Raw genomic sequence first — 107,390 nt, forward strand, 5'->3', positions numbered from 1 at the left:
CCAAGACCCTGGCCGAGTTCGACGTCGCCGCGTCCTCGATCCCACCCGCCACGTTCGACTACCTGTCGTCCCTGGAGTGGGTCCGCGCGGCCGAGAACGTGTGCATGATCGGCCCCGCCGGCACCGGTTTGCACTGCGCAGTCCTTTCCTCAGGGTTGATCAAACAGTCCAGTCTGGTGGCCGTTTACGTTGATTCGTAGGCCTTTTCGCCGTCCTTGGTTGACGTGGACGGCTTCGAGTTCTCCGCGTTGGACCTTGTGCAACACGGTCTGCCGGGCAACTCCGAGGGCTTTGGCGGCGTCGGCGAGCCGGAGCCAGCCCTCGGGCACCTCGGGTGCCAGCCGGTCGCGGACGGCTTGGTCGATGCGGATCCGCCAGGGTGCTCCGGCGGTGAGCTGTTCGCCGGTCAAGAATCCGTCGTTCAACCATCGGTAGATGGTGACTTTGCCGACGCCGAGGAGGCGTTCGGCTTCGGCGACGGTGACCACGACTGCATCATCGTCGACGGGTGCGACAGTTTCGGTCGGCGGTTGGTAGGCCGGGATCCCGCGAGCGACCCGCAGGCTCTTGACCCGGGCTTTGGTGAAGTTCAGGCCGGTTCCGGTCCGGCGGCGCTGTCGGGCCAGGATCATCGCGATGGTGGTGTCGTCGTAGTTCTGGGCGAGTCGGCGGACCAGGGACACGGTGTCCTCGTCGGTGGTCCGGGCGTGGCCGCCGGTCTTGTTCATCTCCATTGCCAGCTCGGTGCTTGCGCCGCCCTGCCAGATCAGGGTGAGCGCTGCGGTGCGTTTCTCCTCATCGATGGTCACGACCACCTCGGTGAGGATCGCGCGCAAGAGCTGCTTGCGGTCACGAAACGACGTGGTCGGCGCTTCGAAGATGGCCTTGACGTCGGCGCCGGCACGGCTCAGCCAGGTCAGCTCGTCCTCGGTGAGCTGAACCGGTCGCCGGGCCTGCTGGGCGAGCAGGTCACGCTCGGCTTGCCGCTGGTCGGCAAGCCTGGTCTCCAGCGCGCGTTCCAGGGTGCGGGCGACCAGCCGGTTCTCCGGCTCTACCGCGTCGTACTGGCGTCGGGCGCGGTCGGCCTCAAATCGAGCCCGTTCCACCGCCAAAGTGAACGCACGCAGGCTGGTGGCGTGGGCTTGTTCGGCGTCGCGCAGGGCTTGGACGGTGGCGTCCAGCGCGGCCGGGGCGAGCACGGCGAAGACCTCGTCCAGGACCCGCTGCTCCAGGCGTTTGCCGCCGAGGCTTTGGCAGCCCTTCTCGCCGCCGTAGAGCTGCTTGGCTCGGGCGCAGACATAGCGCGGGCTGTTGCCGTTGGTGCCGGAGTATCCGGTCTGCATCATCCGGCCGCATCTGCCGCACCGGATCCGACCTTGCAGCAACGCCGATCCCTCGCGGGCCGCGCCACCGCCAGTGCCTCGTGGCGGGCGCCAGTTCGCCCGCAGCTGCGCGGTGTTCGCCTCATAGGTAGCCCAGTCGATGAAGCCGGGGTGATGCTCGGGGATCAGCACCGCCCACTCGTCTCGAGGCAGCGCCACGGTGCGGGTGACCACCCGTCCGCTCGGGTCGATGCGCTTCTCGGTCCGGTTGCGTCCGAACACGAACGCGCCGGCATAGCAGGGGTTGGTCAAGAAGTCGTGCACGGCCGGATACGTTGCGGCCGTCCAGTGGATCCGGCCGGTGCGTGCCGGACGGCGCGGCAGCAGCAGCCCGTCCTCGCGCAGCGACAGCAGCACCTGACGGGCCGAGCCGAGCTCGGCGAACCGGCGGAACACGGTCGCGATTGCCTCCACCACCGCCTCATCGGCGCTGAGGACGACTTTGTCGTCGTGGTCGTAGTCGAACCCGACCGGGAGACCCTGGCGCAGTTCACCACGCTCAGCCTTGTGCCGCAGGCCCGCGGTCAACCGGGATCGGATCAGATGCAGCTCGGCCTCGCTCATCGTGCCCTTCAGGCCAAGCACCAGCCGGTCGTTGAACTCCCCGGGGTGATAGACGCCGTCGGAGTCGGCGATCAGCGTGTTCGTCAGCGCACACAGGTCCAGCAACTGGTACCAGTCGGTGTTGTTGCGGGCGAGCCGGCTGACCTCGATACCGAAGATGATGCCGACCTGTCCCAGCCCGACATCGGCGACAAGTTCCTTGAATCCCTCCCGCGCGGTGGCCTCTGACCCCGACCGTCCTAGGTCGGCGTCGATCACCTTGACCTGGTGCGGATCCCAGCCCAACGTCACCGCGCGTTCCCGCAGTTCGTACTGGCGGGCCAGGCTCTCGGTGTGCTCACGGACCTGGGTCAAGGTGGACTGCCGCACGTACACATAGGCGTCCCGACCCAGGTGGACCGGAGCGATCTTCGCCGGAATCAGCGTGGACGACTCAGGCATCGCCAGCCACCTCCCGCCGCTCCTCGGTGGCGTCGATCAGCACGCCACGGGCGATCAACACGGCCAGCAGTCCGAGCACGTGAGCGCGGGTCGCATCCGGCAGCTCCCACCAGCGGTCATTCGGATCGGTCAAGTCGGGGTCCGGAAGTGCAAGCTGGACGGACTCAGCGGCTACTCTCAGGGCACGCAAATAGGTTCACCTTCCCAAGGTTCGTTGGCGCGATCAGGGTGGGTCGAACCTATTTGTTGTCTCGGGCACCAGCGCGACCAGAACGGCGCGCCGGGCGCAGCCTCGTCACCATCGCGTGCAGGGCCCGAAGACCCTCCCCGTCGAGGACAACGCCCGCGAACTCCGCCGCTGAGGTCCCCAGAACGTCGGTTGCATCTGCGCGGATCGTGCCGGGACTCCCGTCCGGCAGGTCCACCACCAAGTACACGACCCCGTCCACCCGCCGGAAGTGATGCGCAGCCAGCAGGCAGCCGAACAACGGATGGGCTGAGACCGTCACCCGCACCTGGCAGGGCAGCACGGAACGCAAATGTTGCAGTCTGTCGGACTCACTGCCGGCACCGGGAAGTCCCACACCCTCATCGCGTTAGGTATCGCCGCGGTCGAGCACGGTCACCGGGTCCGGTACTTCACCGCCGCCGAACTCGTCGAGACCCTCTACCGAGGACTCGCCGACAACTCGGTCGGCAAGGTCATCGACACCCTGCTCCGCAACGACCTGATCCTGGTCGACGAGCTCGGATTCGCGCCCCTGGACGACACCGGAGCCCAGCTGCTGTTCCGGTTCGTCGCGGCCGCCTACGAACGCCGATCCCTCGGCATCGCGTCCCACTGGCCCTTCGAGTCCTGGGGACGATTCCTGCCCGAGCACACCACCGCGGTCAGCATGCTCGACCGACTCCTGCACCACTGCCACACCATCGTCACCGACGGCGACTCCTACCGCATGAAACAGGCCCGAGCGAAGGGAGGAACCCGACTCAACACCCACTGAACCTCAGCGGAGGGTGGGGACTTTCAGTTGGCCACCAGCGGGGACCGCAACATGGCCATTGACACGGCGATCTGGCAGCCCTGCTCGCCCAGGAACGGCAGATCGACTCGACCACGTGGCCCTCGGCCCGCAGCTCGTTGATGAACGCGACGATCAGCGGTTGCGGGGGTCGAGCTCCCCGCGAAGAAAATCGAGGCCCTGCGCAGGATCTCGTTGTCTTCCTCGAGCCGGCGGACCTTGGCCTTCAACTCCTTGACCTCGGCCAGTTCCTCACTCGTCATGCCTTGGCGTTGGCCGCTGTCGACCTGGGCCTGGCGGACCCAGCGCCGCACGGGACTCCGGTCCGACGCCTTCGCGACGGGCCACGGATTCACAGGCAGCGGTCATCGAGGGGTACTCGGCCAGGCGGTCCAGCACCAGACGGGCGCAGCGCTCCTTGACCTTCGGATCGATCTTCTTCGGCACGGTTCGCATCCTTCCAACTCGAAAGGATGCGGCATCAAACCTGGGGCGCTTCAAGTTGAGTCCGGAAGCGTTCTCCTCGGCGCGACCCGGTCATCACCGCATCGTTTCAGTTGCTCATGGGTTCAGGCACTCTTCGTCCGCTGCCTCGCAGTAGTGGCGGTACTCGACGGTGAACGTGTCGACGTCATAGGAATCGGGGCTCTCGGTTGAGAACGACCACCACAAGGCATCAGAGAGCCCGGGCAAGAACGGATGTGTAGCGAGGTCCGGCGTCTGCCATGGGATCGTGGTGGTGCCGTCACCCGGCACCGTGAATGTCGGCGCCTGCGAAGGCCCGTAGATATACCCCTGATCTGTCGTCCCATGCTCTGTCGGGCCACCGGTGACGGAAACGCGGAAGCTGTCCGCCGGTGCAGCCGCGAACGGTACGGAGTATGTGAAGTAAGCCCGCGTCGGACCGTCGAACCAGCAGGGGCGGAAGCTCAACCCGTCGGGGAAGCGATCGCTGGGGGTTGCTGCGCAGTAGTCCTCCTCGGCCACCCGGAACCTCCGCGTCTGACCCGCTGCGAGCGTGTCGGTGAAGACATCCTCGATCAGCTGCTCGTGAGACACCGTCAGCTGCCTCTTGAAGACCTGTCGGTTGCCGGCGCCGTCATGGACGATCATCCGAGCCCGGTAGTCACCGGCAGGCATGGCGCTGCCGTCCCCCCGACGCGCATACCACGCGAATGTCGGTGTGATCGCGTGTTTGACGATCCCGCGCCGGACCACGTCCCCGGAGCCGGAGCGGATCTCGAACACGACTCGGGGAACACCGTCCGCGTGGAACTCTGTCAAGTAGTCCCACCCTGGGAAGAGGTACACGAGGAGGACGCGGTCCGCGACCTGGTTCGCCTGGGGATAGACCGGGAGACGCGTGGTCACGAGCGAGCCGCGATCCATGGTCGTCACCACCGTCGCGTTGGCTACGTTGACCGTTTGCTTGCGCTCGCCACGGGTGGCCGTCACCATCACGGGATAGGTGCCGTCCGGTACGACGCCGCCGCCGTCGCGCTTCCCGTCCCAGCGCCACAGGTGCTCACCACGGGCCAGGCGGCCGAGCCTCACCGGGCCGCGCACCACCTCGCCGGTGATTTGGGAGCGGACGACCAACTTGACCCGCGCCGACTTCGACAGGAGGAACCTGATCCGGCCGGCGTCCTTGCGGCCGTCCCCGTTGGGAGAGAACTGGACGCGCCAATGCACCGTCTGGAGCAGTGGCTCTTGCTTCGCGTCGGTGGTGACGAGCGCCGACGCCGGCACGACGTGGAGCACAGCGGTGAGGAGGAGCAGGACGACCGGGCCGACTCGCCTCATGATGACCCCCTTCTGCGCCGACTTTACGTCGGATTGTTGTCGAATGTGGGTCGAACGAACGGGCACGCCGAGCCACTGACTGCCCGACAGCGCCCGTTACCTGTGCGGGCACACCGTGGCGAGGAGCCGACGCGGGCCGGCCAGATCCCGCTGTGAGTCATGCGCCTGATGCGCCACCGCATCCTGGGCGGCGTTTCCGGAGTTTCTCGAAACTCCGGGCCGGTTCAGACGACCTACGCCGAGTCGACGTCTCTGGTTTGGGCCGCGTCTTTGTGGGCGGTGTGCAGCACGGACGCCCGCGAGGCAGCGCGTCGGCGTCGCGCAGCCGTTCGACGCACACGCCGACCTCGTGCGGCGTAGACCGTCCCTCGAGCGAACCGTATGACCCTGAAAGGGGGACGAGCGACCTCGGCGTTCTCACCAGCGGGCGGAGGGCATCCGGCGTAGTGCTGCCTCGAGTTCATCGACGCGGATGCGGATTGCCCGACGGCCGCAGTGGTAGGCAGGGATCGTGCCGTCGCGGAGCGATACGCGATAACGCCGTCGAGGTGGCGAGACCGTGCGGCGCACCGACCATCAATGCCTCACATGTCGCGACGACCAGGTGTCCTCCCGTTTCTCGTTTGTGCGACACAGGTTTCCGTTGGGTCGAGGATCGACCCAACGGATCTCCCGTGCGTGGTGTCTGGAGGGTGAAAGGGGGTCCGAGGATGGACGTAGACGAGGCCTTCACGACCTACGTCGCGGAGCGACGACTCCAGCTGTTCCGCACCGCCTGCCTGCTCTGCGGTGATCCGCACCAGGCCGAGGACATCGTGCAGGACGCGCTGGCGCGGTTGTACGCCGCGTGGCCACGGGCGTCCCGCGCGGCCAACGTCGACGCCTATGTGCGTCAGGTCATCGTGAACAGTCATCTCAATCAGGTGCGGCGGCCGTGGCGCCGTGAGCGCGGCGCCGCGACCGTGGGCGAGAGCCCTGCTGCCGCTCATCTGCCCACCGAGGACCTCCAGGTGATGTGGTCGGCCATCCGGCAGCTGCCGCTCGGGCAGCGCAAGGTGGTCGTCCTCCGCCACTACCTGGGGCTGAGCGTCGAGGAGACCGCCGCCGACCTCGGCATCAGCGCCGGCACGGTGAAGAGCCAGACCAGCGATGCCCTGGCCGCGTTGCGCCGGGCGCTGGACGTCGACTTCGGCACCCCTGTTCGGGAGGGAGAGGACGCATGAGCATCAACGATTCCGACCTGATCGAGCGGCTGCACGCGGTGGCCGAGGGGTTCGAGATGAAGCCCACGCCACCGTCCGCCGACCTCTGGCGAGGACGCCGTCGGGTGCGCCGGAACCGGGGCCTGGTGGCGGGTGCCGCGGCGGCCGCCGTCGCTCTCGTCATCGGCGTTACCGCCACACTGGCTGGACAGGACCGTGCCGATACCGACCCGGTCGAGCAGCCCAAGCAGATCGAACAGATCGACCAGATCGACACGGGCATCCTTCGCAGGAGAGTCCCTTGGGGTGGTGGGGTTTGAGGTCCAACGGCGGGGCTGCGTGAAGTAGGCGGCCATCGGCGGGATCTTCGGTGTGAAACGACCAAGTCACGCACTGAAGGAGACCACCGATGGCCTTGTCCCAGTCTGCCCTGTCTGAGTTGCTCGAGGCGTTCCGTACCGGCGATGGCGTCGACATGATCCGCGAGTCGGTCCGCACCGTTTTGCAGGAGCTCGTCGAGTTCGAAGCCGCGGGCGTGATCGGCGCGGAGCGCTATGAGCGCACCGAGGACCGTGTCACCGAACGCAACGGAACCCGTCCCAAGCTGCTGGCCACCAAGGCCGGTGACATCGAGCTGCGGATCCCCAAGCTGCGCAAGGGCTCCTACTTCCCGTCCATCCTCGAGCCGCGCCGCCGGATCGATCAGGCGTTGTACGCGGTGGTGATGGAGGCCTACGTCCACGGCATCTCGACCAGGAGCGTGGACGACTTGGTCGTCGCGCTGGGCGCCGACAGCGGGATCAGCAAGTCCGAGGTCTCCCGGATCTGCGAGCAGCTCGATGAGTCGGTCGGCGCGTTCCGGACCCGGCCGCTGGACCACATCACGTTCCCCTACGTCTACCTCGACGCGACCTACCTCCACGTGCGCAACAAGCCCGGCAAGGGCGGCCAGGTCGTCTCGATGGCCGTGGTGGTCGCGACCGGGATCGCCGCCGACGGATCCCGCGAGGTCCTCGGACTCGACGTCGGGGACAGCGAGGACGAGACGTTTTGGCGCAGCTTCCTGCTCAGCCTCAAACAGCGCGGACTCGGTGGCGTGCAGCTGGTCATCAGCGATCAGCACTCCGGGCTCGTCAAGGCGTTGAAGCGGTCCTTCCAGGGCTCCGCGCACCAGCGCTGCCGAGTCCACTTCGCCCGCAACCTCCTGGCCCACGTCCCCAAGAGCCACGCCGACATGGTCGCCGCGGTGTTCCGCACGATCTTCGCCCAACCCGACCCCGAGGCTGTCGCCGCCGCGTGGGACGAGGTCCGCGACCAGCTCGCCGCCTCGTTCCCGAAGGTCGGGCCGCTGATGGACGACGCGAAGGCCGAGGTCCTCGCGTTCACCGCGTTTCCCAAGGCCCACTGGCGCAAGATCTGGTCGACCAACCCACTATCCGTTAACCGGCCCTCAGAGGACACGCTCCCGTTAGCGGCGTGAGGTCCCTCCACCGGCCGGCTGGCAGGTCGATGCTGACGGTGAGGGAAGGAAGCCGCGATGACGGTGTCGGTACAGGTTGTGGATGGCAGGCACTGTTTGGTCGGCGACTGGCCCGGCACGGGAGTAGGGAACGAGTTCCTGGCGCATCTACGGGCGCGGGCCTTCTCGCCGGCGACGGTCCGGGCCTATGCCTTCGACCTGGTCAACTTCGCCCGGTTCCTCGACGAGCGGGACCTCTCGCTGGGATCGGTCGAGCCGATGGACGTCTTTGCCTGGGTCGACTGGCAGGGCGCCCGCACACCGGGGTCGGGGAAGGTGGTCCGGCTCGCGCCACCCAGTGCCGCGCCCGCGACGATCAACCGCAGGGTCGCCGCAGTGCGCGCGTTCTTCGAGTTCCTGGTGATGAGCAAGGCCTGTGCGGCGAATCCGGTCCCCGCACCGCGTCGGGGCCAGGGGCTGCGGCCCACCGCCCGGGGCATGCTCGGCCATCTCGGCCCGGGTCGTGCACGTGGCGGCGGGCGTCTGGTGCGTGAGCAGCGTCGGCTTCCGGAGTCGCTGGATCTGGCCGAGGTGCAGGCCTTCATGTCGGGGTTGCGGACCCATCGGGACCGGGCGATGGTGCTGGCCATGCTGCTGGGCGGCCTGCGTTCGGCAGAGGTACGCGGTTTGCTGATCAAGGACGTCGACCAGGGACGACGACGGCTGCGGGTGGTCGGCAAGGGTGGACGGGAACGGGTGGTCCCGGTCGACGCCGCGTTCTTCGCCGAGCTGGTCGCCTATCTGCGTCACGAGCGACCCCGCGGACTCACCACCCCGGAGTGCTTCGTAGTGCTGCGCGGACCCACCACCGGCGCGCCGGTCAGCGAAGCGGGGCTACGGGCGCTGTTTCGGCGGCACCGGGACACCTCGGGAGCGACCAGGGTGCGACCGCACCGGCTGCGGCACACCTACGGCACCGAGCTTGCCGTCGCAGGGATCGACCTGCTGGCACTGCGGGAGCTGATGGGCCACGTCAGCCCGGAAACCACCAGCAGGTACGTGCATCTCTCCACCGAGCACCTGGCCGCCGAGTACGCGGCCGCCCGGGCGACCCTGAGTGAGATCCGGTGAGCACCGCCGTCGCAAGGACCGCGACCACCGCGGACCACGACTGGATGAGCGCCTATGTCGAGCACTGCCAGCGGCTCGGCTGCGGCGACCGGGCGCTGCGGGACCGGCTGCGTAGCGCCCGCGGGTTCCTCGCCGCTCACCCGGATCCGTGGGTCTGGATGGATCAGCCGACCACCACACGGGTCACCGAGCTGCGCCGCACCCGCGCGTGGCCGCTGCTGGTGTTCCTCATTGGCACCGGCCGGCTACGGCTCGACCTCGAGTTGGCCGCGGCCAAGAACCTCACCGGACTGGGCGCCATCGTCGAAGCCCACCATGGCGAGGACTTCGCCACCGCCCGGGCAGCCGGGCTTCGGCTGGGCTGGACCCCGACCTGGGTCGACACCGTGCTCGGTGAATGTCTCGCGGTCCTGTTGGCCTGGCACGGCGGCACGATCGCCGACCTCAGCCAGCAGATCGTCGCCGAGTTCGACGAGCAGCTGGGCCAGACGATGCAGCTGTCGCGGTCCTCGCTGCGTGCCTACCGCGCCCGGCTGGCCAGCCTGCGACAGCTCATGTTCGAGATCGGCGTCCATGACGCCCCGCCGCGGCGCCGGCCTTGGTCCCGGACGCTGGAGCAGCGCTTCGCCGACGTCGCGATGGCCGAGGCGATCCGGACAGTGCTGCTGCGCTACGTCCAGACCCGCGCGAGCGTGCTGCGCCCCCGCTCGGTGGAGTCCCTGGTCAACGACCTATTGCCGTTCGCGGAGTTCCTCACCGCGCACCACCCCGAAGTCACCACGCTGCGGGACCTGGAACGCCACCACGTCGAGGAGTTCCTGATCTGGAACCGGACCCGTTCGTGGCGCGGCCGCAAGGCCCGCCCCCAGCCGGTGTCGCCAGCGGTCACCCAGGCCGCCGTCCTGAGCCTGCGCAACCTGCTCGAGGACATCGCCGCCTGGGGTTGGGCCGAGGCACCCGCCGGCCGGCTGGTGTTCGCCGCCGACGTCCCCAAACTCGACCGGCTACTGCCACGAGCCCTCGCCCCTGACGTCGACGCCAGGCTGATGGCCGCCGTCGCCGACCTGCCCGATCGGTTCGCCCGGACCGGCCTGCAGGTGCTGCGCGGATCCGGCCTGCGGGTAGGGGAACTCCTCGACCTCGAGATCGACGCCGTCATCGACTACGGCCCCGCCGGGACCTGGCTACGGGTCCCGCTCGGCAAGCTCGCCACCGAACGATCCGTCCCGCTCGACGAGGAAACCCTGGCGGCGCTGGATCAGTGGGCCCACCACCGGGGTGTTCATCGACCCATCCCGCACCCCCGCACCGGCCGACCCACCGACTTCCTCTTCACCGAACACGGGCGACGGCTCGGCGCGACCCGGCTGCGCAACGGACTCCTCGCGGCCGCGGCAGAAGCCGGCCTATGCGGGCCCGAAGGAGGGCCGCTGACGATCACGCCGCACCAGCTACGCCACACCTACGCCACCGCACTGGCCAACGCCGGCATGTCCTTGCAGGCCCTGATGGCGTTGCTCGGACACGTCACCCCGGAGATGACCATCCGCTACGCCACGCTGGCATCGCCCACCCTGCGAGGCGCCTACGACGAGGCGATGGGCAAGATGCGCCGCCAGCTCACCCTCACCCCGGTAGGACGACCGATCGTGCCAGACAAGATCTCCTGGCTAGCCAGCGAGATGCTCAAGACCCGCGTGGCACACGGCTACTGCTCCCGCCACGAATCCCAGGGCACCTGCCCCTACGCCAACATCTGCGAGACCTGCGACAACTACACCCCGGCCGCCGAGTTCGAGCCGACGCTCACCGACCAACTCGCCGACATCCGAGCACTACAGACCGACGCCGAAGAACGGGGCTGGACCGCCGAACAGGAACGACACCGACACGTCGCGACAGCCCTCGAAGGACACCTGAACAGCATCCGGCCAAGATGAAACGACCGACGCACAACCTTGACCCCACCACGAGGGCCGGATAATGGAGCGAGTGAACAAGGAGATCAAGCGCCGCTCCCGCGTCGTGGGCATCTTCCCCAACGCCGCCGCGGTCATCCGGCTGGTCGGTGCGGTCCTGATCGACATGCACGACGAGTGGATCGCCGGCGACCGTCGCTACCTCTCAGAGGAGTCCATGGCGCTCCTCAACGACCCCGTGGATACTGGTGATCACGCCGCCATCGAGAGCGGCGAGTAGGGCACCGAGGATCCCCTCAAAGCCCACCACCCAGCGGGGCTCTGTCCATCTTCGCCGCCGTCCACGGCTGGCTGGTCTACGGGGATCGCAACGGGATCTGGGCGGTCGACCCGGGGCGACCCGACCAGGAGCCGAAGCTCGTGGCCGACGAGCCGGGGCAGCCACTGGGATGGTCGAGCGACGGGACGAAGCTGTTGATCGCCAGGGTGGACATCGACGGCACCGCCGAGGGGAGACTCGGCCTGGCCGTGCTGAACGCCGACGGCACCGAGTCTCGGGTCGCAAGCGGCACGACCTACCTCGGGGGCTCGATCTCCCCCGATGGCTCGCAAGTGATCTACTCCGACGCGTTCTCCGGCAAGCCCGGGATCTACACGGTCGGAGCCGACGGGGGCACGCCGCGTCTCCTGCACAGGCCTGAGCCGCGGCCGGATCCCGAGCCGGCTCCCGGTCAAGAGCCGGCCATGTTCGATCGGGAGACCTACTACCCGGTGTTCTCACCTGACGGCAGCCAGATCGCCTACTTCGACGGCCACGGGGACTGGGGCCACCGGCTTCGGGTGATGAACGCGGACGGAACCGGTAGCCGGACTCTGTACGAATCCGAGGGCCACATCAACGGGCTGGCGTGGGCCGCGGACGGCCAGCGGCTGATCTTCGGCAACGACGACGGGATGTGGCGCATCGGAATCGACGGGTCGGGGTTCACCCGGATGGACGTCCCGGGCGGATTCCCGGACTGGTCTGCGGACGGATCCTGGGTGCTTTACGTGCGGGCGCGCAGCCTCTACCTCGCCCGTGCGGACGGCACCCAGGCAACCGAGCTCTCCAACGCGCCCCTCGGCTGGGGGTACGCGCCGCCCGCGTTCCTGGGGGCGCGGTGGTCGAGAGGGTGGAACCCGCTCCCACTCGAGGGAGGTGCGGAATGAACAGATCCTGGTGCCGAAGGCCGGTGCTGTCGCTGGCGTTGATGTTCGTCCTAGCGCTCGCCGGGTGCAGCTCGGAGTCACCGGCCGGTCCAGCCACCAAACCTGCCTCACCGTCAGCCACGGAGACGCAGGCGACCCCGCCACCGGCGCCCGAGCCATTCCCGGTCCGCGCCTTCGCCGACATCAACGCGGACCCCGTGTCCGAGGACCGTGCCGCCGAGCTCCAGGCCGTTCTGGAGGAGATGAGCGAGGACGCGGACGGCGCCGGCATGTCGGCCACGGTGCTGTCACCGGAAGGCTCGTGGAGCGGAGCGATCGGCACGGCGGACGCGAGCGGCCGGAAGGTCGGGGTCCGCGACCAGTTCGCCATCGCCAGCGTCACCAAGACGATCGTCGCGACCCAGGTGATGCAGCTCGTCGAGGCCGGTGAGCTGGGCCTCGACGACCCGGCTGCCGACTACCTGCCCGCCGACCTCGACTTCGACAGCAACGGGGCCACGATCCGCCACCTGCTCAGCCACTACAGCGGCATCCCCGACTGGTTCGACGACGAATTCAAGGAGAAGCTCGCCACCAGGCCTGGGCGATCGTGGCGACTCGCCGAGGTACTGGCGACGATCGAGGAGGATCGCTGGCCTGCAGGCGAGACATTCGAGTACGCCGACACCAACTACAACCTGCTCGGGCTGATCATCGAGCAGGTCACCGGGCGGCCGCTGGTCGACGTGCTTCGCGACGGCGTCCTCGGCATCGACCGGATACCCAGGCTCATCTACCAGCCGGACGAGGCCCCGAGCGAGCCGATCGCCATGCCCTACGCGGAGCCGGTCTCCGCCCTCGAGGCCAGGGGCGGCACCCTGCCATCGCTGGCAGACTCGACATCCGCCGGCCCCGCAGGCGCGCTCGCGACGGACGCGTCGTCCTTGGCGCACTGGTGGCAGGCATTGTGCACGGGGCAACTCGTGTCTCCGGAGTCGCTCACCGCCATGGCCCGCGACGTGGAGACCGGTGAGCGCATCGACAGGTACGGGGACGGCCACGGCCTCGGACTGACGAACATGACCGGGTCGGACGCCAGGTCATTCGGGTACGGCGGATACAACCTCGGCTACCTCGCCTGGACGGCGTGCCTGCCGGCCAGCGGATCGGTGGTTGTCGTCCTGACCAACACCACGGAGGTCCCGGAGGCCTGGCCCAGACCGCTGGTAGCCGAGGTCGACTGCGGCGAGGCTGGGGCGACTCCGTGAGTGAGCCGAACCGCCGAGGTCGCTGCTGGAGCCGGCCGCAACGCGGTAGTCGTGTGCCTCAGCGCACGGGCAGGGTGAGGTTCAAGTCGTTGAGCTCGCCGCCGACGACGTCGAACGTTCCCGCGGCGTACGGCACCCCGCCGTTCCACTGGTGGGTCGAGACGGTGACCTGGTACCGCCCGGTCGGCAGCGTGATCCGGTACGACCCGTCCGCGCCGATCGCGGCCCGGTGGCCGTCGGGCTCGCCGGCGAACTCGACCTCGCCGGACGTGACGAACTGGCCGGTCCCGAGCGCGGGTCCGCCGTTGAGCGTCACGACACCGGTGACACTGCCGCGCTCGGTGTTCGGGTCGACGTAGGTGAAGGGTCCGACCCGGACCGCGGGCGGGGTCTCGCCGGCGCTGCACGCCGACCGTCCGAAGCCGGGGACCTCCACGGCCAGGCCCGGTGCGACCCGGAGCCGGACGGCGTCGTCGTCGACCGGTCCGCAGGCGTGGGAGGCGGCCCATCCGAACGTCACCTTCACCGAACGGTCGGGCAGGACCGTGAGCTGCCGGGCGTCGCCGAGGCTGCCGTCGGTGACGGTCGCGACGCCCGCAGGACGCCAGTCGGCGAGGACGACGACGAACGGGAAGCCGTCGACCGTGCACGGCTCGACGCCCGGGGCGAGCTCGAGGGTCGCGGTGAGGTACGTCGTACCGGCCGTCACCTGTCGGCTGGCACCGCCGGCGACGAGATCGCCGGCCGCGCACGGGTGCACTCCGGCCGACGCCTGCGTCGCCGCGGGGCGACCCGGCTCGGAGCCACCACGCGCCACGAAGTACGCCACCGCGATGACGAGCACCAGCCCGGCGGTCACCGCGGCAGCGACGTCGTCGCGGCGCCGCTGGCGCGGCGCCGGGAGTCGGTCGAGGTCGGTCACGGTGCACTCCGGTCGTCGAGGTTCTACGACCGGTCTACACCCGGCTACCGCACGACGTCGTAGATGAGCTTCTGCACGCCGTTCGCGTAGGACTCGCTCTCGGCCAGGCTCAGCTTCTGCTTGTCGGGTGAGGAGTCGGTGAAGAGCCGCTTGCCGGAGCCGAGCACGATCGGGAAGACCAGCAGGTGGTAGCGGTCGACCAGACCGGCGGCGGCCAGCGACTGAGCGAGCCGGGCGCTGGCGTGGACGGAGATCGGTCCGCCCTCGGTCTCCTTGAGTGCGGCGACCTCGTCCATGTTCCGGAGGATGGTGATGTCGCCCCAGTTGTCGACGAGCTCGTCCTCCTTGAGGGTGGTGGAGACGACGTACTTGGGCATCGCGTTGTACTTCGGGAACTCCTCGGTCATCTTCGGCCACACGGGTGCGAAGAGGTCGTAGCTGACCCGGCCGAGCATCAACGCGCCGGCCTCCTCCTGCTCCTGCTCCTTGATCGCGTAGACCTCGGGGCGGAACTCGACGTCCTTGAACGACCAGCCGCCGTGGGGGTGTCCCTCGTTGCCTCCGGGCGAGTCGATGACGCCGTCGAGGGTGATGAACTCGGTGACGTACAGGGTGCGCATCTCTGATCTCCTTGGGTGGGGGTTGCTTCAACCTCACCACGAACGGCACGGTTGGGATACGACAGGCACCCGCCAAAAATTTCAGGATCCTGCCAATCCGGAGCAGAGATGCCGGGTACGACGCGCGTCAGCGGCGCGCGGCGTAGATCCGTCGTACGACGTCCTCGATGTCCGGCTCCTCGACGGTGAGGTCCAGCACCTCCGCCCGCTCGCTGACGGACGCCAGCACCCGCGCGGCCGTGGTCGCCTCGGCGTCGAACGCCAGCCGCTGGCGCAGGCCGTGGCCCTCCGAGCCGAGATGGCGCGTGCCCGGGATGCCGGTCAGGTCCTCGATCGACTCGGCGAGGTCGACGACGAGGACCCGCTCGGCGCCGACGGTCCGCGAGAGTCCGGGCAGGTCGCCGTCGTAGGCGAGCCGGCCGCGGTCGATGACGAGGATCCGGTCGCAGAGCCGCTCGACGTCGCCCATGTCGTGGGTGGTCAGGAGCAGGGTGGTGCCGTGGGTCCGCCGCTCGGCGACCAGGAACTCGCGGAGCCGCTGCTTGGAGAGAACGTCGAGCCCGATCGTCGGCTCGTCCAGGATGACCAGCCGGGGGGAGTGGAGCAGCGCCGCGGCCATCTCGGCCCGCATCCGCTGGCCGAGGGACAGCTGACGCACGGGTGTCCCCAGGAACTCCGCCATCTCCAGCCGCTCGACCAGCTCGTCGGTCCGCTCCTTCTCCGCGGCCGCCGAGAGGTCGTGGATGGCCGCGAGGATCCGGAAAGACTCCCGCACCGGCAGGTCCCACCACAGCTGGGAGCGCTGGCCGAACACGACGCCGACCTGGCGGGCGAGCCGCCGCCGGTCCTGCACCGGCCGGAGCCCGCAGGTTGTCACGGAGCCCTGGGTCGGCACCAGGATCCCGGTCAGCATCTTGATCGTGGTCGACTTCCCGGCGCCGTTCGCGCCGATGTACCCGACCGCCTCGCCGGGCTCGATCCGGAGGGTGAGGTCGTCGACCGCGAGGACGGTGCGCCGCTTGAGCCCGTCACGGACCTTGAACTCCCGGGTCAGCCCGGTGGTCTCGATGATCGGTTCGGTCATCCTCCGCCTCCTTGGTAGTGCCGGACGCCGAGGCGCCAGCTCACGAGCGCCATCACCCAGGTCCACGCCGCGGCGACCGGCGCGCACCAGCCGACCCAGTCGGGAAGCCCGAGGGGTGCCTCCACGCCGAGGAGCCAGAGCGCCGGCAGGAACCCGGTGAACGCCATCGGGAAGAAGAAGCCGAAGACCGCCCACAGCGGCCGGTTCCAGACCGAGGCGGGCTGGGTCGCCGCGTAGCGGCCGCCGTACACGAACGCGTTGGTGGTCTCCGCGCCCTCGACCAGGAAGAACTGCGCGCCGCCCGCCCACACGAACATCCCGGCGAACATCGCGTAGCCGCTGACGATCGCGACGAGGAGCAACAGCACGTGGGCGGGACTCCAGGCGATGTCGTTGACAGTCAGGCCGACCACCAGTGCAACGGCTCCGACCGCCGCCCGGGCGAGGCGGCGCAGCGAGATGTCGCTGGTGACGAGCTGGAGCAGCAGCGGCTGGGGGCGGAGGTAGAAGACGTCGAGGGTGCCGGCCCGGAGGTACGTCGGCAGGTTGTCGCAGTGCCCGAAGGTCATGTCGGCGAGGGAGAAGCAGAGGTCGGCCAGGCCGAACACCAGCAGGATCTGGGAGAACTCCAGGCCACCGAGCTCGACGACGTTGTGGAAGAGCACCCAGATCTCGGCCAGCTCGATCACCCCGACCAGCATCGAGCTGGCGAGGTCGACCGCGAAGCTGGCCCGGTAGGAGCGCTGTGAGCGGGCCCGGGATGCGAGCACCGCGCGATAAGGGCGGGTCCGGGCGCCGAGCGAGTCAGCCACCCTGCACCTCCAGGTGGCGCCGACCGGCCCGGGTGAGGACCTGGCCGAGCGCGCCGACGCCGGCGAGCCAGGCGAGCTGGACCGCGAGCAGCACGAGCGACTCCGTGACGTCGACACGGCCCGAGATGATGTCGACGGGATACATCATCATCGACGGGAACGGCGTCGCCTGCGCGAGCATCTCCAGCCACTTCGGGAAGATCCAGATCGGCACGAACAGCCCGGCCAGGAATCCCGACACCACCATGTAGAGGATCTGCAGGCCGCGGGTCTCGACCAGCCAGAAGCCGGGTGCGGCCACCACCAGGTAGACGGTGGCGGCCGAGATCGCGATGCCGAGCAGGATGCTGACGGCGCCGAGGAGGTACGACGCCGGGTGGTCCGGCAGCGCCATGCCCACCACGAGGCCGCCGATGAGCACCGACGGGATGCCGCGCGGGATCAGGTTGAAGAGCGACTTGCCGACCTCGGTCGTGATCGCGGCTGCCTGTACGTCGAGCGGGCGGAGGAAGTCGACGGCGACGTCGCCGTCCTTGATCCGGTCGGCGATGTCGATCCGGCCGAAGAGGTTGACCGACCCGAGCAGGCCCTGCGAGACCCAGATGTAGGTGCTCATCAGCGCGACGTCGTACCCCTGCAGCTCGCCGCCGGCCGCGCGGACGGTTGCGAACAGGATCGCCACCTTGAGCAGACCGAACGTGGTGTTGGCGACGAGACCGCCGAACGCCGCCAGGAGGTAGGCCGACTGCCGCCGGAACCCGGCGACGAGGATGCGCCAGTAGACCCGGATCGTTCCACGCATGAGGAACAGCAACCTAAGCCTGCCCGCGCCCCGCGCCAAGTTCCGGCCCGTGCGCCCGAAACTTGCCTTCAAGTTGACTTGAAGTCCTACTGTCGTCGCATGAGCATGGAGTCGATCGCGTGGAGCCAGATGTACCGGCGGATGAGCGCACCGGACGAGCGGCGCGCCTTCAGCGCCGCGACCGCCCGCCGGATCCTGGCGTTCGCGAGGCCGCACCGCCGCAAGCTGATCGGCTTCCTCGTGCTCAGCGTGGCCGGCGCCGCGCTCGCGGTGGCGACGCCGGTCCTGGCCGGCCGGGTGGTCGACGCGATCGTCGCGGGCTCCGAGTCGAGGGTCGTGGTGCTGCTGGCGCTGGCGATCGCAGGCGTCGCCGTGCTGGACGCCGCGATGGGCCTGATCACACGGGGGCTCTCCGCGAGCATCGGTGAGGGGCTGATCCTCGACCTGCGGACGGCCGTGTTCGACCACGTGCAGCGGATGCCGGTCGCCTTCTTCACCCGGACCCGGACCGGTGCGCTGGTCAGTCGACTCAACAACGACGTGATCGGCGCCCAGCGAGCCTTCAGCAGCACGCTGTCGGGAGTGGTCGGCAACCTCGTGATGCTCGTCCTCACCCTGGTGGTGATGCTCGGCATCTCGTGGCGGGTGACGCTCCTGGCGCTGGTCCTGCTCCCCGTCTTCGTCGTCCCGGCGCGCCGGATGGGCAACCGGCTCGCCAGCATCCAGCGCGAGGCGGCCGATCACAACGCCGCCATGGGCAGCCAGATGACCGAGCGCTTCTCGGCACCCGGTGCGACCCTCGTCAAGCTGTTCGGCCGGCCGGACCAGGAGTCCGCCGATTTCGCCGTGCGGGCCCGGCGGGTGGCGCAGATCGGCGTCCGGACCGCCATGGTGCAGACGACCTTCGTGACCGCCCTCACGCTGGTGTCCGCGCTCGCGGTGGCCCTGGTCTACGGCCTCGGCGGCTACTACGCCCTGACCGGCCGGCTCGACGCCGGCGACGTCGTCGCCCTCTCGCTGCTGCTGACCCGGCTCTACGCCCCGCTCACCTCCCTCGCGAGTGCGCGGGTCGAGGTGATGGCGGCGCTGGTGAGCTTCGAGCGGGTCTTCGAGGTGCTCGACCTCGAGCCGCTCATCCGGGACCGACCCGGTGCCAAGGACGTGCCGGCGGGACCGGTGTCCCTGGAGCTCGACGACGTCCGCTTCTCCTACCCGTCGGCGGATCGGGTCTCGCTGGCGTCCCTGGAGGACGTGGCGACGCTCGACACGCGCGGCGGCGAGGAGGTCCTGCACGGGGTGACCCTGCGCGCGGAGCCGGGCGAGCTGGTCGCGCTCGTCGGCTCGTCAGGTGCCGGGAAGTCCACGATCGCGCAGCTGGTGTCCCGGCTCTACGACGTCGACGCGGGCGCCGTACGGCTTGCCGGCATCGACGTACGGGACCTCTCGGCGGCGGCGATCCGCGACACCGTCGGCATGGTGACCCAGGACGGGCACCTCTTCCACGACTCGATCCGCGGCAACCTGTTGTTCGCGCGGCCGGAAGCGACGGAGGAGGAGGTGTGGGACGCCCTGGAGCGGGCCCGCCTCGCCGACCTGGTGCGGTCGCTGCCCGACGGCCTCGCGACGGTCGTGGGTGAGCGGGGCTATCGGCTCTCCGGCGGTGAGCGGCAGCGGTTGACCATCGCCCGGCTGCTGCTGAAAAGACCGCGGGTGGTCGTCCTCGACGAGGCGACGGCGTCGCTCGACTCCACGTCCGAGGCAGCGGTGCAGGCGGCGCTCGCGGAGGTGCTCGCCGGGCGAACGGCACTCGTCATCGCGCACCGGCTCTCAACGATCCGCGCTGCTGACCGGATCCTGGTGGTCGAGGACGGGAACATCGTCCAGCAGGGCACCCACTCCGAGCTGCTGGCGGTCGGCGGCCGCTACCAGGAGCTCTACCGCACCCAGTTCGCGGAGACCGACGACGGCGTGCCGGCCTGAGCGAGGATCAGTCGACGGAGGCGAACCCGCTGCGGTAGGCGGCGATGACCAGCTGCACGCGGTCACGCACCCCGACCTTCGCGATCAGCCGGGCGACGTGGCACTTCACGGTCGCGGGGGAGATGAAGAGGGTGCGCCCGATCTCGGCGGTCGACTGGCCCTCGGCCAGGAGGCGCAGCACGTCGGCCTCCCGGCGCGACAGTCGCGCGGTCCACGGGAACGTCTGCAACCCTTCCGGCGTGCCGGCGTACGTCGGAGAGACGACCTGGAGGTGGCGGTACGCCGCCACCGTTGCGGTGGTCCGCTGCAGCTCCGTCATGCTCTTGCTCCTCGGTCTCCGCCCCCGCGGTCGCGGACAGTCCCTGGCTCGGGCCCTGTTGGCGAGGCTAGGGAGACCTCGCCGACCCTGTCCGGCAGGTCGGGGAAGGTGATACGGATCTGAGACGGGTTCTGGATGCTGGGACGACTGGTGGTTTCACTCGGTCCCATGTATCTTGACATCAAGAGATGTCGGGGATTGGTGGTCCCGACTTAGGGCAGCCTCACTATCCGCCCGCCGGTTGACGGCGGCAGGATGTGGCGGCAGACCTACCCCGACACAGATGTCGTTAGAGGACGGAGACGCGGATGGCCAGCAAGGACAGCTTCGGCGCCAAGAGCACCCTGGATGTGGAGGGGAAGTCCTACGAGATCTTCCGCCTCGACGCGGTGACCGGAGAGGGTCTCGATCAGGCGTCGCTGCCGTTCTCCCTCAAGGTGCTGCTCGAGAACCTCCTCCGCACCGAGGACGGCGCCGACATCACCGCCGAGGACATCAAGGCCCTCGCCGGCTGGGACGCGGACGCCCAGCCCGACAAGGAGATCCAGTTCACCCCGGCCCGGGTGATCATGCAGGACTTCACCGGCGTGCCCTGCGTCGTCGACCTGGCCACGATGCGCGAGGCGATGGCCGACCTCGGCGGCGACGCCACCAAGATCAACCCGCTGGCGCCGGCCGAGATGGTCATCGACCACTCGGTGATCGCCGACGTCTTCGGCACGCCCGAGGCGTTCGGGCGCAACGTCGAGATCGAGTACGAGCGCAACCGGGAGCGCTACCAGTTCCTGCGCTGGGGCCAGACCGCCTTCTCCGACTTCAAGGTCGTCCCGCCGGGCACCGGCATCGTCCACCAGGTCAACATCGAGCACCTCGCGCGCGTCGCGTTCACCCGCGAGGTCGACGGCGTGCTCCAGGCCTACCCCGACACCTGCGTCGGCACCGACTCCCACACCACGATGGTCAACGGCATCGGCGTGGTCGGCTGGGGCGTCGGCGGCATCGAGGCCGAGGCCGCGATGCTCGGCCAGCCGGTCTCCATGCTGATCCCGCGCGTCGTCGGCTTCAAGCTCAACGGCGACCTGCCCGAGGGCGCCACCGCGACCGACCTGGTGCTCACGATCACCGAGATGCTGCGCAAGCACGGCGTGGTCGGGAAGTTCGTCGAGTTCTACGGCCCGGGCGTCTCGGTGCTGCCGCTCGCGAACCGCGCGACCATCGGCAACATGAGCCCCGAGTTCGGCTCCACGATCGCGGTCTTCCCGATCGACGAGGAGACCGTGAAGTACCTCAAGCTCACCGGCCGCTCCGAGGAGCAGCTGGCCCTCGTCGAGGCCTACGCCAAGGAGCAGGGTCTCTGGCACGACCCCGACGCCGAGCCCCGCTTCTCGGAGAAGCTCGAGCTCGACCTGGCCACCGTCGTACCGTCGCTCGCCGGGCCGAAGCGCCCGCAGGACCGGGTGTCCCTGTCCGACGCCAAGGCGGCGTTCCGCGACGCCCTGGACGAGTACGTCGACGACTCCGGCGACCAGCAGGGGTACGACGAGGCCGTGGCCGAGTCCTTCCCGGCATCGGACTCGCCGTCGCACAACAGCAGCCAGTCCGACAGCTCGCCGGCTCCGCGCGACCACGGCTCGGTCGACCACACCGTCGCCGGCCGTCCGAGGAACCCCGCCCAGGTGGAGCTCGCTGACGGCACCAAGTTCGAGATCGACCACGGTGCAGTCACGATCGCCGCCATCACGTCCTGCACGAACACCTCGAACCCGTCGGTCATGATCGGCGCCGCGCTGATGGCCAAGAAGGCGGTCGAGAAGGGCCTGACCAGCAAGCCGTGGGTCAAGACCACGCTCGCGCCGGGGTCGAAGGTCGTGTCGGACTACTACGAGAAGGCCGGCCTGACGCCCTACCTCGACAAGCTCGGCTTCAACCTGGTCGGCTACGGCTGCACCACCTGCATCGGCAACTCCGGCCCGCTCATCCCCGAGGTCAGCCAGGCCGTCAACGACAACGACCTCGCTGTCGTCTCGGTGCTGTCGGGCAACCGGAACTTCGAGGGCCGGATCAACCCCGACATCAAGATGAACTACCTCGCGTCCCCGCCGCTGGTCGTCGCCTACGCGCTGGCCGGCTCCATGGACGTCGACCTGTTCAACGACCCGCTGGGCCAGGACACCGACGGCAACGACGTGTTCATGAAGGACGTCTGGCCGACCGCCCAGGAGGTCGAGGACGTCATCGCGACCGCTATCACCTCGGAGATGTTCACCAAGGACTACGCCGACGTCTTCGCCGGCGACGAGCAGTGGCAGTCACTGCCCACGCCCGAGGGCAAGACGTTCGACTGGGACCCGGAGTCGACGTACGTCCGGAAGCCCCCGTACTTCGACGGAATGCCCGACGAGCCGGCACCGGTCACCGACATCGAGGGCGCGCGGGTGCTGCTCAAGCTCGGTGACTCGGTGACCACCGACCACATCAGCCCGGCCGGTGCCATCAAGAAGGACTCGCCCGCGGGCAAGTACCTCGCCGAGCACGGTGTCGAGTCGCGCGACTTCAACTCCTACGGCTCGCGCCGGGGCAACCACGAGGTCATGATCCGCGGCACGTTCGCGAACATCCGCCTCCGCAACCAGATCGCGCCTGGAACTGAAGGAGGCTTCACCCGCGACTTCTCTGCGTCTTCAGCGGCCGACGCCCCGGTGACCACCGTCTACGACGCCTCGGTCAACTACCAGGAGGCCGGCATCCCGCTGGTCGTCCTGGCCGGCAAGGAGTACGGCTCCGGCTCGTCGCGTGACTGGGCGGCCAAGGGCACCTCGCTGCTGGGCGTCAAGGCGGCCATCGCGGAGTCCTACGAGCGGATCCACCGGTCGAACCTGATCGGCATGGGCGTCATCCCGCTGCAGTTCCCCGAGGGCGAGAACGCCGAGTCGCTGGGCCTGACGGGCGAGGAGACGTTCTCGATCACGGGCATCACCGCGCTCAACGACGGCACCACGCCGCGGACGGTGAAGGTCAAGGCCGACGACATCGAGTTCGACGCTGTCGTCCGGATCGACACCCCCGGCGAGGCCAACTACTACCGCAACGGCGGCATCATGCAGTACGTCCTGCGCAACCTGCTGCGCAGCTGATCCGCTGGTCGAGGAGGTCGCTCTCGCGACCGTCTCGAGACCCTGATGGCCCGTCACCGGTGTGGTGGCGGGCCATCGGCCATCTCAGTTGGGACGATGGCCTCATGCGCTCCATCGGTACGGCGACCCTCCTGATCGTGTTGACGGTGCTGAGTGTGCTGACCGGGTGCGGGTCGGACGGCGGTGACGCGGACGACGTACCGACGATCACGACGCGGCCGTCGACGACCGCGTCGAGCAGCCCGACGACCGACCTGCCGTCGGTGTCGGCGACCGAGACCTCGGTGAGCCCGCCGATCGCCTCGGTGACCACACCGACGGCCGGGTCCGAGACGCCGACCGAGACCGGGCCGTCCCCGGAGCCGCCGACCGATCAGCCGGTCGGGCCGACGACGTACCGCGAGGCGCTCCAGCGAGTCGCCGCCGGCGCGCCCGGCCAGGTCGCCGCGCGGTTCTCGACAGATGACGACGTCATCTACTGCCTGCTCGACGACGCCGTGATCGGCCCGGCCTGTGAGCTGCGTCGCGGCTTCATCAAGGACGCCCGCATATGTGGGGGCGCGGCCGAGGGCGTCGGTCGGATCGAGACGTTCGAGGGCAAGGCCCGTCCGGTCTGCCCCACCGACACCATCCGCGAGCCGGGGGCCGAGGTGATCAGCGATGACGGCGTCGTCGTGACGAACGGTGATGGTGTCGACTGCCTCGTCGAGACCGCCGGTGTCACCTGCGTCGACATCAACGCCGACACGGGCTTCTTCCTCGCACCGGGGGAGTATCACGTCTTCTGAGCACGCCAGTAGCGTGAGGCCATGCTCGTCGCCTTCAGCATCTCGCCGTCCGTGGCCGCCGACGAGACCGGCGGTGTCAGCGAGGCCGTCGCCGCGGCCGTCCGCGTCGTCCGCGAGTCCGGACTCCCGAACGAGACCAATGCGATGTTCACCAACATCGAGGGGGAGTGGGACGAGGTGATGGCCGTCGTCAAGCGAGCGGTCGAGGTGGTCGCCGAGGTGTCGCCCCGGGTGGGGCTGGTCCTCAAGGCCGACATCCGGCCGGGGTTCAGCGGCCAGCTGACCGCGAAGGTGGAACGGATCGAGAAGGCGCTCGAGGGATGACGGACCCCCGCCCCACCTCGTCGCCGAGCAGGGCACTGCCGATCGCCGTGGCCGTGGTCGCCGGCCTGCTGGTGGTGATCGCCGCGATCGTGCTGCCGCTGGTCCTGGGCGGCGACGACGAGGACGACGACTCCGGGAAGGACACTGCGGACGGCTCGAGCGTGGACACCAGCAACCTCGACCTGGTCGAGGAGTACGACGTTCCGCCGTACGTCCACGTGCGTGACGACGTCACCTACCCCCAGAGCCCGCCGGTCGGCGGTGACCACTGGGATCCGTGGCTCGAGTGCGGGGTCTACGACGTACCGGTGCTCGACGAGTACGCCGTGCACGACCTCGAGCACGGCTCGATCTGGTTGACCTACCGCGCGGACCTCCTCGACGCGGACGGGGTCGCGGAGCTCGCCGGCCAGCTGCCGGACAACGGGATCATGTCGCCGTACGCCGACCAGGACGCGCCGGCCGTGATCACCGCGTGGGGCCGCCAGCTCCAGCTCGTCGGCGCGGACGACCCGCGGATCGCGCTCTTCATCGACGAGTACGGCGCGGGCGGGACCGCTCCCGAGGCCTTCGCCTCGTGCGCGGGCGGCATCACCGACCCCGACGGCACCGACTCGGCTGCCGGCACCGCGGCCTGAAGGAGAACCAGTGGACAGCGAGATCCTCCACTTCCGGACGGGTGGTGAGGAGCGGGTCCTCGACATCACCCGCGACTGCGCCGTGTTCGTGTCCGCGCGTGGTGACGGCCTGCTCCACCTGTTCGTCCCGCACGCGACGGCCGGGATCGCGATCATCGAGACCGGCGCCGGCAGCGACGACGACCTGCTCGCCGCGCTGGCCGACCTGCTGCCCGCCGACGACCGGTGGCGGCACCGGCACGGGTCGCCCGGTCACGGTCGCTCCCACGTGATGCCGGCGCTGGTGCCGCCGTACGCCTCGGTGCCGGTCCTGGGCGGGCGCCTCGCCCTCGGCACCTGGCAGAGCATCTGCCTGGTCGACCTCAACGTCGACAATCACGACAGAGACGTCCGGCTGAGCTTCCTGGCGCACTAGCCTGGGCCCGTGGCCGCGCTGGCCGGTGCTCCGCTCCTCGGGCGTTCCGTCGCGCGTGCCCACCTGGAGCGGGCGATCGGGCGGGCTAAGGACGGGACCGGCTCGTTCCTGTGGATCAGCGGCGAGGCCGGCATCGGCAAGACCAGCCTGCTGGATGCGGCCACTGCTTTGGCGGCTGATCGTGGGGTCCGGGTGCTGCGGGGGACTGCGTGGAACGACCCCGGTACCCCGCCGTTCTGGCTGTGGGTCCAGGTCCTGCGTGACGCTGCGGGTCGTGCGGGGCGCGAGGAGCTGCTCGCTCGGTGGGGCCCGCGCTCGGCGGAGGCGCTGTCGCTCCTGCCCGAGCTCGCGGCCGCGTCGGGGCACCCGCAGGACGGGACGGTCGATCCCGAGCGTTTCGCACTCTTCGACGCGGTCGAGGGAGTGCTCGCGGCCATCGGCGCGGAGCAGCCGCTCCTCGTCGCCCTCGACGACCTGCACTGGACCGATCCCGGATCCCTGCGACTGCTTCGATTCCTGACCCGGTCGCCGGGCGCTGCTCCCGTGGTCGTCGTCGCGACCTGGCGCGATGCGGAGAAGGTGCCCGACGCGCTGGAGTCGCTCGCGACCGAGCTGGCCGCCCACTCCGAGCGGATCAAGCTCGCCGGTCTGGAGCGCGGCGAGGTCGCCGAGCTGCTGGACCGGGCCGCGGGGCTGCGCGTCGACAGCGAGGAGGCGGAGCGGCTGCGCGAGCGGACGGGCGGCAACCCGCTGTTCCTGGTCGAGCTCGCCCGCCTCGCCCAGGACCGCGGGGGCGGCGATCTCACGGCACTGGTTCCCACCTCCGCCGAGGCCATCATCGGGCGGCGGCTGGCGCGCGTGTCGCAGGCGTGCCACGAGATCCTGGCGGTCGCGGCGATCGCCGGCACCGCGAACACCGTCGAGACCGTCGCCGCGCTCGCTCAGCGGGATCCCGTGGACATCGTCGCTGCGCTGGACGAGGCCGTTGCCGCCGGCCTGGCTAGTGAAGCGGCAGGACGGGTCGAGATCGCCCACCCGCTGATCCGGGACTGCCTGGTGCGGTCGCTCGCGCCGACCCGGGCTCGTGAGGTGCACCTCGCGGCCGCAGAGCTGGTCGCCGACGATCCGGCCGCCGCGGCGGAGGCGGCGCACCACCTCCGGGCCGCGCTGCCGCTCGGTGACGTGGCCCGGGCACGGGAGGCTTCGCGGCGCGCGGCGGAGGTCGCGCACGCCGCCCGCGCCTTCGAGGAGGCCGTCCGGCACCGGGCCGTCGAGCTCGAGCTGGCCGGTGCGGACCTGGCGGCCCGGTTCGAGGCACTCCTCGGGCGGGGTACGGCGCTGCTCGCGCTCGGGGTGCTCGCAGGCGCACGTGACGACTTCGTCCAAGCCGCGACCCTGGCCAGGGCACGCCACGACCCCGAAGGGTTCGCGCAGGCCGCGCTCGGCTTCGCCGCGGGCACCACCGGCTTCGAGGTTCGGCTGTGGGACCGGGCACAGCTCGACCTGCTCGAGGAGGCGCTCGTCCTCCTGGGCGACGCCGACTCGGCGCTGAGGGTCGACGTGATGGCGAGGTTGTCGGTGGCGAGCGCCTTCGCGGCTGATGCCGATCGCCGTCGCGATCTGGCGGAGCAGGCGACCGCCATCGCCAGGCGCATCGGTGACCCGCGCGCGGTCGCCCATGCGCTGTCGGCCCATTGTGACGCGATCGCAGGACCGGCCGACTCCGGTCGCCGCGAGGCCGAGGCAGGGGAGGTGATTGCGAACGCGCGCCTCGCCGGCGATCGCGGCCTCGAGCTGCTCGGCCTGCGACACCGGATCGTGGCTCTGCTCGAGCAAGGACGGACGGTCGACGCCCGGGCGGACATGGCGGCCTTCGAGCTCGCCGCCGACCACCTGGGGCAGCCTCTCTACTCCTGGTACGTCCCGCTGTTCCGCGGCTACCTCGCTCACCTGGCGGGCGACATGACGACGACCCGCGCGTGCGCGGACGAGGTCGACCGGATCGGTGCACTGACCGACAGTCACAACGCGCGGATCCTCGCCGCCGTCCAGCGGTTCTGGTGCGCGATCGAGGAGCGCCGGACCGAGGAAATCCTGGTCGAGCTCCGACGGCTCGTCGACGAGTTCGCCGAAGCCGCGCCGGACGGCGACTCCCCGCTGCCGTTCTTCCCCGGGCAGGAACCGTCGCTCCGACGGGCTGCGTTGCCCTCGATCGCGGCGGTCGTCGCGGACCTGGCGCCGGACGCCGAGTTCCTGTCGACCCTCGGGCTGGTCACGCTTGCGGCGTACGACGCGGGCGACCCGCCTGAAGCGGCAGCGGTGCTCAGGGACGCGCTGATGCCGTACCGCGGCTGCTGGGCAGTCGACGGCATCGCGGCCGGAGCGATGGGCCCCGTGGATCGCTATCTGGGTGCGTTGGACCTGCTGATCGGGGACCTGGCTGCCGCCGAGGACCATCTCGCCGCGGCGCTCGCCGACGCGGCCAGCGCCGGCGCGCCGCTGGCCAGCGCCCACACGAAGGTGCTCCAGGCGGACGTCCTCGATCGCCGGGGTGGGTCGGGCGACGCCGTACGAGCGCGCGAGCTGCGGGTCGACGCGCTCGGCTTCTACCGGGCGCACGGCCTCGTTGCGCGGGCCCGTGAGCTCGAGGACCGGTTGACCGGGTCGGCGTCCCCGGCGGATGGACCGTCTGCGCCCGCACGTGCTGAGGGACGGTTCCGCCGGGAGGGCGACGTCTGGCAGCTCGCCTTCCGTGGCGCACCGGCGATCGTCCGCCACGTGAAGGGGATGACCGACCTGGCCATCCTGCTGGGCCGGCCGTCCGAGGAGACCCATGCGCTGGACCTGGCGGGTCAGGGCGGCCCACGGCAGGGGGGTACCGGCCCGGCCCTCGACGATCAGGCCACGGCGGCCTACCGCCGTCGACTTGCCGAGCTGGACGCGGACATCGACGAGGCGGACCGTGTGGGTGACGCGGACGCGGCCGCCCGCGCGGTCGCCGAGCGGGAGTTCCTGATCGCCGAGCTGGGTGCGGCGTACGGACTGGGTGGGCGGGCGCGTCGTACGAACGACGACGCCGAGCGTGCCCGGAGCACGGTCACCTGGCGGATCCGGGACGCCATCAAGCGGATCGAGGCGGCGCACCCCGCGCTCGGCGCGCACCTGCGGCGCTCGGTCCGCACCGGCACGTTCTGCAGCTACGACCCCGAGCAGGCCGTCGACTGGGAGCTGTGAGGGACCGTCCCCTTCCGGCGTGAGGCCCTTCCTCACGCCTCCTGGGTGTCCTGTCCCTCTCCAGAGGAGCCTCCGATGTCCTTCATCCAGATCGTTTCCTTCACCACCGACGACCCCACCCGGATCACCAAGCTCTCTCAGCGGTGGCGCGAAGAGACCGCCGGTCGCACCACCTTGCTGCGCGAACGGGTGTACGTCGACCGCGACGACCCGCGCCGCTTCGTCGCGGTCAACGAGTTCGCGTCCTCCGACGATGCCCGGGTCAACTCCGAGCTCCCCGAGACCTCGGCGCTCGCCGCCGAGCTCGCCGGCTTCGTGAGCGACCTGACGTACACCGACCTCGACGAGGTGGTCCTCGCGGCACCGGAGCAGCCGGTCCAGGACACCGAGACCGAAGCGGGTGCGCTCGTCGAGGCGATCTTCGGCCACACCGTGTCGACCATCGAGCTCGCCACCGTCTGGCTGGGCCTCAAGCTCGGCCTGTACGACGCCGTCGCGACCGGAGGTACGTCGACCGACGTCGCCGGCCGCGCCGGCATCATCGAGCGCTACGCCCGCGAGTGGCTCGAGCAGCAGACGATCGCCGGCCTCGTGTCGGTCGACGACCCGGGTGCGGCCGCGGAGGAGCGGCGGTACTACCTTTCGGAGGCGCAACGGCTGGTGCTGGCCGACGCCGACAGCCCGTTCTACGCCGGCGCGATGGCTCTTCTCGCCGGCGGCTGCGGCTCGGTGCTGCCGCGGGTGCTGGAGGCGTGGCGCAACGGCACCGGTGTCGCCTTCGGCGAGTACGGCGACGACGTACGGCTGGGTCAGGGCCTGTTCAACAAGGGGGACTTCGTCGGCTCGCTCGCCCAGGACTGGGTGCCGGCGATGCCCGAGGTCGCCGCGCTGGTCGCCCGTCCCGGTGCCCGCGCGCTCGACCTCGGCTGTGGCGTCGGGTGGTCGTCGATCTCCCTCGCCCGGGCGTTCCCGGGCCTCGCCGTGCTGGGCGTGGACAGCGACGAGGCGTCGATCCTGGACGCGCGGCGCAACGCGGCCGAGGCCGGGCTCGCCGACCGGGTCACCTTCGAGGTCGCGCGCGCGGACGAGGCGCGGCCGACAGCGTCGATCGACGTCGCGTTCTTCCTGGAGAGCCTCCACGACATGGCTCACCCGGTCGAGGCGCTGACCGTCGTGCGGCAGGCCCTTCGAGACGGCGGACGAGTCGTCGTGATGGACGAGCGTGCGGAGGAGGAGTTCGCCCCGAACGGCTCGCCGGTCGAACGGCTCTTCGCTGCCGGAAGCGTGCTGCACTGCCTGCCCGTCGGGCTCTCGGAGCCCGGCTCAGCAGGCACCGGCGCCCTGTTCCGACCCGCCACGATGCGGGCCTACGCCGGTGCAGCCGGCTACGCCGACGTCGTACTGCCGGACATCGAGCACGACGTGATGCGGTTCTACCTCCTGCGTCCCTGACGAGCCGCGGACCGGGACGGTCGGCGGGCAACAGCAGCGGCGACCCGCTCCAGCGGTCGCTACGGTGGCGGGCGTGACCCGGTTCTCCTCGATCGCCCTGGTGGATCCGCGCGGGTGGCTGCTGCTGCAGGAACGGGACGAGCACCCGGTCATCGACCCCGAGAAGTGGGGGTTCCCCGGCGGCGGCGTCGAGCCGGGGGAGACGTGGGAGGAAGCGGCCTACCGCGAGCTCGAGGAGGAGACGGGGATCGCGCTCGACGGCGGGCTGGAGCTCTTCGCCGAGTTCTCCGTGCGGCACGCCCACCGCGACACCGACGACAGCTTCTGCCTCTTCTTCGGGGCGACCGACTGCAGCGACGAGGACATCGACTGCCGCGAGGGCCGGCAGATCGTCTTCGTCGACCCCGCCGCGGCGCGGGGCCTGGACCTGACCCTCGCTGCTGCCAAGGCCCTCCCCGAGTTCCTCGCCTCGGACCGCTACCGGAGCCTGCTGCCATGAGCCTCATGGTGTGACCGGATCGGCAGCCTGGAGGAGCCCGCGATCGCCGTACTTGAAGTCTGACGGCATAAACTCGCCCGCATGGCTCTCCTCGACCGGATCTCCACGCCCCGCGACCTGCGGGACCTGTCCGAGGACGAGCTGACGACGCTCGCCAGCGAGATCCGTGACCTGCTGATCCGGACGGTCGCGACGAACAGCGGTCACCTCGGGCCCAACCTCGGCGTCGTCGAGCTCACGCTCGCCATCCACCGGGTGTTCGACAGCCCGCGCGACAAGGTCGTCTTCGACACCGGCCACCAGTCGTACGTGCACAAGCTCGTGACCGGGCGGGCCGCGGAGTTCGGCACGCTGCGCCGCGAGGGCGGGATGAGCGGCTACCCGAGCCAGGCGGAGTCCGAGCACGACATCGTCGAGAACTCCCACGCGTCAACGGCGCTCAGCTACGCCGACGGCATCGCCAAGGCATACGCCATCCGCGGCGAGGACCGGCACGTGGTCGCGGTGATCGGCGACGGTGCCCTGACCGGCGGCATGGCCTGGGAGGCGCTCAACAACATCGCGATCGCGCGGGACTCGCGCCTGGTGATGGTCGTCAACGACAACGGCCGCTCCTACACGCCGACCATCGGCGGCCTCGCCACGGCGCTCACCGGCCTTCGCACCAACCCGCGCTACGAGCAGGTCCTCGACCTGGTCAAGAAGCGCGTCAACGCGGTCCCGGCGGTCGGCCCGACGGCGTACGACGCCCTCCACGCGGTCAAGAAAGGCCTCAAGGACGCCCTCGCCCCGCAGGGCCTGTTCGAGGACCTCGGCCTCAAGTACGTCGGTCCCGTGGACGGTCATGACCGCCAGGCGATGGAGCAGGCCCTCCACCAGGCGAAGCGGTACGGCGGCCCGGTCATCGTGCACGCGATCACCCGCAAGGGCTTCGGCTACGACCCGGCCGAGCGGCACGAGGCCGACCAGTTCCACGCGCCGGGCCCGTTCGACGTCCAGACCGGTGCCGAGAAGCCGAAGGGTCTCATCTGGACCGATCACTTCGCCGAACACATCGTGCGGATCGGTGAGCGCCGCCCGGACGTCGTGGCGATCACCGCGGCGATGATGCACCCGGTCGGTCTGGACAAGTTCCAGACACGCTTCCCCGACCGCACCTTCGACGTCGGCATCGCCGAGCAGCACGCCGCGACCTCCGCCGCCGGCCTCGCGATCGGCGGCCTTCACCCGGTCGTCGCCGTCTACGCGACGTTCCTCAACCGGGCCTTCGACCAGGTGCTGATGGACGTCGCGCTGCACAGGTGCGGTGTCACCTTCGTGCTCGACCGGTCCGGTGTGACCGGCGACGACGGCGCCAGCCACAACGGCATGTGGGACATGTCGGTGCTCCAGGTCGTCCCCGGCCTCCGGCTGGCTGCGCCCCGCGACGTGACCCGGATGCGCGACCTGCTGGACGAGGCGGTCGAGGTCGCCGATGCGCCGACGGTCGTCCGGTTCCCGAAGGGCCCGCCGCCCGCCGACATCGAGGCGATCGACCGGATCGGCGGCGTCGACGTGCTCGTCCGCAGCGGCCGCCGTGAAGTGCTCGTCGTTGCGGTGGGCTCGATGGCCGGCGTCGGTGTCGACGTCGCGGAGCGCCTGTCGGCGCAGGGGATCGGCGTCACCGTCGTCGACCCGCGCTGGGTGAAGCCGGTCGACCCGGCTCTCGTGAAGCTCGCTGCCGACCACCGCCTCGTCGTCACGATCGAGGACAACGGGGTCGTCGGCGGAGTCGGCGCCGTGCTGCTCCAGACGCTATCCGCCGCCGGGGTCGACACCCCGGTGCGGCTGCACGGCATTCCACAGGAGTTCCTCGACCACGCGAAGCGGGCCGTGATCCTGGAGCGCGTGGGCCTCTCGGCCCAGACCATCGCCCTCGACATCGTGCACGAGATGACCGGGACGGCGACGGACGACGCTGCGGCGGCGGACGGCCGGGCGCTCCTCGATGCCGAGACGAAGGGCTGACCGCGCGGGCTCCCGGCACCGGATCGTCCCCGCGCTGCTGCTGCCCGCCCTGCTGGTCCCGACCCTCGCGGCGTGCAACGACGACTCACCGGTCGTGTCGTCCGACCCCGACGCCGATGCCGCGGCGAGCATCCAGCGCACCTTGCGGCAACGGGCTCGCGCGATCGTCGACCGTGACACCGTCGCGTTCGAGCGGACGTTGAAGCAACGCAACGCCGGCTTCGTCGCGGAGCAGGAGCAGTACTTCGACAACCTCGGCCAGCTGCCGCTCGGCACGGTGCGCCTCGAGGTCGCCGAGGAGTCGCTCGAGCCCGACGGCGACGCCTACTGGGCCGAGATCACCCTCCGCCTCGAGCTGCAGGGGTACGACGTCGCGCCCGTCGTCACGCGCGACCGCTGGCGGTTCACCCCCACGCGCGACGGTCGCCGCTACCTGCTGACGTCGACCACCGACCCCGACTGGGAGGCCCGGTCCGGATCCCAGCCGCAGCCCTGGGACCTGGGCGAGATCGAGGTGCGCGACGGCGCCGGCGTACTGGGGATCTTCGACGCCACGACCGTCGCGAACGCCGATGCGGTCCTCGACTCCGTCTCCGAGGCCCGGTTCGCCGTGCGATCGGTGCTGCCGGTCGACGTCGAGGATCCCGGCGGCGTGGTCGTCTACACGCTGGCCGACCCGGCCTTCGTCGAGTCACTGAAGGGGCTGCCTGTCGACGATCCCGATCAGCTCGACGGCGCGACCATCGCGGTGCCGACCGACGCAGCCGCCGGCAACGGGAAGGTGTCGTCGTACCGGATCTTCCTGAACCCGCACGTCATAGACGAGAGCGAAGCCGTGCTCGACCGGCTGGTCCGCCACGAGCTCACCCACGTCGCGCTGGGTGACCACGCCCGCGGGGTCCCGCTGTGGTTCACCGAGGGGCTGGCCGAGTACGTCTCGGTCCAGCCGATCGCACCCGCCGAGCGGCGGCTCCAGGCCGACGCCCTCAACCTGGTCGCCGGCGGCGTCGACGACGTGCCCTCCGACGAGGAGTTCGCGGGCGAGCACGCCGAGGGGTGGTACGCCGTCTCCTGGTGGGTGTGCGAGTACGTCGCGGCGAGCTACGGCGAGGACGCCCTGTGGGCCCTGCTCGACGGGTTCGCCGACGGGGCGGACCCGCAGACGGTGGTCTCCGAGCAGCTCGGGACCACGACGGCCGACCTCGCCCGAGGGGGCATCGCGCTGATGCGGCGCACCTACGGGTGAGCGCGCCCGACACCCCCGAACCCGGTGTCAGTATCGTTTCCCCGTGACCCCCACACCTCGCCTCGTGCACATCGTCGACGACGTGCCCGAGCTCGACGGGGTGGAGGAGCTGCGCATGGTCGTGGCTCTCGACGGGTTCCTCGACGCCGGCAACGCCGGCGCCATCGCCTGCCGGCACCTGGCGGCCGAGGGCGCAGACGGCGTGGTCGTGGCGACGTTCGACGTCGACCAGCTCCACGACTACCGCGCCCGCCGGCCACCCATGTCCTTCGTCCGCGACCACTACGAGGCGTACGACGCCCCGCGGCTGGTGGTCCGGCTGCTGCGCGACACCGGCGGTACGCCGTACCTCCTGTTGCACGGCCCCGAGCCCGACACCCGTTGGGAGGCGTTCTGCCGCGGCGTGCGCGAGGTGGTCGAGCGGTTCTCGGTGGCGCTGGTCGTCGGGATGGGGTCGGTGCCGATGGCGGTGCCGCACACCCGGCCGATCGCGATCACCCACCACGCCAACAACGTCGAGCTGCTCACCGGCACCAGCCCGTGGCAGGGCGAGCTCCGGATCCCGAGCAGCGCGCAGGCGTTGCTCGAGGTGCGGCTGGGGGAGTGGGGGCACGATGCCCTCGGCTTCGTCGCGCACGTGCCGCACTACGTCGCCCAGCTCGACTACCCGCGGGCGTCCCTCGCGCTGCTCGAGCAGGTCGAGCTCGCGGCGCGGCTGACGATCGACCTGACCGAGCTCGGCACCCTCGCCGAGGAGCGCGAGGAGGAGATCGGCCGCTACCTGGCCGCCAACAGCGAGGTCGGCGACGTCGTCGCCGCCCTCGAGCAGCAGTACGACGCGTTCGCCCGCGCCGAGGAGAGCGGCTCCAGCCTCCTCGCCGAGGACCAGCCCCTCCCGACAGGGGAGGAGATCGGGCAGCAGTTCGAGCAGTTCCTGGCCGGCCTGGAGCGCCCGGACGAGACCGGAGGAGCCGGATGACCCCGCACGTTGAGCCCGAGACCGAGACCCATGACCAGGCCGCGGCCGAGGGCAGCGACGCCACCCGACAGCTGGTGTCGCTGCTGGACCTCGAGCAGCTCGACACCGACCTCTACCGCGGCAAGCAGCCCGAGAGCGTGCGACAGCGGGTCTACGGCGGCCAGGTGGCGGCGCAAGCGCTGATCGCGGCCTCGCGCTCGGTCGACAAGGACTTCCACGTGCACTCGCTGCACTCGTACTTCCTGCTGCCCGGCGACTACAACGTGCCGATCATCTACGACGTCGAGCGGATCCGGGACGGCAAGTCGTTCGCCACCCGCCGGGTCCTCGCGCGCCAGCACGGCCGGCCGATCTACTACCAGTCGCTCAACTTCCAGCGTGCCGAGGATGGCTTCGAGCACCAGGACGTCATGCCCCAGGTGAAGACGCCGGACGAGGGCCTGAACCTCTTCGACCTGATGGAGGAGCACGGCTCCGACGACGGGCTCGGCAAGGAGTGGGCCGCGATGGACGTGCGCTGGCTCGGCAACTCCCGGCACGGCCTCGACCCCGATCCGATGCACCCGTCGAGGACGCAGCTCTGGATCCGGATCGACGGGCGCCTGTCCGACGACCCGCTCGAGCACCTCGCCACCTTCACCTACGCCAGCGACGTGTCACTGCTCGGCGCCGCGCTGGCTGCGCACGAGGCCGACCCGACCACCGTCCAGATGGCGTCGCTCGACCACACCATCTGGTTCCACCGGCCGTTCCGCGCCGACGAGTGGTGGCTCTACGACCAGTGGTCGCCCTCGGCCGGTGGTGCCCGCGGGCTCTCGCTCGGCCGGGTCTTCACCCAGGACGGCACGCTCGTCGCGACCACCGCGCAAGAGGGCCTCATCCGGCCGCGCACGCGGTAGTTCGGCCGGGCCGAGCAGTCGGACCGAACCGACAAGCCTTCCTGAATCACCGGACGCGCCGGTTGTGCGGTGCTACGTTCCGGGCGACAGGGGCGTGGGCTTCACAGGGGGAGAGAAGACGATCATGTCTGTTCGGAAGTGGGCTCTGCCCTTCGCGATCGTGCTCGCAGTGCTCGGCGTGCCGTCGCTCGCCGAGGCGGCGGACCCGATCCCGGTGACGATCACCGTCACCGGTGCGCAGAACTACGGCGGGCAGCCGGCCTTCGCCGGCTCGACCGGAGTCACGGGGCTGAGCGTGAGCGGGGTGACCTGCACCGGCCTCACCAGCGGTGCGACGATCGACCCGACGATCAAGGCGCTCGGGTCCTACACGATCTCGGGCCCCACCTGTAGCGGCGGCACGCTGTCGAAGCCGGGCTACACGATCCAGGGCTACTCCGGCTCGACGTTCTCGGTGTTCCGCGCCAGGCTGACGGTGACCGCAGAGAACCGGACGAAGGCCTACGGCGATGCCAACCCGGCGCTGGGCTACACGATCACCGGCTACGTGAACGGTCAGGACTCCTCGGTCGTGACCGGGACTCCGGCGCTCTCGACGACGGCGACCACGTCCTCGAACGTCGGCAGCTACCCGATCACGGTCTCGGCCGGCTCCCTCGCCGTGCCGAGCAACAACTACTTCTTCGCGTACCAGCCGGGGACGCTGACCGTGAACCCCAAGCCGGTGACGGTGACGGTCAACGGCGCCCAGAACTACGGCGGTACGCCGTCGTTCGCCGGCAAGACCGGGGTCTCCGGCGTGACGGTGTCGGGCATGACCTGCACCGGCCTGTTGAGCGGTCAGACGATCGCGCCGACGCTGCCGGCGGGCAGCTATGCGGTCGACCCGGCCACCTGTAGCGGCGGTGTGCTGTCGAGCACCAACTACGCGATCGCGGGGTACCAGTCCTCGTCGTACCTGGTCTTCAAGGCCGCGCTGACCGTGACGGCTGACGACGCGAGCCGGGCCTACGGTTCGGCGAACCCCGCGTTCGGCTACACGATCACCGGATTCCAGAACGGCGACGACGCCTCGGCGGTCTCGGGTGCGCCGGAGCTCACGACGACCGCGACCAGCACCTCCGACGTCGGCAGCTATCCGATCACTCCGGCGGTCGGCACGCTGTCCGCCGGCAACTACCGGTTCGTCTACCTGCCCGGCACGCTCGAGGTGACGCCGAAGCAGGTCGACGTGACGGTCAACGGCGCCCAGAACTACGGCGGTACGCCGTCGTTCGCCGGCAGGACCGGGGTCTCCGGCGTGACCGTGTCGGACGTGACGTGCACCGGCCTGCTGAGCGGACAGTCGATCGCGCCCACGCTGCCGGCGGGCAGCTATGCGGTCGACCCGGAGACCTGCAGCGGCGGTGTGCTGTCGAGCTCGAACCACGCGATCGCGGCGTACCAGTCCTCCTCGTTCCTCGTCTTCAAGGCGGCACTGACGGTCACGGCGGACGACGCCACCCGCATCTACCGCAACGCGAACCCGGCCTTCACCTCCACGATCACCGGCTTCCAGAACGGTGACGACGCTTCCGCGGTCAGCGGCGCGCCGGAGATCACGACGCCGGCGACCAGCACCTCGGACGTCGGCTCCTACCCGATCACGCCGGCGGTCGGCACGCTGACCTCCAGCAACTACCGGTTCGTCTACGTGCCCGGCAGCCTGACCGTCACCCCCCGGCCGGTGAACGTGACCGTGACCGGCGCCCAGAACTACGGCGGAGCGCCGGCGTTCTCGGCCACGACGACCGCCGCGGGGGTCACCGTCTCCGACGTCGCCTGCACCGCGCTCACGGATGGCCAGCCCATCGCGCCGACCCTGCAGGTCGGCTCCGGCTACGCGATCGACCCGACCTCGTGCAGTGGGGGAACGCTGTCGAGCGCGAACTACCTGATCAACACCTACAAGGGCTCGTCGTTCGTCGTCTTCAAGACGACGCTGACCGTCACTGCCGACGACCTGACCCGCACCTACGGCTTCGGCAACCCGGCGCTGACGTACTCGTTCTCCGGCTTCCAGAACGACGACGACGCCTCCGACCTCAGTGGGACGCCGTCGCTCTCGACCACGGCGGGCGTCAAGAGCAACGCCGGGACCTACCCGATCGACATCGTCATCGGCACGATGACGTCGCCGAACTACAGGTTCGTGCTCGAGCCCGGCACGTTGACCGTGGACAAGCGTCAGCTGACCGTCGCGGCCGACCCGGCGAGCCGGGCGTACGGCGCCGCGCCGCCGGCCTACACCGCGACGTTCACCGGGTTCCGCAACGGTGACGCGGCCGCCGGCCTGACGGGAGCCCCGGCGTTCAGCACGCCTGCGACGGCCACCTCCACGCCGGGCACCTACCCGCTGGACGTCGCCCAGGGGACCCTGGACTCGCCGAACTACACCTTCGGTGGGTTTGTGAGCAGCACGCTGACGATCACGCAAGGAACGGCCGACATCGCGACGACCAAGCTCAGCAACAGCACGCTGTCGGCGACGGTCACCTTCGGTGTCGACCACACACCCGTCGTGGGCTCGACGATCACGTTCACGATCGGCAACGGCGACAACCTCGCCTGCACCGCGGTCACTGACAGCACCGGGCGTGCGGCCTGCACGGTGTCGGGCTCCACGAAGCTCGCGATCCAGCTCAACGGCTACACGGCGCGCTTCCCGGGGACGGACGCGCTGCTCCCGGGTGAGAAGAAGCAGGGCATCCTCTGACATCACGTCGACCCGGCCCGTCCTGGGACGAGCCGGGCCGACGTGACGTGACGGTCAGAGCGCCGTCGTACGACCGAGCAGGTGGGGGGCGCCCGACTTGGGGTTCACCAGGGCGAAGTCCCAGCCGGCCGGGTTGGCCTCGGCGCCGAAGCGCGCCTTGCCCGGCAGGAAGATCGGCTTCTTGAAGCCGACCTCCACACGGACGTGGTCGGGCAGCCGGTTCTCCAGCGCCGCGACGCAGCGCGCCTTGCTCCACATGCCGTGGGCGATGTGGCGCGGGAACCCGAGCGCCTTCGCCGTCAGCGGGTAGAGGTGGATCGGGTTGCGGTCACCCGAGACGGCGCCGTAGGTGCGGCCGATGTTCTCCGGCACGCTCCACACCGGGCCCTTGGCCTCGATCGACGTGAAGGACGTGCCGGGGTCGCCTTTCTCCTTGTCGCCCTTGCCGACGCGGAGGTACGTCGAGACCGACTCCCACACGACCTCGTCACCGACGGTGCCCGTCACGTTCATGTCCCAGGCGCGCCCCTTGGTGCTGGCGCGCAGGTTGTCGGCCTTCAGCGACAGCGACACGGTCTCGCCGATCGCGACCGGACGGTGCTGGGTGATGGAGTTCTCCAGGTGCACCGAGCCGATGGCCGGGAACGGGAACGCCGCATCGGTCATCAGCTGCATGTGCAGCGGGAACGCCAGCATGTGCAGGTAGGGGACCGGTGCGACGTCCTTGCGCGGGAAGCCGCAGACCGCCGCGTAGCGGTCGACCTCCGAGCGCTCCACCCGCACGTCGTTGCGCTCGAGGGTGAGATCGGGCAGTGCGCCGCCGGTCTTCTTGATCCCGGGAAGCTGGTTCAGGCCCGGGACCGCAGGCAGCGCGGCCTTGAGCATCACGGGGAGCGCCATGTCAGGCACCCAGCATCATCTGGCCGCACACCCGGACCACGTTGCCGTTGACCAGGCTCGAGGCCGGGTTGGCGTACCAGGCGATGGTCTCGGCGACGTCGATCGGCAGGCCGCCCTGTGACATCGCGTTCAGCCGCTGGCCGACCTCGCGGGTCGCGAACGGAACGGCGGCGGTCATCTGGGTGATGATGAAGCCCGGCGCGACGGCGTTGATCGTGATGCCGTCCTTGAGCTCGTCGGCGAGCGAGTCGACGAGACCGATGACGCCGGCCTTCGACGCGGCGTAGTTGGTCTGGCCCACGTTGCCGGCGATGCCGGCGATGCTGGCGACGCCGATGACCGAGCCGCCCTTGTTGATCACACCCTGGTCGAGGAGCTCGCGGGTGATCCGCTCCGGCGCGGTCAGGTTGACGCCGAGGACCTGCGCCCACCGGTCGCCCTTGTCGCTGGGGGACATGTTGGCGAGCTTGCGGTCGCGGGTGATGCCGGCGTTGTGGACGACGACGTCGACGCCGCCGTGCTTCTCCGTGAGGTGGTGCGCGATCCGTTGGGGCGCGTCGTCCTGGCTGATGTCGAGCGTCAGCCAGTCGCCGTCGAGCTCCTTCATCAGGGTCTGCAGCTCGCTGGCGGCCTGGGGCACGTCGAGACCGACGACCTTCGCGCCGTCGCGGTGCAGGGTTCGGGCGATCGCCTCACCGATGCCGCGGCTGGCGCCGGTGACGAGCGCGACCTTGCCGGCGAGCGGCTGGGTCTGGTCGGCCACCTCGGTGACCTTGCCCTTGCCGTGGGCGCCGATCCGGACGACCTGGCCGGAGACGTAGGCCGACTTGGGGGAGAGGAGGAACCCGAGCGTGCTGGACACGCCGGCCTCTGCGCCATCGGCGACGTAGACCAGCTGGACGGTGCTGCCCTTGCCGATCTCCTTGCCGAGGCTGCGGGTGAAGCCCTCGAGCGCACGCTGTGCGACGCGCTCCGAGCCGGAGGTCAGCTCGGGCGGGGTGCCGATGACGACGACGCGCGCGCAGTCCTCGAGGCTGCGCAGGACCGGGGTGAAGAAGTCGCGGAGCGCGACCAGCTCGGTCGAGTCCTTGATGCCGGTCGCGTCGAAGACGAGGCCCTTGTAGCGCTCGCCCTCCGCGGCCGAGGTGGCCGACGCGATGCCGAGCACGTCGAGCAGCCCGGTCAGCGACTCGGCGAGCCGCCCGTTGCCGCCGACCAGCACGGTGCCGTCGACGAGGGGGTCGCCCGCGTTGTAGCGGTCGAGCTTGGTCGGGTTGGGGAGTCCGAGGTTCTTGACCAGCAGCTTGCCGATCGGGGACGAGACGAAGCCCTGGTACTTGTCGCTCATGATGGCGCTGTGCCTCCGCAGATGAGGTCGGCGCTCACGTTGCCACGTGCGCGCACGTTGAATCTAGGTCCACGGGCCGAGCCCGCTCACCGCTTATGTAACTAGATGTGTAACTCTGAGTCCACATTTCGTGACTTGGCCCTCAAACGGTTCTCTCGACGGGCCTGAAGCATGAGGATAGGAAACATGGCTGACTCTGTACGTCGGGCCGCCGTCATCGGCGGTAACCGCATCCCCTTCGCCCGCTCCAACGGGGCCTACTCCACCGCCTCCAACCAGGAGATGCTGACCGCCGCGCTCGACGGCCTGGTCACGCGCTTCGGGCTCGAGGGTGAACGCATCGGCGAGGTTGCCGGTGGCGCCGTGCTCAAGCACAGCCGCGACTTCAACCTGGTCCGCGAGTCGGTGCTCGGCACCAAGCTCGCGCCCGAGACCGCGGCGGTCGACCTGCAGCAGGCCTGCGGCACCGGCCTCCAGGCGATCAATTACATCGCCAACAAGATCAAGCTCGGTCAGCTCGACTCGGGCATCGGCGGCGGCGTGGACACCACGTCGGACGCGCCGATCGCGATCTCGGAGAAGCTCCGCAAGAAGCTGATCCAGCTCAACAACGCGCGGTCGACCAAGGACCGGCTCGCCGTGCTGGCCACGATCCGCCCCGGCGACATCGGTCTCGCGATCCCGTCCAACGGCGAGCCGCGCACCAAGCTGTCGATGGGTGACCACCAGGCCCTGACGGCGCTGGAGTGGCAGATCGCCCGCGAGGCGCAGGACGAGCTCGCCGTCACCTCGCACCACAACCTCGCCCAGTCCTACGTCGACGGCTGGCAGGACGACCTGGTCACGCCGTTCCGCGGCCTCGAGCGCGACAACAACCTGCGGGCCGACTCCTCGCTGGAGAAGCTCGCGAAGCTCAAGCCGGTGTTCGGCAAGGGCGAGGCGGCCACCATGACCGCGGGCAACTCGACCCCGTTGACCGACGGCGCGTCCGCCGTACTCCTGGCCTCCGACGAGTGGGCCGAGGAGCACGGGCTGACCCCGCTCGCCTACTTCGTCGACTCCGAGGTCGCCGCCGTCGACTTCGTCAACGGCCACGAGGGCCTGCTGATGGCGCCGGCGTACGCCGTCCCGCGGATGCTCGCCCGCCACGGCCTCACCCTGCAGGACTTCGACTACTACGAGATCCACGAGGCGTTCGCCTCGCAGGTCCTGTCGACCCTCGCCGCGTGGGAGAGCCCGGTGTTCTGCAAGGAGCGCCTCGGCCTCGACGCGCCGCTCGGCTCGATCGACCGCAGCAAGCTGAACGTCAAGGGTTCCTCGCTCGCCGCGGGTCACCCGTTCTCCGCGACCGGCGGCCGGATCGTCGCCAACACCGCGAAGCTGCTCGCCGAGAAGGGCTCCGGCCGCGCGCTGATCTCGGTCTGCGCGGCCGGTGGCCAGGGCGTCGTCGCGATCATGGAGCGCTGACACCAGGGACGCACACGCGCGGGCCGCTCCGGATTCGTCCGGGGCGGCCCGTGTCGTTCCGGCTGGCTCCTACGACGCCTGGGCGTCGCGCGTGACCAGGGCCAGCGCCGACGACACGACGTAGTCGCGGACCTGCTCGGCCGAGATCTGGCTGACGGTCGGGATACCCGGTGCGGCCTCGCTGACGAGGATCCCGAGACGCGCCAGGTGGAGGGCGCCGAGGCCACTGGCGTACATCGTGTTGGCCAGCACCACCGGGTCGGTGGAGATGGTGAACGCGCCCGAGGCACGGCCCTCGGCCAGCACCTCCGACAGGATCGTCATGCAGGACGTGATCCCGCGGCCGAGGCGGAAGAGCGCGCCCTCGGAGATGTCGTCGAAGAGCTCGTCTCCGGGGCGGACCATCAGCGACTGCGCGCAGTCGACGAACGCAGGGTGGGCCACGCCGTAGTCGATGAAGGATCCCACGACCGCCGCCAGCCGAGCGGGAGCCTCGTCGTGCGCGCCGGCGGCCGTCTGCATCGCCTCGTGCAGCTCGTCGAGGTAGCCGACCAGGGTGAGCGCGAACAGCTCCTCCTTGCCGGTGAAGTGGCGGTAGACGATCGCCCGGTTGATGCCGACCGCGGAGGCGATCTCCTCAATCTGCACGTCGCGCACGCCCTTGGAGTCGAACAGCTCCCGGGTCGCCGCGATGATCTGCTCCTTGCGGGCGCGCCGACGTGCCGCCGCAGCCTTGCGGCGTCCGTCAGTGTGGGGTGCCCGGGTCGCCATAGGAGTAACTGTACGAGATGTGCAACTCAGTGTTGCAACATCTGTGACGTGTCGAACTGCGGAGGCCGTGTCCGCGGACTGCACAGCGCACTCGCCACGAACCGGTCATCGCTGACCGATCGCGGCGAGTGCGCTGTGCAGTACGGACTGGGCCTACGGCACGCCGGTCACCGTCTCGCAGGCCGCCGTGTCGTTGCCGGTGCCTCCGTGGCAGGCGTCTTGACCGTCGTCGCCGAACAGTTGGTCGTCATTCTCGCCGCCCTGCAAGAAGTCGTCGCCGGGGCCGCCCCGCATGGAGTCATTGCCCAAGCCTCCGAACAACCGGTCGTTCTGACCCCTTCCGCGGATGATGTCGGCGCCGGCGACGCCGCCCAGGACGTTGACGAGCGCGTTCCCGTCGATGGTGTCGGCGTGCGGCGACCCGGTGACGTCCTCGACCGCGGCCAGGGCGTCGGCGCCCTCCCCGGTGGCCGTGCCAGTGGCCAGGTTCACCACCACGCCGGCGGGCGAGACCGCGTACGACACCACGTCGACCTGAGGTCCGCCGTTGACGATGTCGTCGCCCAGGCCCGGGATCAGGGTGTCGACGTTCCCCCCACCGAACAGCTCGTCGTTGCCGTCGAGTCCGCGGACCGTGTCGGCCCCTACGTGGCCGTAGAGCCGGTTGGGGCCGGCGTCTCCGGTGAGCGAGTCGTTGAACGCGGATCCTTGCAGGTCCTCCACTGCGGCGAAGCTGTCGCTGCCGTGCCCGCCGCTGCTGGAGTTGGTGTCCAGGTTCACGACCACGGTCGAGGGCGAGCTGCCGTAGTCGGCGATGTCGATGCCGGCCTCGCCCCTGATGTGGTCGTTGCCCTCACCGCCGATCAGCCGGTCGTCCCCGACCCAGCCGTCGAGCCAGTCGTTGCCCGCTCCGCCGTTGATCGTGTCGCCGACGTCGTCGGTGTCGCCACCACCCTGGTTGCCGAGGAGGGTGTCGTCGCCCGGGCCACCCTGGATGGTGTCAGCCTCGGGGCCACCGAACACGGTGTCGTTGGCGTCACCGGCGTTGATGGTGTCGTTGCCCTCGTCCCCGCAGATCCGGTCGTTGCCGCCGACGGAGCTGATGGTGTCGTTGCCCTCGCCGGCGACGATCACGTCGGCGCCCGCAGTGCCGGTGATCGTGTCGGCGCCCGCAGTGCCGAAGATCGTCGGGGTGATGCCCCCGCAGGTGGCTGGGTTGATCTCTGTGTGCAGGTTCAGCAGCCCGGTTGCCGCGCCGAACCCGTCCACCTTGATCCGGTACGTCGTACCGGCGTTCGCGAGGAAGGTGACCAGGCTGCGCAGCCCCGTCCCGCTGTCGTCGTCGAAGTCGACGACCTGGAGGGTGCCCAGGGTGTTGCCGGTGTAGACCGTCAGCGTCGTGTCGAAGGTGGTGGCAAAGCCGCCGCCGTCCTCCGTGGAGATCGTGGCCAGTCCGGTTGTGGAGGGCGTCCAGTTCCACCAGACCCCGTTGTCGATGCTGAACGGCCCGGGCTCTCCTGGCTCCGCATCGGAGCAGACGTTGAAGTCGAAGTCGTTGAACCCGCCGGCCGGCAGGGTCTCGGCATTGGCGAAGTCGTTGTTGTTGACCAGCCCGGTCGCCGCGTCGAGGATGTTGATCCGCTTCCGGGTGGCGCCGTTGTCGGTCACGTTCACCCCCGTGGCGTTGAGCCGGCTGACCGCAGTGGTCCTGGTGATCTGGACGCCGTTGCCGTCCACGCACTCACGCAGCAGCGCGAAGGCACCCGCCACGTGCGGCGCAGCCATCGACGTACCCGACTTGTTGGCGTGGGTGTTCGTGCCGGGGACCGCAGCGTCGATGTCCACCCCGGGTGCCCACCAGTCGGTGGAGGTGCCGGAGTTGGTGAAGCCGGCGGGCACGTCGGAGTCGTTCGTCGCGCTGATCGAGTACACGCTGGTGAGGCAGGCGGGGAAGCTGGAGCCGACCAGGTTGCTGTTTCCGGCCGCGGCGATGACCGCGACCCCAGCGTTCTGGAGGTTCGCGGAGACCGCCTGGGTCGCCGCGAAGTTGGCGTTGTTGCCGTCGCAGACCGCCTCCTGGGCGAAGCCGTCGATCCCGATGCTCATGTTCGCCGAGACCACGTTCGCCCCGCCGTTGCGGCGGTCGAGCACGAACTGGAGTCCCGCGATGATGTCGGAGAAGAAGGCAGTCCAACTGCTTCCGGCGCCGTCCGAGGCGACGTTGACCGCGATGATGCGAGCACCGCGGGCGACGCCCTCGTGACCACCGGTGTACGACGTGCCTGCGGCGATCGACGCCACGTGGGTGCCGTGGTCGCAGTCGGTCGAGTGGGTGCAGTTCTCACCGGCGTCGGCGCCGTTCTGGGTGGTGGTCCCGTTGGGACAGTTGGAGTTCGCAGATCGGCACGCTTCGGCTACCACGCGGCCGGCGAACGCGGCGTGGTCGTTGTCCACGCCGCTGTCGATGATCGCGACCTCCTGCGCCCCGACCGGGCTGCCACTCCATCCGTCGCCACTGGTGCCGGCGAGGTCGAGCAGGTCGGAGTCGATGACCCCGGTCGAGACGTTGAGGGTCGCGGTGGCGAACCCGTCCTCGGCGACCGATGTCACCCGGGGGTCGGCGACCAGGCGGTTGAGGCCTGCGCCGGTCACCCGGTAGGTCGCGAACGGGTAGACCTTGATCCGGCTGAGCTCGCGGGCACCGGGGCCGGCCACCCGCTGCGCGAGCGCGTCGAGCGTCCTGGCGACGTCGGCCTGCTGGGCCTTGCCGGCGCGGGTGGTGAGACCGCGCGGCGGGGTCACCGTCACGTTGACCCGTGCCCATCCATCGGCGGCGATGGTCTCTCGGATCTTGGCGACCTCGCGCTGCGAGAGTCCGTCCGGGTTGACGAGAGGGAGCAGCGGGTCGTCGTCGCGTGCGACGGAGCTCGCGCCCGGAACGTCAGGCCCGTACTCGGCCGACGCCGACGGCTCGTCGAACGCCTCGTCCGCCGGAACCGGGGCCTTCTTGCCGTCCTTGCCCTTGGTGGTCCCGTCACCACCTCGGTGCGGGCTCTCCGGACCGCCCTGCGGGTCCGACGCCGCTGCCTGGTCGTCGCTGGAGGGACGGTCAGGCGGCGCGCCCTGCGCGGTCAGGGTTGCCGACCCGGTCGTCGCGAGGAGCATCGACAGCAAGGCAACGGGGATGAAAGCGGGCCGTCCGGACAGTACGCATAGCGGTGGTCTCCCGTGCTAGTAGAGGCTTGCGGAACGTAACAGCGGGCAACCAGATGCGCGGGGAAAGTTCCACAATTTTGCAACAAATCATCCAGACGGATGAATTGATGCGGGGACACGACGCCGTTGGCCTCCCGCCCGGGGCGCTACCGAGCGTGTCCGGGAAGAAGGGCGCGGATCGTGCTGATGGTGTCGGCATCGTCGGGGCCCTTGTCGTCGCGGTAGCGCACGACGCGTGCGAACCGGAGGGCGAGGCCGCCCGGGTAGCGCGAGGACCGCTGGAGCCCGTCGAACGCGATCTCGACGACCTGCTCCGGCCGGACGGTGACGACCCACCCGTCGTCGGACACCCGCAGCTCCTGGAACCGCTCGGTCTGCCAGGTGAGCATCTCGTCTGTCATGCCCTTGAACGTCTTGCCCAGCATCACGAACCGACCGGGATCCTCCTCGTCGCGGGCGCCGAGATGGATGTTCGAGAGCATCCCGCGACGCCGGCCGGAGCCCCACTCGACCGCGAGCACGACCAGGTCGAGGGTGTGCACCGGCTTGACCTTCACCCAGGCCGCGCCGCGCCGGCCGGCGGCGTACGGCGCTCCGGCGGCCTTGACCACGACGCCCTCGTGGCCGTCGGCGAGCACCCGGTCCGCGAACGCGCGGGCGGCGGCCGGGTCCGTGCCCTGCCAGCGCGGCACCCGGTGCGGCTCGGGTACGAGGGCTTCCAGTGCGGACCAGCGCTCGGTCGCAGGGAGGTCGAGGAGGTCGCGTCCGTCGACGTGCAGGACGTCGAAGAAGTACGGCGTCACCGCGGTGACGCCGTCGGCCGCCGATGCGGTGCGCGCCGCCGTCTCCTGGAACGGCCGCGGGCGTCCGGCCTCGTCGAGCGCGATCGCCTCGCCGTCGAGCACCAGCTCGGAGGCCGGCAGACCGCGGGCCACCTCGACGACCTCGGGCAACCGGTGGGTGATGTCCTCGAGGCTGCGGGTCGCGATCAGCACCTCGTCGCCGCGCCGGTGCACCTGGATCCGGATGCCGTCGAGCTTGGCGTCGACCGCGATGCCGGACGGGTCCGACCCGACCTTCACCATCGCGGCGTCGAGGTCGGGCGCCGACGACGCGAGCATGGGCTCGACGGGACGGCCGACGGTCAGGGCGACCGCGGCCAGCGCGTCCCGCCCCTCGAAGGCCGCGCGCACGATCTTCGTGGCGCCGCCGGCGAGCATCGCCGCGCGCCGTACGTCGGCGACGGGCACGTCAGCCGCCTGCGCGAGGCCCTCGGTCATCACGGCGTCGAGCGCACCCTGACGGACCTCCCCGACGGCGGCCGATCGCAGCCACTGCTGCTCGGCCTCGGTCGCGCTCCCGAACAGGTCGGCCACGGCCGCCGCGCGCTGGGCGACCGAACCCGGCCCGGCCAGGGACGCGAGGTGCTCGAACGCGGCGTCGACTGCCTCGACGTCGAGCGAGGGCGCTGCGGCGGCGGGCGGCAGCGTCTGCAGGCCGCGCCAGCCCAGTCCGGTGCGACGCTGGCGGAGCCGGCCGCTGACGTAGTGGGCGACGAGCTCGCGCTGCCCTGGCTCGGCGCGAGCCAGCAGGCCGGCGATCAGGCTGGTCTTCTCCTTGCGCGACCGCGTGGCGGCGAGCCGGGCGGAGGCGTCGACGATCTCGTGCAGCAACACGCGACCGACGCTAGCCGTGACCGCCGTCAGTCGTGCGTGGCTTCGAGCACGGCGGCCGTCACGGCGCCGCGGATGACCATCTCGTAGACCGCGTCGAGATCGTCGTCGACGTCGCCGAAGTAGCCGGCCACCTCGAGCGAGACGAAGCCGTGGAGAGCGGCGAAGACGGCCATGCCCGTCGGCAGCAGGCGCTCCTCGGGGAGCCCGGCCGAGCGGACCATGACCGCGAGCGCCTCGATCGTGTCGACGGCCGCGCCGAAGAACGCCTCGCGGTCGATCGGCGGGCGGGTGATGGCGGCGTACCGCTGCGGGTGCGACCGGGCGAACGCGCGCAGCTCGTGGCTGAGCACCCGCAGGCCGTCGGCGCCGGCGTGGCCCATCGCGGCCCGTCGCACGTGCTCGCCGAGCAGGCGCATCGCCCGCACCTGGATCGAGGCCCGCAGGTCCTCGAGGTTGGCGACGTGGTTGTAGAGCGAGGAGACCCGGGTGTCGAGCTCGGCAGCCAGCAGGGTCATCGTGAGCGCGTCGTACCCCTCCCTGTCGACCAGGGTCTCGGCCGCCTGCAGCACCGCCTGCTGGTCGAGTCGGGGGCGGCGGGTGTCCGGGGGACTGCTCACGTTTCCTCCTCCCGGATGTCTCTCGTGTGGCGGTGAATGGGTTTCGTGTCCGTCTCAGAGCCTAGTGTTTCTCGTTGTGGAACAGCCGGATGCGACCAGGGTGTGGCGCCCGGACTGGCCGTGCGCGGTGCGCCACGTCCTCGCCCAGCAGCGCCGCGGGGGCGGGGACCCGACCTTGCGCCTGGCCGCGCTGGGGGAGAGGGGCCAGCACTGGCGTGCCAGTCGTACGCCGGAGGGCCCGGTCACCCTCGCGATCGAGTCCCGCGACCCGGCGGGCGAGGTGCGGGCCAGCGCCTGGGGGCCGGGTGCTGACTGGGCGCTCGACCAGCTCCCGGACCTGCTCGGTGCCGCCGATGACTGGTTGGGGTTCGAGGCCCGCCACCCGGTGGTCGCAGAGGCCTGGCGCCGCTATCCGCACGTGCGCCTCGGCCGTACCGCCCGCCCGTTCGAGGCGCTGGTGCCGACGATCATCGAGCAGAAGGTCACCGGCAAGGAGGCGTTCGCGGGTTTCCGCGCGCTGGTGCTGAAGTACGGCGAGCCCGCACCCGGGCCGGGCGCCGCGGTCGGGCTGCACCTCCAACCCACGGCCGAGGTCGTCGCGAACATCCCGTCCTGGGCGTGGCTCGGCCTCCACATCGACCCCGCACGATCGCGCGCCCTCGTCACCGTCGCTCGACACGCCGAGGCGCTCGAACGGATCGTCCGCGGGTCGACGTCATCAGATCTGAGATCGTCGTCGAAGCTCGATCGAGCGGTGCGGAGCGTGCCCGGTCTCGGGGTGTGGACCAGCGCTGAGATCCGGGCGCGCGCGCTCGGCGATCCCGACGCTGTCTCCTTCGGCGACTACCACGTGGCCAAGGACGTCGGTTGGGCGCTGAGTGGCCGGGAGTTCGACGACCGTGAGCTCTCGGACGTACTGGAGCCCTGGCGACCACATCGGGGCCGGGTTCCGCTGCTCCTGGGCGAAGCCGGGATCCGGCGTCCGAGACGTGGTCACCGGGCGTCTCTTCGTGGACACTTTCCCCACGTGTGACGTTTTCTCGTGATATCTGTTACACCGAGCAACAGGCACTCAGCCTGGGAGACATACCGAGCGACAGGGGTGGCGCATGGGACTCGCGAGCATGCTCTCCCACGCCACCGTCGCCGACGCGATGGCCCTGCTCAGCGATACCCCCGCCCCTGACCTGGTCGCCGCCGTCCGGGCCACCTCGGACGCCGATCTCCAGGCGATCATCGACCGTGACGAGATCCGCGAGGCGGCCACCGGGGCCCTCGTCGCCCGGATCGGCGACTTCACCCTGACCGACCAGGTCGCCGGGATCGACGGCCGCGCGCGGATCGAGCTCGTGCACCAGGGTCGCGTGGCGGCGCGGGCCGGTCTGCGGGTCGCCGGCGGCGCCATCACGACGATCCCCGCCGACGACCAGGTCGACGTGACCCTCCGGACCACCGTCCTCGGCCTGCTGCGCCTGGTGTCCGGCGAGCGCAACGCCGGGATGGAGTTCCTGACCGGGCGGCTCGAGATCGACGGTGACGCCGACCTCGCGCTCGCGCTGGGCGGGATCTTCCCGGCTCCGGCCACCGATGGTGCTGCCGTCGTTCCCGTCGACCCGCGAGCCCTCGACACGGTCGAGGTCGCGCGCGAGCTCTCCCACGTCGACATCGAGCACCTCCGGAAGGTGATGGCGTCGGGCTTCCGTCCGGTCGTGCTCGACGAGATCTTCGGCCGGCTGCCCGAGTTCGTGAACCCGCAGAAGTCCCGCGGCCTGCGGATCGTGATCGGCTTCCGGCTGACCGGCCGCACGGACGACATGGTCGACCGCTTCGTCGTACGACTCGACCGCGGAGCGGCCGTGGTGCTGACCGGTGCCGAGGCCGACGCGGTCGGCCGCGACGAACGCAGCGCGACCGTCACCTGCGGCGCTCACGACTTCCTTCGGCTGGCCACCGGGCACCTCAGTCCCGTGACCGGTGTCCTCCGCGGCCAGCTCAAGGTCCGCGGGGACAAGGCAGCAGCACTCCGGCTCGCCGGAGCGTTCGACATCCCGACGGCGATGGCTGGATGACCCCAGCCACGAGGTTCAGCTCCCGATCTTCGTACTCCCGCCTGATGAATGAGAAGGGGCCGCGATGACGGCAGTGTTGCTCGGCGGACGGTCGATGTTCGACAACCTGACCGGCCGGATGAAGGACGGCATCAAGACCACCGGCTCCCTGATGATCCTGGCGGCGGAGTCGATGCGCTTCATCGTGACCGACATCATCTCCCGCAGGTTCTCCTGGTCGGAGTTCCTGCTCCAGTGCTTGTTCATGACGCGGGTGTCGCTGCTCCCGACGATCCTGGTGTCGATCCCGTTCGGAATCATCACGTCGGTCCAGATCGGCGCGGCTGCCAACCAGATCGGCGCCCAGTCGTTCATCGGCGCCGTCAACGGGGTCGGCATCCTCCGGCAGGGCGCGCCGCTGGTGACCTCGCTGATGATCGCCGGCGCGGTCGGGTCCGCGATCTGCTCCGACCTGGGCGCACGCACCGTGCGTGAGGAGACCGATGCGCTGATGGTCATGGGCATCTCGCCCATCCAGCGGCTCGTCGCCCCCCGGGTCCTGGCCGCGTTGCTGATCTCGATGCTGCTCACAGTGATCGTGGCGATGTCGGCGATGACCACCGCTTTCGCCCTCGTGGTCGGCACCGGGCAGATCTCGGCCGGCACCTACCTGGAGTCCTTCGTCGGACTGGCCCAGCCGACCGACCTGTACCTCGCCGAGCTCAAGGCGTTGATCTTCGGCCTGATCGCGGTCGTTGTCGCCGCCCACAAGGGGCTCCAGGCCCGCGGCGGACCCAAGGCGGTCGCCGACGCGGTCAACCAGGCCGTCGTCCTGAGCGTGATCCTGCTCGCCGTGGTCAATGTCGGAATCACCCAGGTCTACGTGATGCTCGTGCCCCAGGGGGTGGCGTGATCCATGGCTAACGTCCAGCCACGAGCCCGCGGAGTGGGTGACCGCCTCTCCGACGGCCTGGTCGGAGTGACCGACTCGGTCATGACGGCGCTCGCCACCATCGGGTACTTCGCCTCCTTCTCCCTGGAGGTCTTCAAGTCGATCCCCTCGACGCTGGCGCTCTACCCCAAGGAGGTGCTCCGGCAGCTCAAGGACATCGCGTGGGGCAGCGGTGCGCTGCTCGTCGGCGGCGGCACGGTCGGCGTCATGGCGTTGCTGTCCGTCGCCGCTGGCACCTCGATCGGCATCGAGGGGTTCAACGGCCTCGAGATCGTCGGCCTGGCGCCGCTGACCGGCTTCATCTCGGCCAGCGCCAACACCCGCGAGCTCGCGCCGCTCATCGCCGCGCTCGCGCTGGGCGCACAGGTCGGCTGCCGGTTCACCGCGCAGATCGGCTCGATGAAGATCTACGAGGAGATCGACGCGCTCGAGGTGATGGCGGTCAGCCCCATGCGCTACGTGGTGACGACCAGGGTCGTCGCCACCATGCTCGCGATCCTCCCGCTCTACCTGATCGGCCTGATCGGCAGCTACGCCGCGTCGCAGATCTCGGTCGTCGTGCTGTTCGGGCAGTCCCCAGGTCAGTACGACCACTACTTCTCGACGTTCATCCAAGGGCGCGACGTGTTCCTGTCGGTGATCAAGATCCTGATCTTCGCCCTGGTGATCGCGCTCATCCACACCTGGTACGGCATGAAGGTCGGTGGTGGCCCGGCGGCGGTCGGTGAGGCCACCGGCACGGCGATCCGCGCAAGCATCGTGTCCATCGTCGTGCTCGACATGGGTCTCACACTTCTCTTCTGGGGCGGCGACCCCGGCTTCCGGATCTCGGGGTGATGACACGTGGCTAGAGATCTCCCACGTCACACGCTCGCCCGGCGCGGTCTCATCGTGCTGGTCGGGCTCGCGGTGATCGCTGCGCTGGTGTCCTTGCGGACCAACGGGACCTTCGGGACGAAGCCGCACGTGTCGACCGTGGTGACCGACGCCGGAGGCGCGTTGCGCAAGGGCTCCGACGTCAAGATGGCCGGCGTCCTTGTCGGCAAGGTCAGCTCGGTGGAGCGGGACGATTCCGGCGGCGTCCTGATCGACATGGAGATGTCGGAGGAGGACCTGGACCACGTTCCTGCGAACGTGGTCGCGCGGATCCTTCCGGCAACGGTGTTCGGTACGACGTTCGTCGACCTGGTGGTGCACGGGACGCCGGCCGAGGACAACCTCGAGGCCGGGGCCGAGGTGGAGGCCGACACCAGCCAGGAGACGCTGGAGTTCCAGCAGGCGCTGGACGACATCGACCGGCTGGTCAAGGCGCTGGGTCCGGCCGAGCTGGCATCGGCGATCGGCTCGGCCTCGCAGGCGCTGCAGGGTCGTGGGGACCAGCTGGCGGCGACGGTGAACACATTGAACTCGTACCTGGGGCGCCTCAACCCGCGGATGCCCGCGGTGCGGGAGGACCTGCAGGCGTTGGCGACCACGATTCGCGTGATGGACGAGACCGCGCCGGCACTGCTGGACGCGACCGAGGACGCGCTGGTGTTCACCAACAGCCTGATCCAGCAGGAAGCGGCGTTGACTGCGTTGCTCACCGGCGGCACCGAGCTCGCCGAGACGTCGACCGCGTTCCTCGCTGACAACCAGCAGCGGCTGGTGCGGTGGATCCGCGGCATGGGCGGTTTCATCGACGTGCTCTACGACAACCGGCGGGTCGGCATCACCGACGCCATGACCCTCAACCTGGCACTCGGCAACAAGCTGCCCACGGTCGTCAAGGAAGGCTTCATCGATGCCGACGCCACGCTGAACACCGACCTCCCGCCGTACTACGGCGGCGGAGATCGTCCGTCGTACCGCACGAGCTTCGGCTCGATGGTGGGAGGTGACCAGTGACCGGCATCAAGTCAGTCGCCGCCAAGGTCGCGGCGTTCGTCGTCGTGACCCTCCTGTTGCTGATGCTGCTCGTCAACACGATGAACAACGGCGTGTCCGGCGACAAGAACGAGTTCAAGGCCGAGTTCTCCGACGTCACCGGGCTGACCGTCGGCGACGACGTCAAGGCCGCCGGCGTCCGGGTCGGTCAGGTCACCGGCATCGAGGTGACCGACGACGGCGCCATGGTCGACTTCGTGCTCGTCGCGGACCAGAAGATCTACGACACCACCAAGATCATCATGCGCTACCAGAACCTGCTGGGTCAGCGCTATCTGCAGCTGCGGGAGGACGACTCTCGTGGGGACGAGCTCAGCGACGGCGCGAGCATCCCGATGGCCGTCGACCACGGCCCCCCCAACGACCGGTGGCGCACCAGCGCCGGCTTCGACCTGACCGAGCTGCTCAACGGCTTCCGTCCGCTGTTCGAGATCCTGCAGCCGGGCGACGTCAACCAGCTGGCGACGTCGCTGGTCAAGGTCCTCCAGGGCGAGGGCGGCACGATCGAGGGCCTGCTCGGACAGACCGCGGAGCTGACGAACTTCGTGGCCGACCGCGACGACGTGATCGGCGACGTCATGACCAACCTGACTCCGGTCCTCGAGAACCTCGCCGGGCAGGGCGGCGAGCTGCGGGCCACGGTGGTCGAGCTCAAGAACCTGATGACCGGGCTGGCGCGTGACCGCAAGTCGATCGGTTCCTCGATCGACGGCATCAGTCAGCTGGTCGGCGCGACCAGCTCGTTGCTCCGTGACGTGAAGGCGCCGATGACGCGGACCTCGGACCGGCTCGCGGCGGTTGCCGCGATGTTCGCCGAGTCGCGCGGAGAGCTCGAGGACTCGCTGGCGGCGTTCGGCACCATCTTCGAGTCCCTCGGAAGACTCGGGTCCTACGAGAACGCCCTCAACGTCTATCTCTGTTCGTTCACGATCAAGATCGGAAACCTCGGGGTCAACCCCGAGGGCGGGGACGGACCCTGGTCGGAGGTCTGCCGATGAAGCCCATGAATGCACGAGACCCGTTCAAGACCGGGTTGGTGGGCGTCGCGATCCTGCTGCTGATGGGCGTGGGTGTCGTCGTTCTCAGCGTCACCAACTTCGGCACCACGAGCTACACCGCGGAGCTCGAGCACACCGGCGGCCTGCGCACCGGGGAGGACGTGCGGGTCCATGGCGTCAACAAGGGCAAGGTCACCGGGATCACGCTCGAGGGCGACATGGTGATCGTGGACTTCGTCGTCGACAGTGACATCGAGCTCGGCTCGCGGACGCAGGCCGACGTCAAGGTGGCAACGCTCCTCGGCACGCACTACCTCGAGGTCGACCCCAACGGCAGCGGCGAGCTGGCTGACGGCACCATCCCCCTCGCCAACACCGGGGTGCCCTACAACCTCCAGGACGTCCTGGAGAGCGGCGCCGGGGCACTCGACGAGCTCGACCCCGAGCTGCTCGCCGAGGCGCTGACCCAGATGGCGGGCACGCTCGGTGCGTCCCAGGACCAGATCCGGCCGGCGCTGGAGGGCGTTGCCCGGCTGTCGGAGGTCATCGCGACCCGTTCGGACCAGGCAGGTGAGCTGCTCACGGCTGCTCGCAGTGTCACCGACCAGCTCGCGGCCAGCAGCGGCGACATCATCGCCATGATGAAGCAGACGAACCTGGTGATCACCGAAGTGACGTCTCGGCGTCAGGCGATCCACCGGCTGCTGGTCGAGACGACCGAGCTTGCCCGGGCGCTCGAGTCGATCGTCGCGTCGACCAGGGGGAAGCTCGAGCCGGGGCTGCGCGATCTCAACGACGTGATCAGGTTCCTCAACCAGCAGGACGAGGAGCTCCAGCACGTGCTCGACGTGATGGCCCCAGCTGTGCGCTACGTCGCCAACGCTGCCGGCAACGGACCGTGGGTCGACCTGTTCATCCACGAGCCAGGCATTCCCGCCGACGACACGGCGTGCCGACTGCGAGGTGACTGCACATGACGACGCAGGCCAGAGGGAGGATGACCGTGACGGTCGTCAAGGACGCGCCGCGCGGCAGCCGCTCTGGGTTCGCCCGGGGGATCGGGCTCGCCATGCTCGCCATCGTGGTGCTGCTGACGGCGGCGTGCAGCTCAGTGCCGGGCGGCGGTGGGAAGAAGGAGATCAACGCGTACTTCGAGGACTCGGCCGGTCTGTTCGTCGGCAACGACGTCGGCATCCTCGGCGTGGTGGTCGGTGAGATCACCGCGATCGAGCCGGACGGCGAACAGGTCAGGGTCACCCTGGAGATCGACGACGACTACAAGGTCCCGGCCGACGCCGGCGCCGTGGTGGTCGCCCGCTCGGTCGCGACGGACCGGTACGTCGAGCTCACGCCCGTCTACCAGAAGGGCCCCGAGCTCGAGGACGGCGACGAGATCAAGCTCGCGCGCACCCGGACGCCTGTCGACTTCGACCAGGTGCTGGCCTCGCTCAACGACTTCGCAACCGGGATCTCGAGCTCGAAGAAGGCAACCAAGGCGATCAAGCGGTTCATCAACCAGGGCGCCGAGACCCTCAAGGGCAACGGTCCGCTGATCAACCAGACCGTCCACGCCCTCCAGGAAGGCGTCAACGGCCTCCACTCGCAACGCGACAACCTCTCGTCCACGCTGGAGTCCCTGGACGTGCTCCTCGCCGCGGTCTCGGCCAACCAGGACACGGCGCGGACCTTCATCGACCAGGTGACGAAGGCGGCGGACCTGCTGGCGGACGAGCGGCACAACTTCCGCACAGCGCTCCGTTCGCTCGACGATGCCGTCACGGTGGTTGCGCAGTTCGCAGTCGACAACCGTGAGCAGATCGTCGAGGCGCTCGACGGCTCGACCCGGCTGATGAGGACGATCCTCGAGAAGCAGCGGTCACTCACCGAGATCCTTCGGGTCATGCCGCTCGCATTGCAGAACCTGGACCGCGCCAGTCACAACAAGCGCTTCAAGACCGTGTTCGACCCGTTGGTCCTCACCCCCTTGGGCGGGATCCTGCAGGACATCTGCGACCGGTTGCCGCCTGCCATCTGTCAGCTGATCGGCACCGACCCGCTGGGGGGCAACTGATGAGCAAGTGCACGATCAAGGGCGTCGTGGCCGCTACGGCCGCCGCCGGAGTGCTGCTGGCAGGATCGGGCTGCTCGACGACGATGCGGGACCTTCCCATCCCCGGCACGGGCGTGTCCGGCGACACGATCGAGATCAAGGCGGAGTTCGACGAGGCGCTCAACCTCGCCGAGGGTGCCCCGGTCAAGGTCAACGGCGTCGACAGCGGGAAGGTCACCTCCATCACGATCGACGACTACACCGCGATCGTGACGATGGACGTCCGCACCGACGCCAAGCTGCATGACGGCGCCACTGCCCGGCTGCGCTACACCACGCCGCTCGGTGAGCTGTTCGTCGACGTGACCAACCCGCCGGAGGGCAAGGAGATCGGGGACGGGGCCACGCTCACCCTCAAGGAGACGGAGACCGCACCCACGGTGGAGGACGCGCTCACGCAGGCGTCGCTGCTGATCAACGGCGGCGGGCTCGACCAGCTCCAGACGATCACCGAGGAGCTCAACACCGCGCTCGGAGGCAACGAGGATGACATCCGTCTGCTGCTCAACCAGGCAGCGACCTTCCTCACCCAGGCGAACGCGACGACCTCGAGCATCGACGTCGTGCTCACGTCCCTCGACTCCCTGTCAGGGACGTTGAGCGACCGGGAGGAGACGATCAACCGGGCCATGCAGGAGATCCGGCCGGCGGCCGCCGTTCTGCGCCGCGCGACCCCCGAGCTCACGGGCCTTCTCAACGCGGTCGAGCGGTTCTCGAGCGCGGCCAACAACACCGTCAACGCCACCCGCCAGCAGCTGTTCGCGCTGCTCGCCGAGACCGAGCCGGTGCTCGCGGAGCTTGCGTCCAACCGGGGCCGGTTCAAGGAGATGCTGCGCAGCCTGGGCACCGCTGCAGATGCGCTCCGCAGCGTGGTTCCGGGCGACTACGGGTCGATCGCACTCGACCTGCACCTGGATGGGATCCAGACCGGCAACCTGTCGGCACTCCAGGGCCTGCTCGACCTGATCGGCATCACGGCGCCGATCGCGGACGTCCTCGACCAGCTCGGCCTCAGGGGTCTCCTCGACCGTCTGCCGCTGCGCACGACCAGCACCCCGGGCTCCGACACGCCGGCCGGCAGCACCACGCCGTCCGGTGGGCCGGGCGGCGGGAATCCGACCCACCAGCTGTCGCTCGGAAGTCTGCTCAGCGGGCTGACCGGGGGAGGGGCCTGACATGCCGAGCTTGCGCAGCATCCTCACCGACCGCCTGTACCTCAGTGCGGTGGGCGTCGTCCTCGTGTTCATCATCGCGATCTCGTACATCTTCGCCGCCGTGCTCGACCAGCCGCTGACGTCGCGGGCCGTGACCGTCGATGTCGAGCTCGAGCAGACCGGCGGTCTGTTCGAGGGCTCGGCCGTCACCTACCGCGGTATCAAGGTCGGCAAGGTGACCGAGATCGTGCCCACTGACGACGGTGTGGTCGCGACGGTCCGCCTGAGCGCGGGCACCGACATCCCGAAGGACGCCTTCGTCCGCGTCCGCAGCCTGTCGCCCGTCGGTGAGCAGTACCTCGACTTCCAGCCGGAGTCGACTGACGGACCGTTCCTGGAGACCGGCGACGAGATCGGGGCAGAGTCCACGGACCTGCCGGAGAGCCTGAGCGAGACGGTGGTCGCTGTCCAAGGTGTGCTCGACCAGATCGACGACAAGAAGCTCCGGGTCGTGCTGGGGGAGCTCAGCACGGCGCTCGCCGGCACCGGCGACGACCTGGGCCGGATCCTCGACCAGGGCACCGACCTGCTCGCCACCCTCGACGCGGTGTGGCCCGAGACGAACCGCGTGATCACCAACGCCGGCACCGTCCTTCGGATCGTCAGCGACAACGAGGGCAACCTGCGCACGCTGGGCACGAAGGCCAAGCAGTTCGCGGCGTTCCTCCGCAGCTACGAGCCCGAGTGGCAGCGGGTCCTCGACCGCACTCCGGGTCAGATCGACGACCTGATGGAGCTGATCCGCGACGCTAACGAGGTGCTCCCTGGGTTCCTCGACGCCGGCGTGAGCTTCACCGACGTGGTGATGTCCTACGAGCCTCACCTACGCAAGATGCTCCAGGCGTACCCGCGAGGTCTCGGTGCGTTGGTCGCGGGCATTCACGACGGAAAGCTGCACCTCGAGCTGATTCCCGTCCGCACGGCTCGCTGCGACTACGGGACGACGCGGCACGAGCCCTACGACCCGGAGCGCTACGCGTTCCAGACCGGGGGCTCCTGCTCGGCCTCGTTCGCCCGCCTCCAGCGCGGTGCCGCCCACGCCCCTGGTCCGGTCCGATGAGCGTCGAGAAGGTGGTGGAGGACGACCAGCAGCGCGAGAAGGTCTACCGGCTGGTCATCCTCGCGCTCGTCGGTGTCCTCGTCGCGACCTGGGTCGCGGTGATCTGGCTCGTCCAGGGCAAGAACAGCGCGGAGGAGGAGCGCGACAAAGCGGAGGAGCAGGTCGACTCCTACGCCGTCGGTCCGGAGGCGCAGGCTGCTGCCGAGGAGATCCTCGGCGTGATCACCTCCTACGACTACCGCGAGATCGATGAGGTCCGCGACAACTGGACCAGGTACCTCGCGGACGACCAGAAGGACCACTACGCGAACGACGTCATCCCCAATCTGGTGAAGGCCGTCAAGCTCACCAAGACCGTGGCCGTTGGTGAGGTCGTGCACTCGGCGTACACCCTCGTCGACGACGACCACGTCAAGGTCCTTGCCTACGTGCGCCAGAGGATCAGGTCCAAGGACGACCCCAAGGGCGTGCTCGACGCGGAGTGGTACTCGATCGCGATGGTGCGCGAGGGCGACGACTGGCTCGTCGAGAAGGTGAACCCGTTCGACGTTCCGCCGCCCGAGTAGCGAGCGGGTCGCGACGTCGCGCGATCGCCTGCCCACTAGATTGACGCGTGTGGACAGGCAGGACGGGCGCGAGGGGATGGGACTCTCCCGGCTGATCCGCCGACTCCTGCTGACGATCCTCGGGATCCAGATCGGCCTCGCGGTCACCATGTCACTGGTCGACTCCTACCGGCGTCGTGGGAAGAAGCCCAAGCCGTTCCCCACCCGGGACCCGGAGACGGTCACGGTCGGCGACGGCGAGGTGACGACGTACACCTTCGGTCGCGACCTGTACGACGACATGATCGCGGCCATCGACGGCGCGCAGCGGCAGGTCCTCTTCGAGACCTACATCTGGAAGGGCGACGCGACGGGCGAGCGCTTCAAGCGCGCGCTGGCGGCGGCCGCGGACCGTGGCGTCGAGGTCTACTGCATCTACGACGGCTTCGCGAACCTCGTGGTGGCGCCGACGTTCAAGCGCTTCCCGTCGTCGATGAAGGTGCTGCGCTACCCGGTCTACTCCGCGGGCTGGCGGTTCTTCGACCTGCGCAGGTACGGCCGCGACCACCGCAAGATCCTGGTGGTCGACGACCACACCGGCTTCATCGGCGGCTACAACATCGGCTCCGCCTACGAGACGGAGTGGCGCGACACCCACGTCCGGGTCACCGGGCCGGCGGTCTGGGACCTCAAGCGTGCGTTCGCCGACTTCTGGAACCTCAACCGCCGGCGCCGCCTCCGCGCTTCCGAGCGCCCGCTGCTGCTCGAGACCGCCTCCACCTGGGAGCCGTTGATCCGCGTCCAGCGCAACGTGCCGCGGCTGTGGGTCTTCCCGATCCGGGGGATGTATCTCGAGGCCATCAACCGCGCCAGCCGCAACGTCTGGCTGACCCAGGCCTACTTCCTGCCGGACCAGGACTTCGTCGACGCGCTCAAGGACGCCTCCCGGCGCGGTGTCGACGTACGGCTCCTGCTGCCGCTCAAGTCCAACCACATCGTCGCCGACTGGATCTCTCGCGGCTACTTCAGCCAGCTGCTCGACGCGGGCGTGCGGATCCTCCGGTTCCGGGACGCCATGGTGCACGCGAAGACAGCCACCGTCGACGGCACCTGGTGCACGGTCGGCACGGCCAACATCGACCGGCTGAGCCTCCAGGGCAACTACGAGATCAACCTCGAGGCGATCGACAAGGCGCTCGCCGTCCAGCTCGAGGAGATCTTCCTGGTCGACCAGGCGAACTGCCTCGAGCTCACCAGCGAGGAGTGGGAGGCGCGCGACCTCCACCGCAAGTTCACCGAGGCCTTCCTCCAACCGCTGCGACCCCTGTTGTGATGACGATGATGAGACCTCCGGTCCGCGACCTGGCCGGCAAGAACGTCTTCGTCACCGGAGCAGCGAGCGGCATCGGGCGCGCCGTCGCGCTGCAGGCGGCCGGCGAGGGCGCGGTGCTGCACCTCACCGATATCCAGGCGGACCTCCTCGCGCAGGTCGCCGAGGAAGCGGCGGCCGCCGGTGGCCGGGTGGCACTCGCCGAGCAGGCCGACATCACCGACCACGACGCCGTACGACGGCTCGCGGCCCGCGCGACGGAGACGTCCGGGGCGATGGACGTCGTGAACGTCGCCGGCATCGCGATCTGGGGGACCGTGCGCGGGCTCGAGCACGAGCACTGGCGCTCGCTGGTCGAGGTCAACCTGATGGGCCCGATCCACGTGATCGAGGAGTTCGTGCCGCCGATGATCGAGGCGGGACGCGGCGGCCAGCTGGTCAACGTGTCCTCGGCCGCCGGCATCATCGCGATGCCCTGGCACGCCGCCTACAGCGCGACCAAGTTCGGGCTGCGCGGCATCTCCGAGGTCCTGCGCTACGACCTCCGGCGGCATCGCATCGGCGTCACCCTGGTCTGCCCCGGTGGGGTCGACACCGGCCTGGTCCGGACGATCCGGATCGCCGGCGTCGATGCCCAGGACCGCAGGTTCGTGCGGGCGCGGAAGCAGTTCCAGCGCCACGCGGTCTCGCCCGAGCGGGCGGCGGAGGCGATCTGGAAGGGCGTCCGGCGCAACCGCTACTGGGTCTACACGTCGGCCGACATCCGGCTCGTGCACTGGCTCCAGCGCTACTTCCCGCCCGGCTACGCGCTCGCGATGAGGGTCTTCAGCTGGGGCGCGCACCGGGTGCTGCCCGCCGTCGACCAGGCCCGCCGGGCCGACCTGCGATGACCGGCGACGGGCCGCGCGTGCCCCCGGGCACGTGGCGGCAGACCGGGCCGTTCGTCGCTGCCTTCGCGTACGCCGCCGGCCGGGTCACCGGCACCGAGTCGCCGGCGGTGTTCCGCACGCTGGGCCGGCACCGCCGGCTGTTCTGGGGGTGGCTGCACTTCGCGGGACGGCTGATGCCGGGCGGGCGGCTCTCGCGCCGGGAGTCCGAGCTGGTGATCCTGCGCGTCGCGACCACCCGCGGCTCGGACTACGAGCTGACCCAGCACCGGCGGCTCGGCCGCCGGGCCGGGCTCACCGCCGACGAGATCGCCCGGGTCGAGGCCGGGGGGCTGGACGGGTGGGCCGAGCCGGAGCGGACGTTGCTAGCGGCGGCCGACGAGCTGCTCGCCACGGACGACCTGTCCGACGACACTTGGGCCGCGCTGCGTGCGTCGTACGACGAACGCGCGACGATCGAGATCGTGATGCTGGTCGGGCACTACCGGATGCTCGCCACGGCGCTGCACACGCTCCGCGTCGCGCCCGACCGGCCGCGGAGCTAGTTGTCGGCGGGGCCTCGTACGCTCGTAGCCATGCGTCCGATCACCGACCTCGAGCGTCGCGTCGCTCCGTTCAAGGTGGAGTCCGACTACCGGCCGTCCGGCGACCAGCCGGCGGCCATCAAGGAGATCACCCGACGAATCGAGGCCGGCACGCAGGACGTCGTGCTCCTCGGCGCCACCGGCACCGGCAAGACCGCCACGGTCGCCTGGGTCGCCGAGCAGGTGCAGCGTCCGCTGCTCGTGATGCAGCCCAACAAGACCCTCGCCGCCCAGTTCGCCAACGAGCTGCGCCAGCTCTTCCCGAACAACGCGATCGAGTACTTCGTCTCCTACTACGACTACTACCAGCCCGAGGCCTACGTCCCCCAGACCGACACCTACATCGAGAAGGACAGCTCGATCAACGAGGAGGTCGAGCGGCTGCGCTACTCGGCCACCAACAGCCTGCTCACGCGGCGCGACGTGATCGTGGTGTCGACGGTGTCCTGCATCTACGGCCTCGGCACCCCGCAGGAGTACGTCGACCGCATGGTGCGGCTGAAGGTGGGTGAGGAGCACGACCGCGACTCGGTGCTCCGGCGGCTGGTCGACATCCAGTACACCCGCAACGACCTCGCGTTCACCCGCGGAACCTTCCGGGTGCGGGGCGACACCCTGGAGATCTTCCCGGTCTACGAGGAGATGGCGGTCCGGGTCGAGTTCTTCGGCGACGAGATCGAGCGGCTGATGACCCTGCACCCGGTCACGGGGGAGGTCCTGACCGAGGACACCGAGCTCTACATCTTCCCGGCGAGCCACTACGTCGCCGGTCCGGAGCGGATGGAGCGGGCGATCCGCGGCATCGAGGCCGAGCTCACCGAGCAGCTCGCCACCTTCGAGCGGCAGGGCAAGATGCTCGAGGCGCAGCGGCTGCGGATGCGCACGTCGTACGACATCGAGATGATGCGCCAGATCGGCACCTGCTCGGGCATCGAGAACTACTCGATGCACATCGACGGTCGTTCCCGCGGCTCCGCCCCGAACTGCCTGCTCGACTATTTCCCGGAGGACTTCCTCCTGGTGATCGACGAGTCGCACGTCGCCGTACCCCAGATCGGCGGCATGTACGAGGGCGACATGTCCCGCAAGCGCAACCTGGTCGAGCACGGCTTCCGGCTGCCGAGCGCCATGGACAACCGGCCGCTGCGGTGGGAGGAGTTCCTCGACCGGATCGGCCAGACCATCTACCTGTCCGCGACCCCGGGCAACTACGAGCTCGACAAGGTCCAGGGCGATGTCGTCGAGCAGATCATCCGGCCGACCGGCCTGGTCGACCCGGAGGTGGTCGTCAAGCCGACCAAGGGCCAGATCGACGACCTCATCCACGAGATCCGGCTGCGCACCGAGCGCAACGAACGGATCTTGGTCACCACCCTGACCAAGAAGATGTCGGAGGACCTCACCGACTACCTGCTCGACGCCGGCATCCGCACCCGCTACCTCCACTCCGAGGTCGACACGCTCAAGCGGATCGAGCTGCTGCGGGACCTCCGGCTCGGTGCCTACGACGTGCTCGTCGGCATCAACCTGCTCCGTGAGGGCCTCGACCTGCCCGAGGTGTCACTGGTGTCGATCCTCGACGCCGACAAGGAGGGCTTCCTGCGCTCGGACAAGTCGCTCATCCAGACGATCGGCCGCGCGGCGCGCAACGTGTCCGGCCAGGTGCACATGTACGCCGACCGGATCACGCCGTCGATGGCGTCCGCGGTCGACGAGACCAACCGGCGCCGCGCCAAGCAGATCGCCTACAACGAGGCCCACGGCGTCGACCCCCAGCCGCTGCGGAAGAAGATCGCCGACATCACCGACATGCTCGCCCGCGAGGACGAGACCACCCAGCAGCTGCTGCAGACCTGGGCCGATGCCGGGGTCAAGGGCCGCGCGGGCGGCGTGAACGGTCGCCGGGCTCCGGTGCCCACCCTCGGCGAGGGCGCCCTCGGTCAGCACGCCGGCGAGCTCGCCGGCTTGCCCAGCTCGGACCTGGCCGCCCTGATCCAGGACCTCACGGACCAGATGAAGGGTGCCGCGGCGGAGCTGCAGTTCGAGCTCGCGGCCCGGCTGCGCGACGAGATCAACGAGCTCCGCAAGGAGCTCCGGCAGATGGTTGAAGCGACCAAGTAGAGAACCGCCGAGCCTGTCGAGGCGTCCCCTACCGCGTCCGGCGGGCGCGGGTGAGGCCGACGAAGCGCGCGATGACCAGGGCGACGTAGAGCACCCCGGCGACCTGCTCCACCATCACCAGCGACCGGGCGTGGTCGAGGACGGGGTAGACGTCGGACAGGCCGACACTGGTGAGCGTGGTGAACGACAGGTAGAGCAGCTCGAACCACGAGATGTCCGCGCCCGGGTCGGTGCCGTAGCCGATGAAGGACCCCGGCCAGATCACCTGCGCGGCGGCGTACACGTAGGCGAACGCCCAGGCGACGACCGTGAACGCCGCGCCCACGGCGAACAGCTCGTCGCGAGTGACCTCGTCGTCCTCGAACAGGTAGCGGACCATCGCGTAGGACACGAAGAAGTAGAACGGCACGTGGAAGGCGGCCGAGGCGAGCACGATGGCGTCGGACTCGGGGGAGATCGCCTCGGCGATCGTCAGCACCATCGCCGGCGCGCCGAGGACCACCGCCACCCAGCTCAGCACCGGGGTCGACCGCACCGCCCACGTCGCGATGAGCACGACGCCCATCTGGACGACGCCGATCACCGCCCTCCCGGCCGTGGACTGGTCAAGGAACGGATAGAGCAGCACGACGACCAGCTGCGCGACGAGCAGGATGGCGGAGGGGTGTCGCCCGATGGTCCTGAGTCTCGCTGTCGTCGTCGTGCTCACGGTCCGTGATGGTAACGGGGTGAAATCCGGCATTCGGGAACCCGCCGTTTCAGGACAACTGACCCGATACCGTGACTGCCGCTGGTCCGGGGTCGTTAGCGATTTGTGTAACGCGTCACAGTATGGTTCGTTGTGCGCATAACAAGAACACGTTCTACTATTGATGCCGTTGCTACGACGGGGAGGTGACCGGGTTGGCGTTCAGCGCTACTTCGGTCATTCGCGGACCCGGGGAGCTCGCTCTGATGACCGTCGAGGTCACGAAGCGGATCTTCACCCGGCCGTTCCAGTTCCGCGAGTTCGTGGAGCAGGCCTGGTTCATCACGAGCGTGACCTTGATGCCGACGATCCTGGTGTCGATCCCGTTCGGCGCGGTCATCTCGCTGCAGGTCGGCAACCTCACCGGACAGCTCGGCGCGCAGTCGTTCGCCGGCGCCACCGCGGTGCTCGCCACCGTCCGTGAGGCGGCGCCGATCGCGGCGGCGATGATCATCGCCGGCGCTGCCGGCTCCGCCATCTGCTCCGATCTCGGCGCGCGCAAGATCCGCGAGGAGATCGACGCGATGGAGGTGCTCGGGATCGACCCGCTCGAGCGGCTGGTCGCTCCTCGCGTCGTGGCAACGATGTTCGTCGCCTTCATGATCAACGGCATCGTCATCTGCGCCGGCATCTTCGGCGGCTACTTCTTCACGGTCATCGTGCAGGACGGCTCGGCGGGTGCGTTCCTCTCGTCGTTCACGGCCCTCGCCTCGCTGCCCGACCTCTACATCGCGATGGTCAAGGCCATCATCTTCGGCTGGCTGGCCGCGATCGTGGGGGCGTACAAGGGGCTCAACGCCGGGGGCGGGCCGCTCGGCGTCGGTCGTGCCGTCAACGAGGCAGTGATCGTCGCCTTCATGCTGCTGTTCTTCCTCAACGCGGTCATCTCCGCGATCTACTTCCAGGTCGTCCCCCCGGTTGGTCTCTGACATGGCTGCGTTCACGGACTTCGTCGGCGACACCGTGCAGGCGCGACGCCGCTCGCTCGAGGGGTACGGCGACCAGCTGCTCTTCTACGCCAAGGCGATCTTCTGGGTGCCCCGCGCGATCAAGCGCTACCCGCGCGAGATCTGGAACACCCTCGCCGAGGTCGCGTTCGGCGCCGGTGGCCTGAGCGTCATCGCCGGCTCTGTCGGTGTGATCGCGTTCATGTCGTTCTTCGCCGGCACCGAGGTCGGGCTCCAGGGCTACGCGTCGCTGAGCCAGATCGGTGTCGCGAAGTTCAGCGCCTTCATCTCGGCGTACTTCAACACCCGTGAGGTGGCACCGCTGGTCTCTGCGATCGCGCTCGCGGCGACCGTCGGGTGCGGCTACACGGCCCGCCTGGGTGCGATGCGGATCTCGGAGGAGATCGACGCGCTCGAGGTGATGGCGGTGCCGTCACTGCCGTTCCTCGTGACCACCCGGATCGTCGCGGCGTTCATCGCGGTCATCCCGCTCTACATCGTCGCGCTGTGCGCGTCGTACCTCTCGCCGCGCCTGATCGTCGTCTACATCTACGGGCAGTCGGCCGGCACCTACGACCACTACTTCCTCCAGTTCCTGCCACCGATCGACATGCTCTGGTCCTTCTTCAAGCTGCTGTTCCTCGCGGTCGCGGTGATCCTGATCCACTGCTACTACGGCTACACCGCCTCCGGCGGGCCCGCGGGCGTCGGTCGCGCGGTGGGGCAGGCGATCCGGACCAGCATCGTCACCATCGTGGTGGCCGACTTCTTCCTCAGCTTCGCTATCTGGGGCTCCACGACCACCGTCAGGATCACGGGGTGAGCGCCTGATGCTGGTCAACATCCACCACGACTCCGCGAAGGAGCACAACCGGCTGCTGGTCGCCGGGGTTGCCTTCCTCGTGTCCTTCGCGCTGCTCCTCTGGCTCTCGATCGCCATCTACAACAAGGAGTTCGACCGGGTCACGACGGTGACGGTCAAGGCGGACCGGGCGGGTCTCCAGCTCGCCAAGTTCGGCGACGTGCGAATGAACGGCGCGCTGGTCGGCCAGGTCCGGGAGATCAGCCAGGACGGCGAGGAGGCCGAGATCCGCATCGCGCTCGACCCCGCCGCCGCGAAGGAGATCCCCGCCAACATCACGGTCGACATCCTGCCGACCACGCTGTTCGGCCAGAAGTTCATCGCGTTCAACCGGCCGCCCGAGCCCTCCTCGGAGTCGCTGGAGGACGGCGACGTGATCCCGGCCGACCGGGTCAACACCAATGTCGAGCTGAGCCAGATCCTCGCCGAGCTGTTCCCGCTGCTGCGCGCCGTCCGGCCCGCCGACCTCAACGCGACACTCAACGCAGTGGCCACCGCGCTCGAGGGCCGCGGGGAGCAGATCGGCGAGACCATGGACGCGCTGGGCTCCTACCTGGGCGAGATCGACGACCACCTGCCGACCCTGCGCCAGGACCTGATCGCGCTCGCCGACGTCGCCGACGCCTACGACCTCGCCGCACCCGACCTGCTCGACGTCCTCGACAACGTCACCGTCACCAGCCGCACGATCAGCGAGAAGGCCGCGGACCTCGACATCTTCTTCGCCGACCTCGCCGGCCTCGCCCGCACGTCGACGCGGATCCTGAGGGCCAACGAGCAGAACATGATCGAGGTCGGCCGGGTGACCGAGCCGGTGCTCGCGCTGCTGGCCACCTACTCCCCGGAGTTCCCCTGCCTGCTCAAGGGCGCCGCCGCCTACGCGCCGATCCTCTCGAAGACCTTCGAGGGCAACGTCGTCAAGCAGTACATGGAGTTCGGGCAGCGCCAGTACCGCGTCTTCGACGAGTCGGACCTCATGGAGTACGGCGAGGTCGGCCACGGACCGTGGTGCCTCGGCCTCCCGAAGTTCAAGGTCCCCGGCGACCGGGTGCCGCTCGACAACGGCAGCGACATCGACGAGAACCCGCCGGACAGCATGCTCCCGAACTTCGGCGTGCTGCCCGACCTCGACCTCGCCAGTGGCTTCGCCGGCAGTGAGGGCGACCAGGAGGTCGTCAACGCGCTGCTCGCCACCCAGACCGGCAACGAGCCGGAGCAGTACGGCGCGCTCGGGTCCCTGCTCTACGGACCGGTCGTGCGAAAGGGGGAACAGGCAGGATGACCTCCTCCCACAGCCGCAACCGGGTCTTCGCCGCGGCCGGCGTCAAGCTCGCGATCTTCAGCGTCGTCTCCTTGCTGACGACCGGGCTGCTCGTGGTGCTCATGGGCAACATCGGCCTCGGTGGCGGCAAGACCTACGAGGCGATCTTCACCAGCGCGAGCACGCTCGAGAAGGGCGACGACGTCCGCGTCGCCGGAGTCAGCGTCGGCGAGGTGAAGAAGGTCGAGCACTACGAGCGGGCGATGGCGAAGGTCACCTTCCGGATCGATGACGACATCGAGCTCACCACCGCCTCGACCGCCGAGATCCGGTTCCTCAACCTGGTGGGCGACCGCTACATGGCGGTGGAGCAGGGCAGGGGAGCGGCCGACGCCGAGAGCATCGACGAGGGGGACACCATCCCTGTCGAGAACACGCGCCCCTCGCTCGACCTCACCGTGCTCTTCAACGGCTTCAAGCCACTCTTCCAGGCGCTGACGCCCGACCAGGTCAACGAGCTCAGCATGAACCTGGTGCAGGTGCTCCAGGGCGAGGGCGGCACCGTCCGCGGCCTGCTCGAGCACACGGCCTCCCTCACCACGACGCTCGCTGACCGCGACCGGCTGATCGGCGAGGTCGTCACCAACCTCAGCGAGACCCTCGACACGGTCAACCGCCACCGCGAGCAGCTGAGCACCCTGGTGATCGAGCTCAAGGACTGGATGCAGGACCTGGCTCGCGATCGCAAGACCATCGGTGGGTCGCTCGACAACATCTCCGAGCTGACGGTCACGGTCGCCGACCTGCTGCGCCGGGGCCGCCCTTTGCTGAAGCGCGACATCGTGGCCTTGCACGACCTGGCCAAGCTGCTCAACGATCCTTCCCAGCGCGCCGAGGTCGTCGACCTGCTCGAGCGGATGCCCGAGGTCATGTCCGACCAGATCCGGACGGGCACCTACGGCTCCTGGTACCAGTACTACGTCTGCGCGAGCTCGGTGAAGATCGACTTCCCGGCCCTCGGCAACATCCCGATCGTCAACCAGATCGAGGCCGCATTCTCCAGCTACGAGTTCAGCTCCACGGCTCCGAGGTGTCAGGACCGATGAAGAACAACGACGCGCGCGTCCTGCGGCTCGGCGTCATCACCCTCGTGGTGATGGCCGTCGTCTCTGCCGCCACCTTCAACCTGAGCAAGTTCCCCGGGTTCCGCGGCACCACCTACTACGCCGAGTTCAGCGATGCCAGTGGCATCCACAAGGGCAACATGGTGCAGGTCGGCGGGATCCGGGTCGGCCGGGTGAGCGACGTGGAGCTCGCGGAGGATCGGGTGGTGGTGAAGTTCGAGATCGACGACGGGGACGTCGACTTCGGGCCGGACTCGACCGCGTCGATCGAGGTCCTCAACCTGCTGGGCGAGAAGTTCCTGGACCTGCAGCCGTCCCCGGAGGGCGAGCTCGAGAGCGGGGGCACCATCCCGCTCGAGAACACGGAGGCGGCGTACGACATCGTCGGCGTGTTCGGCGACCTCACCACCACCACCGAGGACATCGACACCCGCCAGCTGTCCGAGGCGCTCGACGTCGTCTCCGGCACCCTGAACGACTCCGCCCCCGAGATCGCCGCCGCCTTCGACGGGATCGCGCGGCTCTCCCGGAGCGTCTCCCAGCGCGACGAGCAGATCCAGACGCTCTTCGAGAGCTCGCAGCAGGTGACGAAGATCCTCGAGCGGCGCAGTGCCGACATCATCGACCTGATGGGCAGCAGCGACCTGGTGTTCAAAGAGCTCCGAAGCCGCAAGGCAGCCATCCACCGGCTGCTCGTCAACGCCCGGGTGCTCGCGATCGAGCTGCGGGGGGTGGCCGAGGACAACGAGGACGAGATCGGCCCGGCCCTGGCCGAGGTCAACGAGCTGCTCGACATGCTCGTCGACAGGAGGGACCAGCTGAGGGCGACGCTGCACCAGGTCGGCCCCTACGTCGAGATCCTCAGCAACATCATCGGCACCGGCCCCTGGTTCGACGCCCTGGCCATCAACATCGCTGGGTTCCCGACCGGCGAATTCGTCCCGACCCCGGTGGAGTGATGGTGATGGTGACGAAGATCTGGCAGCGCATCGACAGGCGGATCGTCTTCCTGGTCGTGCTCCTCCTCGCCGTGGGCGCGGTGTTCAGTGTGGCCTCCTCCGAGCACGAGACGAAGACCGTGACCGCGATGTTCCCGCGTGCCGTGAGCGTCTACAAGGACACCGACGTGCGGATCCTCGGCGTCAACGTCGGAGACGTCACCTCCGTCACCCCAGCCGGCAACGGGGTGCGCGTCGAGATGGAGTACGACGCGGAGTACGACCTGCCGGCCGACGCCCAGGCCGTCATCGTGACCCCGACCCTGGTGGCTGACCGGTTCATCCAGCTCACACCGGTCTACGAGGGCGGCCCCACCATGGCCGACGGCGCGACCATCGAACTGCCTGACACGGGTGTCCCGGTCGAGCTGGACCGCATCTACGGGAGCCTCCAGGCGCTGACCCGGTCACTCGGACCGAACGGCGTCAACAAGGACGGGTCGCTCAACCACCTGCTCGAGGCCGGCCGCAACGCGTTCGAGGGCCAGGGTGCGGCGGGCAACGAGATGATCCGCGAGCTGGCCCTGGCGGCCGAGACTTTCGGCGACAGCGCCGGCCCGCTGTTCGAGACGGTCACCAACCTGGCGTCCTTCACCGGGACGTTGGCCGAGAACGACGCCCTGGTGCGGGCCTTCATGCAGGACCTCGCAGGCGTCTCGCGGACGCTGGCAGCGGAGGGCAGCGAGCTGCAGGCGGCGGTCGCTGCGGTCGCGAGCGCGGTCGGCACGGTGGAGAGCTTCGTGCGCGACAACAGGGACGGGTTGTCGAAGTCCATCCGACAGCTGTCGTCGGTGATGTCGGCGATCGCATCGGAGAAGGACAACCTGCGCTCTGCGATGGAGATCGCGCCGACGGCGATGGACTCGCTGCACCTGGGCTTCGACCACTTCACGGGCTCCCAGAACTCCCGGGTCGGCATGGCCGGCAACATCTGGACGGCCGACGGCTTCATCTGTGGCCTGCTCCAGCAGAGGCCGGGTGTGCCGCGCGCGCTGAAGGACACTGCCTGCGACCTGGTGGCGCAGCTGTTGAGCCCCATCGTCGACAACCTGCCGCCGCTGCCTCCCGGCTACGCGCGCACCGACGAGCCCGCAGTGGCGACGAACGGTCGGATCAACGTGCCGGCCGCACCGGACATGGACTACGTCCCGGCCACCGACCCCTCCCTCACCGGTCTCCTCGGAGGTGGGTCGTGACCAAGACCCTCAGCGCGCTGCTCGCTGCGGTCCTCTCCGCCGGGCTCCTGACGGCGTGCGACTTCGACGGCGCCTACGACCTGCCACTGCCGGGCTCTCCGGTCGACGCCGATGAGGCGTTCGAGGTCACCGCAGAGTTCCGCGACGTGCTCAACGTCGTCCCGCGCTCGCCGGTGATGGTCGACGACGTCGTCGTCGGCGAGGTGACCGAGGTCGAGCGCGACGGCTGGCACGCGAGCGTCGTCCTCCGGATCAAGGACGGCACGGTCCTCCCGGACAACACCATCGCGGACATCCAGCAGGTGTCGCTGCTCGGCGAGAAGTACGTCTCCCTCGAGGAGCCCACGGAGCAGGCGCCGACCGGCCGGCTGGAGGAGGGCGACGAGATCCCGCTCGCCGTCACCGGGCGCAACCCGGAGGTGGAGGAGGTCCTCGGCGCGCTGTCCTTCCTGCTGAGCGGAGGTGGGGTCGCTCAGCTCGGGACGATCACCCGCGAGGCCAACCTGGTGATGACTGGTCGCGAGGACCGTCTCAAGGCCCTGCTGGGCTCGCTCGAGAGCGTCGTGGGCACGCTCGACGAGCAGAAGGGGGACATCATCCAGGCACTCGAGTCGATGAACAACCTGGCTGCCACGCTCAACGCCGAGAAGGAGACGATCGGCGACGCGCTGGACGCGATCGGTCCGGCGATCGACGTGCTCGCCGACCAGCACGACGAGCTGATCGACATGCTCGGCGCGCTGGAGGAGCTCGGCCGGGTCGGGACCCGCGTGATCAACGCCAGCAAGGAGGACGTGCTCAAGATGCTCGAGCACCTCTACCCGGTCCTCGACGGGCTGCACCAGGCTGGGCACAAGCTCGGACCTGGCCTCAACCTGCTCATCAGCTTCCCGTTCCCCAAGGCCGCCAACGACATCGTCCAGGGCGACTACGCCGACACGACGATGACGGTCGACCTGAACTTCGACAACCTGCTTCGCGGACTCGGCCTCCCCGACATCGAGCTGCCCGACCCCGAACAGATCCTCAATGCGGTGCAGAGGTGCCTGCGCAGCGGCAGCCTGACCAGTGCTGCGTGCGCAAAGGTGCTGCAGGACGCCAACCTGCTCGCCGACCTCAAGCGGCAGTGCCGCCGCGACGCCGAGCTGGCCGACTCGCCGGTCTGCCGGCTGCTCAACGCGCTGCCGGACCTCGACCTCGGCGGTCTGCTCAACCGCGGCCTGGCCGACCCGTCGCTGAGCGGTCCGTCGGGATGGGCGCCCAGCCTGTCCGGGGAGCTCGTCCGCGGCGCCGACCCCGAACCCTCCGACGATCCCTCCGGACTGCTGCAGGTGACGACATGAGTCGCGGAGTCCGGATCCGGCTGGCGATCTTCGTCGTGCTGAGCGCTGTCGGCATCACCTACATCGGCGCGACGTACCTGGGCATCGTCGACCGGGTCACCGGCAGCGGCCACACAGTGACTGCGCGCCTTCCCGGCTCCGGCGGCCTGTTCGAGGGCAGCGAGGTGACCTACCGCGGCGTCAAGATCGGCAAGGTGACCAAGATGACCCCGACCCGTGAGGGCGTCGACGTCGAGATGGCGATCGAGGAGGACGTGGAGCTCCCGACCGACTCGGCGATCTACGTCCACAACCTGTCAGCGGTGGGGGAGCAGTACCTCGACTTCCAGCCCGAGGACGAGGAGGGGCCGTACGCCGAGGACGGCACCGTCTTCACCGGCGACGAGTCCTCGCTCCCTGTCGACGAGGCGGACCTGTTGGTCGACCTCGACGACTTCGTGGGCTCCGTCGACAAGCAGAGTCTCCGGGTGACCGTCGAGGAGCTCGGGGTCCTGTTCGGCGACACCGGGCGCGAGCTCCAGGCGCTGCTCGACAACGGCTCGGTCTTCATCGACGAGGCGGCCGCCCACACCGACGAGACGATCGCGCTGCTGGACAACGGACTCACGGTGCTGCGCACCCAGCAGGGGCAGAAGGAGAACATCCGCTCCTTCGCCCGCGACCTGTCGACGCTCACGGCGGCCCTGCGGGGGAGCGACAAGGACCTCCGGAAGGTGCTGACCAGCACCCCCGGCGCTGCCCGCGAGCTCCAGAAGCTGCTCGAGGAGGTCGAGCCCACCCTGCCGGTGCTCTTCGGCGACCTGGTCACGATCGACCAGATCGTGCTCGCGAACCTCGACGGGCTCGAGCAGCTGCTGGTCACCTACCCGACGTTGATCTCGGGCGGTCCCACCGGAAGCACCCGGGACGGCTTCGGCCACATCAACCTCCAGTTCGACTACTCGGTGCCGCCCTGCACGGAGGGCTTCCTGCCGCCCAGCAGGTGGAGGTCTCCCCACAACCTCACCGACGCGCCGTACTTCCCCGCCCAGTGCAAGTCGGGTCCGCCGTACGTCATGCGCGGTCCGAAGTACGTGCCGCCCCGCCGGGGCAACGCGTCTCCGCCTCGCGTCTACAGTGGCGCCTACGACCCGGTGACGGGGGAGGTTCCAGGCGTCCGCGACGAAGAGGGCCGTCAGGTGCTGTTCCGTCAGCCGGGGAACTTGTCCGTGCTGGGAGGGGATGCGTGGAAATGGTTGCTCCTGGGTCCGGTGACTCGTTGACCCCGGGCTCGTCCGGGGATGGGAAGCGAAGCGGGTTTGGCCCAGACAAGGTGCTCGGCGCCGTCGCGCTGGTGTGCCTGGTCGCGGTGGTCGCGGTCTCCGTGCTCATGGTGAAGACGTACGACAACCGCGCCGATGCGGTGAAGGCGGACGGCTTCTGGGAGCGCGCCGGAGCCGTCGTGACCATCGAACGCGAGACGCGGCAGACCACCCGGGCCGGTGAGGACGTCGGCGACGGCGTCATCGAGGCAATGGAGGCCGCGCCGCAGGCGGAGCAGGTCCGCACGGCGGACCAGATCGAGGCTGCGACCAAGATGGCGAACGCCTTCCTCAACCTCGACCACGAGACCATCGAGGCCAACCTGGAGGCGGTGAAGGCGCTCGCGACCGGCCCCTTCCTCCGGCAGTACACCCGCGCATCGAAGGACCTGGTCAAGCTGACCCGGCGCGCCCAGGCCACCCAGACCGGCGAGGTGGAGTGGGCAGGCCTGGTCACGGGCGACGACGACAGCGCTACCGTGATCGTCGCCACCTCGGGCACCGTCGCCAACAAGCTCACCGAGTTCGAACCGGTCGCGCGGACCTACCGGCTCCAGCTCGAGGTCGACCTCGTCGACGGCCAGTGGTTGACCAGCGACCTCCAGTACGTCAGGTGATGCCCGCATGAGCCGACCCACCCCTCGCCGCCCGTCCCGCACGTCGACACCCCGGCCCCGGAAGATCGCGGGCCGGGTCGAACCCACCGAAGAGGACGCCGCCCGGCCGGCGACCACCCGTGCTGCGGCCGAGGACCCCGCCCGCACCCCGCCTGCGCCGCCCAAGCCGCCGCGCCGGCCGGTGAGCCGCTCGGGCGACGACGGCAAGGCCCCGGTCGAGGACCCCCGCGGGCGGATGTCGACCCTGCTCGCGCTGATCGGTCTGCTGGTCCTGCTCCTCCTGCTGCAGTGCGGCTGGTTCGTGTGGAATGCCACGCGCGACGAGAAGGTCCCTGCGTCGTCCGCGGCCGCCGCCGACGACGAGGACGACGCACCGATCCCCGTACCGTCGGGAAAGCCGGTCGTCCTGAACCAGCTCGCGGTGCAGGAAGGTGTGGAAGCGGCCGCCGCTGCGGCCGGGAGCATGTTCGGCCGCAACTGGAAGAACTACGACGAGGGTGTCGAGAGCGCGGTCGCCCTGATGACCGAAGAGTTCGCCGAGCAGTACCGAGCGACGACGGACGACGTGCGACAGGAGTTCATCCGCAAGAAGACCGAGGTGCAGGTGCGGGTGGTCGCGCAGAGCGTGGTCCGCGCCAACGAGGCCGAGCTCGAGGCACTGATCTTCCTCAACCAGTACGTCTTCCGCGGGGAGGGCGACGACGCGAAGTCGACCTACACGCCCTACCGCGCGCTTCTGACCATGGTGCACACCGACGCGGGATGGTTGGTCGACGGCGTCGAGACGAAATAGGAGATGGGTCATGTCCCACGAAGAAGTAGAACACGTTACAGTTTCTTCCGTGGAACCTGACCTGGTCATCGTGGGCGCCGGCCCGACCGGGCTGTTCGCTGCCTACTACGCGGGCTTCCGCGGCCTGAGCGTGGCGGTCGTCGACTCGCTGCCGGAGCTCGGTGGGCAGATCACGGCGATGTACCCCGAGAAGGCGATCCTCGACGTCGCCGGCTTCCCCGACGTCAAGGGCCGCGACCTGGTCGCGGGCCTCGTCGAGCAGGCAGCGACGGCGGCGCCGTCGTACCTCCTCGACCGCACGGCCACCACCCTGGAGCAGGACGCGGACGGCGTGACGCTCGGCCTCGACGACGGTACGACGGTGCGCGCGAAGGTCATGATCATCACGGCCGGCATCGGCAAGTTCAGCCCGCGACCGCTGCCGTCCGGCGACGGCTGGCTCGGGCGGGGCATGGAGTTCTTCGTCCCGAGCTTCGAGCCGTACGTCGGCAAGGACGTCGTGATCGTCGGCGGCGGCGACAGCGCCTTCGACTGGGCGCTGCACCTCGAGCCGATCGCCAACTCGGTGGCCCTGGTGCACCGGCGCGACGCCTTCCGCGCGCACGCGCGCACCGTCGAGCAGGTCCGCGCGTCGTCGGTCGAGATCATCACGAAGGCCGAGGTCACGGCGATGCGGGACGCCGCGGGCGGCAGCGACGGCACGCTCGCCGAGGTCGAGATCACGGTCGACGGCGAGCCGACGACGCGCAAGGCGCAGGCCGTCGTCGCGGCCCTCGGGTTCATCGCCGACCTCGGCCCCCTCCAGCAGTGGGGCATCGAGACCAACAAGCGGCACCTGGTCGTCGACTCCTCGATGCGCACCAACCTGGAGCGGGTGTTCGCGGCCGGTGACATCACCGACTACCCCGGCAAGGTGCGGCTGATCGCCGTCGGGTTCGGCGAGGCGGCCACCGCCGTCAACAACGCCGCGGTCGTGATCGATCCGACCGCCCACGTGTTCCCCGGTCACTCCTCGGAAGGGTCATGAGCCATGGGTAGCGGACGCGATGCAGTCAAGATGAGCGACGAGGAGATCGAGGCGCTCCTCGGGGAGAACCTGAAGGTGCAGGTGGCGAGCAACGGGCCTGACGGCGTCCCGCACCTGTCCACGCTGTTCTACATCGTGCGTGACGGGAAGATCGCGTTCTGGACCTACGGTCGGAGCCAGAAGATCCGCAACCTGGAGCGCGACCCGCGGGTGAGCGCGCTCGTCGAGGACGGCACCGACTACTTCGAGCTGCGCGGGGTCTCGATCAAGGGCAAGGCGGAGCTCGTCCGCGACTACGACGCGATCTACTCGATCGGCTCCGAGGTCGCCACCCGGATGGTGGGCGCCGAGTCGTTCGAGTCGCTCGGTGACTTCGGTCGGGAGACCGTGGAGAAGCAGGCACAGAAGCGGGTCGGCGTGATCATCCATCCGGAGCACGTCGCCACCTGGGACCACCGCAAGATGGTGTGAGGAGAGTCAGATGAGGATCAAGGTCGACTTCGACCTCTGTGAGTCGAACGCGATGTGTGAGGCACTCGCGCCCGACGTGTTCGAGCTGGACGACGACGACTTCCTCCAGCTCAACACCGACGAGGTGACCGACGAGAACGAGCAGCGGGTGCGGCAGGCCGTGGCGGCCTGCCCGCGGGCCGCGATCTCGCTGGTGGAGGACGAGTGACCACCAACCTCGACGGCAAGGTCGCGATCGTCACCGGCGCCGGGGCCGGGCTCGGACGCGCGGAGGCGCTGGCCCTGGCCGACGCCGGCGCCCGGGTCGTCATCAACGACCTGCCCGGAGCGGGGGAGGAGGCCGCGGAGGAGATCCGCGGCCGTGGCGGCGACGCCACCGTCGTGGCCGGTGACGTCAGCGAGCGGGCCACCGCGGACGCGATGGTGGCTGCCGCCGTCGACGGGTACGGCGGGCTCGACATCGTCGTCAACAACGCCGGCATGACCCGGGACCGGATGCTGTTCAACATGGCGGACGAGGAGTGGGACGCCGTCATCGCGGTGCACCTCCGAGGCCACTTCCTGCTGAGCCGCAACGCGGCGTCGTACTGGCGCGGGCGGTCGAAGGAGACCGGTGCGCCGGTCTACGGCAGCGTCATCAACACTGCCTCCGAGGCGTTCCTGGGGGGCTCGCCCGGGCAGCCGAACTACGCGGCGGCCAAGGCCGGCATCGCGGCACTGACCCTGTCCACCGCGCGCGGCCTGTCGCGGATCGGCGTCCGGGCCAACGCGATCTGCCCCCGCGCCCGGACGGCGATGACCGCCGAGGTCTTCGGTGAGGACACCTCGGGCCGAGCGATCGACCCGTACTCACCCGACCACGTCGCGCCCCTCGTCGCCTATCTCGCGTCGCCGGCGGCCGAGCGGGTCACCGGCCAGGTCTTCGTCGTCTACGGCGGCATGGTGGCCGTCGTGGCGGCGCCGGTCGTCGCGCAGCGGTTCGACGCGTCCGGCGACGTCTGGACGACCGACGACCTCGACAAGCAGCTCGGCGGGTTCTTCGCCGACCGCGATCCCTCGGTCGGCTTCGCCGCCGACTCGATCATGCAGCTAGGAGTCTGAGATGGGCCGTCTCGACCACAAGGTCGCCATCGTCACCGGTGGCGCGATGGGGCAGGGTGCGGCGATCGCGCGTGCCTACGTCGCCGAGGGCGCCAAGGTCGTCATCGCCGACATCGCCAAGGACGAGGGCCAGGCGCTTTCTGATGAGCTGACAGCCGCGCTGGGCGAAGGGCTTGTGCACTTCGCGCACCACGACGTCAGCGACCCGGCGTCGTGGGCGACCGTCGTGGAGGACGCCAACACCCGGTTCGGTCCGGTCAACGTGCTCGCCAACAACGCCGGCCTGCTGCGCTTCGGCCAGATCGAGCACATGCCGCTGGAGGAGTTCCAGCTGCTGGTCAACGTCAACCAGGTCGGGGTCTTCCTCGGCATGCAGGCGGTGGCCCGCACGATGCGCAAGAACGGCGGCGGCTCGATCATCAACGCGTCCTCGATCGAGGGCATCGCGGGCATGCCGTCGTGCACGGCGTACGCCGCCACCAAGTGGGCGATCCGCGGCATGACCAAGTGCGCGGCGATGGAGCTCGGGCCGAAGGGGATCCGGGTCAACTCCGTGCACCCCGGGATGATCGACACCCCGATGACGCGGGTGCACGGCGGCGACGCCGCGATGGAGTACGGCGCCTCCAAGGTGCCGCTGCGGCGGGTCGGCCTGCCGGAGGACATCGCGCCGGTCTACGTGTTCCTGGCCAGCGACGAGTCGTCGTACATGAACGGCGCCGAGCTCACCGTCGACGGCGGCGTCACCGCCACCCACGCCTTCGGCGCCTGACTGACCCGTCAGTCAGACCGGGGTGATCGGCAGCGACCGGCGCGGGTGGAAGGCGAACTCGACGCCGGTGCTGAACTTGGTCACCGTGACCTCCTTCGCCTCGGCGGCGGGCTGGTCGCGGCGGACGACGGTGAGCGACCAGGCGTCGTCGCCTGCAGCGGCGACCTCCACGGCGAGGTGCGGGTCGAGCGCCTGCACGATCACGGCGAGCGCGCCGGTCCACTCCGGGCCGCAGAGGGAGATCCAGGCGCCGTCCTCGTGCGCCGGAGAGCGCCGTACGACGACCGCGGCCCCTGGAGCGCCGAGGTCGGCGTCGACGTAGGCCGCCGGGTTGAGCAGGGGGTGGAGCGCCAACAGCCGCCGGGCGCCCTCCTCGTCCGGGCTGATGTCGAGCGCGCGGGCGATCCGGAGCGCGCCGACGCCGGCAGCGCCGGTCAGCTGCTGTCGGCGGATCCGGGTCAGCTGCTCCGCGCTCTCGCACCGCTTCTCCAGCGCGATCGCGAACGCCCGGTCGAGCAGGTGCATCTGCAGGCACACCTCGTCCGCGATCCGCACCAGGGCGGAGTGCGAGAAGGCGGAGAAGTCGAGGTCGCTGACCAGCGGGCCGGCGTAGTCGCCGGCACCCTCGTCGGCCGGGTCGATCGGAGCGAGCGCGAGCGCCGCCGCCCGGGACCGCTCGTTGACGGCCAGCGCCGGGATGCCCTGGGCCTCGGGGTGGGTGTCGTCGATGATCACCGTCCACGCGCAGTGCGGCTGGCGGTCCGCGGGGGTCCGGGGCGGGCGGTGGATCGGCCGCACCTGGGCCTTCGGGTGCGAGGCGATCGCGGTGGCGTCGAAGGTCGGGTCCTCGATGTCGTGGCACATGCCCTTCACGTAGTCGGGGCCCATCGGCTCGACGTCCATGAGTGCGCCGCAGTGGTCGAGGTGGAACTCGCCGTGCTGGGGGTCGTGGACGGTGTAGCGGAAGTCCATGAACTGTGGGGGAGCGCCGATGTCGAGCTGCAGCCCCTTGAAGATGGTGACCACGTCGCCCCGGCCCGGCACCGCGGGCGCGAACCCCAGCGCGCGTTGCATCCGGCGGGTGTAGATCGGGCTGGCCGCCGCCCATTCCTCGATCGCGATCTGCAGCATCTCGTCGCGGCCGAACTCGGAGATGCACCACGCCATGCCGGACCGGTCGATGAGCTGCCCCATCAGGAGGAGCTCCGGCACGAGGACCGCGAGGTCCGCGCGCGAGAGGTCGGCGTACCGGCTGTGCCGGTCCGGGGCGGTCACGCAGTCAGTCCCAGTCGGCCGGCCATCTTGTCGAGGTAGCCGAGCACGGTGTCCTTGTCCGCGTCGGGGACGCCCCAGATCAGCTCGGAGGGCCCGGCGGCGGTCCAGTCGGCGAAGTCCTCCGCCGTCGGCCGCTTCGCCACGAGGATCCGGATGTCCGGCTGTCCCTCGCGGCCCGCGTCCGCCCACGCCTTGCGCAGCAGGTCGGCGTTGGCGGCCACGTCGGTCGTCGTCGGGGTGGTCATCCAGCCGTCGGCGTTGCGCGCGATCCACTCGAACGTCTTGGGGCCGGCGCCGGCGCCGATGATGACCGGTACCCGGCCCTGCGGCGGCTTGGGATAGGCCCAGGAGGGTCCGAACGAGACGAACTCGCCGTCGTACGACGCCTCCTCCTCGGTCCAGAGCGCGCGCATCGCCTCGAGGTACTCCTTGAGCACGGTGCGCCGCTTGGCCGCCGGGACGTGGTGGTCGGTGAGCTCGTCGGTGTTCCAGCCAAAGCCGGCGCCGATGGTGACGCGTCCGCCCGAGAGATGGTCGAGGGTGGCGATCGTCTTGGCCAGCGTGATCGGGTCCGACTCGACGGGCAGGCAGACCGCGGTGGACAGGCCGATCCGCTCGGTGACGGCGGCGCAGGTGGCCAGGGAGACCCACGGATCGAGCGTCCGCAGGTAGCGGTCGTCGGGCAGGTCCTCACCCCCGGTGGGGTGGAGGGCGTCGCGCCGCACCGGGATGTGGGTGTGCTCGGGCACGTAGACGGTGTCGAAGCCGCGTTGCTCCGCGGCCACGGCGAGGTCGGCCGGCGTGATGCCGCGGTCAGAGGTGAAGAGGACGATCCCGTTGCGCATGTCACAAGAGTAGAACTTGTTCTAGAAAAGTCTTGCTCCCTGCCGAAACGTCTCCTATGTTGGACACATGTCCAGTCAAGTGTCCGACGCGCCCCGGCGCGGCCTCAACGCTCGGCAGGCCGACACTGTCGAGCGGCTGCTGGCCGCCGGGCTCGAGGAGCTCCGCGCCGTCGGCCACGAGGCGCTGACCGTGCGCAACGTCGCCCAGCGGGCCGGGGTCTCGCCCGCGACGGCGTACACCTACCTCGCGTCCAAGAACCACCTGTTCGCCGAGCTCTTCCTCCGCCACCTCACCACCGGGCCGTCGGGCGTGAGTCGCTCGTCCTCGGCGACGAAGCGGGTCCAGTCGGCCGCCCGGGCGCTCACCGAGCGGATCGTCGAGGAGCGCGCCCTGGCGGCGGCGGTGACGCCGGCACTGCTCGGCACCGACCCCGACGTCGAGCGGCTCCGGCTGCGGATCGGCGGCGAGATCTTCGCGCGCTTCGAGTCCGCACTCGTCGACCCCGCGGAGCCCGACCAGCCGGCGGACCCGGCGGTGCTCGAGGTCCTGGTCCTCACGTTCACCGGTGCGCTGCTCCAGGTCGGGGTCGGCGTCATCACCTACGAAGAGCTCACGGACCGGATGGAGAGCTGTGTCGACGTGATCCTGAGGGGCAACTCATGAGCATCTCGACAAGCTCGACCACCGACACACGGCCGCCGCTGCTGTTCGACCCCTACGACTACGACTTCCACGAGGATCCCTACCCGCTCTACGCGCGGCTGCGGGACGAGGCGCCGCTCTACTACAGCGAGCGCGACGACTTCTGGGTCCTGTCGCGGCACGCCGACGTCTTCGCGGCCTTCCGTGACGACGTGACGTTCTCCAACCGGATGGGCGTCACGCTCGACCCGAGCGCCTGGAACCCCGAGGCACACCGGGTCATGTCGTTCCTCGCGCTCGACGGGAAGGCGCAGAGCCGGATCCGCAAGCTGGTCTCGGCGGCGTTCACGCCGCGCCGGGTCCGCGAGCTGGAGCCGCAGGTCCAACGGCTCACCGAGCACTACCTGGAGCGGCTCTTCGCCGGCAACGCCGCCGAGGGTGAGGCCGACTGGATCGGCGAGCTCGCCGGCAAGCTCCCGATGGACGTGATCTCCGAGCTGATGGGCGTCCCTGTGGCCGACCGTGACGAGGTACGGCGCCTCGCGGACCTGCTCGTCCACCGCGAGGCCGGCGTCCGCGACGTCCCGCCGGCCGGCATGGAGGCCGCGATCGAGCTCTTCAACTACTACGGCGCGATGGTCAAGGAACGACGGGTCCGCCCGAGCGACGACCTGACCTCGGCGCTGGTCGAGGCCGAGATCGACGGCGATCGGCTCACCGACAACGAGATCAACGCGTTCCTCTGCCTGATGGTGGTGGCCGGCAACGAGACGACGACGAAGCTGCTCGGCAACGCGCTCTTCCACCTCGCTGCCCACCCGGACCAGCGCGCCGCCGTGCTCGACCGCGGCGGACCGGACCTGGTGGTGCCGTGGGTCGAGGAGACCCTGCGCCACGACAACTCCACGCAGATGCTCGCCCGCTACGTGACCGCCGACGTCGAGCTGCACGGTCGCACGCTGCCGGCCGGCTCCAAGCTGCTGCTGCTGATCGGGTCGGCGAACCGGGACGAGCGGGTCTTCACCCGCCCCTCCGAGTACGACATCCACCGGTCCAAGGACGAGCTGGGCGAGAGCCTGGCCTTCGGGACGGGGCGGCACTTCTGCCTCGGTGCCAACCTGGCGCGACTCGAGGCGCGGGTCGTCCTGGCCGAGCTGGTCCGACGCGTCGAGCGGTTCGAGGTGCACGCGGACCGCGCCGTACGGGTGCACTCGGTCAACGTGCGCGGCTTCGCCCAGCTCCCGACGACGTTCACGGAGCGGGGTGCCCGATGAGCAAGTACGACCAGCCCTCCCGCCGCCCGGCGGTGATCGCCGGCGCGTCGTCGGGGATCGGAGCGGAGACCGCGCGGGCGCTCGCCGCCGCGGGTTTCCCGGTCGCGCTCGGAGCGCGACGGCTCGAGCAGTGCGAGGAGATCGCGTCCGCCATCCGCGCGGACGGCGGCGAGGCCGTCGCGCACCGCCTCGATGTCGCCGACGAGCAGTCGGTGAGCGACTTCAAGGCCAAGGCGGCTGCCGACCTCGGCGACGCCGAGGTCGTGGTCAGCAACGCGGCACTGATCGGACCAGGGGCGGTGCTCGACACCGACGCCGAGCGGCTCCGCCGGGAGCTGGACATCAACCTGCTGGGTCCCCACCGGTTGATGCGCGCCTTCCTGCCGGACATGGTCGGGCGGCACCGCGGCGACATCGTCTTCGTGTCCTCCGACGTCGCGCTCCGGCCGCGCCCGTTCATGGGCGGCTACAGCGCGAGCAAGGCCGGGCTCGAGGGCCTGGTGGGCTCGCTGCAGATGGAGCTCGAGGGCACCGGAGTCCGCGCGTCCGTCGTACGCCCTGGTCCGACGTGGAGCGAGATGGGCATGGACTGGGACCCGGAGGCGGCAGCCATGGTGCTCAACCAGTGGGTCAAGTGGGGCCATGCCCGCCACTCGCACTTCCTCAAGGCCCGCGCCATCGCGGACGCGATCACGACCGTCGTCAGCGCACCGCGCGGCGTGCACATCAGTCCTGTCGACGTGAACCCCGAAGCTCCCGTGGAGGAGAAGTGACGACCTCGACCAGCTCGACCAGCTCGACCACCGAGATCCCCGAGGTCTCCCTGGCCCTCGACGACCAGAGTCCCGACGTGCCCGAGATCATCCGCGGCACCGGGCACCTGCCGGAGATGCGGGTGGACCCGATCGGCCTGTTCGCCCGGGTCCGCGAGGAGTGCGGCGACATCGGCAGGTTCCGGCTGGCCGACAAGGAGGTCGTGCTGGTCACCGGCGCCGAGGCGAACGAGGCGTTCTTCCGGGCACCCGACGCGGTGCTCGACCAGGCCGCGGCGTACCCGTTCATGACGCCGATCTTCGGCAAGGGGGTCGTCTTCGACGCCTCACCCGAGGAGCGTCAGCAGATGCTGAAGAACCAGGCGCTCCGCGGTGACATGATGCGCGGCCACGCCCAGACCATCGAGGCCGAGATCAACCGGATGGTGGCCGGCTGGGGAGACGAGGGTGAGATCGACCTGCTCGACTTCTTCGCCGAGCTCACCATCTACACCACCTCGTCCTGCCTCATCGGCAAGCCGTTCCGGGAGGAGCTCGACTCATCGTTCGCCCAGCACTACCACGAGCTGGAGCGGGGCACGGACGCGATCGCGTACGTCGATCCCTATGCCGACATCGACAGCTTCCGGATCCGCGACGCCGCCCGCGAACGGCTGGTCGCGCTGGTGCAGGGGATCATCGACAAGCGCAAGGAGCGGGGGACCGTCCCCAAGGAGGAGCGCGACCTGCTCGACGTCCTCATCTCGATCGACATGACCGCCGACGTGGTCACCGGGATCTTCATCTCGATGATGTTCGCGGGTCACCACACCAGCAGCGGTACGGCGTCCTGGGCGATGATCGAGCTGCTCCGCCACCCCGACGTCATGGCCGATGTCGTGGCCGAGCTGGACCAGCTCTACACGGACGCCGACGGCACTGGGCCTGTCGAAGTGTCGTTCCAGGCGCTCCGCTCGATCCCCGTGCTCGAGTCGGCGCTCAAGGAGACCCTGCGCCTGCACCCGCCGCTCATCATCCTGATGCGGCTGGTGCAGGAGGACTTCGAGCTCGCCGGCACCACGATCCCGGCCGGCACGGTCGTCGCGGCCTCTCCGCGGGTGTCCAACCGGATCGAGGAGGACTTCCCGAAGGCGGACGAGTTCGATCCCGGCCGCTACATCGACCCGCGCCAGGAGGACCTGCAGAACCGCTGGACGTGGATCCCGTTCGGTGCCGGCAAGCACCGCTGCGTCGGCAACGCGTTCGCGATGATGCAGATGAAGGCGATCTTCTCGGTGATCCTGCGGGACTTCGAGTTCGAGGCCGCGCAGCCGCTCGACTCCTACCGCGACGACTGCTCCAAGATGGTGATCCAGCTGGAGCAGCCGTGCCGGGTCCGCTACCGGAGGCGGGTCCGATGAGGGGCTACACGGTCCGGGCCGACACCGGCCTCTGCCAGGGCCACCAGCTCTGCCAGGGCGAGGCCCCTGACGTCTTCGGCTTCGACGAGGACGGCGACGTGGTCGTCATGCTCGAGGAGCACCCGGCGGAGTCGCGTCGTACCGACGTGCAGACCGCCGTGAGGTACTGCCCTGCTTTCGCACTCTCCATCGAGGAGGACTGATGTCCCTGTCCCGTGCCGAGATCGAGGAGTTCTGGGACTCCTGGCTCGCGATCAACCGTGAGGCCGAGCGCACCGGCGACTGGCGGGTGATGGCCGAGTGGTACGCCGAGGACGCCACCTACGGCTGGATGTACTCGGTCGACGAGCACTTCATGGCGGTCGGGCGCGACCAGATCCGCGACTGGGCGATCGGCATCGAGATGGACGGTCTCGACGGCTGGCACTACGACTACCAGGCCACCGTCATCGACGAGAAGAACGCGATGATCGTCGGCTTCTGGAAGCAGAAGTCGGGGATCGTCAACGACGAGACCGGGCAGGAGTACGAGATCCTCGGCATCGGCGGCTCGTGGTTCGGCGTCGAGCGCCAGACCGCGGGAGCGGACGCGGGCCAGGTGAAGATCGCCTGGCAGCGCGACTGGTTCGACATGCCGTCGACCGCGCACACGTTCCTGGAGATCATCAGCGCCGGCAAGGCGCCCGAGACCCTCCTCAAGCGGATGTCCGTGACCGGTCACGACGTGCCCGGTCACTACCACCACGCCGACCTTCCCAGCAGCGTGTGGCCGCCGCCGGTCGAACGCGGCGACCACCTCACCCAGGAGTCCGTATGACGTTGACGAACCCGCCTGCCCAGCAGTTGGTGGACGGCAAGCTGACCGGCGCGAGCGACGGAGCGTCGTACCCGATCCTCAACCCGGCGACGGGGGAGCAGATCGGCGTCGCTCCCGACAGCACCGCGACCGACGTGGACGCGGCGATCACGGCTGCTCGGCGGGCGTTCGACGAGACGGACTGGTCGACCGATGTGGCGCTGCGGCTGCGGTGCCTCCGGCAGCTCCACCAGGCGCTGCTCGACCACGCCGACGAGTTCCGCGCGTTGACGACCGCCGAGGTCGGGATGCCGGGCTTCATGATGGGCGCCGCCGGGTTCGACGTCCCGGTCGAGGGACTGAAGTGGGTCACCGACCTGCTGGAGTCCTACGCATGGGAGACGGACCTCGGGGTCGCGCAGCCGATGGGCATCCCGACCCGGCGGACCGTCGTCCGCGAGCCGGTCGGTGTCGTCGCCGCGATCACCCCGTGGAACGTGCCGAACCAGATCAACCTGGCCAAGGTCGGCCCGGCCCTGGCGGCCGGCTGCACGGTGGTGCTCAAGCCGGCGCCGGACACTCCGTGGGTGGCCTGCGAGCTCGGCCGGTTCGTCGCCGAGCACACCGACATCCCCGCCGGCGTCTTCAACGTCGTCACCCCGCGATCCAACGAGGTCGCTGCGGTTCTGTCGTCCGATCCCCGGGTCGACATGGTCTCCTTCACCGGCTCGACCGCGACCGGACGAGCGATCATGGCGGCCGCAGCGCCCACGCTGAAGAAGGTCTTCCTCGAGCTGGGCGGGAAGTCCGCGGCGATCGTCCTCGACGACGCCGATGTGGCCGCGGCAGCGGGCGCCACGGCGTTCGCGGCCTGCATCCACGCCGGCCAGGGCTGCGCGCTGACCACGCGCCTCGTCGTACCTCGGGAGAAGTACGACGAAGCGGTCGAGGTCGCCGCCGCCACGATGGCGTCGATCGGCGTCAACGACCCTGCCGATCCCAACGCGATCTGCGGGCCGGTGATCAGCCAGGTGCAGCGCGACCGGGTCGAGAGCTACCTCCGTCTCGCCGAGGAGGAGGGTGGCCGGATCGTCACCGGCGGCCGGATCGTCGACCAGCCCGGGTTCTGGGTGGAGCCGACCGTGGTCGCCGGTCTCGACAACACGTCGCGGCTGGCCCAGGAGGAGATCTTCGGACCGGTGCTGGTGGTGATCCCGCACGACGGCGACGACGACGCCGTACGGATCGCGAATGACACCGAGTACGGCCTGTCCGGCTCGGTCGACTCTGGCGACCTCGAGCGCGCGAAGAGCGTCGCCCGGCGGATCCGCACCGGGACGCTGGCCGTCAACGGCGGCGTCTGGTTCAGTCCGGACGCACCGTTCGGCGGCTACAAGCAGTCCGGGCTCGGGCGGGAGATGGGTGTGGCCGGGTTCGAGGAGTACCTGGAGATCAAGACGATGGCGGAGCCGGCATGACCGGGAGGTGCAGGAATCCCCGGTCGACCGGGGAACCCTGCACTTGTCGGCCGTTGCAACACCAGACAAGTGCAGGAACCCCCGGTCAACCGGGGATTCCTGCGACCCATGTGGCAGGAGCGAGATGAGATTCCAGGACAAGGTCGTCGTCGTCACGGGCGCGGCCCAGGGCATCGGCGAGACCTATGCGAAGGCACTGGCCTCGGAGGGCGCGCGGGTGGTCGTGGCGGACCTCAACGCCGACGGCGGCGAGCGGGTCGCGAAGGAGATCGAGGCCGACGGCGGTCGGGCCATGTTCGTCCCGTGCGACGTGTCGAGCGCGGAGTCGGCGGCGGCGTTGGTCGAGCGGGTCGAGGCGGAGTACGGCGGCATCGACGGGCTGGTCAACAACGCCGCGATCTACGGCGACATGCAGTTCGACCTGCTGATCACGGTCGACTGGGACTACTACCGCAAGTTCATGAGCGTGAACATGGACGGCGCGCTCGTGATGACGCGCGCCGTCTTCGGGTCGATGCAGAAGCGCGGCGGGGGAGCGATCGTCAACCAGTCCAGCACCGCGGCGTACCTCTACTCGGGCTTCTACGGGCTGGCGAAGGTCGGCGTGAACGGCCTCACCCAGCAGCTCGCCCACGAGCTCGGCGGCATGAACATCCGGGTCAACGCGATCGCGCCCGGGCCGACCGACACCGAGGCCACCCGGACCCAGGCCGGTGACGCGGCCAAGGACCTCGTGAAGGGGCTCGCGCTCAAGCGGATGGGTCAGACCTCGGACATGGTCGGCGCCTGCCTGTTCCTGCTCTCCGACGAGTCGTCGTGGGTCACCGGCCAGATCCTGGCGGTCGACGGCGGCCAGACGTTCCGGCTATGACCACGACCAGGGTCGGGTTCGTCGGGCTCGGCAACATCGGGAAGCCGATGGCGCTGCGGCTCGCCGCCGCCGCGTCATCGGGGGACGTCGAGCTGTGGGTGTACGACGTCGCGCCCGAGCCGGTCGCCGAGCTGACGGCTGCGGGGGCGAAGTCGGCCGGCGGCATCGGTGAGCTCGCCGCCCTGGTCGACGTGGTCTGCGTGATGGTCCGCGACGACGACCAGGTCCGCGCCGTCGCTGAGGAGGTGGGTCCCGGCACCGTGCTGGTGATCCACTCCACCGTGGCCCCGGGAACCCCGGCCGAGCTGAAGGCGCGGGGACTGACCGTGCTCGACGCCCCCGTGAGCGGTGGTCCGATGGGTGCGGCCGACGGCTCGTTGGCGATCATGGTCGGCGGCTCCGACGACGACTTCCTGGCCGCACGGCCGGCGCTGGACGTCATGGGGTCGAAGGTCGTGCACGCCGGCCCGCTCGGGGCGGGGACGCGGATGAAGCTGGCGCGCAACCTGATCCACTTCGTCGCGTTCACCGCTGTCACCGAGGCGCAGCGGCTCGCCGAGGCAGCCGGACTCGACCTGCGGCAGCTCGGCGAGATCGTGCGGCACACCGATGCGATCACCGGTGGCCCCGGAGCGATCGCACTCCGCGACACCACGGCGCCGCTGGCGCCCGACGACTTCTGGACCGGCGTGTTCCAGCACGTGGCGGCGCTGGGGGAGAAGGACCTCTCCTTCGCCATCGCGCTGGCCGACGAGCTGGGCGTCGACGTGCCTCTCGCTCGAGAGGCGCTGCCGCGACTGGGGAAGGGACTGGGACTGTCATGAGCAAGTTCGATGACCTGCCGGAGGCGCGGCGACGCGGCCTGGAGAAGATGGAGGAGGTCTACGGCTTCGACATGTCCGACGGTGAGGGTGACTTCTTCCGCTACACCGCCGACCACCTCTTCGGTGACATCTGGCAGCGCCCCGGACTGTCCGACCGCGACCGCCGGCTGTTGCTGATCGGCCTGCTCGCCGGACAGGGCGCTGCCGATGTGCTCGGCATCCAGGTGCCCGCCGCGCACGCCAACGGAGAGCTCGACGACGATGCGCTGCGGGAGATCGTCGTCTTCCTCAGCCACTACGCCGGCTGGCCGAACGGGGCCAGGCTCAACTCCATCGTCGAGGAGACGATCGCCAAGGCTCGCCGCTCGTGACTTCGACGGCCGCCTAAGGTGTGATCTTGCGTCGCCTGGTGACGCAAGATCACACGTGAGGAAGCTTGGATGGGCGGATTCGGACGTCTGGCCGTGGCCGGCCTCGCGGCGCTGGCCATGCTGCTCGGGTGCGGCACGGAGACCGATCCGCCGGACCGGGACGCGACGAGCCCCGGCGCCGGGTCCACCGAGTCGACCGCGAGGGACACGACGGCGGCTGACGGCGCCTTCTCGGGCCTCCCCGTCGGTGATCCGCCGGAGCTGGCGTACGTCCGCTCGGGCACCACCGTGGTCCTGGGCGACCAGTCGATCGATCTCGACTGGGAAGTCGTGGCGATCGAGGGCGACCTGGTCTACGACGAAGAGGCCGGGGCGATCTACCGGTTCGGTTCCGGCGGCATCACGCTCCTCAGCGGCGCCGCCACGGCTCCGCCGGTGACCGACAGCACCGTCACCTGGATCGAGAACGACACTGAGATCGTCCGTCATTACGGACGGGCGCCCGAACGCCAGCCACTACCGGACGGATGCTGCCAAGACGCCCGGTTGCTCGGTGTCGATGTGGACATGGACCCCGACGTCTTCGTCGTCGCTCCGGAGGGTGCCTGGATGTGGGACACCTACGAGGGGCGCGAGGGCCTGACCGATCCTCCGCCCGACTCCCAGAGCCACCTCTGGCCCGTCGGCGGCCTGGGCGGCGGCACCCTCGCTGGCGTCGGCATCTCCTCGGAGGTCCTCGTGGAGTATCCGGGAGGCGAATGGGGTTGGGGATACGTCGCTGGCCCGCGCGATCCGGGGAGTGACGCGCCGGTCGAGTACCTCGAGCAGGAGCGGATCAGCGCCGAGCGGGTGTGGCTGACCTCGAACGCGATCATCGCGCTCGACACGGAGGGGCAGGTCGTCGTACTCGGCTCCGAGAGCCGGGACGACCAGGCGAGTCACCACTGGCGGGGGCTGACGGGGGAGCGCACCCCGCTCGGCCTGCCCGACGGCCTGCAGGTCGACGGGGTCGTGGCCGAGAACCGTCGTACCGTCCTGGTCGACGCGACCGACGGCTCAGGCCAGCGTGCCTGGGTGCGCTGTCATGTGGGCCTGTTCGCGTGCGCGGTCGCGACCGAGCTCGGCGCCGACGACATCGTGCCGCAGCGGTAGCAGCACCAGCGGCGGCGCGCTCAGCGCAGGATCAGCCGGACGGCCGTCTCCATGTGCTGCGCGGTCTCGGGTGCGCTCGAGCGGCCGGTGACCCACGCCATCAGCGCGGAGAGCCAGACGTCGCCGATGACCCGGGCGAGGACGATGTCCTCGTCGGTGATGGCCTCGCTGTCGGGCACGGTGCCGTGCATCGCATGGGTGACGATCGACGTCATCGACATGCCGACCGCGTGGATCTCGTTGGCGACGCTCGCGTCGGCGAACATGAACGCGCGGGTCAGTGCCTCGGTGAGCTTGGGGTCGCCCTGCATGCCTCGCGTGAGTCGCTTGAGGACGTAGAGGACGCGGTCGCCGGGCGTGTCGCCGGGGATCTCGCGGGCCTTCAGCTTGACCTGCGCGTCCTCGAACTCGCGGTCGAGCGCGGACACCAGCAGGTGGATCTTCGACGGGAAGTAGCGGTAGAGCGTCCCGAGGGCGACATCGGCCCGTTCGGCGACAGCCCGCATCTGGACGGCGTCGAAGCCGCCGTCCTTGGCCAGCTCGTAGGTCGCGTCGAGGATCCGCTTGCGGCGGTCGCGCTGGGCAGCGCTGCCGGCGCTGTCGGTGCTGGCGGTGTTGGTTGAGCGGTCGTCGGTCGACAGCGAGTTGGCGATGGTCACGACGGTCCTCCCGTGCGACGTCGGCGAGCCCGGAGTATGCCTCACGTCACTGGAATGGCACGTCCCGGGCCTGGATGTTGAGTTCGTCAGCGCCCGCCACGATGGCTCGTGGGTGGACGCTCGAAGATAGGCTACTCGTACGTATCCCATAATAGGAACACGTTCTACGTTCTGACGGCCCCGCTCCACTCCGGAGCTCGGCGCCGCGACTCAGCGCAACGAGCCAGCGCCGGGATAGAGGAAGAGGAGTCGGCATGCGGATCGCAATGCTGTCGTACCGCAGCAAGCCCCACGTCGGCGGGCAGGGGATTTACATCCGGCGGTTGAGCCGCGAGCTCGTAGCGCTCGGTCACACGGTCGAGGTGTTTTCGGGGCAGCCTTACCCCGATCTCGACGAGGGCGTCATCCTGACGAAGGTGCCGAGCCTCGACCTCTACCGGCCTGGCGACGAGTTCCGGAACCCGCGTCCCAGCGAGTTCCGTGACCTCATCGACGTCGAGGAATGGCTCCGGATGCGCAGCGGCGCCTTCCCCGAGCCGCTGACGTTCGCCAAGCGCGTGGTCAAGCTGCTGCGCGGGCGACGCGAAGACTTCGACATCGTCTTCGACAACCAGACGCTGGCGACGCCGATCCTCGACGTGGAGGGCTTCGGCCTGCCCCTCGCGTCCACCATCCACCATCCGATCACCATGGACCGCGCGATCGAGCTCGAGGTGGCCCCCTGGGTCCGGAAGAAGGCGGGCTCGCGGTGGCGTGTCGAGTTCCCCAAGATCGGCGTCTGGCGCTGGTACTCGTTCCTCAAGGAGCAGAAGCGCACCGCGCCGCAGCTGCGGCAGGTCCTCGTGCCGTCCGAGTCCTCCAAGCGTGACGTCGTGCGGGAGTTCGGCGTCGATCCGGCGCGCGTCGCGACGATCCTGCTCGGGGTCGACGAGGAGTTCCGTCCGCCGACGACCCAGCGGGTGCCCGGTCGGATCCTCGCGATGGCGAGCGCGGATGCTCCCCTCAAGGGCATCCACATCCTGCTGGAGGCGTTCGCCAAGCTGCTCACGGAGCGTGACCTCGAGCTGATCCTGGTGACGAAGCCGAAGGAGGGTGGCGTCACGGAGAAGCTCATCGACAGGCTCGGCATCGCCGGGAACGTCCGCTTCGCCAACGGCCTCACGGACGACGAGCTCGTCGCGCTGATGGGCTCGGCCGAGCTGGCCTGCGTCCCGTCGCTGTACGAGGGCTTCTCGTTGCCGACAGCGGAGCTGATGGCCTGCGAGACCCCACTCGTCGTGTCCCGCGCCGGCGCCATCCCCGAGGTGGTCGGCCCCGACGGTCTGTGCGCGGACGTGGTCGAGCCCGGCGACGTCGGCGCGCTCACGCACGCCGTCGCCGCCCTTCTCGACGATCCCGAGAGGCGGGCGCGGATGGGGGCTGCGGGCCGCGAGCGGGTCAAGGACCTCTTCAGCTGGAGCGCCGTCGCGGTCAAGACCGCCGACGTGCTCTCCGACGTGATCACCCGGTACCACGAGGAGCAAGCACATGCTGACCGTTGATTTCGACCGACTCGGCCTGAAGCCGGGCGACAGGGTGCTCGACATGGGTGCCGGCGCGGGCCGGCACAGCTTCGAGATGTACCGCCGCGGCGCCGATGTGGTCGCGTTCGACATGGACGCCGACGAGCTCGAGAGCGTCCAGAACCTGTTCGTCGCCATGAAGGAGGCCGGCGAGGTGCCCGAGGGCGCCGAGGCCGACGTGAAGCAGGGCGACGCGCTCGCGCTGCCCTTCGGTGACGGCGAGTTCGACCGGATCGTCGCCGCCGAGGTGCTCGAGCACATCCACGCCGACGTCGACGCCATCAAGGAGCTGGTCCGGGTGCTCCGGCCCGGTGGCACCCTGGCGATCTCCGTGCCCCGCTGGCTGCCCGAGGTCATCAACTGGAAGCTCTCGGACGACTACCACAACGCCGAGGGCGGCCACATCCGGATCTACACCGACCACGAGCTGATCGACAAGGTCACCAAGGCCGGCCGCTTCAACGACGGCACCCCCGGCGACGCGATGATCTACCAGGGGAAGGACTACGCGCACGGGCTGCACTCGCCGTACTGGTGGATCAAGTGCGCGGTCGGCGTCGACAACGACGCGCACCCGCTCGCCAAGGCGTACCACAAGCTCCTGGTCTGGGAGATCATGAAGCAGCCCACCGCGCTCAAGCTCGCCGGCAAGGTGCTCGACCCGCTGATCGGCAAGAGCATGGTGCTCTACTTCACCAAGCCGGCCGCGGCCGCGGCGACAGCAACGGGCGATGCCGCAGAGGTTGCGCAGAGTGCCTGAGGTCTCGGAGATCCCTCTCGCGCGCCTTCCGTACGTCGACGGTGTGCTGAGCGCCGTCGAGATCGCCGACACGGCGGCGTCGATCGCCGCCATGCAGGAGCCGTGCGGGGCGATCCCGTGGACGATCGGGGAGCACGTCGACATCTGGAACCACGTCGAGGGCGCGATGGCGATGCTCGTCGGCGGACAGGTCGAGGCCGCGGAGCGCGCCTACGCGTGGGTCCCGACGATGCAGCGCGCGGACGGCTCGTTCCCGATGAAGATCGTGGACGGCCGGCCCGATGACGAGCGCGGCGAGGTCAACATGTCGGCTTACTTCGCCGTCGGCCTCTGGCACCACTGGCTGGTACGTCGGGACATCCGGTTCGTCCAGCACTACTGGCCGTCCGTCCGGGCGGCGCTCGACTGGGTGGTCTCGCTGCAGGAGCCGTTCGGCGGCATCCGGTGGACGCCGGTCGACGACTTCTGCCTGCTGACCGGCAACTCGAGCATCTACCACTCGCTGCGGGCGGGCGTCGCGCTCGCGGAGCTGATGGACGACCCGCAGCCGGAGTGGGAGCTCGCGGGTGGCCGCCTCGGGCATGCCGTCCGGGTGCACCGGGACCGGTTCGCCGACAAGAGCACGTTCTCGATGGACTGGTATTACCCGGTCCTCGGCGGCGCGGTGCGCGGCCGGGACGCCTTCGAGCTGCTCGACTCGCGGTGGGACGACTTCGTCGTGCCCGGGCTCGGCATCCGGTGCGTCGACACCAATCCCTGGGTCACCGGCGCCGAGACGTGTGAGCTCGCGATGACGCTCGACGCGCTGGGCGACCACCGTCGCGCCCGGCACCTGTTCACGGAGATGCAGCACCTGCGGGATGAGGGCGGCAAGTACTGGACCGGCTGGGTCTACGGCGCCACGACCCAGGAGGTCGAGGTCACCAACGCCGCCGGCGAGGTCGAGCCGCGCAACGTGCACTGGCCCGACGAGCACACGACCTACACGGCGGCTGCCGTGATCCTCGCCGCGGACGCGCTCGGGGAGACCTTCGGGCACAGCTCGCCGGGCTCGGGCATCATGCGCGGGACGTCGCTGGCGCCGCACTTCCAGGAGCTGGCGCTGGAGTGCGACTGCACGTCATCCTCCGAGCGGCTCGCCCGCCGTACCTGACGTCCGACGCAGCACCCGCATCGAGCCGACCACGGCGATCTCCTCGAAGGCCCCGCTCGCGAGGGCGGGCAGGTAGATCTGCTCGTACGGCGGCCGCCCGCCGTCCGCGGGGTCCGGGAAGACGTCGTGGATCGCGAACAGCCCGCCGGGCATCACCCAGTGAGCCCACGCCTCGAAGTCGTCGCGGGCCGGCTGCTCGCCGTGCCCGCCGTCGATGAAGAGCAGGGAGAGGGGCGTGCGCCAGTGGGTCGCGACCGTCGTCGAGCGGCCGACGACGGCGATGACGTGGTCCTCCAGCCCGGCCCGCGCGATGGTCCGGCGGAACGTCGGGAGCGTGTCCATCAGGCCGAGCTCGGGATCGACGACGCTCGGGTCGTGGTGCTCCCAGCCGGCCTGGTTCTCCTCCGAGCCGCGGTGGTGGTCGACGGTGAACACGACGCTGTTCGGGCCGCCCACCTCGCGGGCTGCCGCGCCCAGGTAGACCGCGGACTTGCCGCAGTAGGTGCCGACCTCGAGTGCCGGGCCGTGGGGGAGTCGCTCCCGGGCGACCCGGTGCAGGAGCGCGCCCTCGTCGGAGGGCATGAACCCCTTCGCGGCGAGCGCGTGCTCGAGGAGGTCGGGCGGCATCGTGTCGGTCACGGCTCGACTCTAGTAGTCTTAGAACACGTTCTAGTTTTCGACCAGCAGTGAGGTGCCATGTCGATCGGGATCACCGACGAGCAGGAAGAGCTCGCCGCGAGCCTGCGCAAGTGGGCGGCCAGCCTGGGCGCCATCGAGGCGATCCGTGCGGCCGAGGACCGGGTCGACGAGCGCTTCGACGACATCTGGGCCGCGGCCGACGAGATGGGCGTGACCGCGATCGCGGTGCCCGAGTCGGCCGGCGGCGGGGGCGGCACCCTGCTCGACCAGGCGGTCGCGCTCGAGGCCTGCGCCTACGAGCTGGTGCCCGGTGGGCTGCTCGGAGCGGCGATCGGCGGGTTGGTGAGCGGACAGCCCGATCGCTACGGCGTCGAGCTTCGGCCCGGCGGTCCGGTACTGGACGGCGGCACGTCCGAGGACGTGATTGCCGCCGATGGGTCGTTCTTCGAAGGCCGCTTCGAGGCCGCCCTCGGCGTCGACCTCAGCGCGCGACACGGGCGCGTCATCGAGGGTGGGGCGCAGACGGCGGACGAGCGCGTCCGTCGTACGGCGGTGACGCTCGCGGCAGCCGAGGCGTCCGGTGTGGCTCGCTGGTGTCTCGACACGGCGGTGGGGTACGCCAAGGTGCGCGAGCAGTTCGGGAAGCCGATCGGCTCCTTCCAGGCGATCAAGCACCTCTGCGCCGAGATGCTGGAGACCGCCGAGGCGGTCACTGCCGCGGCGTGGGACGCGGCGTCCGCCGCTGCGGTGCTCGACTCTGGCCAGGGCGACGACGAGCAGTGGGCCTTCGCGGTCGACGTCGCCGCGGCCGTGTGCTTCGAAGGCGCGGTCGAGGTGGCCAAGTCGTGCGTCCAGGTGCTCGGCGGGATCGGCTTCACGTTCGAGCACGACGCCCACCTCTACCTCCGGCGCGCGGTGTCGCTGCGAGCGCTGTTCGGCTCTGCCGACGAGGCCGCGGCGCGGCTCACGGCGGCCGCCGTCACAGGAGTACGACGACGCGTCGACGTCGACCTCGGCGGTCTCGACGAGCCGATCCGCCCGGACGTCCGGGCGGCCGCCAAGCGGATCGCGGCCCTGCCGGCGGAGGAGCAGCGCGCCGCTCTCGTCGAGACCGGCTACCTCACCCCGCACTGGCCGGCGCCGTACGGACTGGCCGCGGACGCAGTGACCCAGGTCGTGATCGACCAGGAGCTCGCCCGGGCGGGCGTCACGCGCCCGGACCTGGTGATCGCCGGGTGGGCGGTCCCGACGATCCTGCAGCACGGCACCGACGAGCAGCGCGACCGGTTCGTGCGCCCGTCACTGCTCGGCGAGCTCGTCTGGTGCCAGCTGTTCTCGGAGCCGGGCTCCGGCTCCGACCTCGCGTCACTGCGCACGAAGGCGACCCGCGTCGAGGGCGGCTGGTCGCTCTCGGGCCAGAAGGTCTGGAGCTCGGTCGCCGAGCGCGCGGACTGGGCGATCTGCCTGGCCAGGACCGACCCGGACGTGCCGCAGCACCAGGGCATCACCTACTTCCTCGTCGACATGACGTCGGCCGGGATCGACGTCCGCCCGCTCCGGGAGATCACCGGAGAGGCGCTCTTCAACGAGGTCTTCCTGGACGACGTCTTCGTGCCGGACGAGTGCGTGGTCGCGGAGCCCGGCGACGGGTGGCGTCTCGCGCGGACCACGCTCGCCAACGAGCGGGTCGCGATGGCGAGTGCCCGGCTCGGCAAGAGCGTCGAGCGGGCCGTCGATCTGGCCACCGCCGGTCTGGGCCCGGTCGAGACCGCCCGGGTCGGGCACGCGGTCGCGCTGGCGACCGTCTGCGGCCTGCTCGGTGTCCGCACGACCCTGCGGGCGATCAGCGGTCACGGTCCGGGCGCGGAGTCCAGCGTGGCCAAGCTGCTCGGGGTCCGCAGCCGGCAGTCGTCCTCCGAGCTGGTGGTGGAGCTGCAGGGCGACGCCATCGCCGCGCTGGGTGCGATCGACCGGTTCGCCGACGGGCTGTCGGCCGACGTCTGGGAGATGCTCAACACCCGCTGCCTGTCGATCGCCGGCGGCACGACGCAGATCCTGCGCAACGTGGCGGGGGAGCGGATCCTCGGGCTGCCGCGCTAGCTGGGCTGGTGCGCGGCGCGCTCGCGGCGCCAGCCGTTCCAGTGCCAGTGCAGGTAGCGGTCGATGGCGCGCACGACGTGCTGCGACCGGATCGACGGGAAGACGTCGAACGCGTGCTGCGCGTGGGGGAGCTCGGCGTAGACGACCGACTGCTTCGACGTCTCCCGGAGCCGCGCGACGAGCTGGCGCGCCTGCGCGACGCCGACGAGCGTGTCGTTGCGGCCGTGCAGCACGAAGAAGTCGGGTGCCTCCGGAGTGACACGCAGCAACGGCGACGCGGCCTCGTAGACCTCGGGCACGGCGGCGTACGGCTGCTGGACGACGCGCTTGGCGAGGAACATGTCCCGCATCAGCTCGACCTGGCGCAGCCCGCTCACCCCGGCGAAGTCGTAGACCCCGTAGTGCGGGACCGCGACCTGCACGGTCGTGTCGGCGTCCTCGAAGCCGGGCTGGAAGTCGGGGTCGTTCGGCGTGAGGGCGGCGAGCGCAGTCAGGTGTCCGCCGGCAGAGCCGCCGGTGATGGCGATGTAGTCGGGATCGCCGCCGTAGTCGGCGATGTGCTCCTTGATCCAGGCGATCGCCTGCTTGACGTCGACGATCTGCGCCGGCCACGGGTCGCGGGGCGCCAGCCGGTAGTTGACCGCCACGCAGACCCAGCCCTTGGCGGCCAGGTGCTCCATCAGCGCGAGGCCCTGCTCCTCCTTCTTGCTGATCATCCAGGCGCCGCCATGGACCTGGAGCAGCACCGGAGCGCCGGACTTCGGGGTGTTGGTCGAGGTATAGATGTCGAGCATCCCGCGCTTGCCGTACGGCGCGAACGGCACGTTGCGGTGCACCTCCACGCCGGCCCGCCGGCGCTCGCGCCCGAACATGAACGGGTTGGCCACCCGGCGCCACGGGACGGCGAGGTCCGCAGGGCTCGGTGCCTGGTCGAGCTGCTCCACGTAGTCGACGCCGAGGGCCTCGGTGAGGGCGTCCTCGACGACCTCGATGGCGCGCCGGCTCTGGCCGATGAGGTAGCCGAGCCCGGCGGCGCTGGCGCCGGCGAGCGCCAGCCCGAGCGGGTCGCGCCGCCCGCGCGCCAGGTGGCTCGCCGTGTCCGCCGCCGTCAGCGCGAGCACGTGGGGCGCCAGCTCACCGGTCAGCCAGCCGGCGAAGAACGCGGGGACCCCGACCCGGAAGCCGGGCAGGGGTCGGATCGCGTTGGCGGTGAGCGCGGCGGTGACCGTCTGGCGCGCGACGTAGCCATTGACCATGATGAGGAGATTAGCGCTCGGCTGGGGCAGAATAGAACCCGTTCTAGTTCACGGGCGCGGATGGGAGCCAGGCATGGACCGGTTGTCAGGACTCGACGCGAGCTTCCTCTACCTGGAGACGCCGGCGCAGCTGATGCACGTGTGCGCGGTCATGGTCCTCGACCAGAGCACCATGCCGGCGTCGTACTCCTTCGGCGCGCTGATGGAGCACATCGACGAGAGCATCCACGACGTGCCGGAGTTCACGCGCAAGATCCGCCGCGTGCCCCTCGGCCTCGACCACCCGGTGTGGGTGCGGGACCAGCAGTTCGACATCGAGCGGCACGTGCACCGGCTGGCGGTGCCGAGCCCCGGGAGCTACCGCGAGCTGATGGACCTGTGCGCCCACCTGGCGGCCCTGCCGCTCGACCGTTCCCGGCCGTTGTGGGAGATGTGGGTCATCGAGGGCTACCGGCCCGACGGCGAGGAGGGCGACGAGAGGGTCGTGGTCTTCTCGAAGATGCACCACGCGACGGTCGACGGCGTCTCTGGCTCCAACCTGATCTCGCACCTCTGCGCGCTGGAACCTGACGCCGCGCCGCTGGCGCGGGACGAGGAGCAGAGGCACCCGCGTGACCCGGAGCGGGTCGAGCTGCTGGCGCGGGCGGTCATCGGCACCGCGACCAAGCCGGTCACCCTGGTCAAGGTGCTGGGGCCGTCGGCGGAGCTGATCACCAAGAGCATCGGCCGGGCCCGGCAGGGCACTGCGATGGCGGCGCCGTTCTCGGCGCCCCGGACCTCGTTCAACGGCACGATCACCGCCCACCGCAGCATCGCGCTCGCCGACATCGACCTCGACGACATCCGCGACATCAAGAAGGCGACCGGCAGCACCGTCAACGACGTGGTCCTCACCCTCTGCGGCGGCGCCCTGCGGGCCTATCTCGACGAGCGCGGCGAGCTGCCGGAGACGTCGCTGATGGCGAGCGTGCCGGTGAGCGTGCGGGAGTCGTCGAAGCGCTCCCAGGGTGCCAACAAGGTGTCGGCGTTCTTCACGAAGCTCGGCACCGACATCGAGGACCCGCTCGAACGGCTCGAGATGCTCGCCGAGCGCAACCGGCACGCGAAGGACCACCACAACGCGATCAGCGCGGACGCGCTCCAGGACTGGGCGGAGTTCGCCGCCCCCCGGACCTTCGGGCTCGCGGTGCGGACCTACGCCAACCTGCGGCTCGCGGAGAAGCACCCGGTGGTGCACAACCTGGTGATCTCCAACGTGCCGGGGCCGCCGATGCCGCTCTACTTCATGGGCGCCCGGATCGAGGCGCTCTACCCGCTGGGCCCCGTGTTCCACGGTGCCGGCCTCAACATCACGGTGATGTCGAACGCCGGCATGGTGCACGTCGGCGCCATCGCCTGCCGCGAGTCCGTGCCCGACGGCGACGCGCTCGTGCAGCACTTCCCGCAGGAGCTGGAGCGGCTGCGCAAGGCTGTCGTCGCCCGCTGAGTGCGCATCAAACTAGAACACGTTACAGTTCTGTCTGTGGACCCTCATGAGATCAGCGCGGTGCGATCGGTCGTCACCGAGGTGTTGGACCGCGCCGGAGACTGGTCAGCCTGGCGTTCGTCCGGGCTGACGGCACTCGCACTCCCGGAGGAGTACGGCGGCGACGGGCTCGGCCTCGAGGCGATCGCAGTCCTGCTCCGCGAGTCCGGCCGGTGCGCGCACCGGCTGCCTGCGTGGGAGACGCTCTGCTGCTCCGTCCTGACCCTCGCCGCTCACGGCACCGAGGCCCAGCGCAAGGAGCACCTGTCGGCGATCGCCGAGGGGGCGGTGCTCACGCCGGCCCTGCGCGACCCGAGGGGAGCGACCACGTCGTACTCCGGCGGCCGGGTGACGGGGCGGAAGACCGCGGTCACCTATGCCGACACGGCCACGGCGCTCCTCGTCGTCGCCCAGGACGGTGACGCCGAGGTCGTCGTACTCGTGGACCCGCAGGGGCCCGGTGTCACGCTGCTGCCGGCCAGCGCCTCGGCCGACACCCCGACGTTCACCGTCGTGCTCGAAGACGCGCCCGCCGAGCCACTGGAGGAGGGCGCGGCGCCGTACCTCCGCGACCTGGCTGCGGCGGGGCTGGTCGTCACCGCGGCCGGCGTGCTCGCCGGCGCCCGCGACCTGACCGCCGACTACGTGAAGGGGCGCGAGCAGTTCGGGCGCGCGCTGGCGGAGTTCCAGGCGGTCTCGCTGCAGATGGCGGACGTCTACGTCGCCAGCCGCACCCTGGACCTGGCCGCCGACAACGTCGTGTGGCGGGTGGCGAACGGACTTCCCTCGGCCGACGACCTCGCGGTCGCGGGCTACTGGGTGAGCCGGGTCGCGCCGGCCGCCTTCCGGACCTGCCACCACCTGCACGGCGGCATGGGCGTCGACGTCACCTACCCGCTCGTCGGCTACACGAGCTGGGGCACCGACCTCGCCCACGCGCTCGACACCCTGCCCGGCCAGGTGCCGGTCGAGGACCCGGCCGGCAAGAACCTCGAGCTCTCCGAGTCGCAGCGCGCGCTCAAGGCCGAGCTGCGGGAGTGGTTCGCCGGGCTGTCCGCCGAGTTCGGCCACCCGAACGACCCGGGCGCGGTCGAGGGGGCGTGGGACCGGCACGGTCCGTCGTACCAGCAGCTGATCAAGCGGATGGGCGCCGACGGCTGGATGGGCGTCGGCTGGCCGAAGGAGTACGGCGGCCACGGGCTCGGTGAGGTCGAGCAGACGATCTTCGCCAACGAGGCGCAGTACCACGACGTGCACCTGCCGGCGGTCACGCTGCAGACGGTCGGACCGACGCTGATCCGCTACGGCACCGAGAAGCAGAAGCAGATGTTCCTGCCGCGGATCCTGGCCGGTGACGTGCACTTCGCGATCGGCTACAGCGAGCCGGACGCCGGCACCGACCTGGCGTCGCTGCGGACCACCGCCCGGCTCGATGGCGACCACTACGTCGTCAACGGCCAGAAGATGTGGACCACCGGCGGCCACCAGGCCGACTACCTCTGGCTCGCGGTCCGCACCGACCCGGACGCCCCGAAGCACAAGGGCATCTCGATCCTCATCGTCGACACGAAGGATCCCGGCTACAGCTGGACGCCGATCATCACCGCGGACGGCTCGCACCACGTCAACGCGACCTACTTCAACGACGTCCGCGTGCCCGCCGACATGCTCGTCGGCGAGGAGAACCAGGGCTGGAAGCTGATCACCACCCAGCTCAACCACGAGCGGGTGATGCTCGGCCCCGCCGGCCGGATCGAGGGGCTGCGCGACCGGGTGGTCCGCTGGGCCGAGACCGCCGGTGTCCGGGACGAGCCCGACCTGGTGGCGCTGCTCGGCGAGGCCACCGCGATCTTCCGGGTCAACGAGCTGCTCAACTGGGAGGTCGCGCGCGCGGCCGAGGGCGGCTCGATCAGCGTCGCGGACGCGTCGGCGTCGAAGGTGTTCGCCTCCGACCACGTGCAGCACCTGATCGCCGACCTGATCTCCGCGGTCCACCGGTACGGCGACGCGGGCGAGCCGGCGACCAAGGAGCTGCTCGACTACCTGGACTCCCAGGCGAAGCGCAACCTGGTGCTGACGTTCGGGGGAGGCGTGCAGGAGGTGCAGCGCGAGCTGATCGCGATGTTCGGGCTGGGGCTGCCGAGGGTGCCGCGATGAGCGATGAGCGGCACGGACGGATCATGGCCGAGGCCGAGCGGATCATGGCCCTCGGCGAGGCATCGGAGTCGCGTGCGCCGTACCCCGTCAACGAGGCGACCATCGGCAACTGGCTGGACGCGATGGGCTACGACAACGAGCGGTTCCGGTCGGGGGAGGCCCCGCCCTCGATGGCGCAGGTGTGGACGATGCCCGGCCTCGGCCGCAAGCGTGCGGACGACGACCCGCTGCACGCGATGATGGGGATCCTCACGGCCGAGGGCTACACCGCCGTGCTCGGGACGAACTGCGAGCAGACCTACGAGCGCTACCTCAAGGTGGGCGAGGAGCTCCGGGTCACCACCGCGCTGGACTCGGTCGTCGGGCCGAAGAACACGGGGATGGGCCTCGGCTACTTCGTGACATCGCGCAACCGGTGGTACGTCGGCAATGAGCTCGTCGCCACCATGCTGTTCCGGGTGCTGAAGTTCGTCCCGAAGGACCGCACATGATCCGGCCGATGGTCAACCGCGACAGCGCGTTCTTCTGGGAGGGCACGCAGAAGGGCGAGCTGCGGATCCAGAGCTGCAACGCGTGCGGCGTACTCCGGCACCCCCCGGGGCCGGCCTGTCCCGCGTGCGGCGCGCTCGACCGCGGCTACGTCGTGGCTTCCGGCCTCGGCACCGTCTTCTCGTACGTCGTGCACCGGCACCCGCCCGTCCCCGGCAAGGAGCTGCCCCTCGTGATCGCGCTGATCGACCTCGACGAGGGCGTGCGGATGGTCGGCGAGGTCCCGGGGGTCGAGCCTGAGGAGATCGCGATCGGCACCCGGCTGCAGGTCGACTACAACCGGGTCGACGACGAGCTGACGCTCCCCATCTGGAGGCGGGCATGAGGACCTTGGAGCCCGGTCAGGTCATCCCGGAGTGGAGCCTGCCGATGACGCCGACGACGATCGTGAGCACCGCGATCGCGACCCGCGACTGGCAGGACGTCCACCACGACCGCGACGTCGCGCAGGCCGCCGGGTCGAAGGACATCTTCATGAACATCCTGACCACCAACGGGTTGGTCGAGAAGTTCGTCGCCGACTGGGTCGGCCACGACTGCGAGCTCAAGGGGATCGCCATCCGGCTCGGTGCGCCCGCGCACCCCTACGACACGCTGACGTTCAGCGGCCGGGTGGCCGACGTGTCCGACGGCATCGCGACCCTCGACATCGTCGGCCGGGTGTCGCTCGGCGACCACGTGACCGGCACCGTGAAGGTGGCCGTATGAGCCGCACCCTCAGCGGCAAGGCCGCCATCGTCGGCATCGGCGCGACCGAGTTCTCCAAGGAGTCGGGTCGCTCGGAGCTGCAGCTATCGGTCGAGGCCGTCCAGCATGCACTGGCCGACTGCGGCCTCACTGTCGCCGACGTCGACGGGCTGACGACGTTCACGATGGACACCTCGTCGGAGATCGCGCTCGCGCGCGAACTCGGTGTCGAGGAGCTGCGGTTCTTCAGCCGGATCAACTACGGCGGCGGGGCTGCCTGCGCCACCGTGCAGCAGGCCGCGATGGCGGTCGCCACCGGCGTCGCCGACGTGGTCGTGGCCTACCGCGGCTTCAACGAGCGCTCGGAGTCACGGTTCGGCCAGGTGTCGGTCGCCGCGGCGACCCAGGTCAACACCAACGGTCTCGACAACGCCTGGACCTACCCGATGGGGCTCGGCACGCCGGCGGCGACGGTCGCGATGCAGGCCCGTCGCTACCTGCACGAGTACGGCGCGACCTCGGAGGACTTCGGCCGGGTCGCGGTCGCCGACCGCCGGCACGCGGCCACCAACCCGAACGCGTTCTTCTACGGCAAGCCGATCACCCTCGAGGACCACCAGGCGTCCCGGATGATCGTCGATCCGCTGCACCTGCTCGACTGCTGCCAGGAGAGCGACGGCGCGGTGGCGCTGGTGATCACGTCCGCCGAGCGCGCTCGCGACCTGGCCCAGACGCCGGCGTACGTCGCCGCCGCGGCGCAGGGGAGTGGGCGCGACCAGTTCGTGATGACGTCGTACTACCGCGACGACATCGGCATCCCCGAGATGGGCGTCGTCGGGCGCGAGCTGTGGCGCCAGTCCGGGCTGGCCCCGGCGGACATGCCGATGGCGATCCTCTACGACCACTTCACGCCGTACGTCCTCATGCAGCTCGAGGAGCTCGGGTTCTGCGGCCGCGGCGAGGCCCCGGACTTCGTGAAGGACGGCGCCATCGAGGTGGGCGGCCGACTGCCGCTCAACACCCACGGTGGCCAGCTCGGTGAGGCCTACATCCACGGCATGAACGGCATCGCCGAGGGCGTACGCCAGATCCGCGGTACCTCGGTCAACCACGTCGCCGACGCCCACCACGTGCTGGTCACGGCCGGCACGGGCGTGCCGACGAGCGGGCTGATCCTCGCTGCGGGATGATGGCCGCATGGCTGCTCGAGCGGTCGAGGTGCGGATCACCGGCCAGGTGCAGGGCGTGTTCTACCGTGCCCGCTGCGCCGAGGAGGCCGCGCGTCTCGGCGTGACCGGCTGGGTGCGCAACGAGTACGACGAATCGGTGCGCGGGCACTTCGAGGGCCCGTCCGACGCGGTCGACGCCCTGGTGGCCTGGTGCCACGAGGGGAGCCCGCGTGCCGTGGTCGATCAGGTCGAGGTGACCGACGTGCCCGCGGAGGGACTCACCCGTTTCGCCACGGAGTGAGCCGTGGCCGCCAGCGGGGGACCGCGGCGGCATAGGCGTCGTACGACGCCCCGTACGTGCGGCGGAGCGTCGGCTCCTCGTAGGCGAGGGTGAAGGCCGTCGTCGCGAGCACGAACGCGACGAGCCACAGGCCGACCCCGACGCTGGCGAACAGGACCGCCTGGCCGGCGATCGACGTACTCACGCCGAGGTACATCGGGTTCCGCACCCACCGGTAGAGCCCGCCGACGACGAGCTCCTCGGTCGGCGCCACCGGCGCTGGCGTACCGCGGCCCTCGAGGACGAACTGGGCGAACGCCGCGACGACCAGCAGCGTCCCGGCAGCGACGGTGACGGCTCCCACGACCTGTGCCCAGCCGGGCGCATCGCCGTCCCAGCGGGTGATCAGCCAGGGCACCAGTCCCGCCGTACCGCCGGGTGCGACGAAGAAGAACACGATCGTCCCGATCGCGGCTCTGGCGCGGGTCTGGGACACCCGCGCAGCGTACTTCGGGCGCTCCGTAACCTGACCCGGTGAGCAGCAACCATCCGGACTACATCGCCTCGGAGCGCAAGACCCTCGTCGACCTCCTCGCCAGCAATCGCGCCGAGATCCTCGAGCTGCTCGACGGGCTCACCGAGGAGGAGGCACGGCGCAGCCTGGTGCCCTCCTTGACCACGCTGCTGGGCCTCGTCAAGCACGCGGCGTTCGCGGAGCAGGTGTGGTTCCACGTCACGCTGCCCGGCCGGACGCGTGCCGAGCTCGGGGTACCCGACGACATCGACGACAGCTTCCGGCTCGCGCCCGACGACACCATCGCCTCGATCGGCGAGAACTTCCGCAAGGTCTGCGCCGAGTCCGACCGGCAGGCCTTCGACCACGACCTCGACGACACCGGCACCCACGCCCGCAGGGGCCCGGTGAGCCTGCGCTGGATGTACGTCCACATGATCGAGGAGCTAGCCCGGCACGCCGGCCACGGCGACATCCTCCGCGAGCAGATCCTCGCCGCACGCGAGGCCTGAAGCGCCGACCTCGGTTGGGCGCGGGAGCGCCCGCATAATGCCGAGTAGAGCGCGCCAGGGATCGCGTGCGAGAAGATGCCGCTGTGCCTGACCGTGCCTTCCCGTTCTCCCCGAAGTCGTCGACCCGTCTAGAGGTAGGCGACCTGATCGCGATTCCGTGCGACGAGGGCGATTGGGCCGTCTTGCAGGTGAGCGCACTGCGACGCACAGGACCAGGAGCGCGGACGACCCTGGGCGTTGGAGTCCTACCGTGGCGCGGCGATGAGCAGCCCACCGCTGAGGCGATCGCAGGTCTGGCGTTCATCGAGCACGGTCAAACGGCTATCGAGATCTTCACGGACGGTGGCGCGGAAGTCGTCGATACCGCTCCACTGGCCGGTGGGGTGCAGTCCACCCTGCACGACATGAGCGTTGGAGTGCGGCACAAGGTGTGGGGTTGGCGCACAGCGATGGAACGCGCACGCTCTGCTGGCTCGAACTGATCCGAGACGCCCGCTATTGCCGCACGGCGCGTGCCGATCAGTGAGCGTCGCGACCCGCGACACCTGTCACCCTTACGGGCGTGATGTCAGAGATTCCGGGCGTTTCTTCGACCGCTTCGCCGAGAGACATCGGTGACGCCGTCGCTCGCTACCTCGTCGATTGTCTGACCAGTGGCCCTTGGCAAACAACCGCGAAGGGGCTCAAATCGACCCAAGGCGACCAGACGACCGAGATCCGAATGAGGCGGTTGCCTCGACCGACGCAGACCGGCGTCGGAGTGTGGTTTGAGCCGATGCTGGCAATCCGGGACCGCTCTCTGCGGACGTGGCGCCGACAACACCCTGACCTGGCGACTATCCAGGACGACCGCATGTGCGAGTGGACCCTCTCCGAGCTTGGCCCGACCTACCGAAACCCGGTCGTCCTCACGACAGATGACCCCGAATGGGTGAACATCGCCAGCCGACGCTCTTCGATCGATGACTTGGCCTCACACCTCAACGATTGGATCCTGCCGATTCGTGAATACCTGCGTTCCCCGTCGGGCCTCTTGAGCCTTCCCGACCCGTGGATCGACACTGGGTGGCTTCTTCAGTTGGTTGAGTTTGCCGTTGCCCGTGGAGAACCTGACGTGACGATGCCGTTGCTTGCCCGTACGAGATGGCTCGAAGATCCGGCGTTCAAGCGAGGCCGCGAGATGGCGCTCGCCGGGAAAGATCCGGTGCGTGACTGGCCCCAGGTGTTGGGATACCGGATCGCGAAATTGGGACTTCACTATGACCTCGGCATAGCGACTTCCGAGACCTAAACGCGATTCGTCGGCTCGCGGAGCTGCACGCCGTGCGGCCAGTAGCGTGCAGTTCCGCGAGCATCGGCTCCCCATCACAATGAGTGGGTGCCTAACGTTTCGCGACATGGGGTGAAAGCTGGCGGGCAATTTGAGGTTCCCCCCGGACCGTAGAGGCATCGACAATGAGGATCGAGATGCCAGAGAAGCGGAAGAAGTACGACCGGGAGTTCCGTGAGGGAGCTGTCCGGATCGTCGAAGAGACCAACAAGCCGAT

102 protein-coding genes and 2 pseudogenes are annotated in these 107,390 nt (G+C 69.8%); 79 read left to right on the forward strand and 25 right to left on the reverse strand.

Translation table 11 applies throughout. From position 1 onward, the window contains the following. On the forward strand, nt 1–200 hold a 200-nt coding region (locus D0Z08_RS33495), incomplete at its 5' end, for an ATP-binding protein (protein ID WP_182481464.1). Here D0Z08_RS33495 and D0Z08_RS24145 read toward each other — a convergent pair. Next, complete coding sequence (locus D0Z08_RS24145) at nt 150–2,387, reverse strand: recombinase family protein (RefSeq protein ID WP_118927843.1); 2,238 nt, start codon at nt 2,385–2,387, stop codon at nt 150–152. The genes D0Z08_RS33495 and D0Z08_RS24145 overlap by 51 nt on opposite strands. Next, the gene (locus D0Z08_RS32340; RefSeq protein ID WP_182481465.1) at nt 2,380–2,520 is read right to left on the reverse strand and encodes a hypothetical protein; all 141 of its coding nucleotides are present in this window, start codon (nt 2,518–2,520) and stop codon (nt 2,380–2,382) included. Before D0Z08_RS32340 ends, D0Z08_RS24145 begins: the two co-directional genes overlap by 8 nt. Before the next feature lie 406 nt (nt 2,521–2,926). On the opposite strand from D0Z08_RS32340, the gene D0Z08_RS24155 reads away from it, so the two are divergent. Further along, the gene (locus D0Z08_RS24155) at nt 2,927–3,391 is read left to right on the forward strand and encodes an ATP-binding protein (RefSeq protein ID WP_220454332.1); all 465 of its coding nucleotides are present in this window, start codon (nt 2,927–2,929) and stop codon (nt 3,389–3,391) included. A 23-nt stretch (nt 3,392–3,414) separates the two neighbouring features. Here the strand turns inward: D0Z08_RS24155 and D0Z08_RS24160 are convergent, their stop codons facing one another. From D0Z08_RS24160 to D0Z08_RS24165, 3 genes are all read right to left on the reverse strand, one after another. Next, nucleotides 3,415–3,672 carry a hypothetical protein gene (locus D0Z08_RS24160; protein ID WP_147381530.1) on the reverse strand — a complete coding sequence of 86 codons (258 nt, stop codon included), beginning with the start codon at nt 3,670–3,672 and terminating at the stop codon, nt 3,415–3,417. Then, nucleotides 3,662–3,856 (reverse strand): hypothetical protein, encoded by a 195-nt coding sequence (locus D0Z08_RS31755; protein ID WP_147381531.1) that lies wholly within the window; start codon nt 3,854–3,856, stop codon nt 3,662–3,664. Before D0Z08_RS31755 ends, D0Z08_RS24160 begins: the two co-directional genes overlap by 11 nt. Before the next feature lie 114 nt (nt 3,857–3,970). After that, entirely contained in the window at nt 3,971–5,212 is a 1,242-nt protein-coding gene (locus tag D0Z08_RS24165; protein ID WP_118927846.1) for a FlgD immunoglobulin-like domain containing protein, read from the reverse strand. Nucleotides 5,213–5,922: 710 nt separating this feature from the next. On the opposite strand from D0Z08_RS24165, the gene D0Z08_RS24170 reads away from it, so the two are divergent. The 8 genes and pseudogenes from D0Z08_RS24170 to D0Z08_RS24205 all read left to right on the forward strand — a co-directional run bounded on the left by D0Z08_RS24170 (nt 5,923) and on the right by D0Z08_RS24205 (nt 13,379). Further along, nucleotides 5,923–6,435 carry a SigE family RNA polymerase sigma factor gene (locus D0Z08_RS24170; RefSeq protein WP_118927847.1) on the forward strand — a complete coding sequence of 171 codons (513 nt, stop codon included), beginning with the start codon at nt 5,923–5,925 and terminating at the stop codon, nt 6,433–6,435. Then, complete coding sequence (locus tag D0Z08_RS24175) at nt 6,432–6,734, forward strand: hypothetical protein (RefSeq protein ID WP_118927848.1); 303 nt, start codon at nt 6,432–6,434, stop codon at nt 6,732–6,734. Before D0Z08_RS24170 ends, D0Z08_RS24175 begins: the two co-directional genes overlap by 4 nt. Before the next feature lie 89 nt (nt 6,735–6,823). After that, nucleotides 6,824–7,849: pseudogene (locus D0Z08_RS24180) on the forward strand (IS256 family transposase); the annotation flags it as partial. 102 nt (nt 7,850–7,951) lie between these two features. Beyond that, nucleotides 7,952–9,004 carry a tyrosine-type recombinase/integrase gene (locus D0Z08_RS24185; protein ID WP_118927849.1) on the forward strand — a complete coding sequence of 351 codons (1,053 nt, stop codon included), beginning with the start codon at nt 7,952–7,954 and terminating at the stop codon, nt 9,002–9,004. Then, nucleotides 9,001–10,944 (forward strand): tyrosine-type recombinase/integrase, encoded by a 1,944-nt coding sequence (locus D0Z08_RS24190; protein ID WP_220454333.1) that lies wholly within the window; start codon nt 9,001–9,003, stop codon nt 10,942–10,944. The genes D0Z08_RS24185 and D0Z08_RS24190 overlap by 4 nt, the downstream gene beginning before the upstream one ends. Nucleotides 10,945–10,987: 43 nt before the next feature. Further along, nucleotides 10,988–11,203 (forward strand): annotated as a pseudogene (locus D0Z08_RS24195) (transposase); the annotation flags it as partial. 140 nt (nt 11,204–11,343) lie between these two features. Then, nucleotides 11,344–12,132, forward strand: a complete 789-nt coding sequence (locus tag D0Z08_RS24200) for a TolB family protein (RefSeq protein WP_118927850.1) — start codon at nt 11,344–11,346, stop codon at nt 12,130–12,132. Between the two features lie 197 nt (nt 12,133–12,329). Further along, a complete protein-coding gene (locus D0Z08_RS24205; protein ID WP_182481466.1) occupies nt 12,330–13,379 on the forward strand; it encodes a serine hydrolase domain-containing protein in 1,050 nt (349 codons plus the stop codon). A gap of 58 nt (nt 13,380–13,437) precedes the next feature. On the opposite strand, the gene D0Z08_RS24210 is transcribed toward D0Z08_RS24205, so the two are convergent. From D0Z08_RS24210 to D0Z08_RS24230, 5 genes are all read right to left on the reverse strand, one after another. Next, a complete protein-coding gene (locus D0Z08_RS24210) occupies nt 13,438–14,301 on the reverse strand; it encodes a hypothetical protein (protein ID WP_118927852.1) in 864 nt (287 codons plus the stop codon). 44 nt (nt 14,302–14,345) lie between these two features. Further along, the gene (locus tag D0Z08_RS24215) at nt 14,346–14,921 is read right to left on the reverse strand and encodes a dihydrofolate reductase family protein (RefSeq protein ID WP_118927853.1); all 576 of its coding nucleotides are present in this window, start codon (nt 14,919–14,921) and stop codon (nt 14,346–14,348) included. A 127-nt stretch (nt 14,922–15,048) separates the two neighbouring features. After that, entirely contained in the window at nt 15,049–16,005 is a 957-nt protein-coding gene (locus D0Z08_RS24220) for an ABC transporter ATP-binding protein (RefSeq protein WP_118927854.1), read from the reverse strand. Then, a complete protein-coding gene (locus D0Z08_RS24225; RefSeq protein WP_118927855.1) occupies nt 16,002–16,817 on the reverse strand; it encodes an ABC transporter permease in 816 nt (271 codons plus the stop codon). Before D0Z08_RS24225 ends, D0Z08_RS24220 begins: the two co-directional genes overlap by 4 nt. Beyond that, complete coding sequence (locus D0Z08_RS24230; protein WP_118927856.1) at nt 16,810–17,619, reverse strand: ABC transporter permease; 810 nt, start codon at nt 17,617–17,619, stop codon at nt 16,810–16,812. The genes D0Z08_RS24225 and D0Z08_RS24230 overlap by 8 nt, the downstream gene beginning before the upstream one ends. A gap of 99 nt (nt 17,620–17,718) precedes the next feature. On the opposite strand from D0Z08_RS24230, the gene D0Z08_RS24235 reads away from it, so the two are divergent. Beyond that, complete coding sequence (locus D0Z08_RS24235) at nt 17,719–19,599, forward strand: ABC transporter ATP-binding protein (protein ID WP_118927857.1); 1,881 nt, start codon at nt 17,719–17,721, stop codon at nt 19,597–19,599. 7 nt (nt 19,600–19,606) lie between these two features. On the opposite strand, the gene D0Z08_RS24240 is transcribed toward D0Z08_RS24235, so the two are convergent. Continuing rightward, complete coding sequence (locus D0Z08_RS24240) at nt 19,607–19,918, reverse strand: response regulator transcription factor (protein ID WP_118927858.1); 312 nt, start codon at nt 19,916–19,918, stop codon at nt 19,607–19,609. A gap of 308 nt (nt 19,919–20,226) precedes the next feature. On the opposite strand from D0Z08_RS24240, the gene D0Z08_RS24245 reads away from it, so the two are divergent. The 13 genes from D0Z08_RS24245 to D0Z08_RS24305 all read left to right on the forward strand — a co-directional run bounded on the left by D0Z08_RS24245 (nt 20,227) and on the right by D0Z08_RS24305 (nt 38,288). Next, the gene (locus tag D0Z08_RS24245; protein WP_118927859.1) at nt 20,227–23,052 is read left to right on the forward strand and encodes an aconitate hydratase; all 2,826 of its coding nucleotides are present in this window, start codon (nt 20,227–20,229) and stop codon (nt 23,050–23,052) included. Nucleotides 23,053–23,156: 104 nt separating this feature from the next. After that, nucleotides 23,157–23,840, forward strand: a complete 684-nt coding sequence (locus tag D0Z08_RS24250; RefSeq protein WP_118927860.1) for a hypothetical protein — start codon at nt 23,157–23,159, stop codon at nt 23,838–23,840. Nucleotides 23,841–23,861: 21 nt separating this feature from the next. Beyond that, the gene (locus tag D0Z08_RS24255; protein WP_118927861.1) at nt 23,862–24,164 is read left to right on the forward strand and encodes a thiamine-binding protein; all 303 of its coding nucleotides are present in this window, start codon (nt 23,862–23,864) and stop codon (nt 24,162–24,164) included. Beyond that, a complete protein-coding gene (locus D0Z08_RS24260; RefSeq protein ID WP_118927862.1) occupies nt 24,161–24,802 on the forward strand; it encodes a thioredoxin-like domain-containing protein in 642 nt (213 codons plus the stop codon). The genes D0Z08_RS24255 and D0Z08_RS24260 overlap by 4 nt, the downstream gene beginning before the upstream one ends. A gap of 10 nt (nt 24,803–24,812) precedes the next feature. Further along, nucleotides 24,813–25,217, forward strand: a complete 405-nt coding sequence (locus tag D0Z08_RS24265) for a YjbQ family protein (protein ID WP_118927863.1) — start codon at nt 24,813–24,815, stop codon at nt 25,215–25,217. A 9-nt stretch (nt 25,218–25,226) separates the two neighbouring features. Then, on the forward strand, nt 25,227–28,451 hold the full coding sequence (locus tag D0Z08_RS24270; RefSeq protein ID WP_118927864.1) for an ATP-binding protein: 3,225 nt from the start codon (nt 25,227–25,229) through the stop codon (nt 28,449–28,451). A 75-nt stretch (nt 28,452–28,526) separates the two neighbouring features. After that, nucleotides 28,527–29,903 (forward strand): class I SAM-dependent methyltransferase, encoded by a 1,377-nt coding sequence (locus D0Z08_RS24275; protein ID WP_118927865.1) that lies wholly within the window; start codon nt 28,527–28,529, stop codon nt 29,901–29,903. 73 nt (nt 29,904–29,976) lie between these two features. Continuing rightward, complete coding sequence (locus tag D0Z08_RS24280) at nt 29,977–30,402, forward strand: NUDIX domain-containing protein (protein ID WP_118927866.1); 426 nt, start codon at nt 29,977–29,979, stop codon at nt 30,400–30,402. 81 nt (nt 30,403–30,483) lie between these two features. Next, on the forward strand, nt 30,484–32,409 hold the full coding sequence (dxs, locus tag D0Z08_RS24285; protein ID WP_118927867.1) for a 1-deoxy-D-xylulose-5-phosphate synthase: 1,926 nt from the start codon (nt 30,484–30,486) through the stop codon (nt 32,407–32,409). Then, nucleotides 32,390–33,655, forward strand: a complete 1,266-nt coding sequence (locus tag D0Z08_RS24290; RefSeq protein ID WP_118927868.1) for a gluzincin family metallopeptidase — start codon at nt 32,390–32,392, stop codon at nt 33,653–33,655. Before dxs ends, D0Z08_RS24290 begins: the two co-directional genes overlap by 20 nt. A 43-nt stretch (nt 33,656–33,698) precedes the next feature. Further along, the gene (locus D0Z08_RS24295; RefSeq protein WP_245994390.1) at nt 33,699–34,634 is read left to right on the forward strand and encodes a proteasome assembly chaperone family protein; all 936 of its coding nucleotides are present in this window, start codon (nt 33,699–33,701) and stop codon (nt 34,632–34,634) included. Continuing rightward, nucleotides 34,631–35,533, forward strand: coding sequence for an acyl-CoA thioesterase (locus tag D0Z08_RS24300; protein WP_118927869.1), 903 nt, complete (start codon nt 34,631–34,633; stop codon nt 35,531–35,533). The genes D0Z08_RS24295 and D0Z08_RS24300 overlap by 4 nt, the downstream gene beginning before the upstream one ends. Before the next feature lie 124 nt (nt 35,534–35,657). Next, on the forward strand, nt 35,658–38,288 hold the full coding sequence (locus D0Z08_RS24305; protein ID WP_118927870.1) for an MBG domain-containing protein: 2,631 nt from the start codon (nt 35,658–35,660) through the stop codon (nt 38,286–38,288). Between the two features lie 54 nt (nt 38,289–38,342). Here the strand turns inward: D0Z08_RS24305 and D0Z08_RS24310 are convergent, their stop codons facing one another. Both D0Z08_RS24310 and D0Z08_RS24315 read right to left on the reverse strand, forming a co-directional pair. After that, entirely contained in the window at nt 38,343–39,188 is an 846-nt protein-coding gene (locus D0Z08_RS24310; protein ID WP_118927871.1) for a MaoC family dehydratase, read from the reverse strand. Between the two features lies 1 nt (nt 39,189). Next, nucleotides 39,190–40,536: a 3-oxoacyl-ACP reductase gene (locus tag D0Z08_RS24315; RefSeq protein WP_118927872.1), complete on the reverse strand. Its 1,347-nt coding sequence runs from the start codon at nt 40,534–40,536 to the stop codon at nt 39,190–39,192. 186 nt (nt 40,537–40,722) lie between these two features. Between D0Z08_RS24315 and D0Z08_RS24320 the strand changes: the two genes are divergently transcribed. Further along, nucleotides 40,723–42,003, forward strand: a complete 1,281-nt coding sequence (locus D0Z08_RS24320) for an acetyl-CoA C-acetyltransferase (RefSeq protein ID WP_118927873.1) — start codon at nt 40,723–40,725, stop codon at nt 42,001–42,003. Nucleotides 42,004–42,072: 69 nt separating this feature from the next. Here the strand turns inward: D0Z08_RS24320 and D0Z08_RS24325 are convergent, their stop codons facing one another. The 4 genes from D0Z08_RS24325 to D0Z08_RS24340 all read right to left on the reverse strand — a co-directional run bounded on the left by D0Z08_RS24325 (nt 42,073) and on the right by D0Z08_RS24340 (nt 48,283). Next, nucleotides 42,073–42,774: a TetR/AcrR family transcriptional regulator gene (locus tag D0Z08_RS24325; RefSeq protein WP_118927874.1), complete on the reverse strand. Its 702-nt coding sequence runs from the start codon at nt 42,772–42,774 to the stop codon at nt 42,073–42,075. A gap of 153 nt (nt 42,775–42,927) precedes the next feature. After that, on the reverse strand, nt 42,928–45,939 hold the full coding sequence (locus D0Z08_RS24330; RefSeq protein WP_118927875.1) for a S8 family serine peptidase: 3,012 nt from the start codon (nt 45,937–45,939) through the stop codon (nt 42,928–42,930). Nucleotides 45,940–46,136: 197 nt separating this feature from the next. Continuing rightward, a complete protein-coding gene (locus D0Z08_RS24335; protein WP_118927876.1) occupies nt 46,137–47,666 on the reverse strand; it encodes an ATP-dependent DNA ligase in 1,530 nt (509 codons plus the stop codon). A gap of 26 nt (nt 47,667–47,692) precedes the next feature. Further along, a complete protein-coding gene (locus D0Z08_RS24340; RefSeq protein WP_118927877.1) occupies nt 47,693–48,283 on the reverse strand; it encodes a TetR/AcrR family transcriptional regulator in 591 nt (196 codons plus the stop codon). 76 nt (nt 48,284–48,359) lie between these two features. Here D0Z08_RS24340 and D0Z08_RS24345 point away from each other — a divergent pair, with 76 nt between their 5' ends. The 15 genes from D0Z08_RS24345 (at nt 48,360) to uvrB (ending at nt 64,058) form a co-directional block, all read left to right on the forward strand. Continuing rightward, complete coding sequence (locus tag D0Z08_RS24345) at nt 48,360–49,316, forward strand: DNA-3-methyladenine glycosylase family protein (protein ID WP_118927878.1); 957 nt, start codon at nt 48,360–48,362, stop codon at nt 49,314–49,316. A 76-nt stretch (nt 49,317–49,392) separates the two neighbouring features. Next, a complete protein-coding gene (locus tag D0Z08_RS24350) occupies nt 49,393–50,352 on the forward strand; it encodes an SCP2 sterol-binding domain-containing protein (RefSeq protein ID WP_118927879.1) in 960 nt (319 codons plus the stop codon). A 64-nt stretch (nt 50,353–50,416) separates the two neighbouring features. Continuing rightward, nucleotides 50,417–51,244 (forward strand): MlaE family ABC transporter permease, encoded by an 828-nt coding sequence (locus D0Z08_RS24355; protein WP_220454334.1) that lies wholly within the window; start codon nt 50,417–50,419, stop codon nt 51,242–51,244. A gap of 3 nt (nt 51,245–51,247) precedes the next feature. Beyond that, nucleotides 51,248–52,120, forward strand: a complete 873-nt coding sequence (locus D0Z08_RS24360) for an MlaE family ABC transporter permease (RefSeq protein WP_245994393.1) — start codon at nt 51,248–51,250, stop codon at nt 52,118–52,120. Nucleotides 52,121–52,126: 6 nt separating this feature from the next. Beyond that, nucleotides 52,127–53,170 carry an MCE family protein gene (locus tag D0Z08_RS24365; protein WP_118927880.1) on the forward strand — a complete coding sequence of 348 codons (1,044 nt, stop codon included), beginning with the start codon at nt 52,127–52,129 and terminating at the stop codon, nt 53,168–53,170. Beyond that, entirely contained in the window at nt 53,167–54,207 is a 1,041-nt protein-coding gene (locus D0Z08_RS24370; RefSeq protein WP_118927881.1) for an MCE family protein, read from the forward strand. Before D0Z08_RS24365 ends, D0Z08_RS24370 begins: the two co-directional genes overlap by 4 nt. Beyond that, nucleotides 54,204–55,184 carry an MCE family protein gene (locus D0Z08_RS24375; RefSeq protein WP_118927882.1) on the forward strand — a complete coding sequence of 327 codons (981 nt, stop codon included), beginning with the start codon at nt 54,204–54,206 and terminating at the stop codon, nt 55,182–55,184. Before D0Z08_RS24370 ends, D0Z08_RS24375 begins: the two co-directional genes overlap by 4 nt. Beyond that, the gene (locus tag D0Z08_RS24380; protein ID WP_118927883.1) at nt 55,181–56,278 is read left to right on the forward strand and encodes an MCE family protein; all 1,098 of its coding nucleotides are present in this window, start codon (nt 55,181–55,183) and stop codon (nt 56,276–56,278) included. The genes D0Z08_RS24375 and D0Z08_RS24380 overlap by 4 nt, the downstream gene beginning before the upstream one ends. Then, entirely contained in the window at nt 56,278–57,492 is a 1,215-nt protein-coding gene (locus D0Z08_RS24385; protein WP_118927884.1) for an MCE family protein, read from the forward strand. The genes D0Z08_RS24380 and D0Z08_RS24385 overlap by 1 nt, the downstream gene beginning before the upstream one ends. 1 nt (nt 57,493) lies before the next feature. Continuing rightward, on the forward strand, nt 57,494–58,591 hold the full coding sequence (locus D0Z08_RS24390) for an MlaD family protein (RefSeq protein WP_118927885.1): 1,098 nt from the start codon (nt 57,494–57,496) through the stop codon (nt 58,589–58,591). Further along, on the forward strand, nt 58,588–59,157 hold the full coding sequence (locus D0Z08_RS24395; protein WP_118927886.1) for a hypothetical protein: 570 nt from the start codon (nt 58,588–58,590) through the stop codon (nt 59,155–59,157). The genes D0Z08_RS24390 and D0Z08_RS24395 overlap by 4 nt, the downstream gene beginning before the upstream one ends. A 49-nt stretch (nt 59,158–59,206) precedes the next feature. Further along, nucleotides 59,207–60,469, forward strand: a complete 1,263-nt coding sequence (locus D0Z08_RS24400) for a phospholipase D-like domain-containing protein (protein ID WP_342772376.1) — start codon at nt 59,207–59,209, stop codon at nt 60,467–60,469. A 5-nt stretch (nt 60,470–60,474) separates the two neighbouring features. Beyond that, a complete protein-coding gene (locus D0Z08_RS24405; protein ID WP_245994395.1) occupies nt 60,475–61,356 on the forward strand; it encodes an SDR family oxidoreductase in 882 nt (293 codons plus the stop codon). A 17-nt stretch (nt 61,357–61,373) separates the two neighbouring features. Further along, entirely contained in the window at nt 61,374–61,898 is a 525-nt protein-coding gene (locus tag D0Z08_RS24410; protein ID WP_245994399.1) for a carboxymuconolactone decarboxylase family protein, read from the forward strand. Nucleotides 61,899–61,928: 30 nt separating this feature from the next. Next, nucleotides 61,929–64,058, forward strand: coding sequence for an excinuclease ABC subunit UvrB (gene uvrB, locus D0Z08_RS24415; protein ID WP_118927890.1), 2,130 nt, complete (start codon nt 61,929–61,931; stop codon nt 64,056–64,058). Nucleotides 64,059–64,086: 28 nt separating this feature from the next. On the opposite strand, the gene D0Z08_RS24420 is transcribed toward uvrB, so the two are convergent. Then, entirely contained in the window at nt 64,087–64,767 is a 681-nt protein-coding gene (locus D0Z08_RS24420; protein ID WP_245994402.1) for an ion channel, read from the reverse strand. A 245-nt stretch (nt 64,768–65,012) separates the two neighbouring features. Here D0Z08_RS24420 and D0Z08_RS24425 point away from each other — a divergent pair, with 245 nt between their 5' ends. Genes D0Z08_RS24425 through D0Z08_RS24495 form a run of 15 tightly spaced genes read left to right on the forward strand, consistent with a single transcriptional unit; the run spans nt 65,013 to nt 78,619 of the window. Next, nucleotides 65,013–65,735, forward strand: coding sequence for an MlaE family ABC transporter permease (locus tag D0Z08_RS24425; protein ID WP_182481467.1), 723 nt, complete (start codon nt 65,013–65,015; stop codon nt 65,733–65,735). Between the two features lies 1 nt (nt 65,736). Continuing rightward, nucleotides 65,737–66,576 (forward strand): MlaE family ABC transporter permease, encoded by an 840-nt coding sequence (locus D0Z08_RS24430; RefSeq protein ID WP_118927892.1) that lies wholly within the window; start codon nt 65,737–65,739, stop codon nt 66,574–66,576. A gap of 7 nt (nt 66,577–66,583) precedes the next feature. Next, nucleotides 66,584–67,897 carry an MCE family protein gene (locus D0Z08_RS24435; RefSeq protein ID WP_118927893.1) on the forward strand — a complete coding sequence of 438 codons (1,314 nt, stop codon included), beginning with the start codon at nt 66,584–66,586 and terminating at the stop codon, nt 67,895–67,897. After that, nucleotides 67,894–68,982, forward strand: a complete 1,089-nt coding sequence (locus D0Z08_RS24440) for an MCE family protein (RefSeq protein ID WP_118927894.1) — start codon at nt 67,894–67,896, stop codon at nt 68,980–68,982. Before D0Z08_RS24435 ends, D0Z08_RS24440 begins: the two co-directional genes overlap by 4 nt. Then, nucleotides 68,979–69,959, forward strand: a complete 981-nt coding sequence (locus D0Z08_RS24445) for an MCE family protein (protein WP_118927895.1) — start codon at nt 68,979–68,981, stop codon at nt 69,957–69,959. Before D0Z08_RS24440 ends, D0Z08_RS24445 begins: the two co-directional genes overlap by 4 nt. 5 nt (nt 69,960–69,964) lie before the next feature. Continuing rightward, the gene (locus D0Z08_RS24450) at nt 69,965–71,194 is read left to right on the forward strand and encodes an MCE family protein (protein WP_182481468.1); all 1,230 of its coding nucleotides are present in this window, start codon (nt 69,965–69,967) and stop codon (nt 71,192–71,194) included. Next, nucleotides 71,191–72,537, forward strand: coding sequence for an MCE family protein (locus tag D0Z08_RS24455; protein ID WP_118927897.1), 1,347 nt, complete (start codon nt 71,191–71,193; stop codon nt 72,535–72,537). The genes D0Z08_RS24450 and D0Z08_RS24455 overlap by 4 nt, the downstream gene beginning before the upstream one ends. Then, complete coding sequence (locus tag D0Z08_RS24460; protein ID WP_182481469.1) at nt 72,534–73,799, forward strand: MlaD family protein; 1,266 nt, start codon at nt 72,534–72,536, stop codon at nt 73,797–73,799. Before D0Z08_RS24455 ends, D0Z08_RS24460 begins: the two co-directional genes overlap by 4 nt. A 50-nt stretch (nt 73,800–73,849) precedes the next feature. Continuing rightward, nucleotides 73,850–74,455, forward strand: coding sequence for a hypothetical protein (locus D0Z08_RS24465; protein ID WP_118927899.1), 606 nt, complete (start codon nt 73,850–73,852; stop codon nt 74,453–74,455). Nucleotides 74,456–74,462: 7 nt separating this feature from the next. Next, nucleotides 74,463–75,248 carry a hypothetical protein gene (locus D0Z08_RS24470; RefSeq protein WP_118927900.1) on the forward strand — a complete coding sequence of 262 codons (786 nt, stop codon included), beginning with the start codon at nt 74,463–74,465 and terminating at the stop codon, nt 75,246–75,248. Nucleotides 75,249–75,297: 49 nt separating this feature from the next. Further along, entirely contained in the window at nt 75,298–76,275 is a 978-nt protein-coding gene (locus D0Z08_RS24475) for an NAD(P)/FAD-dependent oxidoreductase (RefSeq protein WP_245994403.1), read from the forward strand. Nucleotides 76,276–76,278: 3 nt separating this feature from the next. Further along, nucleotides 76,279–76,746: a pyridoxamine 5'-phosphate oxidase family protein gene (locus tag D0Z08_RS24480; protein WP_118927902.1), complete on the forward strand. Its 468-nt coding sequence runs from the start codon at nt 76,279–76,281 to the stop codon at nt 76,744–76,746. Between the two features lie 10 nt (nt 76,747–76,756). Further along, nucleotides 76,757–76,954 (forward strand): ferredoxin, encoded by a 198-nt coding sequence (locus tag D0Z08_RS24485; protein ID WP_118927903.1) that lies wholly within the window; start codon nt 76,757–76,759, stop codon nt 76,952–76,954. Beyond that, complete coding sequence (locus D0Z08_RS24490; protein WP_118927904.1) at nt 76,951–77,847, forward strand: 3-oxoacyl-ACP reductase; 897 nt, start codon at nt 76,951–76,953, stop codon at nt 77,845–77,847. Before D0Z08_RS24485 ends, D0Z08_RS24490 begins: the two co-directional genes overlap by 4 nt. 1 nt (nt 77,848) lies before the next feature. Beyond that, nucleotides 77,849–78,619, forward strand: a complete 771-nt coding sequence (locus D0Z08_RS24495) for a glucose 1-dehydrogenase (RefSeq protein ID WP_118927905.1) — start codon at nt 77,849–77,851, stop codon at nt 78,617–78,619. A gap of 12 nt (nt 78,620–78,631) precedes the next feature. On the opposite strand, the gene D0Z08_RS24500 is transcribed toward D0Z08_RS24495, so the two are convergent. Further along, entirely contained in the window at nt 78,632–79,894 is a 1,263-nt protein-coding gene (locus D0Z08_RS24500) for a hypothetical protein (RefSeq protein ID WP_118927906.1), read from the reverse strand. After that, nucleotides 79,891–80,739, reverse strand: a complete 849-nt coding sequence (locus D0Z08_RS24505; RefSeq protein WP_118927907.1) for an LLM class F420-dependent oxidoreductase — start codon at nt 80,737–80,739, stop codon at nt 79,891–79,893. Before D0Z08_RS24505 ends, D0Z08_RS24500 begins: the two co-directional genes overlap by 4 nt. 67 nt (nt 80,740–80,806) lie before the next feature. On the opposite strand from D0Z08_RS24505, the gene D0Z08_RS24510 reads away from it, so the two are divergent. The 11 genes from D0Z08_RS24510 (at nt 80,807) to D0Z08_RS24560 (ending at nt 90,321) form a co-directional block, all read left to right on the forward strand. Beyond that, nucleotides 80,807–81,403 (forward strand): TetR/AcrR family transcriptional regulator, encoded by a 597-nt coding sequence (locus D0Z08_RS24510; RefSeq protein ID WP_118927908.1) that lies wholly within the window; start codon nt 80,807–80,809, stop codon nt 81,401–81,403. After that, the gene (locus D0Z08_RS24515; protein WP_118927909.1) at nt 81,400–82,656 is read left to right on the forward strand and encodes a cytochrome P450; all 1,257 of its coding nucleotides are present in this window, start codon (nt 81,400–81,402) and stop codon (nt 82,654–82,656) included. The genes D0Z08_RS24510 and D0Z08_RS24515 overlap by 4 nt, the downstream gene beginning before the upstream one ends. Further along, nucleotides 82,653–83,429: an SDR family oxidoreductase gene (locus D0Z08_RS24520; protein WP_118927910.1), complete on the forward strand. Its 777-nt coding sequence runs from the start codon at nt 82,653–82,655 to the stop codon at nt 83,427–83,429. The genes D0Z08_RS24515 and D0Z08_RS24520 overlap by 4 nt, the downstream gene beginning before the upstream one ends. Further along, nucleotides 83,426–84,829: a cytochrome P450 gene (locus D0Z08_RS24525; protein ID WP_118927911.1), complete on the forward strand. Its 1,404-nt coding sequence runs from the start codon at nt 83,426–83,428 to the stop codon at nt 84,827–84,829. Before D0Z08_RS24520 ends, D0Z08_RS24525 begins: the two co-directional genes overlap by 4 nt. After that, nucleotides 84,826–85,032: a ferredoxin gene (locus D0Z08_RS24530; RefSeq protein ID WP_118927912.1), complete on the forward strand. Its 207-nt coding sequence runs from the start codon at nt 84,826–84,828 to the stop codon at nt 85,030–85,032. Before D0Z08_RS24525 ends, D0Z08_RS24530 begins: the two co-directional genes overlap by 4 nt. Continuing rightward, entirely contained in the window at nt 85,032–85,646 is a 615-nt protein-coding gene (locus D0Z08_RS24535) for a nuclear transport factor 2 family protein (protein WP_182481470.1), read from the forward strand. The genes D0Z08_RS24530 and D0Z08_RS24535 overlap by 1 nt, the downstream gene beginning before the upstream one ends. Further along, nucleotides 85,643–87,103 (forward strand): aldehyde dehydrogenase, encoded by a 1,461-nt coding sequence (locus D0Z08_RS24540; protein ID WP_118927913.1) that lies wholly within the window; start codon nt 85,643–85,645, stop codon nt 87,101–87,103. The genes D0Z08_RS24535 and D0Z08_RS24540 overlap by 4 nt, the downstream gene beginning before the upstream one ends. A gap of 124 nt (nt 87,104–87,227) precedes the next feature. Beyond that, complete coding sequence (locus tag D0Z08_RS24545) at nt 87,228–87,974, forward strand: SDR family oxidoreductase (protein WP_118927914.1); 747 nt, start codon at nt 87,228–87,230, stop codon at nt 87,972–87,974. Further along, the gene (locus D0Z08_RS24550) at nt 87,971–88,798 is read left to right on the forward strand and encodes an NAD(P)-dependent oxidoreductase (protein ID WP_118927915.1); all 828 of its coding nucleotides are present in this window, start codon (nt 87,971–87,973) and stop codon (nt 88,796–88,798) included. Before D0Z08_RS24545 ends, D0Z08_RS24550 begins: the two co-directional genes overlap by 4 nt. Continuing rightward, the gene (locus D0Z08_RS24555) at nt 88,795–89,169 is read left to right on the forward strand and encodes a carboxymuconolactone decarboxylase family protein (RefSeq protein WP_118927916.1); all 375 of its coding nucleotides are present in this window, start codon (nt 88,795–88,797) and stop codon (nt 89,167–89,169) included. The genes D0Z08_RS24550 and D0Z08_RS24555 overlap by 4 nt, the downstream gene beginning before the upstream one ends. Before the next feature lie 69 nt (nt 89,170–89,238). Continuing rightward, nucleotides 89,239–90,321, forward strand: coding sequence for a hypothetical protein (locus D0Z08_RS24560; RefSeq protein ID WP_118927917.1), 1,083 nt, complete (start codon nt 89,239–89,241; stop codon nt 90,319–90,321). A 20-nt stretch (nt 90,322–90,341) separates the two neighbouring features. Here the strand turns inward: D0Z08_RS24560 and D0Z08_RS24565 are convergent, their stop codons facing one another. After that, entirely contained in the window at nt 90,342–90,980 is a 639-nt protein-coding gene (locus D0Z08_RS24565; protein WP_245994406.1) for a TetR family transcriptional regulator, read from the reverse strand. Nucleotides 90,981–91,234: 254 nt separating this feature from the next. Here D0Z08_RS24565 and D0Z08_RS24570 point away from each other — a divergent pair, with 254 nt between their 5' ends. Genes D0Z08_RS24570 through D0Z08_RS24580 form a run of 3 tightly spaced genes read left to right on the forward strand, consistent with a single transcriptional unit; the run spans nt 91,235 to nt 94,455 of the window. Next, nucleotides 91,235–92,521 carry a glycosyltransferase family 4 protein gene (locus D0Z08_RS24570; RefSeq protein ID WP_118927919.1) on the forward strand — a complete coding sequence of 429 codons (1,287 nt, stop codon included), beginning with the start codon at nt 91,235–91,237 and terminating at the stop codon, nt 92,519–92,521. Next, nucleotides 92,508–93,302, forward strand: a complete 795-nt coding sequence (locus D0Z08_RS24575; RefSeq protein ID WP_118927935.1) for a class I SAM-dependent methyltransferase — start codon at nt 92,508–92,510, stop codon at nt 93,300–93,302. Before D0Z08_RS24570 ends, D0Z08_RS24575 begins: the two co-directional genes overlap by 14 nt. Next, nucleotides 93,295–94,455 carry a prenyltransferase/squalene oxidase repeat-containing protein gene (locus D0Z08_RS24580; protein ID WP_245994409.1) on the forward strand — a complete coding sequence of 387 codons (1,161 nt, stop codon included), beginning with the start codon at nt 93,295–93,297 and terminating at the stop codon, nt 94,453–94,455. The genes D0Z08_RS24575 and D0Z08_RS24580 overlap by 8 nt, the downstream gene beginning before the upstream one ends. Here D0Z08_RS24580 and D0Z08_RS24585 read toward each other — a convergent pair. Then, nucleotides 94,423–95,094 (reverse strand): class I SAM-dependent methyltransferase, encoded by a 672-nt coding sequence (locus D0Z08_RS24585; RefSeq protein ID WP_245994413.1) that lies wholly within the window; start codon nt 95,092–95,094, stop codon nt 94,423–94,425. The two genes, D0Z08_RS24580 and D0Z08_RS24585, sit on opposite strands and share 33 nt — an antisense overlap. Nucleotides 95,095–95,151: 57 nt before the next feature. Here D0Z08_RS24585 and D0Z08_RS24590 point away from each other — a divergent pair, with 57 nt between their 5' ends. Next, nucleotides 95,152–97,194, forward strand: a complete 2,043-nt coding sequence (locus D0Z08_RS24590) for an acyl-CoA dehydrogenase family protein (protein WP_118927921.1) — start codon at nt 95,152–95,154, stop codon at nt 97,192–97,194. Here the strand turns inward: D0Z08_RS24590 and D0Z08_RS24595 are convergent. Beyond that, nucleotides 97,191–98,450, reverse strand: a complete 1,260-nt coding sequence (locus D0Z08_RS24595) for an alpha/beta hydrolase (RefSeq protein WP_118927922.1) — start codon at nt 98,448–98,450, stop codon at nt 97,191–97,193. The two genes, D0Z08_RS24590 and D0Z08_RS24595, sit on opposite strands and share 4 nt — an antisense overlap. Nucleotides 98,451–98,523: 73 nt before the next feature. Between D0Z08_RS24595 and D0Z08_RS24600 the strand changes: the two genes are divergently transcribed. The 7 genes from D0Z08_RS24600 to D0Z08_RS24625 are packed head-to-tail and all read left to right on the forward strand — an operon-like array spanning nt 98,524 to nt 104,838. Next, the gene (locus D0Z08_RS24600) at nt 98,524–99,936 is read left to right on the forward strand and encodes a WS/DGAT/MGAT family O-acyltransferase (protein ID WP_118927923.1); all 1,413 of its coding nucleotides are present in this window, start codon (nt 98,524–98,526) and stop codon (nt 99,934–99,936) included. Between the two features lie 36 nt (nt 99,937–99,972). Continuing rightward, nucleotides 99,973–102,132: an acyl-CoA dehydrogenase family protein gene (locus tag D0Z08_RS24605; protein ID WP_118927924.1), complete on the forward strand. Its 2,160-nt coding sequence runs from the start codon at nt 99,973–99,975 to the stop codon at nt 102,130–102,132. Beyond that, entirely contained in the window at nt 102,129–102,623 is a 495-nt protein-coding gene (locus tag D0Z08_RS32735; RefSeq protein ID WP_220454335.1) for an FAS1-like dehydratase domain-containing protein, read from the forward strand. The genes D0Z08_RS24605 and D0Z08_RS32735 overlap by 4 nt, the downstream gene beginning before the upstream one ends. Next, complete coding sequence (locus D0Z08_RS32740; protein WP_245994420.1) at nt 102,620–103,006, forward strand: Zn-ribbon domain-containing OB-fold protein; 387 nt, start codon at nt 102,620–102,622, stop codon at nt 103,004–103,006. The genes D0Z08_RS32735 and D0Z08_RS32740 overlap by 4 nt, the downstream gene beginning before the upstream one ends. Next, nucleotides 103,003–103,389 (forward strand): MaoC family dehydratase, encoded by a 387-nt coding sequence (locus D0Z08_RS24615; protein ID WP_118927925.1) that lies wholly within the window; start codon nt 103,003–103,005, stop codon nt 103,387–103,389. The genes D0Z08_RS32740 and D0Z08_RS24615 overlap by 4 nt, the downstream gene beginning before the upstream one ends. Continuing rightward, a complete protein-coding gene (locus D0Z08_RS24620; protein ID WP_118927926.1) occupies nt 103,386–104,558 on the forward strand; it encodes a lipid-transfer protein in 1,173 nt (390 codons plus the stop codon). The genes D0Z08_RS24615 and D0Z08_RS24620 overlap by 4 nt, the downstream gene beginning before the upstream one ends. Before the next feature lie 7 nt (nt 104,559–104,565). Continuing rightward, the gene (locus tag D0Z08_RS24625; RefSeq protein ID WP_118927927.1) at nt 104,566–104,838 is read left to right on the forward strand and encodes an acylphosphatase; all 273 of its coding nucleotides are present in this window, start codon (nt 104,566–104,568) and stop codon (nt 104,836–104,838) included. On the opposite strand, the gene D0Z08_RS24630 is transcribed toward D0Z08_RS24625, so the two are convergent. Next, nucleotides 104,816–105,313 (reverse strand): methyltransferase family protein, encoded by a 498-nt coding sequence (locus D0Z08_RS24630; RefSeq protein WP_118927928.1) that lies wholly within the window; start codon nt 105,311–105,313, stop codon nt 104,816–104,818. The genes D0Z08_RS24625 and D0Z08_RS24630 overlap by 23 nt on opposite strands. A gap of 38 nt (nt 105,314–105,351) precedes the next feature. Here D0Z08_RS24630 and D0Z08_RS24635 point away from each other — a divergent pair, with 38 nt between their 5' ends. After that, complete coding sequence (locus D0Z08_RS24635) at nt 105,352–105,843, forward strand: DinB family protein (protein ID WP_245994422.1); 492 nt, start codon at nt 105,352–105,354, stop codon at nt 105,841–105,843. Between the two features lie 245 nt (nt 105,844–106,088). Here the strand turns inward: D0Z08_RS24635 and D0Z08_RS32345 are convergent, their stop codons facing one another. Beyond that, on the reverse strand, nt 106,089–106,244 hold the full coding sequence (locus D0Z08_RS32345) for a hypothetical protein (protein WP_182481471.1): 156 nt from the start codon (nt 106,242–106,244) through the stop codon (nt 106,089–106,091). 161 nt (nt 106,245–106,405) lie between these two features. Here D0Z08_RS32345 and D0Z08_RS24640 point away from each other — a divergent pair, with 161 nt between their 5' ends. Continuing rightward, nucleotides 106,406–107,134, forward strand: coding sequence for a hypothetical protein (locus D0Z08_RS24640; protein WP_147381532.1), 729 nt, complete (start codon nt 106,406–106,408; stop codon nt 107,132–107,134). The last annotated feature ends 256 nt before the right edge of the window (nt 107,135–107,390 follow it).

Origin of the sequence: Nocardioides immobilis, from assembly GCF_003515065.1 — a bacterium.
Taxonomy (GTDB): Bacteria; Actinomycetota; Actinomycetes; order Propionibacteriales; family Nocardioidaceae; genus Nocardioides; species Nocardioides immobilis.

Excerpts from the sequence above, each read along its gene's own strand:
- D0Z08_RS24145 (WP_118927843.1), bottom strand. The coding sequence starts at position 2,387 with ATGCCTGAGTCGTCCACGCTGATTCCGGCGAAGATCGCTCCGGTCCAC.
- D0Z08_RS24155 (WP_220454332.1), top strand. The coding sequence starts at position 2,927 with ATGTTGCAGTCTGTCGGACTCACTGCCGGCACCGGGAAGTCCCACACC.
- D0Z08_RS24160 (WP_147381530.1), bottom strand. The coding sequence starts at position 3,672 with ATGACGAGTGAGGAACTGGCCGAGGTCAAGGAGTTGAAGGCCAAGGTC.
- D0Z08_RS24165 (WP_118927846.1), bottom strand. The coding sequence starts at position 5,212 with ATGAGGCGAGTCGGCCCGGTCGTCCTGCTCCTCCTCACCGCTGTGCTC.
- D0Z08_RS24170 (WP_118927847.1), top strand. The coding sequence starts at position 5,923 with ATGGACGTAGACGAGGCCTTCACGACCTACGTCGCGGAGCGACGACTC.
- D0Z08_RS24175 (WP_118927848.1), top strand. The coding sequence starts at position 6,432 with ATGAGCATCAACGATTCCGACCTGATCGAGCGGCTGCACGCGGTGGCC.
- D0Z08_RS24185 (WP_118927849.1), top strand. The coding sequence starts at position 7,952 with ATGACGGTGTCGGTACAGGTTGTGGATGGCAGGCACTGTTTGGTCGGC.
- D0Z08_RS24215 (WP_118927853.1), bottom strand. The coding sequence starts at position 14,921 with ATGCGCACCCTGTACGTCACCGAGTTCATCACCCTCGACGGCGTCATC.
- D0Z08_RS24220 (WP_118927854.1), bottom strand. The coding sequence starts at position 16,005 with ATGACCGAACCGATCATCGAGACCACCGGGCTGACCCGGGAGTTCAAG.
- D0Z08_RS24230 (WP_118927856.1), bottom strand. The coding sequence starts at position 17,619 with ATGCGTGGAACGATCCGGGTCTACTGGCGCATCCTCGTCGCCGGGTTC.
- D0Z08_RS24235 (WP_118927857.1), top strand. The coding sequence starts at position 17,719 with ATGAGCATGGAGTCGATCGCGTGGAGCCAGATGTACCGGCGGATGAGC.
- D0Z08_RS24240 (WP_118927858.1), bottom strand. The coding sequence starts at position 19,918 with ATGACGGAGCTGCAGCGGACCACCGCAACGGTGGCGGCGTACCGCCAC.
- D0Z08_RS24245 (WP_118927859.1), top strand. The coding sequence starts at position 20,227 with ATGGCCAGCAAGGACAGCTTCGGCGCCAAGAGCACCCTGGATGTGGAG.
- D0Z08_RS24250 (WP_118927860.1), top strand. The coding sequence starts at position 23,157 with ATGCGCTCCATCGGTACGGCGACCCTCCTGATCGTGTTGACGGTGCTG.
- D0Z08_RS24255 (WP_118927861.1), top strand. The coding sequence starts at position 23,862 with ATGCTCGTCGCCTTCAGCATCTCGCCGTCCGTGGCCGCCGACGAGACC.
- D0Z08_RS24260 (WP_118927862.1), top strand. The coding sequence starts at position 24,161 with ATGACGGACCCCCGCCCCACCTCGTCGCCGAGCAGGGCACTGCCGATC.
- D0Z08_RS24275 (WP_118927865.1), top strand. The coding sequence starts at position 28,527 with ATGTCCTTCATCCAGATCGTTTCCTTCACCACCGACGACCCCACCCGG.
- dxs (WP_118927867.1), top strand. The coding sequence starts at position 30,484 with ATGGCTCTCCTCGACCGGATCTCCACGCCCCGCGACCTGCGGGACCTG.
- D0Z08_RS24290 (WP_118927868.1), top strand. The coding sequence starts at position 32,390 with ATGCCGAGACGAAGGGCTGACCGCGCGGGCTCCCGGCACCGGATCGTC.
- D0Z08_RS24300 (WP_118927869.1), top strand. The coding sequence starts at position 34,631 with ATGACCCCGCACGTTGAGCCCGAGACCGAGACCCATGACCAGGCCGCG.
- D0Z08_RS24305 (WP_118927870.1), top strand. The coding sequence starts at position 35,658 with ATGTCTGTTCGGAAGTGGGCTCTGCCCTTCGCGATCGTGCTCGCAGTG.
- D0Z08_RS24310 (WP_118927871.1), bottom strand. The coding sequence starts at position 39,188 with ATGGCGCTCCCCGTGATGCTCAAGGCCGCGCTGCCTGCGGTCCCGGGC.
- D0Z08_RS24315 (WP_118927872.1), bottom strand. The coding sequence starts at position 40,536 with ATGAGCGACAAGTACCAGGGCTTCGTCTCGTCCCCGATCGGCAAGCTG.
- D0Z08_RS24320 (WP_118927873.1), top strand. The coding sequence starts at position 40,723 with ATGGCTGACTCTGTACGTCGGGCCGCCGTCATCGGCGGTAACCGCATC.
- D0Z08_RS24325 (WP_118927874.1), bottom strand. The coding sequence starts at position 42,774 with ATGGCGACCCGGGCACCCCACACTGACGGACGCCGCAAGGCTGCGGCG.
- D0Z08_RS24330 (WP_118927875.1), bottom strand. The coding sequence starts at position 45,939 with ATGCTCCTCGCGACGACCGGGTCGGCAACCCTGACCGCGCAGGGCGCG.
- D0Z08_RS24350 (WP_118927879.1), top strand. The coding sequence starts at position 49,393 with ATGGGACTCGCGAGCATGCTCTCCCACGCCACCGTCGCCGACGCGATG.
- D0Z08_RS24355 (WP_220454334.1), top strand. The coding sequence starts at position 50,417 with ATGACGGCAGTGTTGCTCGGCGGACGGTCGATGTTCGACAACCTGACC.
- D0Z08_RS24360 (WP_245994393.1), top strand. The coding sequence starts at position 51,248 with ATGGCTAACGTCCAGCCACGAGCCCGCGGAGTGGGTGACCGCCTCTCC.
- D0Z08_RS24375 (WP_118927882.1), top strand. The coding sequence starts at position 54,204 with ATGAAGCCCATGAATGCACGAGACCCGTTCAAGACCGGGTTGGTGGGC.
- D0Z08_RS24380 (WP_118927883.1), top strand. The coding sequence starts at position 55,181 with ATGACGACGCAGGCCAGAGGGAGGATGACCGTGACGGTCGTCAAGGAC.
- D0Z08_RS24385 (WP_118927884.1), top strand. The coding sequence starts at position 56,278 with ATGAGCAAGTGCACGATCAAGGGCGTCGTGGCCGCTACGGCCGCCGCC.
- D0Z08_RS24390 (WP_118927885.1), top strand. The coding sequence starts at position 57,494 with ATGCCGAGCTTGCGCAGCATCCTCACCGACCGCCTGTACCTCAGTGCG.
- D0Z08_RS24395 (WP_118927886.1), top strand. The coding sequence starts at position 58,588 with ATGAGCGTCGAGAAGGTGGTGGAGGACGACCAGCAGCGCGAGAAGGTC.
- D0Z08_RS24405 (WP_245994395.1), top strand. The coding sequence starts at position 60,475 with ATGATGAGACCTCCGGTCCGCGACCTGGCCGGCAAGAACGTCTTCGTC.
- uvrB (WP_118927890.1), top strand. The coding sequence starts at position 61,929 with ATGCGTCCGATCACCGACCTCGAGCGTCGCGTCGCTCCGTTCAAGGTG.
- D0Z08_RS24425 (WP_182481467.1), top strand. The coding sequence starts at position 65,013 with ATGACCGTCGAGGTCACGAAGCGGATCTTCACCCGGCCGTTCCAGTTC.
- D0Z08_RS24430 (WP_118927892.1), top strand. The coding sequence starts at position 65,737 with ATGGCTGCGTTCACGGACTTCGTCGGCGACACCGTGCAGGCGCGACGC.
- D0Z08_RS24435 (WP_118927893.1), top strand. The coding sequence starts at position 66,584 with ATGCTGGTCAACATCCACCACGACTCCGCGAAGGAGCACAACCGGCTG.
- D0Z08_RS24440 (WP_118927894.1), top strand. The coding sequence starts at position 67,894 with ATGACCTCCTCCCACAGCCGCAACCGGGTCTTCGCCGCGGCCGGCGTC.
- D0Z08_RS24445 (WP_118927895.1), top strand. The coding sequence starts at position 68,979 with ATGAAGAACAACGACGCGCGCGTCCTGCGGCTCGGCGTCATCACCCTC.
- D0Z08_RS24450 (WP_182481468.1), top strand. The coding sequence starts at position 69,965 with ATGGTGACGAAGATCTGGCAGCGCATCGACAGGCGGATCGTCTTCCTG.
- D0Z08_RS24460 (WP_182481469.1), top strand. The coding sequence starts at position 72,534 with ATGAGTCGCGGAGTCCGGATCCGGCTGGCGATCTTCGTCGTGCTGAGC.
- D0Z08_RS24470 (WP_118927900.1), top strand. The coding sequence starts at position 74,463 with ATGAGCCGACCCACCCCTCGCCGCCCGTCCCGCACGTCGACACCCCGG.
- D0Z08_RS24480 (WP_118927902.1), top strand. The coding sequence starts at position 76,279 with ATGGGTAGCGGACGCGATGCAGTCAAGATGAGCGACGAGGAGATCGAG.
- D0Z08_RS24485 (WP_118927903.1), top strand. The coding sequence starts at position 76,757 with ATGAGGATCAAGGTCGACTTCGACCTCTGTGAGTCGAACGCGATGTGT.
- D0Z08_RS24495 (WP_118927905.1), top strand. The coding sequence starts at position 77,849 with ATGGGCCGTCTCGACCACAAGGTCGCCATCGTCACCGGTGGCGCGATG.
- D0Z08_RS24505 (WP_118927907.1), bottom strand. The coding sequence starts at position 80,739 with ATGCGCAACGGGATCGTCCTCTTCACCTCTGACCGCGGCATCACGCCG.
- D0Z08_RS24510 (WP_118927908.1), top strand. The coding sequence starts at position 80,807 with ATGTCCAGTCAAGTGTCCGACGCGCCCCGGCGCGGCCTCAACGCTCGG.
- D0Z08_RS24515 (WP_118927909.1), top strand. The coding sequence starts at position 81,400 with ATGAGCATCTCGACAAGCTCGACCACCGACACACGGCCGCCGCTGCTG.
- D0Z08_RS24520 (WP_118927910.1), top strand. The coding sequence starts at position 82,653 with ATGAGCAAGTACGACCAGCCCTCCCGCCGCCCGGCGGTGATCGCCGGC.
- D0Z08_RS24530 (WP_118927912.1), top strand. The coding sequence starts at position 84,826 with ATGAGGGGCTACACGGTCCGGGCCGACACCGGCCTCTGCCAGGGCCAC.
- D0Z08_RS24535 (WP_182481470.1), top strand. The coding sequence starts at position 85,032 with ATGTCCCTGTCCCGTGCCGAGATCGAGGAGTTCTGGGACTCCTGGCTC.
- D0Z08_RS24540 (WP_118927913.1), top strand. The coding sequence starts at position 85,643 with ATGACGTTGACGAACCCGCCTGCCCAGCAGTTGGTGGACGGCAAGCTG.
- D0Z08_RS24545 (WP_118927914.1), top strand. The coding sequence starts at position 87,228 with ATGAGATTCCAGGACAAGGTCGTCGTCGTCACGGGCGCGGCCCAGGGC.
- D0Z08_RS24550 (WP_118927915.1), top strand. The coding sequence starts at position 87,971 with ATGACCACGACCAGGGTCGGGTTCGTCGGGCTCGGCAACATCGGGAAG.
- D0Z08_RS24555 (WP_118927916.1), top strand. The coding sequence starts at position 88,795 with ATGAGCAAGTTCGATGACCTGCCGGAGGCGCGGCGACGCGGCCTGGAG.
- D0Z08_RS24560 (WP_118927917.1), top strand. The coding sequence starts at position 89,239 with ATGGGCGGATTCGGACGTCTGGCCGTGGCCGGCCTCGCGGCGCTGGCC.
- D0Z08_RS24570 (WP_118927919.1), top strand. The coding sequence starts at position 91,235 with ATGCGGATCGCAATGCTGTCGTACCGCAGCAAGCCCCACGTCGGCGGG.
- D0Z08_RS24575 (WP_118927935.1), top strand. The coding sequence starts at position 92,508 with ATGCTGACCGTTGATTTCGACCGACTCGGCCTGAAGCCGGGCGACAGG.
- D0Z08_RS24590 (WP_118927921.1), top strand. The coding sequence starts at position 95,152 with ATGTCGATCGGGATCACCGACGAGCAGGAAGAGCTCGCCGCGAGCCTG.
- D0Z08_RS24595 (WP_118927922.1), bottom strand. The coding sequence starts at position 98,450 with ATGGTCAATGGCTACGTCGCGCGCCAGACGGTCACCGCCGCGCTCACC.
- D0Z08_RS24600 (WP_118927923.1), top strand. The coding sequence starts at position 98,524 with ATGGACCGGTTGTCAGGACTCGACGCGAGCTTCCTCTACCTGGAGACG.
- D0Z08_RS32735 (WP_220454335.1), top strand. The coding sequence starts at position 102,129 with ATGAGCGATGAGCGGCACGGACGGATCATGGCCGAGGCCGAGCGGATC.
- D0Z08_RS32740 (WP_245994420.1), top strand. The coding sequence starts at position 102,620 with ATGATCCGGCCGATGGTCAACCGCGACAGCGCGTTCTTCTGGGAGGGC.
- D0Z08_RS24615 (WP_118927925.1), top strand. The coding sequence starts at position 103,003 with ATGAGGACCTTGGAGCCCGGTCAGGTCATCCCGGAGTGGAGCCTGCCG.
- D0Z08_RS24620 (WP_118927926.1), top strand. The coding sequence starts at position 103,386 with ATGAGCCGCACCCTCAGCGGCAAGGCCGCCATCGTCGGCATCGGCGCG.
- D0Z08_RS24625 (WP_118927927.1), top strand. The coding sequence starts at position 104,566 with ATGGCTGCTCGAGCGGTCGAGGTGCGGATCACCGGCCAGGTGCAGGGC.